Annotated in this window: 100 protein-coding genes and 1 tRNA gene (1 of these 101 running past the window's edge); 47 read left to right on the top strand and 54 right to left on the bottom strand. The window is 59.8% G+C overall.

The window, feature by feature from the left end:
* Positions 1–428: the 3' portion of a DUF2780 domain-containing protein gene (locus KGA97_RS01540; RefSeq protein WP_207284836.1), read on the top strand. The gene continues 121 nt to the left of window position 1, outside the view; only the last 428 of its 549 coding nucleotides appear in the window; its start codon lies off the left edge, out of view; its stop codon occupies positions 426–428.
* Position 429: 1 nt separating this feature from the next.
* Here the strand turns inward: KGA97_RS01540 and KGA97_RS01535 are convergent, their stop codons facing one another.
* Positions 430–1,317, bottom strand: a complete 888-nt coding sequence (locus KGA97_RS01535; RefSeq protein WP_223480099.1) for an acyltransferase — start codon at positions 1,315–1,317, stop codon at positions 430–432.
* Positions 1,318–1,612: 295 nt separating this feature from the next.
* Between KGA97_RS01535 and KGA97_RS01530 the strand changes: the two genes are divergently transcribed.
* From KGA97_RS01530 to creD, 4 genes are all read left to right on the top strand, one after another.
* The gene (locus KGA97_RS01530; RefSeq protein ID WP_008045158.1) at positions 1,613–2,116 is read left to right on the top strand and encodes an ATP-dependent zinc protease; all 504 of its coding nucleotides are present in this window, start codon (positions 1,613–1,615) and stop codon (positions 2,114–2,116) included.
* Between the two features lie 74 nt (positions 2,117–2,190).
* Positions 2,191–2,871: a two-component system response regulator CreB gene (gene creB, locus KGA97_RS01525; protein WP_223480098.1), complete on the top strand. Its 681-nt coding sequence runs from the start codon at positions 2,191–2,193 to the stop codon at positions 2,869–2,871.
* Entirely contained in the window at positions 2,871–4,289 is a 1,419-nt protein-coding gene (gene creC, locus KGA97_RS01520) for a two-component system sensor histidine kinase CreC (protein WP_223480097.1), read from the top strand. Before creB ends, creC begins: the two co-directional genes overlap by 1 nt.
* Before the next feature lie 111 nt (positions 4,290–4,400).
* Positions 4,401–5,771 carry a cell envelope integrity protein CreD gene (gene creD, locus KGA97_RS01515; RefSeq protein WP_223480096.1) on the top strand — a complete coding sequence of 457 codons (1,371 nt, stop codon included), beginning with the start codon at positions 4,401–4,403 and terminating at the stop codon, positions 5,769–5,771.
* Between the two features lie 211 nt (positions 5,772–5,982).
* Here the strand turns inward: creD and KGA97_RS01510 are convergent, their stop codons facing one another.
* The 8 genes from KGA97_RS01510 to KGA97_RS01475 form a co-directional block, all read right to left on the bottom strand.
* The gene (locus tag KGA97_RS01510) at positions 5,983–6,612 is read right to left on the bottom strand and encodes a glutathione S-transferase (protein ID WP_008045154.1); all 630 of its coding nucleotides are present in this window, start codon (positions 6,610–6,612) and stop codon (positions 5,983–5,985) included.
* Between the two features lie 157 nt (positions 6,613–6,769).
* Positions 6,770–6,949, bottom strand: a complete 180-nt coding sequence (locus KGA97_RS01505; protein WP_192227604.1) for a hypothetical protein — start codon at positions 6,947–6,949, stop codon at positions 6,770–6,772.
* Complete coding sequence (locus tag KGA97_RS01500; protein ID WP_223480095.1) at positions 6,946–8,076, bottom strand: PepSY-associated TM helix domain-containing protein; 1,131 nt, start codon at positions 8,074–8,076, stop codon at positions 6,946–6,948. Before KGA97_RS01500 ends, KGA97_RS01505 begins: the two co-directional genes overlap by 4 nt.
* 69 nt (positions 8,077–8,145) lie before the next feature.
* Positions 8,146–10,554: a TonB-dependent siderophore receptor gene (locus tag KGA97_RS01495; RefSeq protein WP_223480094.1), complete on the bottom strand. Its 2,409-nt coding sequence runs from the start codon at positions 10,552–10,554 to the stop codon at positions 8,146–8,148.
* A gap of 228 nt (positions 10,555–10,782) precedes the next feature.
* A complete protein-coding gene (locus KGA97_RS01490) occupies positions 10,783–11,754 on the bottom strand; it encodes a FecR domain-containing protein (protein WP_008035007.1) in 972 nt (323 codons plus the stop codon).
* Entirely contained in the window at positions 11,751–12,269 is a 519-nt protein-coding gene (locus tag KGA97_RS01485; RefSeq protein WP_032829214.1) for an RNA polymerase sigma factor, read from the bottom strand. Before KGA97_RS01485 ends, KGA97_RS01490 begins: the two co-directional genes overlap by 4 nt.
* Before the next feature lie 236 nt (positions 12,270–12,505).
* Positions 12,506–13,213, bottom strand: coding sequence for a PolC-type DNA polymerase III (locus tag KGA97_RS01480; RefSeq protein WP_223480093.1), 708 nt, complete (start codon positions 13,211–13,213; stop codon positions 12,506–12,508).
* On the bottom strand, positions 13,210–15,150 hold the full coding sequence (locus KGA97_RS01475) for a putative nucleotidyltransferase substrate binding domain-containing protein (RefSeq protein WP_008045144.1): 1,941 nt from the start codon (positions 15,148–15,150) through the stop codon (positions 13,210–13,212). The genes KGA97_RS01480 and KGA97_RS01475 overlap by 4 nt, the downstream gene beginning before the upstream one ends.
* Positions 15,151–15,403: 253 nt before the next feature.
* Here KGA97_RS01475 and KGA97_RS01470 point away from each other — a divergent pair, with 253 nt between their 5' ends.
* Positions 15,404–15,850: a response regulator gene (locus KGA97_RS01470; protein ID WP_008045143.1), complete on the top strand. Its 447-nt coding sequence runs from the start codon at positions 15,404–15,406 to the stop codon at positions 15,848–15,850.
* Between the two features lie 210 nt (positions 15,851–16,060).
* On the opposite strand, the gene KGA97_RS01465 is transcribed toward KGA97_RS01470, so the two are convergent.
* Positions 16,061–18,238: a malate synthase G gene (locus KGA97_RS01465; protein ID WP_008045142.1), complete on the bottom strand. Its 2,178-nt coding sequence runs from the start codon at positions 18,236–18,238 to the stop codon at positions 16,061–16,063.
* 539 nt (positions 18,239–18,777) lie between these two features.
* Here KGA97_RS01465 and KGA97_RS01460 point away from each other — a divergent pair.
* Positions 18,778–19,296: a glycine cleavage system protein R gene (locus KGA97_RS01460; protein WP_008045141.1), complete on the top strand. Its 519-nt coding sequence runs from the start codon at positions 18,778–18,780 to the stop codon at positions 19,294–19,296.
* Positions 19,297–19,511: 215 nt separating this feature from the next.
* Here KGA97_RS01460 and rarD read toward each other — a convergent pair whose 3' ends face one another.
* From rarD to KGA97_RS01435, 5 genes are all read right to left on the bottom strand, one after another.
* On the bottom strand, positions 19,512–20,399 hold the full coding sequence (gene rarD, locus KGA97_RS01455; RefSeq protein WP_223480092.1) for an EamA family transporter RarD: 888 nt from the start codon (positions 20,397–20,399) through the stop codon (positions 19,512–19,514).
* Between the two features lie 152 nt (positions 20,400–20,551).
* The gene (locus KGA97_RS01450; RefSeq protein WP_008034976.1) at positions 20,552–21,526 is read right to left on the bottom strand and encodes a serine/threonine protein kinase; all 975 of its coding nucleotides are present in this window, start codon (positions 21,524–21,526) and stop codon (positions 20,552–20,554) included.
* A 182-nt stretch (positions 21,527–21,708) separates the two neighbouring features.
* Positions 21,709–23,610 carry a PhoX family protein gene (locus tag KGA97_RS01445; RefSeq protein WP_192227613.1) on the bottom strand — a complete coding sequence of 634 codons (1,902 nt, stop codon included), beginning with the start codon at positions 23,608–23,610 and terminating at the stop codon, positions 21,709–21,711.
* Positions 23,611–23,668: 58 nt separating this feature from the next.
* Complete coding sequence (locus tag KGA97_RS01440; RefSeq protein WP_223480091.1) at positions 23,669–24,433, bottom strand: TOBE domain-containing protein; 765 nt, start codon at positions 24,431–24,433, stop codon at positions 23,669–23,671.
* A 183-nt stretch (positions 24,434–24,616) separates the two neighbouring features.
* Positions 24,617–25,357 (bottom strand): ComF family protein, encoded by a 741-nt coding sequence (locus tag KGA97_RS01435; RefSeq protein WP_223480090.1) that lies wholly within the window; start codon positions 25,355–25,357, stop codon positions 24,617–24,619.
* A 92-nt stretch (positions 25,358–25,449) separates the two neighbouring features.
* On the opposite strand from KGA97_RS01435, the gene bioB reads away from it, so the two are divergent.
* The 10 genes from bioB (at position 25,450) to KGA97_RS01385 (ending at position 38,045) form a co-directional block, all read left to right on the top strand.
* Complete coding sequence (gene bioB, locus KGA97_RS01430; RefSeq protein WP_008024223.1) at positions 25,450–26,505, top strand: biotin synthase BioB; 1,056 nt, start codon at positions 25,450–25,452, stop codon at positions 26,503–26,505.
* A 137-nt stretch (positions 26,506–26,642) separates the two neighbouring features.
* Positions 26,643–27,821 carry an 8-amino-7-oxononanoate synthase gene (gene bioF / locus KGA97_RS01425; RefSeq protein ID WP_192416798.1) on the top strand — a complete coding sequence of 393 codons (1,179 nt, stop codon included), beginning with the start codon at positions 26,643–26,645 and terminating at the stop codon, positions 27,819–27,821.
* Positions 27,814–28,545, top strand: coding sequence for an alpha/beta fold hydrolase (locus KGA97_RS01420; protein WP_008035901.1), 732 nt, complete (start codon positions 27,814–27,816; stop codon positions 28,543–28,545). Before bioF ends, KGA97_RS01420 begins: the two co-directional genes overlap by 8 nt.
* On the top strand, positions 28,538–29,350 hold the full coding sequence (bioC, locus tag KGA97_RS01415; RefSeq protein WP_223413648.1) for a malonyl-ACP O-methyltransferase BioC: 813 nt from the start codon (positions 28,538–28,540) through the stop codon (positions 29,348–29,350). The genes KGA97_RS01420 and bioC overlap by 8 nt, the downstream gene beginning before the upstream one ends.
* A complete protein-coding gene (bioD, locus tag KGA97_RS01410; RefSeq protein ID WP_192227617.1) occupies positions 29,347–30,027 on the top strand; it encodes a dethiobiotin synthase in 681 nt (226 codons plus the stop codon). Before bioC ends, bioD begins: the two co-directional genes overlap by 4 nt.
* 120 nt (positions 30,028–30,147) lie before the next feature.
* Entirely contained in the window at positions 30,148–30,444 is a 297-nt protein-coding gene (locus KGA97_RS01405) for a hypothetical protein (protein WP_008024213.1), read from the top strand.
* 278 nt (positions 30,445–30,722) lie between these two features.
* Positions 30,723–32,528: a phenylacyl-CoA dehydrogenase gene (locus KGA97_RS01400; RefSeq protein WP_008024212.1), complete on the top strand. Its 1,806-nt coding sequence runs from the start codon at positions 30,723–30,725 to the stop codon at positions 32,526–32,528.
* A 274-nt stretch (positions 32,529–32,802) separates the two neighbouring features.
* Complete coding sequence (locus tag KGA97_RS01395) at positions 32,803–34,089, top strand: GGDEF domain-containing protein (RefSeq protein ID WP_008035909.1); 1,287 nt, start codon at positions 32,803–32,805, stop codon at positions 34,087–34,089.
* Between the two features lie 90 nt (positions 34,090–34,179).
* A complete protein-coding gene (locus KGA97_RS01390; protein WP_223480089.1) occupies positions 34,180–35,976 on the top strand; it encodes an acyl-CoA dehydrogenase C-terminal domain-containing protein in 1,797 nt (598 codons plus the stop codon).
* Between the two features lie 290 nt (positions 35,977–36,266).
* A complete protein-coding gene (locus tag KGA97_RS01385) occupies positions 36,267–38,045 on the top strand; it encodes an acyl-CoA dehydrogenase C-terminal domain-containing protein (protein WP_223480088.1) in 1,779 nt (592 codons plus the stop codon).
* Between the two features lie 227 nt (positions 38,046–38,272).
* On the opposite strand, the gene KGA97_RS01380 is transcribed toward KGA97_RS01385, so the two are convergent.
* Complete coding sequence (locus KGA97_RS01380; RefSeq protein WP_008024202.1) at positions 38,273–39,193, bottom strand: LysR family transcriptional regulator; 921 nt, start codon at positions 39,191–39,193, stop codon at positions 38,273–38,275.
* A 169-nt stretch (positions 39,194–39,362) separates the two neighbouring features.
* Here KGA97_RS01380 and KGA97_RS01375 point away from each other — a divergent pair, with 169 nt between their 5' ends.
* The 3 genes from KGA97_RS01375 to KGA97_RS01365 all read left to right on the top strand — a co-directional run bounded on the left by KGA97_RS01375 (position 39,363) and on the right by KGA97_RS01365 (position 41,549).
* Positions 39,363–40,646, top strand: coding sequence for an aspartate aminotransferase family protein (locus KGA97_RS01375; RefSeq protein ID WP_223480087.1), 1,284 nt, complete (start codon positions 39,363–39,365; stop codon positions 40,644–40,646).
* A 339-nt stretch (positions 40,647–40,985) separates the two neighbouring features.
* Positions 40,986–41,306, top strand: coding sequence for a helix-turn-helix domain-containing protein (locus KGA97_RS01370; RefSeq protein ID WP_207284820.1), 321 nt, complete (start codon positions 40,986–40,988; stop codon positions 41,304–41,306).
* Between the two features lie 84 nt (positions 41,307–41,390).
* On the top strand, positions 41,391–41,549 hold the full coding sequence (locus tag KGA97_RS01365) for a YqaE/Pmp3 family membrane protein (protein ID WP_207284819.1): 159 nt from the start codon (positions 41,391–41,393) through the stop codon (positions 41,547–41,549).
* A gap of 112 nt (positions 41,550–41,661) precedes the next feature.
* On the opposite strand, the gene KGA97_RS01360 is transcribed toward KGA97_RS01365, so the two are convergent.
* From KGA97_RS01360 to KGA97_RS01315, 10 genes are all read right to left on the bottom strand, one after another.
* A complete protein-coding gene (locus KGA97_RS01360) occupies positions 41,662–43,488 on the bottom strand; it encodes a S9 family peptidase (protein WP_223480086.1) in 1,827 nt (608 codons plus the stop codon).
* Positions 43,454–44,629, bottom strand: coding sequence for a pyrroloquinoline quinone biosynthesis protein PqqE (gene pqqE, locus KGA97_RS01355; RefSeq protein ID WP_008024195.1), 1,176 nt, complete (start codon positions 44,627–44,629; stop codon positions 43,454–43,456). Before pqqE ends, KGA97_RS01360 begins: the two co-directional genes overlap by 35 nt.
* Positions 44,601–44,876, bottom strand: a complete 276-nt coding sequence (pqqD, locus tag KGA97_RS01350) for a pyrroloquinoline quinone biosynthesis peptide chaperone PqqD (protein WP_008024193.1) — start codon at positions 44,874–44,876, stop codon at positions 44,601–44,603. The genes pqqE and pqqD overlap by 29 nt, the downstream gene beginning before the upstream one ends.
* Positions 44,873–45,625 carry a pyrroloquinoline-quinone synthase PqqC gene (gene pqqC / locus KGA97_RS01345; protein WP_223480085.1) on the bottom strand — a complete coding sequence of 251 codons (753 nt, stop codon included), beginning with the start codon at positions 45,623–45,625 and terminating at the stop codon, positions 44,873–44,875. The genes pqqD and pqqC overlap by 4 nt, the downstream gene beginning before the upstream one ends.
* Positions 45,626–45,753: 128 nt before the next feature.
* Positions 45,754–46,665, bottom strand: a complete 912-nt coding sequence (gene pqqB, locus KGA97_RS01340) for a pyrroloquinoline quinone biosynthesis protein PqqB (protein WP_192227626.1) — start codon at positions 46,663–46,665, stop codon at positions 45,754–45,756.
* A 72-nt stretch (positions 46,666–46,737) separates the two neighbouring features.
* The gene (pqqA, locus tag KGA97_RS01335) at positions 46,738–46,812 is read right to left on the bottom strand and encodes a pyrroloquinoline quinone precursor peptide PqqA (protein ID WP_009045898.1); all 75 of its coding nucleotides are present in this window, start codon (positions 46,810–46,812) and stop codon (positions 46,738–46,740) included.
* A 155-nt stretch (positions 46,813–46,967) separates the two neighbouring features.
* Complete coding sequence (gene pqqF / locus KGA97_RS01330) at positions 46,968–49,394, bottom strand: pyrroloquinoline quinone biosynthesis protein PqqF (RefSeq protein ID WP_223480084.1); 2,427 nt, start codon at positions 49,392–49,394, stop codon at positions 46,968–46,970.
* A 48-nt stretch (positions 49,395–49,442) separates the two neighbouring features.
* Entirely contained in the window at positions 49,443–50,237 is a 795-nt protein-coding gene (locus KGA97_RS01325; protein WP_223480083.1) for a carbon-nitrogen hydrolase family protein, read from the bottom strand.
* Between the two features lie 12 nt (positions 50,238–50,249).
* Positions 50,250–51,932, bottom strand: coding sequence for a flavin monoamine oxidase family protein (locus KGA97_RS01320; RefSeq protein WP_008027019.1), 1,683 nt, complete (start codon positions 51,930–51,932; stop codon positions 50,250–50,252).
* 263 nt (positions 51,933–52,195) lie between these two features.
* Positions 52,196–52,657, bottom strand: a complete 462-nt coding sequence (locus KGA97_RS01315; RefSeq protein WP_223480082.1) for an Lrp/AsnC family transcriptional regulator — start codon at positions 52,655–52,657, stop codon at positions 52,196–52,198.
* Positions 52,658–52,831: 174 nt separating this feature from the next.
* On the opposite strand from KGA97_RS01315, the gene KGA97_RS01310 reads away from it, so the two are divergent.
* Positions 52,832–55,186 carry a glucose/quinate/shikimate family membrane-bound PQQ-dependent dehydrogenase gene (locus KGA97_RS01310; protein WP_223480081.1) on the top strand — a complete coding sequence of 785 codons (2,355 nt, stop codon included), beginning with the start codon at positions 52,832–52,834 and terminating at the stop codon, positions 55,184–55,186.
* A gap of 145 nt (positions 55,187–55,331) precedes the next feature.
* On the top strand, positions 55,332–55,979 hold the full coding sequence (locus KGA97_RS01305) for a peptidase M41 (protein WP_223480080.1): 648 nt from the start codon (positions 55,332–55,334) through the stop codon (positions 55,977–55,979).
* A gap of 69 nt (positions 55,980–56,048) precedes the next feature.
* Here the strand turns inward: KGA97_RS01305 and KGA97_RS01300 are convergent, their stop codons facing one another.
* The 6 genes from KGA97_RS01300 to rpsU all read right to left on the bottom strand — a co-directional run bounded on the left by KGA97_RS01300 (position 56,049) and on the right by rpsU (position 65,319).
* A complete protein-coding gene (locus tag KGA97_RS01300; protein ID WP_223480079.1) occupies positions 56,049–56,357 on the bottom strand; it encodes a DUF3077 domain-containing protein in 309 nt (102 codons plus the stop codon).
* A 409-nt stretch (positions 56,358–56,766) separates the two neighbouring features.
* Positions 56,767–56,843, bottom strand: a tRNA-Ile gene (locus KGA97_RS01295).
* 15 nt (positions 56,844–56,858) lie between these two features.
* Positions 56,859–60,605, bottom strand: a complete 3,747-nt coding sequence (locus KGA97_RS01290; protein ID WP_223480078.1) for a bifunctional diguanylate cyclase/phosphodiesterase — start codon at positions 60,603–60,605, stop codon at positions 56,859–56,861.
* 122 nt (positions 60,606–60,727) lie between these two features.
* Entirely contained in the window at positions 60,728–62,575 is a 1,848-nt protein-coding gene (gene rpoD / locus KGA97_RS01285) for an RNA polymerase sigma factor RpoD (protein WP_008027035.1), read from the bottom strand.
* A gap of 67 nt (positions 62,576–62,642) precedes the next feature.
* Positions 62,643–64,622, bottom strand: a complete 1,980-nt coding sequence (gene dnaG, locus KGA97_RS01280) for a DNA primase (protein WP_192229274.1) — start codon at positions 64,620–64,622, stop codon at positions 62,643–62,645.
* Between the two features lie 481 nt (positions 64,623–65,103).
* The gene (gene rpsU, locus KGA97_RS01275) at positions 65,104–65,319 is read right to left on the bottom strand and encodes a 30S ribosomal protein S21 (protein ID WP_002551877.1); all 216 of its coding nucleotides are present in this window, start codon (positions 65,317–65,319) and stop codon (positions 65,104–65,106) included.
* A gap of 199 nt (positions 65,320–65,518) precedes the next feature.
* Here rpsU and tsaD point away from each other — a divergent pair, with 199 nt between their 5' ends.
* Positions 65,519–66,544 carry a tRNA (adenosine(37)-N6)-threonylcarbamoyltransferase complex transferase subunit TsaD gene (tsaD, locus tag KGA97_RS01270; RefSeq protein WP_008027039.1) on the top strand — a complete coding sequence of 342 codons (1,026 nt, stop codon included), beginning with the start codon at positions 65,519–65,521 and terminating at the stop codon, positions 66,542–66,544.
* Positions 66,545–66,567: 23 nt separating this feature from the next.
* Here tsaD and plsY read toward each other — a convergent pair whose 3' ends face one another.
* A complete protein-coding gene (gene plsY / locus KGA97_RS01265) occupies positions 66,568–67,137 on the bottom strand; it encodes a glycerol-3-phosphate 1-O-acyltransferase PlsY (protein WP_008027042.1) in 570 nt (189 codons plus the stop codon).
* A 74-nt stretch (positions 67,138–67,211) separates the two neighbouring features.
* Between plsY and folB the strand changes: the two genes are divergently transcribed.
* Together folB and folK are read left to right on the top strand one after the other, a co-directional pair.
* Entirely contained in the window at positions 67,212–67,568 is a 357-nt protein-coding gene (folB, locus tag KGA97_RS01260; protein WP_150711139.1) for a dihydroneopterin aldolase, read from the top strand.
* Complete coding sequence (gene folK / locus KGA97_RS01255) at positions 67,559–68,077, top strand: 2-amino-4-hydroxy-6-hydroxymethyldihydropteridine diphosphokinase (RefSeq protein ID WP_223480077.1); 519 nt, start codon at positions 67,559–67,561, stop codon at positions 68,075–68,077. The genes folB and folK overlap by 10 nt, the downstream gene beginning before the upstream one ends.
* Positions 68,078–68,159: 82 nt before the next feature.
* Here folK and KGA97_RS01250 read toward each other — a convergent pair whose 3' ends face one another.
* The 11 genes from KGA97_RS01250 to KGA97_RS01200 all read right to left on the bottom strand — a co-directional run bounded on the left by KGA97_RS01250 (position 68,160) and on the right by KGA97_RS01200 (position 82,354).
* Entirely contained in the window at positions 68,160–69,389 is a 1,230-nt protein-coding gene (locus tag KGA97_RS01250; protein ID WP_008035953.1) for a multifunctional CCA addition/repair protein, read from the bottom strand.
* Positions 69,390–69,452: 63 nt separating this feature from the next.
* Complete coding sequence (locus KGA97_RS01245) at positions 69,453–71,015, bottom strand: SpoVR family protein (protein ID WP_008027050.1); 1,563 nt, start codon at positions 71,013–71,015, stop codon at positions 69,453–69,455.
* Positions 71,012–72,283 carry a YeaH/YhbH family protein gene (locus tag KGA97_RS01240; RefSeq protein WP_008035961.1) on the bottom strand — a complete coding sequence of 424 codons (1,272 nt, stop codon included), beginning with the start codon at positions 72,281–72,283 and terminating at the stop codon, positions 71,012–71,014. The genes KGA97_RS01245 and KGA97_RS01240 overlap by 4 nt, the downstream gene beginning before the upstream one ends.
* A 204-nt stretch (positions 72,284–72,487) precedes the next feature.
* Positions 72,488–74,410 (bottom strand): PrkA family serine protein kinase, encoded by a 1,923-nt coding sequence (locus KGA97_RS01235; protein ID WP_008027052.1) that lies wholly within the window; start codon positions 74,408–74,410, stop codon positions 72,488–72,490.
* 296 nt (positions 74,411–74,706) lie between these two features.
* A complete protein-coding gene (gene glpE / locus KGA97_RS01230) occupies positions 74,707–75,036 on the bottom strand; it encodes a thiosulfate sulfurtransferase GlpE (protein WP_008027054.1) in 330 nt (109 codons plus the stop codon).
* A 33-nt stretch (positions 75,037–75,069) separates the two neighbouring features.
* The gene (locus KGA97_RS01225; RefSeq protein ID WP_223452642.1) at positions 75,070–75,954 is read right to left on the bottom strand and encodes a symmetrical bis(5'-nucleosyl)-tetraphosphatase; all 885 of its coding nucleotides are present in this window, start codon (positions 75,952–75,954) and stop codon (positions 75,070–75,072) included.
* The gene (gene apaG / locus KGA97_RS01220) at positions 75,954–76,334 is read right to left on the bottom strand and encodes a Co2+/Mg2+ efflux protein ApaG (RefSeq protein ID WP_008027059.1); all 381 of its coding nucleotides are present in this window, start codon (positions 76,332–76,334) and stop codon (positions 75,954–75,956) included. Before apaG ends, KGA97_RS01225 begins: the two co-directional genes overlap by 1 nt.
* Before the next feature lie 123 nt (positions 76,335–76,457).
* Entirely contained in the window at positions 76,458–77,276 is an 819-nt protein-coding gene (gene rsmA / locus KGA97_RS01215; RefSeq protein ID WP_008027060.1) for a 16S rRNA (adenine(1518)-N(6)/adenine(1519)-N(6))-dimethyltransferase RsmA, read from the bottom strand.
* Complete coding sequence (pdxA, locus tag KGA97_RS01210; protein ID WP_223480076.1) at positions 77,273–78,262, bottom strand: 4-hydroxythreonine-4-phosphate dehydrogenase PdxA; 990 nt, start codon at positions 78,260–78,262, stop codon at positions 77,273–77,275. The genes rsmA and pdxA overlap by 4 nt, the downstream gene beginning before the upstream one ends.
* Positions 78,259–79,575: a peptidylprolyl isomerase SurA gene (gene surA / locus KGA97_RS01205; protein ID WP_223436287.1), complete on the bottom strand. Its 1,317-nt coding sequence runs from the start codon at positions 79,573–79,575 to the stop codon at positions 78,259–78,261. Before surA ends, pdxA begins: the two co-directional genes overlap by 4 nt.
* Positions 79,556–82,354, bottom strand: coding sequence for an LPS-assembly protein LptD (locus KGA97_RS01200; RefSeq protein WP_223436289.1), 2,799 nt, complete (start codon positions 82,352–82,354; stop codon positions 79,556–79,558). Before KGA97_RS01200 ends, surA begins: the two co-directional genes overlap by 20 nt.
* 130 nt (positions 82,355–82,484) lie before the next feature.
* Between KGA97_RS01200 and KGA97_RS01195 the strand changes: the two genes are divergently transcribed.
* From KGA97_RS01195 to KGA97_RS01185, 3 genes are read left to right on the top strand one after another with little or no spacing between them, the layout of a single operon-like run.
* Positions 82,485–83,504: an aminoglycoside phosphotransferase family protein gene (locus KGA97_RS01195; protein ID WP_008035966.1), complete on the top strand. Its 1,020-nt coding sequence runs from the start codon at positions 82,485–82,487 to the stop codon at positions 83,502–83,504.
* Positions 83,501–84,172 carry an N-acetylmuramate alpha-1-phosphate uridylyltransferase MurU gene (gene murU / locus KGA97_RS01190; RefSeq protein ID WP_192229283.1) on the top strand — a complete coding sequence of 224 codons (672 nt, stop codon included), beginning with the start codon at positions 83,501–83,503 and terminating at the stop codon, positions 84,170–84,172. Before KGA97_RS01195 ends, murU begins: the two co-directional genes overlap by 4 nt.
* A gap of 1 nt (position 84,173) precedes the next feature.
* Positions 84,174–84,941, top strand: coding sequence for a TerB family tellurite resistance protein (locus tag KGA97_RS01185; RefSeq protein WP_008035968.1), 768 nt, complete (start codon positions 84,174–84,176; stop codon positions 84,939–84,941).
* Between the two features lie 103 nt (positions 84,942–85,044).
* On the opposite strand, the gene KGA97_RS01180 is transcribed toward KGA97_RS01185, so the two are convergent.
* Positions 85,045–86,037 carry an alpha/beta hydrolase family protein gene (locus KGA97_RS01180; RefSeq protein WP_223480075.1) on the bottom strand — a complete coding sequence of 331 codons (993 nt, stop codon included), beginning with the start codon at positions 86,035–86,037 and terminating at the stop codon, positions 85,045–85,047.
* Between the two features lie 73 nt (positions 86,038–86,110).
* Here KGA97_RS01180 and KGA97_RS01175 point away from each other — a divergent pair, with 73 nt between their 5' ends.
* The 14 genes from KGA97_RS01175 to KGA97_RS01110 all read left to right on the top strand — a co-directional run bounded on the left by KGA97_RS01175 (position 86,111) and on the right by KGA97_RS01110 (position 102,058).
* Positions 86,111–88,507 carry a PAS domain S-box protein gene (locus tag KGA97_RS01175; protein ID WP_223480074.1) on the top strand — a complete coding sequence of 799 codons (2,397 nt, stop codon included), beginning with the start codon at positions 86,111–86,113 and terminating at the stop codon, positions 88,505–88,507.
* 141 nt (positions 88,508–88,648) lie between these two features.
* Positions 88,649–89,278, top strand: a complete 630-nt coding sequence (locus KGA97_RS01170) for a response regulator transcription factor (protein ID WP_003210977.1) — start codon at positions 88,649–88,651, stop codon at positions 89,276–89,278.
* A 337-nt stretch (positions 89,279–89,615) separates the two neighbouring features.
* Positions 89,616–90,740, top strand: coding sequence for an ABC transporter ATP-binding protein (locus KGA97_RS01165; protein WP_008027079.1), 1,125 nt, complete (start codon positions 89,616–89,618; stop codon positions 90,738–90,740).
* 44 nt (positions 90,741–90,784) lie between these two features.
* Complete coding sequence (locus tag KGA97_RS01160; protein WP_008035977.1) at positions 90,785–91,828, top strand: ABC transporter substrate-binding protein; 1,044 nt, start codon at positions 90,785–90,787, stop codon at positions 91,826–91,828.
* A gap of 206 nt (positions 91,829–92,034) precedes the next feature.
* Entirely contained in the window at positions 92,035–93,282 is a 1,248-nt protein-coding gene (locus KGA97_RS01155) for an ABC transporter permease (RefSeq protein ID WP_008027082.1), read from the top strand.
* 13 nt (positions 93,283–93,295) lie between these two features.
* A complete protein-coding gene (locus KGA97_RS01150; protein ID WP_008027084.1) occupies positions 93,296–94,120 on the top strand; it encodes an ABC transporter permease in 825 nt (274 codons plus the stop codon).
* Between the two features lie 216 nt (positions 94,121–94,336).
* Positions 94,337–95,485 (top strand): iron-containing alcohol dehydrogenase, encoded by a 1,149-nt coding sequence (locus KGA97_RS01145; protein ID WP_223416347.1) that lies wholly within the window; start codon positions 94,337–94,339, stop codon positions 95,483–95,485.
* 80 nt (positions 95,486–95,565) lie between these two features.
* Entirely contained in the window at positions 95,566–96,240 is a 675-nt protein-coding gene (gene rpe, locus KGA97_RS01140; protein ID WP_008035979.1) for a ribulose-phosphate 3-epimerase, read from the top strand.
* Complete coding sequence (locus KGA97_RS01135) at positions 96,237–97,055, top strand: phosphoglycolate phosphatase (protein WP_223480073.1); 819 nt, start codon at positions 96,237–96,239, stop codon at positions 97,053–97,055. The genes rpe and KGA97_RS01135 overlap by 4 nt, the downstream gene beginning before the upstream one ends.
* 71 nt (positions 97,056–97,126) lie before the next feature.
* Positions 97,127–98,608, top strand: a complete 1,482-nt coding sequence (trpE, locus tag KGA97_RS01130) for an anthranilate synthase component I (protein ID WP_223480072.1) — start codon at positions 97,127–97,129, stop codon at positions 98,606–98,608.
* 107 nt (positions 98,609–98,715) lie between these two features.
* Positions 98,716–99,309 (top strand): aminodeoxychorismate/anthranilate synthase component II, encoded by a 594-nt coding sequence (locus KGA97_RS01125; protein ID WP_008027095.1) that lies wholly within the window; start codon positions 98,716–98,718, stop codon positions 99,307–99,309.
* A gap of 9 nt (positions 99,310–99,318) precedes the next feature.
* The gene (gene trpD / locus KGA97_RS01120) at positions 99,319–100,368 is read left to right on the top strand and encodes an anthranilate phosphoribosyltransferase (protein WP_008027097.1); all 1,050 of its coding nucleotides are present in this window, start codon (positions 99,319–99,321) and stop codon (positions 100,366–100,368) included.
* Positions 100,365–101,201, top strand: a complete 837-nt coding sequence (gene trpC / locus KGA97_RS01115) for an indole-3-glycerol phosphate synthase TrpC (protein ID WP_008035982.1) — start codon at positions 100,365–100,367, stop codon at positions 101,199–101,201. The genes trpD and trpC overlap by 4 nt, the downstream gene beginning before the upstream one ends.
* 155 nt (positions 101,202–101,356) lie before the next feature.
* On the top strand, positions 101,357–102,058 hold the full coding sequence (locus KGA97_RS01110) for a biotin/lipoate A/B protein ligase family protein (protein WP_223480071.1): 702 nt from the start codon (positions 101,357–101,359) through the stop codon (positions 102,056–102,058).
* Here KGA97_RS01110 and crp read toward each other — a convergent pair.
* On the bottom strand, positions 102,055–102,699 hold the full coding sequence (gene crp / locus KGA97_RS01105; RefSeq protein WP_008027103.1) for a cAMP-activated global transcriptional regulator CRP: 645 nt from the start codon (positions 102,697–102,699) through the stop codon (positions 102,055–102,057). The genes KGA97_RS01110 and crp overlap by 4 nt on opposite strands.
* 230 nt (positions 102,700–102,929) lie before the next feature.
* On the opposite strand from crp, the gene KGA97_RS01100 reads away from it, so the two are divergent.
* Together KGA97_RS01100 and speD are read left to right on the top strand one after the other, a co-directional pair.
* Positions 102,930–103,352, top strand: coding sequence for an OsmC family protein (locus KGA97_RS01100; protein WP_007941657.1), 423 nt, complete (start codon positions 102,930–102,932; stop codon positions 103,350–103,352).
* A 239-nt stretch (positions 103,353–103,591) separates the two neighbouring features.
* Positions 103,592–104,386, top strand: a complete 795-nt coding sequence (gene speD, locus KGA97_RS01095) for an adenosylmethionine decarboxylase (RefSeq protein ID WP_008027106.1) — start codon at positions 103,592–103,594, stop codon at positions 104,384–104,386.
* Between the two features lie 118 nt (positions 104,387–104,504).
* Here the strand turns inward: speD and coq7 are convergent, their stop codons facing one another.
* The 6 genes from coq7 to hemJ all read right to left on the bottom strand — a co-directional run bounded on the left by coq7 (position 104,505) and on the right by hemJ (position 109,108).
* On the bottom strand, positions 104,505–105,152 hold the full coding sequence (gene coq7 / locus KGA97_RS01090) for a 2-polyprenyl-3-methyl-6-methoxy-1,4-benzoquinone monooxygenase (protein ID WP_008027108.1): 648 nt from the start codon (positions 105,150–105,152) through the stop codon (positions 104,505–104,507).
* A gap of 181 nt (positions 105,153–105,333) precedes the next feature.
* Positions 105,334–105,672, bottom strand: coding sequence for a histidine triad nucleotide-binding protein (locus KGA97_RS01085; protein WP_008027110.1), 339 nt, complete (start codon positions 105,670–105,672; stop codon positions 105,334–105,336).
* 81 nt (positions 105,673–105,753) lie between these two features.
* A complete protein-coding gene (locus KGA97_RS01080) occupies positions 105,754–106,542 on the bottom strand; it encodes an SDR family NAD(P)-dependent oxidoreductase (RefSeq protein ID WP_032828658.1) in 789 nt (262 codons plus the stop codon).
* A 95-nt stretch (positions 106,543–106,637) separates the two neighbouring features.
* Positions 106,638–107,585, bottom strand: a complete 948-nt coding sequence (locus KGA97_RS01075) for a DUF805 domain-containing protein (RefSeq protein WP_223480070.1) — start codon at positions 107,583–107,585, stop codon at positions 106,638–106,640.
* 92 nt (positions 107,586–107,677) lie between these two features.
* The gene (locus KGA97_RS01070) at positions 107,678–108,646 is read right to left on the bottom strand and encodes an NAD(P)H-dependent flavin oxidoreductase (RefSeq protein ID WP_008035990.1); all 969 of its coding nucleotides are present in this window, start codon (positions 108,644–108,646) and stop codon (positions 107,678–107,680) included.
* A 33-nt stretch (positions 108,647–108,679) separates the two neighbouring features.
* Complete coding sequence (hemJ, locus tag KGA97_RS01065; RefSeq protein ID WP_008027117.1) at positions 108,680–109,108, bottom strand: protoporphyrinogen oxidase HemJ; 429 nt, start codon at positions 109,106–109,108, stop codon at positions 108,680–108,682.
* Between the two features lie 135 nt (positions 109,109–109,243).
* Here hemJ and argC point away from each other — a divergent pair, with 135 nt between their 5' ends.
* Together argC and erpA are read left to right on the top strand one after the other, a co-directional pair.
* On the top strand, positions 109,244–110,278 hold the full coding sequence (gene argC / locus KGA97_RS01060) for an N-acetyl-gamma-glutamyl-phosphate reductase (RefSeq protein WP_008035993.1): 1,035 nt from the start codon (positions 109,244–109,246) through the stop codon (positions 110,276–110,278).
* Between the two features lie 168 nt (positions 110,279–110,446).
* Positions 110,447–110,797, top strand: a complete 351-nt coding sequence (erpA, locus tag KGA97_RS01055) for an iron-sulfur cluster insertion protein ErpA (RefSeq protein WP_007947969.1) — start codon at positions 110,447–110,449, stop codon at positions 110,795–110,797.
* 66 nt (positions 110,798–110,863) lie between these two features.
* Here erpA and KGA97_RS01050 read toward each other — a convergent pair whose 3' ends face one another.
* Positions 110,864–111,955 (bottom strand): anhydro-N-acetylmuramic acid kinase, encoded by a 1,092-nt coding sequence (locus KGA97_RS01050; RefSeq protein ID WP_223480069.1) that lies wholly within the window; start codon positions 111,953–111,955, stop codon positions 110,864–110,866.
* Positions 111,956–111,958: 3 nt separating this feature from the next.
* Positions 111,959–113,377, bottom strand: coding sequence for a peptidoglycan DD-metalloendopeptidase family protein (locus tag KGA97_RS01045; RefSeq protein ID WP_223452650.1), 1,419 nt, complete (start codon positions 113,375–113,377; stop codon positions 111,959–111,961).
* Positions 113,378–113,588: 211 nt separating this feature from the next.
* On the opposite strand from KGA97_RS01045, the gene tyrS reads away from it, so the two are divergent.
* Positions 113,589–114,788, top strand: coding sequence for a tyrosine--tRNA ligase (gene tyrS, locus KGA97_RS01040; protein WP_008027125.1), 1,200 nt, complete (start codon positions 113,589–113,591; stop codon positions 114,786–114,788).
* Positions 114,789–115,343: the final 555 nt, after the last annotated feature.

Raw genomic sequence — 115,343 nt, 5'->3', positions numbered from 1 at the left:
CCACCACAGCGGCAGCGCCGACTGCTGAAACAGCCGATCTGCTGGGTGCGCTCAGCGAGTTGAACCTGACGCCACAACAATTGCTTGGCGGTACCGGAGCGATGCTCGGCCTGGCGAAGAATCAATTGAGTTCAACCGACTATTCGGAACTGGCCCAAAGCGTACCGGGCATCGACATGCTGTCCGGCGGCGGTGAACTGGGGGCCATCGCCGGTTTGCTCGGTTCGTCCGGCAAGGTGGCCGGGCTGGACAATGTCTTGGGCAACGTCAAGGACACCAATGACCTTAACAATGCGTTCAGCGCATTGGGCATGGAAAGCGGCATGATCGGTCAGTTTGCCCCGCTGATTCTGCAATACCTCGGTCAGCAGGGCGTCGCCGGTTCGCTGCTGCAGAACCTGGGCGGGATCTGGGGCGCCGGCACCTGATTCAGCGGCGCTCGGCGCGCAAGGCGTCGATGCGCCGGTCCTTCTCGATCCAGAGCTGGTTGACCCAGTTCTGGACCGTTTCGCGAAACACCGGATCGTTCTCGTAATCGCCCTGCCACAGCGCGGGGTCGAGTTCGCGGGTCTTGATGTCAATGATGACCCTCGGCACGTTGCCGCTGATCAAATCCCAAAACCCCGGAATCTTCTGCTGCGGATACACCACCGTCACATCGAGAATGGCGTCCAACTGTTCACCCATTGCCGCCAGCACAAACGCCACGCCGCCAGCCTTGGGCTTGAGCAAATGGGTGAACGGTGACTGCTGCTGAGTGCTTTTCGCCGCCGTGAGCCGGGTGCCTTCCAGGTAATTGACCACCGTCACGGGCTGGCGCTTGTACAGTTCGCACGCCGCTTTGGTGATCTCCAGGTCCTTGCCGGCAAGCGTCGGGTTCTTCGCCAGAAATGCCTTGGTGTAACGCTTCATGAACGGGTAATCCAGCGCCCACCACGCCAGGCCCAGGAATGGCACCCAAATCAGTTCTTTCTTGAGGAAGAACTTGAAGAACGGCGTGCGCCGGTTGAGCGTCTGGATCAGTGCCGGAATGTCCACCCAGGATTGGTGGTTGCTGATCACCAGGTACGACGTGTCGACCCGCAGGTCATCGCCGCCTCGCACGTCCCATTGCGTGGGGATGCACAGACGGAAGATCAGCTTGTCGATCTCGGCCCAGGTCTCGGCGATCCACATCACTGCCGCTGATGCGTAATCACGCAAGCGGCCGGGCAGGACCAGTTTGAGCAGGGCAAACACCATCAGCGGCCCGAACAGGACCAGGGTGTTGAGCAACAGCAGCAGGGTAACGAAACAGCCGGTGAGCAGGCGGCGCATAAGTAACTCTTGAAAGCGTTTGGGCGCGCCATGATAAGCAGCTTCGGGCGACAGGCCAAATCGGGGGGAACGAATGTTTCACGGTCGCGTGGGTATGCTGGAACTGTGGCGATTGTTACGGCCTCTTCGCGGGCAAGCCTCGCTCCTACAGTGGATTGGGGGTGTACGCATGTTTTTTTGAACGACGCGAAACCCTGTAGGAGCGAGGCTTGCCCGCGAAGCGATCTCAAGAACGAACGAATTGCTCACTGACGGTCTAAAATTCCGCTGCCCACTTTCCCAGGATGCCCCTTACGTGAAATCCCTCCTCGCATTGCTTTCCCTCGTGGCCCTGCCGGTCCTGGCCGCCGAGCCGACCCTGTACGGGCGCTACGAATACATTGCGCTGCCGGAAATCGGCGGTGAAGTGCTCAAGGCCAAAATGGACACCGGCGCCCTGACCGCCTCGCTGTCGGCCAAGGACATCGAAACCTTCACTCGCGACGGCGAAGAATGGGTGCGCTTCCGCCTCGCCACCAAAGACGCGAGCAACAAGGTCTACGAACACAAGGTCGCGCGGATCAGCAAGATCAAGACCCGCTCCGAAGAGGACGAGGATGAAGATGTCGCGGCGCCCACCAAGCGCCCGGTGGTCGATCTGGAACTGTGCCTGGGCAACGTCAAGCGCACGGTCGAGGTCAACCTCACCGACCGCAGCAGCTTCAACTACCCGCTGCTGATCGGCGCCAAAGCCCTGCGTGAATTCGGCGCGGCCGTGAACCCGGCGCGACGTTTTACGGCGGACAAGCCCGACTGCTGATTTCAAGTGGTCTCATTGACGTGACGTGAGGCATGGGGCACCGTTCGCCCACTCAACTGCCGGGCTCGGACGCCATGCCTCATATCCTGATTGTCGAAGACGAAGCGGCGATTGCCGACACCCTGATTTTCGCCCTGCAGGGCGAAGGGTTCACCACGACGTGGCTGAGCCTTGGCGCCGTCGCGCTGGAGCATCAGCGGCAGACCCCGGCCGATCTGATCATTCTCGACATCGGCCTGCCGGATATCAGCGGCTTCGAAACCTGCAAGCAACTGCGCCGTTTCAGTGAAGTGCCGGTGATTTTCCTCAGCGCGCGTGATGCGGAAATCGACCGTGTCGTGGGCCTGGAAATCGGTGCCGACGATTATGTGGTCAAGCCGTTCAGCCCACGGGAAGTGGCGGCGCGCGTGCGGGCCATCCTCAAGCGCATGGCGCCGCGTGCGGTGGCCGACCCAGGATCTGCGCTGTTTCGCATCGACAACGAGCGAGTACAAATCTGCTATCGCGGTCAGTTGCTGAGCCTCACCCGCCACGAATTCCGTCTGCTGCAATGCCTGTTGGAACAACCCGAACGCGTGTTCAGCCGCGAGCAGTTGCTCGATGCGCTGGGCGTCGCCGCCGACGCCGGGTATGAGCGCAGCATCGACAGCCACATCAAGAGCGTGCGCGCCAAATTGCGTCTGGTGAAGGCTGATGCCGAACCGATCCAGACCCATCGCGGCCTCGGTTACAGCTACAGTCCGGGGCACAGCTGATGCCCTTGGGGATCCGGATATTCCTGGTCTATGTGCTGTTCATCGGCCTGACCGGTTACTTCGTGCTCAGCACCGTGATGGAGGAAATCCGCCCCGGTGTGCGTCAGTCCACCGAAGAAACCCTGGTCGATACCGCCAACCTGATGGCCGAAATCCTGCGCGATGATTTCAAGGCCGGCACGCTCAATCAGAACCGCTGGCCCGAATTGCTCAAGGCCTATGGCGAGCGGCAACCGAAGGCGAGCATCTGGGGGTTGCCGAAAAATCAGGTCAACCACCGCATCTACGTCACCGACGCCAAGGGCATCGTGGTGCTGGATTCCAGCGGTGTGGCGGTGGGTCAGGATTACTCGCGCTGGAACGATGTTCTGCTGACTTTGCGCGGTGAATACGGCGCCCGCTCCAGTCGCAGTGATCCGAACGATGCCAGCTCTTCGGTGATGCACGTTGGCGCGCCGATCCGCGACAACGGTCGGATCATCGGCGTGGTCACCGTGGCCAAACCCAATAGCTCGTTGCAGCCTTACGTCGATCGTACCGAGCGCCGATTGCTCGCGTATGGCGCCGGGCTGATCGGCCTCGGCTTGCTGTTTGGTGCGTTGCTGTCGTGGTGGCTGAGCGCAGCGCTGCGGCGCTTGACCGCTTATGCGAAAGCCGTGAGTGAAGGCCGGCGAGTCGAGGTTCCGCACTATCGCGGCGGTGAGCTGGAGCAACTGGCGACTGCTGTGGAACAGATGCGCACGCAGCTCGAAGGCAAGGCCTACGTCGAGCGTTACGTGCACACGTTGACCCATGAATTGAAAAGCCCGCTGGCGGCGATTCGTGGCGCGGCGGAGTTGCTGCAAGGGGAGATGCCGTTGGCGCAACGGCAGCGTTTTGTCAGCAACATCGACAGCGAAAGCGTGCGGATGCAGCAGTTGATCGAACGGTTGCTGAACCTGGCGCAGGTTGAGCAGCGCCAAGGCTTGGAAGAGCGGGTGGTCGTGCCGTTGGCGGATTTGGTCGATGAGCTGCTGAGTGCTCAGGCCGGGCGCATCGAAGGCAAGCGGTTACGCGTGGAGCAGGCGATTCCAGGGGATCTGGCGCTGACCGGTGAACCGTTTTTGTTGCGTCAGGCGCTGGGTAATCTGCTGGAAAATGCGCTGGATTTCACGCCGGCGAATGGCGTGCTGCGATTCAGCGCGGAGCGGATTGGCGAACAGATTGAGTTCAAACTGTTCAATCAGGCCGAAGCGATTCCCGAATACGCGTTGCCGCGATTGAGTGAGCGCTTTTATTCGTTGCCGCGTCCGGACAGTGGGCGCAAGAGCACAGGGTTGGGGCTCAATTTTGTAGAGGAAGTGGTGAAGCTGCATGGCGGGACATTGAGCATTGGCAATGTCGAGGGTGGTGTTGAAGTGACGTTGCGGCTGGCTTAGAACCGAGTCGCGGCCAATCGCCGGCCCAGTCTCCACACACTCTCCATATTCCCTCCATAAACCCCCCACACACCCATCCCAGACTCTCCCCATCCAAACAGGGAGAGTCCCATGAACCGAAATCTGACTATAAAACTCGGGGCCATTGCCCTGCTGATTCTGTTGTTGCTGATCCCGTTGCTGATGATCAACGGCGTGATCCAGGAGCGCCAGGAACTGCGCGACGGTGTGCTCGAAGACATTGCGCGCAGTTCCAGCTACAGCCAGCGCCTGAGCGGGCCGCTGATGGTGGTGCCTTATCGCAAAGTGGTGCGCACCTGGAAACTCAACGAAAAAACCAACGAGCGTTACCAGGACATCGGCGAAGAGCGCGGCCGTTTGTACTTCCTGCCGGAGCGTTTCGAACTCGACGGGCAGGTTCAGACCGAGCTGCGTTCGCGGGGCATCTACGAGGCGCGGCTGTTCCACGCCGACAACCGCATCAGCGGACACTTCTCGGTGCCGGCGCAGTTGGGCATCAAGGAAAATTTCGCCGACTACCAGTTCGATCAGCCGTTCCTCGCGGTCGGGATCAGCGACATTCGTGGCATCGAGAACGCATTGAAACTGGAACTCAATGACCAGCGCCTGGACTTCATCCCCGGCAGTCAGGTGGGCTGGTTGGGCGAAGGTGTGCACGTGACGCTGCCAGCGCTTGACCCACGTCAGGCCACAGAACTGGCCTTCGGTTTCGACCTGCGTTTGCAAGGCACCGGCCAGTTGCAGGTTCTCCCGGTGGGCAAGACCAGCAAAGTCTCGCTGGCCGCCAACTGGCCGCATCCGAGCTTCATCGGCAATTACCTGCCGACCCAGCGCGAAGTCTCCGATCAGGGCTTTACCGCGAATTGGCAGACCTCGTTTTTCTCCACCAACCTGCAAGAAGCGCTGAGCAGTTGCGTGTCCGGCGGCGACTGTGACGCGTTCAGCGGCCGCAGCTTCGGCGTGAGCTTCATCGACCCGGTGGATCAGTACCTGAAAAGCGACCGGGCAATCAAATACGCACTGCTGTTCATCGTCCTGACCTTCGCCGGTTTCTTCCTCTTCGAAGTCCTGAAGAGCCTGGCGGTGCACCCGGTGCAATACGCGTTGGTGGGCGTGGCGCTGGCGTTCTTTTATCTGCTGTTGCTGTCGTTGTCCGAGCACATCGGTTTTGCCCTGGCGTATCTGTTGTCGGCCAGCGGCTGCGTGCTGTTGATCGGTTTCTATGTCTGCCACGTGCTGCGCAGCGTGCGCCACGGCTTGAGTTTTTCGGCAGGATTGGCGGCGTTGTATGGCTTGCTCTACGGCTTGTTGAGCGCCGAGGATTACGCGCTGTTGATGGGGTCGTTGTTGCTGTTCGGGTTACTGGGCGTGTTCATGGTGCTGACCCGCAAGCTGGATTGGTACGGCATCGGGCAGAAGGCGGCCAAGCCGCTGGAATTCGATATCGGGGCGGTGGAATGAGCCGGTCGTTGGGGTTGCGTGAGGATCAGCGGGAAGGGGAGGTGTTGGCGACGCTGATTTTTGGGTTGTTTCCGGTAGATCCGGTGTGGTGCCATCGCGAGCAGGCTCGCTCCCACAGTGGATCTCCAGTGTGCACAGAATTTATACACACCACAGATCAAAATGTGGGAGCGGGCTTGCTCGCGAAGAGGCCGGAACAGTCAGCGAAAATCTAGCCCTTCGGCATCGTCGCCACCATCGAAGGCCGCTGGCTCACCTCAAAATACCAGTCCGCCAGCTTCGGATTCACCTCGCGCCATCCCAGGTCCGGATGGCGCAAATCCACGTAACCCAACGCACACGCCACACTGATCGCCGCCACATCGAAATGGCTGGTCAGCTCGGCAATCGCGTCTTTTTCCAGCAGCGCCAAGGCGCGGCGGATCTTGTCGCGTTGGCCATCGAGCCATTCGTCCCAGTGTTTTTCCGGGGCGCGCAGGGCGACTTCGTAACGCACCAGCACCGCAGCGTCCATGATCCCGTCGGCCAGGGACGCCAGGGTCAGGCGACGCCAGCGTGCCGAGCCTTCGCGTGGAATCAGCGGGTTGCCGACGTGTTGGTGGTCGAGGTAGTCGAGAATCACCCGGCTGTCATGGATGACGTTGCCGTCGGCCAGGCGCAGGGCCGGGATTTTGCTCAGCGGGTTGTCATCGATCAGGGGCAGGTCCGGGGCGACCGGGGTCAGCACACAGTTTTGCAGGGCGACGCGGTCTTGCTGACCGGTCTCGTGCAGCAGCACCATGACTTTGCGAACGAAGGGCGACAACGGGTTGTGGTAGAGGGTCATGCTCGGGGCGGACATGGCAGCATCTCGGTCGGTTTGCAGTGTCGGGAGCATAGCGCGTGGATCACGTAACTTGTAGGAGCGAAGCTTGCTCGCGAAGGGATCGCCTCGGTCTGACTGAAGGACCGAGGCGATCCCTTCGCGAGCAAGCTTCGCTCCTACAGGTTTGGTGTTGTTATCGGCGTTGCAGGAGGCCGCGCAGGGCCAGGATTGCGGGAATGCCCAAGCCGAGCCAGCTCAAACCATCCCACACGCCATCACCCAGTAACGCGGCGAACAACCCGGCAGCGCTAAGCAGCGCGATGACAATGGGCGTGGAGAAGACCTTCCAGAAGTTCGACTGCCGCGGCTTCATGCGTTGGCCTCCGCTTGTTCCAGTACAGGCCTGGCCGCTTTGCGCCGCACCACCCACAGGTAAACCCCGCTGCCGAGCACGATGATGGTCAGCACATCGAGGGTCGCCCAGAGGATTTTCATCGGCATGCCGCCGTAATCGCCGAAGTGCAACGGCTGCGACATGCCCATGGCGTCCATGTACCACGGCCGTTCGGCCACGGCGGTGACTTGCAGGGTGCTGGCGTCGATCAGCACCGGCGTCAGCAGATGCGAGGTCAGGTGCGTGCTGCCCTTCATGAACACCGCGTAATGGTGCTCACTGGAAAACCGCGTGCCGGGGAAGGCGATGAAGTCTGGCTGCATACCGGGCGCGACTTCTTTGGCGATGTCGAGCAAGCGGGTCGCAGGCGCGAGTTGCGTCAGCGCCGGCGCATCGCGATACGGTGCGACCATCGCGCTCAGGCTGTCATTGCGCCACGCGGCGATCAGCAGGTCGGTGCAGGCACTGATGACGCCGGTGACGCCGACCACCAGCGCCCAGGTCAGGGTGACGACGCCAATCAGGTTATGCAGGTCGAGCCAGCGCAGGCGCGTGGATTTGTCCTGGCGTACGGTGGCGAATTTCAACCGGCGCATGAACGGCAGGTACAGCACCGTCCCGGACACGATAGCCACTACAAACAGAATCCCCATGAACGCCAGCAGCAGCTTGCCCGGCAGGCCGGCGAACATGTCCACGTGCAGACGCAGCATGACCATCATGAAGCCGCCGTTGGCCGATGGCATCTCCAGCGCTTCACCGGTGCGGGCGTCGAGCATGAACGTGTGCGACGAATTCGGTTCGGTGCCGGCTGTGGCCGCCATGATCGCGATGGCGGCGTTCGGTTCGTCTTCGTCGAAGCCGAAATACTGCATGACCTCGCCGGGGCGATGTTTTTGGGCGGCCTGCACCAACTGCTGCAGATTCAGCTGCGGGGTGTCGGCCGGCAGTTGCTGCAACTCGGCGGCATCGCCCAGCAAGTGGTCGATTTCGTGGTGGAAGATCAACGGCAGGCCAGTCAGTGCCAGCATCAGCAGGAAGACCGTGCAGATCAGGCTGGTCCAGGTGTGGACGAAGGACCAGCGGCGAATGGTTTTGCTTTTCATGACCCATCCAAATGCAAAAGGGCCACGGCTGTACCGTGACCCTTGTGTGGCTGTAATCCGCTCAGCGGATTACCACTTGTAGTTGACTGCCGCCACGACATTGCGCTCGTCGCCGTAGTAGCACCAGGTGCCATCGCAGGTCGACAGGTAGTCCTTGTTGAACAGGTTCTTCGCGGTGACGTCAACCGAAACGCCCGCCAGTACCGGGTTGATGCGGCTCAGGTCGTAATGCACGGCGGCGTCGTACACGGTGTACGAACCCACGTGACCATTGTTGGTGTTGGCCGTGTTGCCGTATGTATCGCCGACATAACGCACGCCCGCGCCCACGCCAAACCCGTCGAGCACACCGGTGTGCCACGTGTAATCGGACCACAGGGAGGCCTGATTGCGCGGGACCAGTTTCATCCGGTTGCCCTTGTCGTCGCCCTTGAGGATCTCGGTATCGGTGTAGGTGTAGGAGCCCACCAGTTTCAGGTTGTCGGTGACATCGGAGACGGCTTCCAGCTCGATACCGCGCACTTTCAATTCACCGATCTGGCTGGTGACGTTGTTCTGCGACACCGACACGTTCTGCTGGCGAAGGTCGAACGCGGCGGCGGTCAGCAAGGTGCGGCTGCCCGGTGGCTGGTACTTCACGCCGACTTCGGTCTGCTTGCCTTCGGTGGGTTTGAACGACTTGGTCGAACTGGCATCGGCGCCCATCGAAGGCTGGAACGACTCGGTGTAGGAGATGTACGGCGTGATCCCGGAGTCGAACACGTAACTCAGGCCTGCGTTGCCGCTGAAAGCCTTGTCGCGCTGGGTGTTGGTGGCATCGCCCTGGTTATTGAACTGCGTCGAGCTGTGAATCCAGTCTTCGCGGCCGCCGAGGGTCAGGCGCCATTTGTCCAGGGAGATCTGGTCCTGGGCGTAGAGGCCGGTCTGGTTGGTTTTCTGGTTGTAGTCGTAAAAGGTGTTGTACGCGACGTTGGAGAAGTCCGCACCACGGATTGGCTTGATCACATTGCTGTCGGGCGCGTTGCCTTCCAGCCATTTGTAATTGGTGTTGGTCCGCTGGTGGTCCAGGCCCAACAGCACGACATGGCTCAGCGCACCGGTCTGGAAGTCAGCCTGGAAGTTGTTGTCCACGGCGAACTGGCTGATGTCCTCATCAACCTGATCGACCAGACGGCGCAGGGTGCCGTCCGCCGCCACGACGTCACCGAACGACGCATAGGCTTGCTGGAACGACAGGTCGCTTTTGGTGTAACGCAGGTTTTGCTTGAACTGCCAGACATCGTTCAGGCGATGGTCGAAGGCGTAACCCAGTGCGTAATAGGTGCGGTCGTAGTGATCGGAGTCCGGATCGCCAAGGTTTTTATGGTGCGAAATTTTCGCCCCGGCCGGAGAAGCCAGTTTGGTGCCTTGCAGAGGCAGGAACTGGCCGCTGACCCCGGTATCGTCGCGGGTGAACTGCGAGAGGAAGGTCAGGTGTGTATCGTCATCGATGTTCCAGGTCAGGCTCGGTGCGAGGTTGTAGCGCTTGTCATCAATGTGGTCGACCGGCATGCCGCTGTCACGCACCACACCGTCGACGCGGTACAGGAACTGACCCTCGTCATCGATTTTTCCGGTGCTGTCGAAGCTGATTTGCTTGCGATTGTTGCTGCCGACTTCGGCCCGCACTTCGTGGCTGGCAATGGCATCGGGACGGCGACTGACCATGTCGAGCATGCCGCCCGGTGGCGTCTGGCCGTATACCGAAGAGGCCGGGCCGCGCAGGAGCGTGATGCGTTCCAGGTTCCAGGTTTCAGCCTTTGGGTTGGCGTAGGAGCCTTTTGGCAACGGCAGGCCGTCGAGGAACTGGGTTGGCTCGAAGCCGCGTACGCGCAGCCAGTCGGCGCGGGAGTCGCTGCCATAGCTGCTGGCGATCACGCCTGGCATGTAACGCACGGCGTCATCGAGATTCTGTACGCCGCGATCTTCCATCTGGGCGCGGGTGATCACCGACATCGAGCGAGGTGCTTCGACAATCGGCGTATCGGTCTTGGTGCCGGCAGCGGTGCGAGTGGCGACGTAACCGTCTACCGGGCCCCAGGCGCTTTCAGTGTTTTCTACGCCGATCACGCTGGTTTCCGGCAGGGCCACCACGCCTTCCGGCATGGCCACCAGGCTGTAGGTGCCAGTGCTGCTCTGTTCCAGTTGCAGGCCGGTGCCACGCAAAGCTGCCTGCAAGGCGCCAACCGCGTCGAACTGGCCATTGACCGGTGCCGACGTCTTGCCCGCCGCCAGCGACGGATTCAGCGACAGCGCCAGGCCCGACTGGCTGGCGATCTGGTTCAACGTTGTGGCCAATGGCGCGGCCGGCAGGTTGTAGGAACGAACGCTGGACGCTTGTTCGGCGGCGATCAGTTGGCTACTGGCCAGAGGGGCGCAAAGGGCAATGGCGACCGCCAGCAGACTGGGGCGCAACAAGGTGTTTAGCGAACGGGACATGCAACGGCTCCTGAAAGGGAATACTTCTCAATTGCCTAGGTGCCGGACGAGAATCAAAAAGTGATAGGGCTGGATGAAAATAATTTCGATTCAGCAATTTTGGTGAGGCTGATGGCCTCTTCGCGGGCAAGCCTCGCTCCTACAGGGATTGTGCGTTACTCACGAAAGACTCAATCCCTGTAGGAGCGAGGCTTGCCCGCGAAGGCGTCGTGTCAGACACCGAAAAAATCAGGGCTTGGCATCAGCCTTCGCCACCGTCACCCACCACGGTGTGTGCTGTTCGATCTGCACCGGCAGCGTCGGCAACAATGCGCTCAGCGCCAGGTCGGTGTCGTGCAACGGGAAACTGCCGGTGATGCGCAAGTCGGCGATCTCGGGCGCTACGCCCAGATGCCCACGCCGATAACGACCGAGCTCGTGAACCAGGTCTTCCAGCCGTGCGTTGTCCACCACCAGCATGCCGCGCGTCCAGGCATCGGCGCCGAGGTTGAGCGCGATGATCGGCCCCAGGCCATTGTTGCGCATCAGCACTTGCTGGCCTTCGTGCAGGATCTGTTCTTCAGTGCTCGACTCGGGGTGGGCGGCCACGGCGGACTGCAACACGCTCAGGCGCGTGCCTTCTTCCTCGCGCTTGACCAGGAACCGCGTGCCCAGTGCGCGCATGCTGCCTTCGCGGGTTTCGACGATAAACGGCCGGGCGTCGCCATGACCGGTTTCGACGAGGATTTCCCCTTCCTGAAGAATCACCCGGCGCTGCTTCTCATCAAAGCGCACATCCACGGCGCTGTGAGTGTTGAGGTTGATCAGCGTGCCGTCGCTCAGGCGCAGAGTGCGTTGCTCGCCGGTGGCGGTGCGCTGATCCGCCAGCCAATAGTCGACCGGCAGATAACGATCACCGGCAAACAGCGCCAGGCCAAGTACCGCAACGATGCTGGCCACGCCACTGCCGAGTTTGCGCACCCGTCGGCGAATGCTTTCGCGCGATTGCAGCAACGCAGTGCGGGCCGGGCCGCTGGCCACGCTGAAACGCTGGTCGAGCATGCCCAACTGGCGCCAGGCGCGGGCGTGCTCTTCGTGGGCGGCGTGCCATTTGGCAAACTCTTCGCGCTCCACCGGAGTGCCGGAATCCAGCGATAATTGCCAGGCAATCGCCGCGTCCAGCACCTGTGCCGAGACGGGTTTGGAACTGACCGGGTTCACACCGGCTCACCGTACAGCGCGATGTAGCACTGACGAATGCCCTGAGCCAGGTACTGACGCACCCGCGGCACCGACACGCCCAGGCGCTGGGCGATTTCCGCGTGACCAAGACCGTCCAGACGGTTGTAGAGGAACGCCGCCCGCGCCTTGCTCGACAGCTTGCCGAGCAGGCGGTCGATGTTTTTCAGGTCTTCGAGGATCATTTGCTGTTCTTCCACCGACGGTTGTTCGCCTTCGGGGATCAGCATCAGTTCGGTGAGGTAAGCCTGTTCCAGCGCAGCGCGGCGGAAATAGTCGAACAGCAGGCCCTTGGCAATCGCCACCAGAAACGCCCGCGGTTCGCGAGGTTCATTGAGTTGATCACGGCCCAGCAAGCGCACGAAGGTGTCCTGACTCAGGTCTTCGGCCCGTTGCGGGCAGGCGACATTGCGTCGAAGCCAGGCCAATAGCCAACTGCGGTGGTCGCGATATAACGCACCGACGAGCTCACTGTGGGGGCTTTGGACTGACGACACGCAGCATCACCGATTGGGAAGTGTTAACTAACGAGAATTGTTCGCGATTGTGGCAGAGGCGGGGGAGGTAAGCAATTGGCCACTGGTCAGGTGGTTTTGGTGGGGGGCAGTTGGACCGTGTCATCGTTCTTCGCGGGCAAGCCTCGCTCCTACAGGATGGTGCGTTGCTCACGAACAACGTAAACCCTGTAGGAGCGAGGCTCGCCCGCGAAGGCGCCAGATCAGACGCCGCGAATTCAGAACGAAGGCGCCCGCTGCCTGCGCTTCCACTGACTCAACCGCTGTTGCAGATTCAACGGGCTATGAATCTGCTGCTGCCGCGCGCGGCTGAACAGGATCAGCGCCAGCTCGGCGGTCGCCAGCGCATCGGCACTGGCGTTGTGGCGTTCGAACACCTCGAGCTTGAACCAGTCGATCCACTCATCCAGCCCCGCCTCGCGAATGTGCGCCTGGGGGCAGAGCAGGGGGGCGATATCCGCCACATCCAGAAACGGATGCTGCAACTTGTAGCCCAGATGATCTTTCAGTGCGCGACCGAGCATGTGCTGATCAAACGGCGCATGAAACGCCAGTACCGGGCTGTCGCCCACAAACTCCATGAACTCGACCAACGCCTGCGCCGGATCACTGCCGGCGGCAATCGCGCTCGGGCCCAGGCCGTGAATCAACACGCTCGGCGCCACTTTCATGTCCGCGCATTGCAGGGTGCGTTCGAACTGCTGACTGAAGTCGATCGCCCCGTCCTCAATCACCACGGCACCGATGGACAACACCCGATCCTTGTTCAGGTTCAACCCCGTGGTTTCCAGATCCAGCACCACCCAGCGCTGCTCGCGCAGGCTGCATTCTCTGAGCTCGGCCCGCGCCGGCAAACGTTGCAGACGTTGCTGCAATTCCCCGGACAGCATCGGCCCTGCCGGGCGCAGCCATGAAAACAGGCTCATAGCTGATACCGCAGGGTCAGGCTGCTTTGCAGGCGTTGGGCCTGGCGCAGGGATTCACGCAGGATGCGTCGGTCCAGATGATTGAGGCTGTCGGGATCGACCCGGTTGGAGTAGGGCAAATTCTCCCGGGTCTGTAGCTGATGTTGCTGCATGCGGGTTTGCTGAATGAAGTGATACGCCTCTTCGTACGCCGCCCCGTCCTGTCGATCGATGACTTCTTTGTCGACCAACTGGCGAAAGCGTTCCAGCGTATTGTTCGCCTCGATGCCATGGGCCAAGGCCAACAGTCGGGCGCCGTCGACAAACGGGGTCAGGCCCTGGACTTTCAGGTCCAGCGTGGCTTTCTCGCCATTTTTGCGCGCCAGCACAAACTCGCGGAAACGCCCTACGGGTGGACGGTTGCGCAGGGCGTTCTCGGCCATCATTCGCTGGAACAATCGGTTGTCGGCAACCTGATCGAGAATCCCCCGACGCAACTGCTCGCAGCTTTGCTCGTCGCCCCAGACCACGCGCAGGTCGAAATAGATGCTCGATCCCAGCAGGTTTTCCGGCGTCGCCTCACGAATAAATGCCGCAAAACGCCGCGCCCATTCGGCCCGGGACAGACACAGCTCGGGGTTGCCGGCCATGATGTTGCCTTTGCACAGGGTGAAACCGCAGAGCGCCAGGCTCTGGTTGATCTGCTGAGCGATGGGCAGCAACTTGCCGCGAATCTCGGCGGCGTGCGCGGCGTCCCGCGCTTCGAACAGAATGCCGTTGTCCTGGTCAGTGTGCAGCGTCTGCTCGCGGCGGCCTTCGCTGCCGAAACACAACCAACTGAACGGCACACCCGGGTCGCCTTTCTCGGCGAGGGTCAGTTCGATCACCCGGCACACGGTGTGATCGTTGAGCAGGGTGATGATGTGGGTGATCTGGGTCGAAGACGCACCGTGGGCCAGCATGCGCTCGACCAATTGACCGATCTCGCCGCGCAGCGCCACCAGGTTTTCCACGCGCTGGGCGCTGCGGATGGTTCGCGCCAGATGCACGAGGTCGACCCGTTGCAGGGAAAACAAGTCGCGCTCCGAGACCACGCCGCACAGACGTTGGTCCTTGACCAGGCAGACGTGGGCGATGTGCCGCTCGGTCATGGCAATCGCGGCATCGAAGGCGCTGTGGTCCGGCGTCAGGAAAAACGGCGCTTGGGTCATGTGCCGTTCAATGGCTTCGTTGAAGTCGTTGATGCCTTCGGCCACCACGTGGCGCAGGTCGCGCAGGGTGAAAATACCCAACGGCGCCTTGTGTTCATCGACCACCACAATGCTGCCGACCTGCTGCTCGTGCATCAGGGTGACCGCTTCCCGCAGCGGCGTGGTCGGGCTGCACGTCACCGGGTGACGCATGGCCAATTCGCCCAGACGGGTATTCAGCGAGTATTGGGTGCCGAGGGTTTCCACGGCTTTTTGCTGGACTTGCTGGTTGACCTGGTCTAGCAAACTGCTCACGCCGCGTAGGGCAAAGTCGCGAAACGCGTTGGAAAGTGCGAACAGTTTGATGAACGCCAGCTTGTTCAGCTGTAGGCAAAAGGTGTCTTCGGCCGCCAGGTGTTCGGTGCGCGTCGCACGCTCACCCAGCAGCGCGGCGAGGGGGAAACATTCGCCGGTGGTGATTTCGAAGGTGGTTTCCGTGCCGCCCTTGGCCGTGTGGGGACGTTCACCCACGACCCGGCCCTGTTTGACGACGTAGAAATGCTCAACCGGGCCATCGGCGGGCTTGATGATGCTCTCGCCGGGGGCATAAAAACGTAGCTGACATTGTTCAACCAGGTACGCCAGGTGAGCGTGTTCCATTTGATTGAAGGGCGGGAAGCGCTGAAGGAATTGCAAAGTGCCCTGGATGTTCTGCAATACCGCGGTTTTCCCTGCCTGTGTGAAGGCGTCCGCTTTACTCATAACCATTACCGCAGTCTTTTATGAATTGTTGTTGTCGGGTGACTCAGTCATGGTCGGCCCCTGCGCGCAGGGTGCCCATTGGACGTAAGTCTAGGTCGGGCCTTGCGGCGATGAAATTTCGGAAATGCCTTACACAATCTTGGGAAGAACCTATCCTTCCCCCTATAGGAAATAAATCCGACGAAGTGCACATTGACGGCCCGCTTAGCGATGTCTCACCACTGTGCTAGGGAATGATATTGGAAACTTAGAGAAAACCATGTCCGACCACGATATTTTGAGTGACGCCGAGCGCGAGGCGCTGAGTGCCGTCATGCTGGAACCCGACTTGCCGCCGCAACGGGTGCTGATCGTCGATGACGATAAAGATGCGCGCGAGCTGTTGTCGGAGATTCTAGGTCTGGATGGTATTCGTTGCATGACCGCAGCCAGCGGTGAAACCGCGCTAAAGATGCTGGCGGAGAAACCATCGATAGGCCTGGTGATTACTGATCTGCGGATGGGCCACATTGATGGCCTGGAGTTGATCCGCAAGGTCCGTGAGTCCGTTCGGGGCGCCATGCCGTTCATCATCGTTTCCGGCGATGCCGACGTGAAGGACGCAATTGCCGCCATGCATTTGAGTGTGGTGGATTTTTTGCTCAAGCCTATTGATAGCGCGAAACTGCTAAAGCTGGTCAAGCATGAGTTGGGGTTGGAGCCCTGATCCAGGCTATCTGTTGCCCATTTGATCGCCTTCGCGGGTAAGTCGGATCGCCGCATCGCTCGCTCCTACAGGATGGTGCGTTGCTCATGAACAACGTAAGCCCTGTAGGAGCGAGGCTTGCCCGCGAAGGCAACACCACTGATCTCAAGCAAACAAAAAAGGCCCTGATCCGAAGATCAGGGCCTTTTTTTGTCCAGCGCAAACGCTCAGTTACAGGCCATTGGCAGCCTTGAACTCGCGACGACGACGGTGCAGAACCGGCTCGGTGTAGCCGTTTGGCTGTTTGGTGCCTTCAACCACCAGTTCGACCGCCGCCTGGAAGGCGATGTTGCTGTCGAAGTTCGGTGCCAGCGGACGGTACAGCGCGTCGTTGGCGTTCTGACGGTCAACCACCGGCGCCATGCGCTTGAGGCTTTCCATCACTTGCGCTTCGGTGACGATGCCATGACGCAACCAGTTGGCGATGTGCTGGCTGGAGATACGCAGCGTGGCACGGTCTTCCATCAGGCCGATGTCATTGATGTCCGGCACTTTCGAGCAACCAACACCCTGGTCGATCCAGCGCACCACGTAACCGAGAATGCCCTGGGCGTTGTTGTCCAGTTCGTTCTTGATCTGTTCCGCGGTCCACTGCGGGTTTACCGCCAGCGGGATGGTCAGGATGTCATCCACCGAGGCGCGTGCACGTTTGGCCAGTTCGGCCTGACGGGCAAACACGTCGACCTTGTGGTAGTGCAGCGCGTGCAGCGCGGCAGCCGTTGGCGATGGCACCCAAGCAGTGTTGGCGCCGGCCAATGGGTGAGCGATTTTCTGTTCAAGCATCGCCGCCATCAGGTCGGGCATCGCCCACATGCCTTTACCGATTTGCGCGCGACCTTGCAGGCCGGTGCTCAAACCGATATCGACGTTCCAGTTCTCGTAGGCACCGATCCACTTCTCGGCCTTCATGTCGGCCTTGCGCACCATCGGGCCGGCTTCCATGGAGGTGTGGATTTCATCGCCCGTACGGTCGAGGAAACCGGTGTTGATGAACACCACGCGCTCGCTGGCGGCCTTGATGCAGGCCTTGAGGTTGACCGTGGTGCGGCGCTCCTCGTCCATGATCCCGACTTTCAGGGTATTGCGCGGCAGGCCGAGCACGTCTTCGATGCGACCGAACAGCTCGTTGGTGAACGCAGCTTCTTCCGGACCGTGCATCTTCGGCTTCACGATGTAGACCGAACCGGTGCGGCTGTTCTTGCGCGAGCTGTTGCCGTTGAGGCTGTGGATCGCCGCCAGGCAGGTCACCAGACCGTCGAGAATGCCTTCCGGCACTTCGTTGCCGTCTTTATCGAGGATCGCGTCGATGGTCATCAGGTGACCGACGTTGCGCACGAACAACAGCGAACGACCGTGCAGGCTCAGTTCCTTGCCATCGACGCCGGTGTAGGTGCGGTCGGCGTTCATGGTACGGGTAAAGGTCTTGCCGCCCTTGGAGACTTCTTCCGACAGGTCGCCCTTCATCAGGCCGAGCCAGTTGCGGTAGATCACCACTTTGTCATCGGCATCGACGGCGGCGACGGAGTCTTCGCAGTCCATGATGGTGGTGAGTGCAGCTTCCATCAGGATGTCTTTGACGCCGGCAGCGTCGGTCTGGCCGACGGGGGTGCTGGCATCGACCTGGATTTCGAAATGCAGGCCGTTGTTTTTCAGCAGGATCGCGGTCGGTGCAGCGGCATCGCCGTGGAAACCGATCAGCTGAGCGTCGTTGCGCAGGCCGCTGTTGCTGCCGCCTTTGAGGGCGACCACCAGTTTGCCGCCGACGATCTTGTAGCCGATGGAGTCGACGTGCGAGCCGGCAGCCAATGGCGCCGCTTCGTCGAGGAAGGCGCGGGCGAAGGCGATCACCTTGTCGCCGCGAACCTTGTTGTAGCCTTTGCCTTTTTCCGCGCCGTCAGCTTCGCTGATGGCGTCGGTGCCGTAGAGCGCGTCATACAGCGAACCCCAGCGGGCGTTCGAAGCATTGAGCGCGAAACGCGCATTCATCACCGGCACCACGAGCTGCGGGCCGGCCATGCGGGCGATTTCGTCATCGACGTTTTGCGTCGTTGCCTGGAAATCGGCCGCTTCTGGCAGCAGATAACCGATGTCTTGCAAGAAGGCCTTATAAGCCACGGCGTCGTGCGCCTGACCGGCACGGGATTGGTGCCAGCCGTCGATACGAGCCTGGAAATCATCGCGTTTGGCGAGTAGGGCTTTGTTCTTCGGCGCCAGGTCGTGAATGACCTTGTCGGCACCGGCCCAGAATTTATCGGCGGTGAGGCCGGTTCCGGGAATGGCTTCGTTGTTCACGAAGTCGAACAGGACTTTGGCGACCTGCAGGCCACCGACTTGAACGTGTTCAGTCATTGCTTGCCTCACTCTGCTCAGCTATTTCGCTTTTCAGCTCTTCAAATTAACAATGAAGCCTCTGGCTATTTAAACCACAAACCCCTTCCACCAGTACATGCCATTTCGGGCGGCTGGGATGGAACCGATCAACGGCGTTGAGGCCTTGCTGATAGGGCTTTCAGGGCTGCGACCGCGCCTGTGGCAGACATCGATCCAACGTTATGTAGTGCGCGCTGCGGCATACTACATGATGAATTGCGGTTGTGAAAATTAGACTAATTACGTCGTTCTGCGACCCCGTGACGCATTGCAGTCACGTCGGGGATAGGGATGTTCTCAAAAAAGTATGAGATTGTTCCAGTTAAATATAAGAAGTTGTACACGATTTGTATTTTGACCGGGGGAATGGTGTCGTCCCGTTCGCGGGCAAGCCTCGCTCCTACAGGGATGGCGCAGGTCTTGTAGGAGCGAGGCTTGCCCGCGAAGGCGTCGGCCGATTCAGCGCAGCAACATCCCTTGCCTATACTTCTCTTTCTACAACAAAAGAGGGCTGCGCCATGGACCACCTCGTACTCACTGTTTTCGCACCGGACAAACCTGGGCAGGTCGAGCGCATCGCCCAGTGCATTGCCGAGCACGGCGGCAACTGGCTGGAAAGCCGCATGTCACGCATGGCCGGGCAGTTTGCCGGGATTCTTCGGGTGGGTGTACCAGCCGAGGCCTACGACGAATTGGTCGATGCCTTACAGGCGTTGTCCGTCCATGGCATTCGCGTGCTGATCGCCGAAAGCGGCATCGAACAATCCTGCACCTGGAAACCGATTGCCATGGAACTGGTCGGCAATGATCGTCCGGGGATCGTGCGCGACATCACGCGTTTGTTGAGTGAGCAAGGGGTCAACCTGGAGCGGCTGGTGACGGAAGTGCGTCCGGCGCCTATGAGCAGCGAGCCGTTGTTCCACGCCGAAGCGATTCTTGCGGTGCCGCTGACCTTGTCGCTGGACGTGTTGCAGTCGCGCCTGGAAACCCTGGCGGACGATTTGATGGTGGAGTTGGTATTGCGCAGCGACCCCTGACAGGGTTATCCAAGTTATACGTGCACCTGCCTGTGGATAACCTGTAGAGACAGCCCGCCAGCCCACGCCGGCCGGGCTTCTTCAAGATCTGATCAAAAAACCATCAGTTTCAACAAGTTGCGCACAAACGCCGGGGATCACGCTGTGGATAACCTTGGGAAGGATCGATGCAGGCCACGAGAGGCGTGGCCTGCAGAGGTTTGTGCGATTTTTGATCAGCTGCGGCGGCGCAGACTTATCCACGCATCGATGCTGTAAACCGCCAGGCCTGCCCAGATAAAGATGAAGGCGACCAGTGTGCTGGACGACAGATGCTCGCCAAACAGCAGCACGGCTTGCAACAGCACCAATGTCGGCGCCAGGTACTGGAGAAATCCGAGTGTCGTGTAGGGCAAATGCCGTGCGGCGGCGTTGAAACACACCAGCGGCACCAGCGTTACCGGACCGGCAGCGACCAGCCACCAGGCTTCGGACGTGGTCCAGAATTCGGGTTGGGCGCTGACAGCCGTTTGATTGAACAGCAGCCAGGCGATGGCAATCGGCACCAGCATCCAGGTTTCCACCACCAGGCCCGGTAGCGCCTTGACCGGCGCCTGCTTGCGGATCAATCCGTAGAAGCCGAACGTCAACGCCAGCACCAGCGACACCCACGGCAGACTGCCGACTTGCCACACCTGTTGCGCGACGCCGACTGCCGCCAGTCCCACGGCAATCCACTGCATACGCCGCAACCGTTCGCCAAGGATCAACATCCCCAGCAACACGTTCACCAGCGGGTTGATGTAGTAACCGAGACTGGCTTCAAGCATGCGCCCGTTGTTCACCGACCAGACGTACGTCAGCCAGTTGGCCGCGATCAGCGTGCCGCTCAAGGCCAGGATCGCCAGCCGTTTCGGGTTGTCACACAACTCGCGCCACCAGCCCGGATGCTTCCACACCATCAGCAGCAATGCACCGAACAGTGCCGACCAGAGCACGCGATGGATGATGATCTCCACGGCGGGCACGTTGGCAATGGCCTTGAAGTAGAGCGGGAAAAGTCCCCAGATGATGTAGGCACTCAGGCCCAGGATGTACCCGCGACGGGGGTTGGCGGCTTGCATGCAGAATCCTTGCTTAGGCAGCTAACAAAGAGAGGATTGTATAGACATGTCACATCTTTTGTAGGAGCCAGCTTGCTGGCGATGAAGATTACGCGGTATGTCAGGGAGACCGCGTCATCGTTCATCGCCGGCAAGCCGGCTCCTACAAAGGGTTAGAACAGTTTCAGGGGTTCTTCGTTGAGGGCGGCGAGTTGCTCGCGCAACGCCAACACCTGATCACCCCAATACCGCTCCGTCCCGAACCACGGAAAACTGTGCGGGAACGCCGGGTCATCCCAGCGGCGTGCCAGCCATGCGCTGTAATGCATCAGGCGCAGTGCGCGCAGCGGCTCGATCAGCGCCAGTTCCCGCGGGTCGAAATCGTGAAACTCGTTGTAGCCATCCATCAGTTCCGACAACTGCCCCAGACATTCCTGACGGTCGCCGGCGAGCATCATCCAGATGTCCTGCACCGCCGGGCCCATGCGGCAGTCGTCCAGGTCGACGATGTGAAACATCTCGTCGCGGCACATCATGTTGCCGGGGTGGCAATCGCCGTGCATGCGGATGTTCTGGTGCGGCGTGGCGTTGTAGACCTCTTCCACACGCTTGAGCAGATCACGGGCGACAGATTCGTAGGCCGGCAGCAGGCTTTTGGGGATGAAGTTGCCTTCGAGCAAGGTTGTCAGCGAGGCATGACCGAAGTTCTTCACGCCCAGGGCTTCACGGTGTTCGAACGGTTTGGTCGAGCCGACGGCGTGCAGGCGACCGAGCAGTTGGCCCAGCCTATACAGCTGATCGAGATTGCCCGGCTCCGGTGCGCGGCCACCACGGCGGGGGAACAGGGTGAAACGGAAACCGTTGTGTTCGTGCAGGCTGGCACCGTTGTGAATCATTGGCGCCACCACCGGCACGTCGCACTCGGCGAGTTCGAAGGTGAACTGGTGTTCTTCGAGAATCGCTTCGTTGGTCCAGCGCTGCGGGCGGTAGAACTTGGCGATCAGCGGCTCGGAGTCTTCGATGCCGACCTGATAGACACGGTTCTCGTAGCTGTTGAGCGCCAGAACGCGCGCGTCGCTGAGAAAGCCGATGCTTTCGACGGCATCGAGCACGAGGTCTGGGGTGAGGGTTGCAAACGGGTGGGCCATGCTGACTCCTGCGCGCAGCAGGCTGCCGCGTCCGGCCAAGCATGGTAGCGCAGACGGGGCTTCTTTAGTGTTAAGGCTTGAGATGAGTGGTGTTGCCATCGCTAGCAGGCTAGCTCCCACAGGGGATTTGTGGTGTGTCGCAGATCCAGTGTGGGAGCGAGCCTGCTCGCGATGGGGCCGTATCAGGCGCCGACGATCCCGCCGTCCTCGCGGGAAATCGCCATCACCGAAGACCGTGGTTTGCCGTTCGGCAGGTGCTCAGGGAACGTCGAGCCACCGTTTTCCCCCGGATGCTGAATCCCGACAAACAGCGTCTTCTGGTCCGGAGAGAAGCTGATCCCCGTCACCTCGCAACCCACCGGCCCGACCATGAAGCGACGGATCTCACCGGTCACCGGGTCGGCACAGAGCATCTGGTTGTTGCCCATGCCGGCAAAATCACCGGCGTTGCTCGAATCGCCATCGGTCAGGATCCACAAGCGCCCCGCCTTGTCGAAACCCAGACCGTCCGGGCTGTTGAACATGTTCTGCGGCGTGATGTTCGACGAACCGCCCTTCGGTGTGCCGGCGTGGACACCCGGGTTGCCGGCGACCACAAACAGATCCCAGGCAAAGCTTTTCGAACCGTGATCATCACGGTCGGTGCGCCAGCGCAGAATCTGCCCGTAGACGTTCTTCTCGCGCGGGTTCGGCCCGCCCACCGGTTGACCGTCTTCACCGCGCTTGGCGTTGTTGGTCAGCGTGCAATAGACCTGGCCGTCCTTGGGGCTGACGACGATCCATTCCGGACGGTCCATGCGCGTGGCTTTCACCACCGTGGCGGCGAGGCGTGCATGAATCAGCACTTCGGCCTGATCGGCAAAACCGCTGCTGGCGTCGATGCCGTTTTTGCCGTGGGTCAGCTCGATCCACTCGCCCTGGCCTTTCGGGTGATCGGCATTGCCGTCGCCCGCGTCGAAACGCGCTACGTACAAGGTGCCGTGGTCCAGCAGGTCGCGGTTGGCTTTCGGGTTCTTGTGGTTGATCTTGTCGCGGCTGACGAACTTGTAGATGAACTCGCCGCGTTCGTCGTCGCCCATGTACACCACGGCGTGGCCGTCATGGGTTTCGGCCAGGGCCGCGTTTTCATGTTTGAAGCGGCCCAGCGCGGTGCGCTTGACCGGTGTCGATGTCGGATCGAACGGGTCGATTTCCACCACCCAGCCATGACGGTTGAGTTCGTTGGGGTTCTTCGCCAGGTCGAAGCGCTCGTCGTGTTGATGCCAGTTGATCTCTTTACTGGTCGCCACCGCACCGTAGCGTTTTTGCGCGGCGTCGAATTTCTGCTCGGCATTGCTGCTGCCGAAGCAGTCGGTGAAGTTCTCTTCACAGGTCAGGTAGGTGCCCCACGGCGTCTTGCCGTTGGCGCAGTTCTGGAAGGTGCCGAGCACGTTCTTGCCGTGCGGGTCGGCGCTGGTTTTCACCAGCGCGTGGCCGGCAGCCGGGCCGCTGAGGCTGATCGGTGCGTTGCCGTGAATGCGGCGGTTGTAGCGCGAGCCCTGAACGAATTGCCATTGGCCGTTCTTGCGCTGCACCTCGATCACCGACACGCCTTCGCAGGCCAGCGCCTTGCGCACTTCTTCGGCCGATTGCGGCATGCCGCCGTGCGGGTAGAGGTAGCGGTAGTTGGTGTATTCGTTGTTGATCGCCATCAGCGCCCGGTCTTTCTCACCCGGAAATTCGAACAGGCTCATGCCGTCGTTGTTGTCGCCGAACTGGACTTCCTGTTGCTCGGCGCTGCCGTTGCCGCTTGGATCAAATGCCGGACCGTTCTTTTGCAGCGGCTGGCCCCAGCTGATCAGCACCGAAGACTTGTAGCCCGGTGGCAGGGTGATTGCGTCGCTGGTGGCGGCGGGAATGCTGTCGAAACCCAACAGTTTGCTGGTGCCTGCGCTGACACTGGCCGCGAGCACGCTGCGGCTCAGCAGGTTGCCGCCGAGGAACATCGCGGCACCGCACAGGGCGCCCGCGCTGATGAAACCACGACGGCTGAGGCCGACCATTTGCTCGAGGTCGGTGGATTGGTTGTCTTCTAATAGGCTCACATCAGGCTCCCTGCTGGTTTTTGCAGTCACCTTAAAGCGCGTTAATGACGCTTGTGTTTCAGAGCGGTGTACCAAGCAGCACATTGGAGGGGGAAAATTGCACCCGCAGCGCTTTGCCGGTGGCCAGACCGTGGGTTCGCAAGTGCAGCGGTTCGGCCAGCGCGCACAGCGTCTGGCCATTGGGCAGGCCGATGCGCACTTCACTCGGGCCGTCTTCGGCGTCGAGGATTTCCTCAAGGGTGCCGGTCAGGCAATTGTGTCCGGGCGTTGCCTCGTCATCGATACCCAGCAGGTCGAGCCAACCGGCCTTGATCAGGGCGACGACTTCGGTGCCGATTTGCAGCTCCAGGCGCAGGGTGCTGTCGTGAGTGATCTGCGCCACGAGGATCAAGCCTTCAGCCAGTTCCAGGCGGATCAGGTCGTTGCGTCCCTGAGCTTCGATTTCCACGACCTTGCCGTGCAATTGATTGCGCGCGCTGGTTCTGAGCATCAGACGGCCGAGCAGGTTGAGGTCGCTGGCGTCTTCGGCCGCTTCCAACACCTGCGCCTGCAACGTTTGCAGCTTTTGATAGAGGCGCAATACGCGTTCGCCTTCGCTGGACAGCTTGGCGCCACCGCCACCCTTGCCGCCGACGCTGCGCTCCACCAGCGGTTTCTGCGCGAGGTTGTTCAGCTCGTCGATGGCATCCCATGCAGCTTTGTAGCTCAGGCCCGCGCTTTTCGCGGCGCGAGTGATCGAGCCCTGTTCGGCGATGTGTTGCAGCAAGGCGATGCGCTGCGGGCGACGGACAATGTGCTGGGACAACAACGTAGGCAAGGACATGGCGAGACGCTTTGGCGGGTGATGATGGTGAGGACGTTGGCGGCTTGGGGCGCGGGAGTCAAGTCAGCCACGATTCCTGTGGGAGCGAGCCTGCTCGCGATGGCGGTGTATCAGTCACATCAATGTTGACTGTAATGCCCTCATCGCGAGCAGGCTCGCTCCCACAGATTTTGTGTCCTTGAATCAAATCTCGTTGCCGGGTTTTGGGGTACGGGCCAGGCAGTAGACGTCGACTCGCGCGGCACCGGCGTCCATTAACAGACGAGCCAATGCCTGGGCCGTGGCGCCGGTGGTCAGTACGTCGTCAACCAGCGCCAGGTGACGGCCCTTGATCAGCGCTCCGGGCATCAGTGCGAAAGCGTTACGCAGGTTCTTCCTGCGCGCATCGGCCTTCAGCTCCTGTTGCGCGCTGGTGTCCTGAATCCGTTTGAGTAGCTGTTCGTCACAGGGGATATCCAGGCTGGCGCTCAACCAGCGGGCCAGCATCGCGGCCTGGTTGAAACCCCGTTGGCGCAGACGTTTAGCGGCGAGCGGAACGGGGACCAACGCATCTGGCCGTTCCAGCGCTTCATCGAAGTGATGTTGCAGGGATTGAGCAAGAAGTTCGGCGAGCAGGCGACCAAACGGCCACTTCGCGCTGTGCTTGAATCGGGTGATCAGGCTGTCGACCGGAAAACCATAGGTCCACGGGGCAATGACTTGCTCGAAGGGCGGCGGTTGCTGCAAGCACGGGCCGCACGTCAGGCCCGCCGCAGGTAATGGCAGGGCGCAGGTCTGGCAGTGATCGCCGAGCCAGGGCAGCTCGGTTTCGCAGGCCATGCAGATCGGCGTGGCTTCTTCGGCCGTCTCGTCGCAGAGCAAACAGGTTTGGTTGTTTTTTAACCAGATGTAAACCGGTCCTTCGTATCGTGGTTGACAGCGCATCGCTCTTCCTTAAATATGCCGAACATCCGTGTCGCGTCTGTGGGTATTCCGTCCCCCGACCGCTTGCCCAGCATAAAACAAAGGAAACGCCCATGAGCGCCAGCACCTCTGCAACCCTGCGTCATGACTGGTCTTTGGCCGAAGTCAAAGCACTCTTCGTTCAGCCATTCAATGACCTGCTGTTTCAGGCGCAGACCGTGCACCGCGCGCATTTCGACGCCAACCGCGTCCAGGTTTCCACGCTGCTCTCGATCAAGACCGGCGCCTGCCCGGAAGATTGCAAATATTGTCCGCAGTCCGGTCACTACAACACCGGCCTGGAAAAAGAAAAACTGATGGAAGTGCAGAAGGTCCTCGAAGAGGCCGCTCGCGCCAAAGCCATCGGTTCGACGCGTTTCTGCATGGGCGCGGCGTGGAAACACCCGTCGGCCAAAGACATGCCCTACGTGCTGAAGATGGTCGAAGGCGTGAAGGCCATGGGCCTGGAAACCTGCATGACCCTCGGTCGTCTGGACCAGGAGCAGACCGAAGCGCTGGCCAAGGCCGGCCTCGATTACTACAACCACAACCTCGACACTTCTCCGGATTTCTACACCAGCATCATCACCACCCGAACCTACAGCGAGCGCCTGCAAACCCTGGCCTACGTGCGTGATTCGGGGATGAAGATCTGCTCCGGCGGCATCCTCGGCATGGGCGAGTCCCTCGATGACCGCGCCAACCTGCTGATCCAGTTGGCCAACCTGCCGGAGCATCCGGAATCGGTGCCGATCAACATGCTGGTGAAAGTCGCCGGTACGCCGCTGGAAAATGCCGAAGACATCGACCCGTTCGACTTCATCCGCATGCTCGCCGTGGCGCGCATCCTGATGCCGAAGTCCCACGTGCGCCTGTCCGCCGGCCGTGAAGCGATGAACGAGCAGATGCAGGCCCTGGCGTTCTTTGCCGGCGCGAACTCGATTTTCTACGGCGACAAATTGCTGACCACCGCCAACCCGCAGGCCGACAAGGACATGCAACTGTTCTCGCGCCTCGGCATCCTGCCGGAAGCGCGCGAAGAGCACGCCGACGAGGTGCATCAGGCCGCCATCGAGCAGGCGCTGGTGGAGCAGAAGAGCAGCGAGCAGTTCTACAACGCCGCCGTCTAACCAACGCGAAACCCTGTAGGAGCGAGGCTTGCCCGCGAAAGAGTCACTGTGGTCGCTCAGTCAGGCCTCGGCGTTCCCTTCGCGTGCAAGCCTCGCTCCTACAGGTTATGTATGTTTTCCTTACTTGCGAGGCCTGCATGTCTTTCGATCTCGCCGCACGCCTTGCTGCCCGTCGTGCCGAAAATCTCTATCGCCAACGCCCTTTGCTCGAAAGCCCCCAGGGCCCGGAAGTGGTGGTCGATGGCCAGCCGTTGCTGGCGTTCTGTAACAACGATTACCTGGGCCTGGCCAATCATCCGCAAGTGATCGAGGCCTGGCGCGCCGGGGCTTCTCGATGGGGCGTCGGCGGCGGCGCTTCGCATTTGGTCATCGGCCACAGCACGCCACATCACGAGCTGGAAGAAGCGCTGGCTGACTTGACCGGCCGCCCGCGCGCGTTGCTGTTCACCACCGGCTACATGGCCAACCTCGGTGCGGTCACCGCGTTGGTCGGGCAGGGCGATACGGTGCTCGAAGACCGCCTCAATCACGCCTCGTTGCTCGATGCCGGTTTGTTGTCCGGCGCGCGTTTCAATCGTTATCTGCACAACGATGCAGCGAGCCTGGCCAATCGTCTAGAGAAAGCCACCGGCAATACGCTGGTGGTCACCGACGGTGTGTTCAGCATGGATGGCGATATCGCCGACCTGCCAGCGCTGGCCCGAGAAGCCAAGGCCAAAGGTGCGTGGCTGATGGTCGATGACGCGCACGGTTTTGGTCCGCTGGGTGCCAATGGCGGCGGGATCGTCGAGCATTTCGGCCTGAGCCAGGAAGACGTGCCCGTGCTGGTCGGCACCCTCGGCAAGGCGTTCGGGACGGCGGGCGCGTTCGTCGCCGGCAGCGAAGAGCTGATCGAGAGTCTGATCCAGTTCGCCCGTCCCTACATTTACACCACCAGCCAACCGCCGGCCCTGGCCTGCGCGACGCTGAAAAGCCTGGAGTTGCTGCGCAGCGAACACTGGCGGCGTGAACATCTGAAAACGCTGATCCGTCAGTTCCGCCACGGCGCCGAGCAGATCGGCCTGGAGTTGATGGACAGCTTCACGCCCATTCAACCGATCATGATCGGCGACGCCGGGCGCGCGGTGCGACTATCGCAGATGCTGCGCGAACGCGGCTTGATGGTCACGGCGATCCGTCCGCCGACCGTGCCCGCCGGCAGTGCCCGGCTGCGGGTAACCCTGACCGCCGCGCACAGCGAGGCGCAGGTGCAGCTATTGTTAAATGGACTGGCCGATTGTTTTCAACAACTGGGACCGGAGCCAAGCCATGCGTAATCGCCTGATTCTGCTGCCCGGCTGGGGCCTCGGGATTTCTCCGCTGGAACCCTTGGCGGCTGCGTTGCAGGGGCTGGACGAACACCTGCGCGTTGAGATCGAGCCGTTGCCGGATTTGGAATCCAGCGACCTTGAAGAATGGCTCGACGAACTCGACTCGGCCGTACCTCAGGATGCCTGGCTTGGCGGCTGGTCGCTCGGCGGCATGCTTGCCTCCGAGTTGGCGGCGCGACGCGGTGATCGTTGCTGCGGCTTGCTGACCCTGGCGAGCAATCCTTCTTTTGTTGCCCATGAACAGTGGCCGAGCGCGATGCCCGGCGAGACGTTTGATGCGTTTCTGGCAGGCTGCAATGCCGATCCGCGCATGACCTTGAAACGCTTTTCGCTGCTGTGCGCGCAAGGCGCCGAAGACCCGCGCGGGCTGTCGAGGCTGCTGCTCGGTGGTGCGCCAAACGCCTCTGCTGCGGTGTTGATGAGCGGCCTGGAGTTGCTGGCACAACTGGATACCCGCCAGGCGTTGCAGGCCTTTCGCGGTCCGCAGTTGCACCTGTTCGCCGGCCTTGACGGACTGGTTCCGGCCGAAGCGGCGGGGGACTTGCTGGCGTTGCTGCCGGATGTCGAAATCGGTCTGATTGAACAGGCCAGCCACGCGTTTCTTCTGGAAGACCCTCACGGTGTGGCGGGGGCGATCCAGGCCTTTTTGCATGAGTCCGGTGATGACTGATTTATCCCTTCCCAGCCTGCCCGGCGGCCTGCCGGACAAACGCCAGGTGGCGGCGTCCTTTTCCCGCGCGGCGGCCAGCTACGACAGCGTGGCCGAATTGCAGCGTGACGTCGGCAGCCAGTTGTTGAGCCGTTTGCCGGAAGATTTCGTACCTGGTCGCTGGCTGGATCTGGGCTGTGGCACCGGGCATTTCAGTCGTGTGCTGGGTGAGCGTTTTCCTGGCGGTCACGGCGTGGCGCTGGACATCGCCGAAGGCATGCTCAATCACGCGCGCCCATTGGGCGGGGCAACGCACTTCATCGCCGGGGATGCAGAGCGGTTGCCATTGCAGGATTCGACTTGTGATTTGATTTTCTCCAGCCTGGCGGTGCAGTGGTGCGCAGACTTCGCGTCGGTGCTCAGTGAAGCCCATCGCGTGCTGAAACCCGGTGGAATGTTTGCGTTTGCTAGTCTGTGCGTGGGCACACTGTTTGAGCTGCGAGACAGTTGGCGTCAGGTGGATGGCATGGTGCACGTCAACCGCTTCCGCGAGTTCGGGGTTTATCAACACCTGTGTGCGGCCAGCGGTTTGAAGGTCGCGAGTTTGCAAACCCGTCCTCACGTGCTGCATTACCCGGATGTGCGCAGCCTGACCCATGAACTCAAGGCGCTGGGCGCGCACAATCTGAACCCCGGTCGGCCGGGTGGTTTGACCGGCAGGGCGCGGATCCTCGGCCTGGTCGAGGCGTATGAGCAGTTTCGTCAGGCCCAAGGCCTGCCGGCGACTTATCAAGTGGTGTACGCCGTTTTGGAGAAACCCTTATGAGCGCAGCGTATTTCATCACCGGGACTGACACCGATGTCGGCAAGACCACCGTGGCTGCGGGTTTGCTGCATGCTGCGCGGTTGGCCGGCCTGAGTACGGCGGCGGGAAAACCGGTGGCCTCCGGTTGCGACGTGACGCCCAAGGGCTTACGCAACGCCGATGCGTTGGCGCTGCTAGCGGAATGTTCAGTGCCGCTGACTTATGCACAGGTCAATCCGGTGGCCTTCGAACCGGCCATCGCTCCGCATCTGGCGGCGCGCGAGGCCGGCGTCGCGTTGACGGTGCAATCGTTGCTGACGCCAATGCAGCAGATTCTGGAGATGCAGGCAGATTTCACCCTGATCGAAGGCGCTGGTGGTTGGCGCGTGCCGCTGGCGGATCAGGACAACCTGTCGGATCTGGCCATGGCGCTGGGTTTGCCGGTGATTCTGGTGGTCGGCGTACGGCTGGGCTGCATCAACCATGCGCTGCTGACGGCCGAGGCGATTGCCCGTGACGGTTTGCAATTGGCGGGTTGGGTGGCCAACATCATCGATGCCAAGACCGCGCGCCTTGAAGAAAACCTGGCCACGTTGGCCGAGCGGATCCCGGCGCCGTGCCTGGGGCGCGTGCCGAAACTCAAGGTGGTGACGGCAGAGGCGGTGGCGGAACACCTTCAGCTGGATTTGCTGGACTGAGGTTTCAAGCACTGGTTTTACCTATGACAAGGCACTGTGCCATTAGTGTTTTTGTCGGGCCTTTTGCAGGCGGGTCTGGTTCAATGGCCGCTGTTGATCCTTTGTAGGACGAGTTCTCCCATGGAAATCTCAGGAAGTACCGCTTTTTATGCTGGTCTGAGCACTATTCAGACGGGGCAGAACCGCGTCGATCAAGCCTCCGGCCAGATCGCCAACAATTCGGTCGAGCGTTCGGTGACCAGCCAGTCCTCCGATGCTCAGGTCAATCGCCTGCGCTCGGTTGATCGCAGCCAGCAGTCGGACCTCGCCAGCAACATGGTCGAGATGGCTCAGGGCAAGTTTCAGGTCGAGGCCGGTGTCAAAGTTGCCAAAGCTTCCGATGAAATGCTCGGTACGCTGATCGACACATTCGCTTGATCATCTGCTGAAACCGCTCTGCCAACGCCGCGACCCTTCGCGGCGTTTTTGTGTGTAAGTCCTTCTCTCCCAACTAAACTTTTCTGCAGGACGTGTTGCTCAGTCAACGGCGTTGCGTTGTCGCGTGTGCAGCTTTGCGCGGGGAGTGAAGACGAACGGCAAAAGATCGGCGCTTGACAAGATTTGGGCGTAAACGTATGTTTCAAACAACTGTTTGACCGTCACAACAAATCAACGCGGTCGTTCATTCCCGGTTACATCAGCAGAGGTTTATCGCTATGCCTGACTACAAGGCCCCCTTGCGTGATATTCGCTTCGTTCGTGACGAACTGCTCGGCTACGAAGCGCACTATCAGAGCCTTCCGGCTTGCTCGGACGCAACTCCGGACATGGTTGACGCCATTCTCGAAGAAGGCGCCAAGTTTTGTGAGCAGGTACTGGCTCCGCTGAACCGCGTGGGTGACACCGAAGGCTGCACCTGGAGCGAGTCCGGCGTTAAAACCCCGACCGGTTTCAAAGAAGCCTACAAGCAATTCGTTGAAGGCGGCTGGCCAAGCCTGGCCCACGACGTAGAGCACGGCGGCCAGGGCCTGCCGGAGTCTCTGGGTCTGGCAGTCAGCGAAATGGTTGGCGAAGCCAACTGGTCGTGGGGCATGTACCCGGGCCTGTCACACGGCGCGATGAACACCATTTCCGAGCACGGCACGCCTGAGCAGCAACACGCCTACCTGACCAAACTGGTCTCCGGCGAATGGACCGGCACCATGTGCCTGACCGAACCGCACTGCGGCACCGACCTGGGCATGCTGCGCACCAAGGCCGAACCTCAGGCCGACGGTTCCTACAAAGTCTCCGGCACCAAGATCTTCATCTCGGCCGGTGAACACGACATGGCCGACAACATCGTCCACATCGTGCTGGCTCGCCTGCCGGATGCACCGGCTGGCACCAAAGGCATCTCGCTGTTCATCGTTCCGAAATTCATGCCGAACGAAGACGGTTCGATCGGTGCGCGTAACGCCGTGTCCTGTGGTTCCCTGGAACACAAGATGGGCATCCACGGCAACGCCACCTGCGTGATGAACTTCGACGCGGCCACCGGTTTCCTGATCGGCCCGGCGAACAAAGGCCTGAACTGCATGTTCACCTTTATGAACACCGCACGTCTGGGCACCGCGCTGCAAGGCCTGGCCCACGCCGAAATCGGTTTCCAGGGCGGCCTGAAATACGCTCGCGATCGTCTGCAAATGCGCTCCCTGACTGGCCCGAAAGCGCCGGAAAAAGCCGCCGACCCGATCATCGTGCACCCTGACGTTCGTCGCATGCTGTTGACCATGAAAGCGTTCGCCGAAGGCAACCGCGCAATGGTTTACTTCACCGCCAAGCAAGTCGACATCGTCAAGTACGGCGTGGACGAAGAAGAGAAGAAGAAAGCCGACGCACTGCTGGCGTTCATGACGCCAATCGCCAAAGCCTTCATGACCGAAGTCGGTTTCGAATCCGCCAACCACGGCGTGCAAATCTACGGCGGCCACGGCTTCATCGCCGAGTGGGGCATGGAGCAGAACGTTCGCGACAGCCGCATTTCGATGCTGTACGAAGGCACCACCGGCATCCAGGCACTCGACCTGCTGGGCCGCAAAGTGTTGATGACTCAAGGCGAGGCCCTGAAAGGCTTCACCAAGATCGTCCACAAGTTCTGCCAGACCAACGAAGGCAACGAAGCCGTTCAGGAATTCGTCGCACCGCTGGCTGCAATCAACAAAGAATGGGGCGAGCTGACCATGAAGGTCGGTATGGCAGCCATGAAAGATCGCGAAGAAGTCGGCGCGGCCTCCGTGGACTACCTGATGTACTCCGGTTACGCCTGCCTGGCCTACTTCTGGGCTGACATGGCACGCCTGGCGGCCGAGAAACTGGCAGCCGGCACCACCGAAACGGCGTTCTACACCGCCAAGCTGCAGACTGCGCGCTTCTACTTCCAGCGCATCCTGCCGCGTACCCGCACTCACGTTGCAACCATGCTGTCGGGCGCCAACAACCTGATGGACATGAAAGAAGAAGACTTCGCACTGGGCTACTAAGCCTTAACGCAGCCTTCTGAAAAAACCGCTGCTCCTTCGGGAGTGGCGGTTTTTTTTCACCTCGACTTTGGTGAAAAAAACCATGGTCGGGGCAGTTCTCCCGTCTTTTATGACGACCTTTGATGGGGGAATCGTGCATTGCTGGTTGGCTGGATAGTAGTCAGTAATGCGGCGTCAAAAAAACCTTAGCAAATCACTCAGAAAATCAGGGGCACTGCCGTTAAAGTGGTGGGCACAATGCCATCTATAGACATGACGGGTCGGAGCTTTACCCTTGCCGCGTTCTTCCGCTGTACGTTTCAGTCATTTCCTACCGTCACTTCTGCTTTTGCTTGCGGGGCTGGCGGCTGCGTACGTCAAGGACCTGAACGTCTTCTTCACTTCGCTGTTCAACGTGCTGCCTACGTTGGTGCTGTTGCTCGGCGGCGCTTATTGCGCGGTTTACCGACGTCAGCGTGAACTGTTTCTGATGGTCACGGTGTACATCGCCTACTACCTGCTCGACACCCAGACCGACTATTACCGCGACAACGGCAGAGTGCGTGAAGACGCCGCCGTGGTCTTTCACCTGTGCTGTCTGTTGCTGCCGCTGATGTTTGGCATATTCGCCGCGTGGCAGGAACGCACCCATCTGTTCCAGGACATGATTGCGCGTTTCGCAGTGTTGCTGGCCGTCGGCAGCGTGGCGTTGGGCCTGGAGCAAAGTTACCCACAGGCGCTGTTGATGTGGCTGTCGGAAATCCGCTGGCCAGCCCTGCATGGCGCGTGGATGAGCCTGATTCAGCTGTCCTACCCCGTGTTTATCGCCTCGTTCCTGCTGCTGAGCTGGCAATACTGGCGCAACCCCAGGCCTTTGCACGCCGCCCAACTGGTGGGTTTGCTCGGGTTGTTCTGGGCGTTGCCGAAGACGTTCATCCTGCCGTTCACCCTGAACATCATGTGCAGCCAGGTGATGTTGATGATTGCTGCGGCGGTTGCCCATGAAGCCTATCAAATGGCCTTCCGCGATGAGCTCACCGGTTTGCCTGGCCGCCGCGCGTTGAACGAACGCATGCAGCGCCTGGGGCGCAATTACGTGCTGGCGATGAGCGACGTCGACCACTTCAAGAAATTCAACGACACCCACGGCCACGACGTCGGCGATCAGGTGCTGCGGCTGGTAGCCAGCAAACTGTCGAAAATCGGCGGCGGCGGCAGGGCGTATCGCTACGGTGGTGAGGAATTTGCGCTGGTGTTCGCGGGCAAGACGCTTGAAGAGTGCATGCCGCACCTGGAAGTCATCCGCGAATCCATCGCCACCTACAACATTCAACTGCGTAACCAGGACAACCGTCCTCAGGATGACCAGCAAGGTCGTCAGCGTCGTGCCGGATCAGGGGCTTCGAGTGTGTCGGTCACCGTCAGCATCGGCGTCGCCGAACGCGTGGAACAACGCAACCCGGAAAAAGTGCTCAAGTCTGCCGATGAGGCGCTCTACGCCGCCAAAGGCGCCGGGCGAAACTGCGTGGTGGCTTACGGTCAGAACCGTCGTGGTGCGGTGCGCGAGGCGGCTGCGGGTTGAGTGATGATGGCGCATTCAGCGTCTGGACTGTGATTGTGAGGCGTGGTCGGCGGCAGTAGGTTTGATCAATCTGCTGCCGGAGAAATGACCATGCCCGAGTACAAAGCTCCCCTGCGCGACATGCGCTTTCTGATCGACCACGTCTTCGACTTTCACAGCAACTACGCCGCACTGGGCGCCACGGATGCCAGTCCGGACATGGTCAATGCGATCCTCGAAGAAGGCGCGAAGTTCTGCGAGAACGTGCTCGCACCGCTCAATCGCAGCGGCGACGAAGAGGGCTGCCATTTCGACAACGGCGTGGTGACAACGCCTACAGGCTTCAAGCAAGCCTTCGCACAATACGTCGAAGGTGGCTGGCATGGTCTGGCGGCCGATCCCGCTTATGGCGGCCAGGGCTTGCCGAGTTCCCTGGGGCTGGTCATCAGCGAGATGGTCGGGTCCAGCAACACTTCCTGGGGCATGTACCCGGGCCTGACGCACGGCGCGATGTCGGCGATCCACGCCCATGGCACCGAAGAGCAGAGAAAGACCTACCTGAGCAAACTCACCGCGGGCCAATGGACCGGCACCATGTGCCTGACCGAAGCCCATTGCGGCACAGACCTGGGCATCATCAAGACCCGCGCCGTGCCAGCAGCCGATGGCAGTTACGCGATCTCCGGCAGCAAGATTTTCATCTCTGCCGGCGAACACGACATGAGCGACAACATCATTCACCTGGTGCTGGCGAAACTGCCGGATGCACCTGCGGGCACCAAGGGCATTTCGCTGTTCATCGTGCCTAAATTCCTACCCGATGCCGAAGGTGAGGCGGGTGCGCGCAACGGCGTTTCCTGCGGCTCGATCGAACACAAAATGGGTATCAAGGCCTCGGCCACCTGCGTGCTGAACTTCGACGAAGCCAAAGGCTTTCTGATCGGTGAGCCGAACAAGGGCCTGAACTGCATGTTCACCATGATGAACCATGCTCGTCTCGGCACCGGGATGCAGGGTTTGTGTCTGGGGGAGGCGAGTTTTCAGGGCGCGATCAAGTACGCCAATGATCGTTTGCAGATGCGTTCGCTGACCGGCCCGAAAGCACCGGATAAAGTCGCCGACCCGATCATCGTTCATCCCGACGTACGCCGGATGTTGCTGACCATGAAGGCCTTCAACGAAGGCAATCGCGCGCTGACCTACTTCACCGCGCAACTTCTGGATGCCGCGCACCTGAGCCCGGATGAAACCGCGCGGCAGGACGCTGAAGACCTGTTGGCGTTCCTGACGCCGATCTGCAAGGCCTTCATGACCGACACCGGGCTGGAAGTGACCAACCACGGCATGCAGGTGTTCGGCGGCCACGGCTTCATTCGTGAGTGGGGCATGGAGCAGTTGGTTCGCGATTGCCGGATCGCACCGATCTACGAAGGCACCAACGGCATTCAGGCGCTGGATTTGCTCGGGCGCAAGGTGCTCGGCAGCCAGGGCAAACTGCTGCGCGGCTTCACCAAAATCGTTCACAAGTTCTGCGCGGCGAACGCCGATCACCCGCAACTCGCCAGCTACGTGGCGCAACTCAACGGGTTGAATCAGCAGTGGGGCGAACTGACCACTCAGGTGGGCATGGCCGCGATGAAAAATCCGGACGAAGTGGGCGCCGCGTCGGTGGATTACCTGATGTTCAGCGGTTACATCATCCTCGGTTACTTGTGGCTGCGCATGGCGCTGGTGGCTCAGGCGCAATTGGATGCGGGCAGCGGCGATGCCGATTTCTGCCGGGGCAAACTGGCGACCAACGAGTTTTACTTCAAGCGATTGCTGCCACGCACCGCCGCTCATCGCGCGGCCATCGAAGCGGGTAGCGATTGCTTGATGCAACTGCCAGCGGAGTTGTTCTCGGTGTAACGGTTGCGTTTGAAAAGCTTCGCGGGCAAGTCGGATCGCCGCATCGCTCGCTCCTACAGGTCCTTCGTTGTGCACGCATGGTGTGCACGACATAAAACCTGTAGGAGCGAGCGATGCGGCGATCCGACTTGCCCGCGAAGGCGCTCTGGCAGACACAAAAACGCAATGACCAAAAATTACAAAACGGTCACAGCCTGACCCTATGTGTCGCAAAAGTTGTTGGGTTACACTCGGACCCAACGAAAACACTCTTCCTACGAATTACCTGTAAAGATCCTGCGAGGTTTGCCATGGCTGACTACAAAGCGCCCCTGCGCGATATGCGCTTCGTCCTCAATGAAGTATTCGAGGTCGCCAAGCTCTGGGCCGAGTTGCCTGCACTGGCCGATACCGTCGACGCAGAAACCGTTGAAGCCATTCTTGAAGAGGCCGGCAAGGTCACCAGCAAAAGCATCGCGCCCCTGAGCCGTGCGGCTGACGAAGAAGGTTGCCATTGGACGGACGGTGCTGTCACCACGCCGGCAGGTTTCCCACAGGCTTATCAGACTTACGCTGAAGGCGGTTGGGTCGGTGTCGGTGGCGATCCGACCTACGGCGGCATGGGCATGCCCAAGGCGGTTTCGGCCCAGGTCGAAGAAATGGTCAACTCCGCGAGCCTGTCGTTCGGCTTGTACCCGATGTTGACCGCCGGTGCTTGCCTGTCGATCAACGCCCACGCCAGCGACGAACTGAAAGCCGCTTACCTGCCGAACATGTACGCCGGCGTCTGGGCCGGTTCCATGTGCCTGACCGAGCCGCACGCCGGTACAGACCTGGGCATCATCCGCACCAAGGCTGAGCCTCAGGCGGACGGTTCCTACAAAGTCAGCGGCACCAAGATTTTTATCACCGGCGGCGAACACGACCTGACCGAGAACATCATTCACCTGGTACTCGCCAAACTGCCGGATGCACCGGCGGGGCCGAAAGGCATTTCGCTGTTCCTGGTGCCGAAGTTCATGGTCAATGCCGATGGCAGCCTGGGTGCACGTAACCCGGCGACCTGCGGTTCGATCGAACACAAGATGGGCATTCAGGCCTCCGCGACTTGCGTGATGAACTTCGACGAAGCCGTGGGTTACCTGGTCGGCGAGCCGAACAAAGGCCTGGCGGCGATGTTCACCATGATGAACTACGAGCGTCTGGGCGTCGGTATCCAGGGCCTGGCCTCTGGCGAGCGCTCTTACCAGAACGCCGTTGAATACGCCCGCGACCGCCTGCAAAGCCGTTCGCCGACCGGCGCGCAGAACAAGGACAAAGTGGCCGACCCGATCATCGTCCACCCGGACGTGCGTCGCATGCTGCTGACCATGAAAGCCTCGAACGAAGGCGGCCGTGCCTTCTCGACTTACGTGGCCATGCAACTGGACACCGCCAAGTTCAGTGAAGACGCGACCACCCGCAAACGCGCGGAAGACCTGGTGGCGCTGCTGACCCCGGTAGCCAAGGCGTTCCTGACTGACCTCGGTCTGGAAACCACCGTTCACGGCCAGCAGGTTTTCGGCGGCCACGGTTACATCCGTGAGTGGGGCCAGGAACAACTGGTTCGCGATGTGCGCATCACTCAGATCTACGAAGGCACCAACGGCATCCAGGCGCTGGACCTTGTCGGGCGCAAGATCGTTGGCAGCGGCGGGGCGTTCTACAACCTGTTCGCCGACGAGATTCGTCACTTCACCGCGACGGCCAGCGCTGAGCTGGACGAGTTCACCAAGCCGCTGAACGATGCCGTGACCACCCTCGACGAACTGACTGCGTGGTTGCTGGATCGGGCGAAAAACAACCCGAATGAAATCGGTGCGGCTTCGGTCGAATACCTGCAAACTTTCGGTTACGTGGCTTACGCCTACATGTGGGCACTGATGGCCAAGGCCGCCTTCGGCAAAGAAGCGCAGGACGATTTCTACGCAAGCAAATTGGGCACGGCGCGGTTCTATTTCGCACGCCTGCTGCCGCGTATTCACTCGTTGAGTGCGTCGGTGAAGGCCGGTAGCGAGTCGCTGTTCCTGCTGGACGCGGCGCAGTTCTGACAATGTAACGTCATGTAAGCATTCTCTTACATGACGTGCTGCTTTTCTCCCATAGATGCAAATTGGATCCACGGCTAATCTACTTCACATGGACGTCGCGCAGGAAGCGCAAAGCAACAACACGGACACGTAGGATTCTGCCAGGACGGCGGAGTGAAATGGATGTCAGGGAAACAGTCTGCAAAGCCCCGCTTCGGCGGGGTTTTCTTTTGCCCGCAGAAAAGTAGTCAGCTCATCCCGTCCAGGGTTGTCGGGACTTCATTCGGGCCATTCATCACTTCTTCAAGCAAGGTCCGCAACAACGCCAATGACGCTTGTTGCCGTTGCACATCGCGACACACCAACCCGACTTTCAATGGCACCCGTGGCTCGGTCAGCGGCTTCCAGAGCAGTTCGTCATTGCCCAGCATCTTCTGCGAGCGGCCGGGCAGGACAGTCGCCAACCGGGTGTGCGGCAGGCTGTCGAGAATCCCCGCCATGTTGTTCAGTTCGGCCTGCACTTGCGGGCGTCGTCCCAGGCTGGCCAGTTGCGTCTGCCAGATCTGTCGCACCTGAAACTCTTCACCCAGCAGCAACATCGGCAACTCGGCGGCCTGACTCATGGAGACTTTCTTGAATTCGCGCAGCGGATGATCCGCCGGGATGACCAGTGTCAGTTCATCTTCGTACAGCATCACGCCGTGTAGCCCCGGCTGACGGGGCGGCAGGTAACTGATGCCGATGTCCAGCGAACCGTTGAGCAGCCGTCGTTCGATTTCCAGTCCCGTCAGTTCATAGATCTGCACCACCAGGTGCGGCTGCGCCTTGCGCACGCGTTCGAGCATCTGCGGCACCAGGCTGGTGTGGACGGTTTGCAGCACGCCAATGGCCAGGGTGCGCAGCGCTTGTCCCTTGAAGTTGCCCAATGCTTCACGCGCCCGTTGCAGGCCATCGAGCAAGGGCAGGGCGTGGTTGTACAGCGTGTGCGCGGCCAGGGTCGGCAGCAAGCGTTTACTGCTGCGCTCGAACAGGCTCACATCGAGGTGTTGTTCGAGCTGGCGAATCTGTTGGGAGAGTGCCGGTTGGGAGATTGAAAGCCGCTCGGCGGCCCGGCCCACATGGCCCTCTTCGTAGACCGCGACGAAATAACGCAGTTGTTTAAAATCCATAAGTTTTACTTATTGAAAATGCTGGGAAATCGAAATGGCTCAAGGTCCTGCCTGAGCCTAGTCTAACCGCATTCACAGGGCTTACAGGGCCATAGAACGCGATGACTACCGTTTACGCCGAAGGTGTTTACATAGGTAAGGCAAAACACTTCACACGAGGTGTTTTCGGATGAATTTGTTCAATTTACGACGCAACGCTCCCAGTCTTGATGACCTGAGCGCGGACACTTTCCTGTCGTACAGAAGTGACAATCTTTCCAGTGAGTGCCTGATGCCCAGTGTCGAGCGGCCGAAACAGATTTTTGTGCGCGGTCAGGGCTCCTGGTTGTGGGACAGCGAAGACCGCGCCTATCTGGATTTTTCCCAGGGGGGCGGGGCCAATAGCCTCGGACATAGCCCTTCGGTACTGGTCAACGCGATCACGGCGCAAGCTCAATCGCTGATCAACCCCGGTTTCGGCCTGCACAATCGCGGCATGCTCAACCTCGCCGAGCGGCTCTGCATCAGCACTGGCAGTGACCAGGCGTACCTGCTCAACAGTGGCAGTGAAGCCTGTGAAGCGGCGATCAAACTGGCGCGCAAGTGGGGCCAGCAACATCGCAGCGGTGCGTCGCGGATCATCGTGGCCAACAACGGTTGCCATGGCCGTAGTCTCGGGACGATTCCGGCGTCGGACAGTTCCAGGCTGACCAACCGCTTCGAACCGCAACTTCCAGGCTTCAGCCACGTACCGTTCAATGATCTGGCCGCTCTGCACGCCGCCGTTGATGCCCGGACCGTGGCAATCATGCTTGAGCCGATCCAGAACGAAGCCGGGGTCATTCCCGCCACCGAGGATTACCTCAAGGGTGTCGAACGCCTGTGCCGTGAGCTTGGCATCCTGTTGATCTTCGACGAAGTGCAAACCGGTCTTGGTCGACTCGGCACCTTACTCGCGGAACAGTCCTACGGTGTGCGAGCCGATATCGTCGTCCTCGGCAAAGGCCTGGGCGGTGGTGTGCCCTTGGCGGCGCTGCTGGCGCGAGGCAAAGCCTGCTGCTTTGACGTCGGCGAGCTGACGGGCACTCACCATGGCAACGCGCTGATGACCGCTGCTGGCCTGGCTGTGCTCGATAGTGTGCAGGACAAGGGCTTTCTCGAGCATGTCAGGGAAACCGGCCAGCACTTGGGCGAAGGCCTGGCACGTCTGGCTCATCGCTATGGGCACGGCGAACTGCGTGGTCAGGGAGTGCTCTGGGGCCTGACCCTGTCCGACGATTCGGCTGACGCCGTAGTCAAAGCAGCGCTGTACGAAGGCTTGCTGCTCGACGCCCCGCAAGCCGATTGCCTGCGATTCACCCCAGCGCTCACGGTCAGTAAATCCAACATCGACGAAATGCTCCTGCGCCTGGCCCGCGCGTTTTCCCGCGTGCGCACCGCACAACTGCAATGCCGCAAAGGGATTGCCGTCTGATCAGAACCGCCCTACACGAATTCCCGAACCGTCTCGCGGTATAACGCATCGCCCCACGTTTGATTCTTTTGACGTGGGGCGTTTTTTTGTCTCTGCGTTTTGCCAAGCGCACTTCGTCGCTTGAACGGGAGCTAAATCGGTGGCTTTTTAGAAAAGCCGGCAGGGAGTGCCGGTGCCAGTGAAGGATTCCTGGTTTTGATTTCTATACCACTCAGTGGTATGTTTTTTTGGAAGGGATGCCGATTTCACCGAGGTGGAAAGTGGCGAAGACCTACGAGGGGCTGACAGAGTTGCAAGTCCAGTACCTACTGGATACGAGGGAGTTTGTGGAGATATCTCATGAGTAAGAAATACAAAAGCGACGTGTTTGAGTCGATTCACGAATCCGCCAGTGCCTTGTACGCCATCGGCGCAATCAGCAAGGCAACCATGCGCGAGTTCGATGAATCCTGTCTCGCGACGGTGCCGGACGCGATTCCTGCAGAGCAGATCAAAGCGCTGCGTGAGCGCAACAACGTCAGCCAACCGGTGTTTGCGCGTTATCTGAACACCAGCGCGTCGACGGTCAAACAGTGGGAAGCAGGAGACAAACACCCCAGTGGCATGGCACTGAAGTTGTTGAGCATCGTACAGAAACACGGTCTGGAGATACTGGCCTGAGGAACAGCACTGAACCCTGACGAGCGGTGTTGGTCGATTAGCAGTAAGGCTCACACGAGCCCACTTCAATTCAGGAGCTGCCCCATGGATTTCATTCGCATCCTCATCGCCATTCTGTTGCCGCCACTGGGCGTGTTTCTGCAAGTCGGTTTCGCTGGTGCGTTTTGGCTGAATATTCTGCTGACGTTGTGCGGTTATATTCCGGGGATCGTGCATGCGGTGTACATCATCGCCAAGCGCTAAGGTTCGCATCGCAAGATAGATCGCATTCGCTGGCAAGCCAGCTCCCACAGAGTTTGTGCACGCTGAAGATCCTGTAGGAGCGTGGCTTGCCCGCGAAGGGCGCGACACGGTTTCAGCTTTCGAGCGCCATCACCCGTCGATAAAACAACCACTCCTGCTCTAGCGCATGGGCCTGATTGCCGGCCTTGCGGAAGCCGTGACGTTCGTCCGCGTAATAATGCGCTTCTACCAGAATGCCGTTTTGCTGCAGCGCCTCGGCCATGTCGCGGGTCTGTTGCGGCACGACCACAGCGTCCAGTTCGCCCTGAAAGAAAATCACCGGCACGCTGATGTTGCTCGCATGCAGCAGGGGTGTGCGTGCGGCGTAGCGCTCGGCGTCCAGCTCGGGATCGCCAATCAGCCAATCCAGGTAATCGCCTTCGAACTTGTGGGTTGCGCGGCCCAGGGCAACGGGATCGCTGACGCCGTAAAGGCTGGCACCAGCGCGAAAGACCTTCTTGAACGCCAACGCACACAGCGTGGTGTAGCCGCCGGCACTGCCACCGCGAATAAACGCCTGGTCGCCATCGATCAATCCGCGCTCGGCGAGATGGGCGACTACTGCGCAGGCATCTTCCACATCCACTTCACCCCAACTCAAATGCAGCGCCTGGCGATAGGCCCGGCCGTAGCCGCTGCTGCCACGGTAGTTGAGGTCGGCCACGGCGAAGCCGCGTTGTGCCCAGTACTGGATGCGCGGATCAAGCATCGGGTAGCACGCTGATGTCGGGCCGCCGTGGATGAATACCACCAGCGGCGGTTTCGCTTCGCCGGTCATCGCAGGGTAGAAGAAACCATGAGCCTCGCCCGAACCGCTCGGGTAGCGCAGGGTTTGTGCGATGCTGATCTGATCGGCGGGCAGCGGCGCGATTCCACCGGCCAATACCCTGACGGCTCGGGTCTTGCGGTCGATGGCGATCACGGCTGATGAACTGACCGGCGAAGCGGCGATGCAGTAGATGAATTGTTCATCCAGTGCGAGATGTCGGAATCGGCTGTAGTCCCCGGTGAAATCTTCTGTAGCGTCACCGCCAATGCCCAGTCGGCCGAATCCGCCTTCGGTCCAACTGGCCAGATAGCTGTTTTCACCCAAGGGCAGCCAAGTGCAACCACCCAACTGCCAGGGCGCGGGTCCATGATCCGCCGCAGCGCTGGGCAACGGGCGCAACGCATCGGAAGACTCCGCCCACGGCTGCCAGTAACCGCCGCGATCCGTCAGGCAAAGCAGTCGGCCACGGTCATCGAATCGCGGTTGTTGCAACGACTCCTGAATATCTTCACCCGCCAGGCAACACGCTTGAGCATAACGGCCATCGCTCTGGCGCTCGGCAACCATCAGGCGGGTCGCGGTCCATGGCTGGTCCGGACGGCTCCATTCGATCCAGGCCAACCGTCGAGCATCGGGGCTCAGTGTCGGCGCGGCATAAAAGTCAGCACCCTCGGCCAACAGATGCCGCGTGCTGTCCGCCAGATCGATGGCCACCAGTCGATGCCGATCCCGATGTTCTTCAACGGCCAACACTTGCCCATTGGCAAATTGCAGATCGCCGTAGCGGCATTCACCGGACGTCAGCGCTTCGGGCGTTTCGCCTTTGAGCGATTGGCGATACAGCTGCTGATCCGCCTCGTTGACGAAAACTACCCCGTCATCTGTCAGACAGAATGCTCCGCCGCCATATTCGTACACCCGACTGCGCACGCTGAAACCCATTGGCGTCAGGCAATGCGCCTGGCCATCACGCCAATGCCAGATTCGACAAGCGGCGTCCTCGGGACGGTACTCGTTCCAGAACAGGCCATGCTGGCCAACCTGCAGTTCGGCAAAGTCGATACCGGCAGCGACCGCTTTGGCGGCGCTGAAGGGTTCAGCTTTTTGCGATGAGTCGTGAGTTTCGTTCATTGCGAAAGGCCAGTTGTTCGATGGTCTGGGTCGCGTGCTCGGCTTCTTCGCGGGCCTTGAGAATCACGCCGTGATGTTCCGACTTGCTGCACACCGGGTCGGCGTTGCTGGCGTCACCGGTGAGCATAAAGGCCTGGCAGCGGCAGCCACCGAAGTCCTTTTCTTTCTCGTCGCACGAGCGGCAGGGCTCGGGCATCCAGTCGTAACCGCGAAAGCGGTTGAAGCCAAACGAGTCGTACCAGATGTGCTGCATGCTGTGGTCGCGCACGTTAGGAAACTGCACCGGCATCTGTCGGGCACCGTGACACGGCAGCGCGGTTCCGTCCGGGGTTACTGTCAGAAAAATACTGCCCCAACCGTTCATGCAGGCTTTCGGGCGTTCTTCGTAATAGTCCGGCGTGACGAAAATCAGCTTGCACGGATGCCCTTCGGCTTCCAGTTTGGCGCGGTATTCGTTGGTGATGCGTTCGGCCCGGACCAGTTGTTCCTTGGTCGGCAACAGACCGACCCGATTGAGCTGCGCCCAGCCGTAGAACTGGCACGTGGCGAGTTCGACGAAGTCCGCCTCAAGGGCGATGCACAGCTCGATGATCCGGTCGATCTTGTCGATGTTGTGCCGATGGGTGACGAAGTTCAGCACCATCGGATAACCGTGTGCTTTCACTGCGCGAGCCATTTCCAGCTTCTGCGCGAAGGCCTTTTTCGAGCCGGCCAGCAAGTTGTTCACCTGCTCGTCGCTGGCCTGGAAGCTGATCTGGATATGGTCCAGGCCGGCCTTCTTGAAGTCGCTGATTTTCTGCTCGGTGAGGCCGATGCCAGAGGTGATCAGGTTGGTGTAGAAACCCAACTTGCGCGCCTCGGCAATCAGTTCGGCGAGGTCCTGGCGCACCAGCGGTTCACCGCCAGAAAAGCCCAGCTGCGCCGCGCCCATCTCCCGTGCTTCGCGGAACACCTTGATCCACTGTTCGGTGCTCAGCTCTTTGCCTTGCTCGGCGAAATCCAGTGGATTGGAGCAGTATGGGCATTGCAGCGGGCAGCGGTAGGTCAGCTCGGCAAGCAGCCACAGCGGCAGGCCGATTTCCGGTTTGGGCGGTAACTTGTCCGACACGGAATCAGGCAAGTTCGATCCAGTGCTGAGCACGGGCGACCTCCATGAATTGCTCGATGTCATCACCGAGCTCCGGCACGCCAGGGAACTGCGCGTCGAGTTCGGCGATGATCGCCGCGACGTCACGTTCGCCGTCGATCAAACCGCCGATCAGCGCGGCGCTTTCATTCAGTTTGATCATGCCTTCCGGGTACAGCAGCACATGGCCTTTCTGCGCCGGTTCGTACTGGAACCGGTAGCCTGGACGCCAGGTCGGGGTCTTGCTGCGATCAAAACTCATAAGCTGATTCCTTTGTGCCAGACCCGTTGCTCGGTCACGCTGTGATACGGCGGGCGTTTCAGTTCGTAGGCCATGCTCATGGCATCGAGCATGCTCCAAAGAATGTCCAGTTTGAACTGGAGAATTTCCAGCATGCGCTCCTGGCCTTCACGCGTCGTGTAGTGCTGCAGGGTGATCGCCAGACCGTGTTCCACATCGCGGCGCGCCTGGCCCAGGCGGGTGCGGAAATATTCGTAACCGGTCGGGTCGATCCACGGGTAATGCTGCGGCCAGCTGTCGAGACGCGACTGGTGGATCTGCGGCGCGAACAGCTCGGTCAATGAGCTGCTGGCGGCTTCCTGCCAACTGGCCCGGCGGGCGAAGTTGACGTAGGCGTCCACGGCGAAACGCACGCCGGGCAACACCAGTTCCTGCGAGCGCAGTTGGTCCGGGTCGAGGCCGACGGCCTGTCCCAGACGCAGCCACGCTTCGATGCCGCCGTCTTCGCCGGGGGCGCCGTCATGGTCGAGCAGGCGTTGAATCCACTCGCGACGGATTTCCCGGTCCGGGCAATTGGCCAGAATCGCAGCGTCCTTCAGGGGGATGTTCACCTGATAGTAGAAGCGGTTGGCGACCCAGCCCTGGATTTGCTCGCGGGTCGCCCGGCCTTCGTACATCGCCACGTGATAGGGGTGATGGATGTGGTAATAGGCGCCCTTGGCGCGCAGGGCGGTTTCGAATTCGGCGGGGGACAGGGGGGTGTCAGTCATTTCGGTCTCCGGGGAATAACCGGTGGATTCTGTTGTGTCTGTTCGGACGCCTTCGCGGGCAAGCCTCGCTCCTACAGGGATAGCGCTGCCTCTGTAGGAGCGAGGCTTGCCCGCGAAGAGGCCATCCGCTACAACACAATACTCATGCCGTCATACGCCACTTCAACGTCCCGCCGAGCCAGCTCGGCGCGCTCCGGCGAATCCTCATCAAGGATCGGGTTGGTGTTGTTGATGTGGATAAGCACCTTGCGCTGCTTGGGCAACTGTTCCAGCACTTCCAGCATACCGCCGGGGCCGTTCTGCGCCAGATGGCCCATTTCCCGGCCGGTGCGGGTGCCGACACCACGGCGCTGCATTTCGTCGTCGTCCCACATCGTGCCGTCCACCAGCAGGCAGTCGCTGCCGGCCATGATCTCCAGCAGCGGCGCGTCGACCTTGCCCAGGCCCGGCGCGTAGAACAGCTTGCCGCCGGTGTTCAGGTCTTCAATGATCAACCCGATGTTGTCGCCCGGATGCGGGTCGAAACGGTGCGGCGAATACGGTGGCGCGGCACTGCGCAGTGGCAGCGGAGTGAAACGCAGACTCGGGCAGGTCGGGATGGTGAAGCTGCAGTCGAGTTCGATGCGGTTCCAGTTCAGCCCGCCGTTCCAGTGGGTCAGCATGGTAAACAGCGGGAAACCGGTGCTCAGGTCTTCATGGACCATGTCGGTGCACCAGACGTTGTGCGGGCAACCCTCGCGCAGGCTGAGCAGGCCGGTGGTGTGGTCGATCTGGCTGTCCATCAGGATGATCGCGCTGATACCGGTATCGCGCAGGGCGCGGCCCGGTTGCATCGGGGCAAAATTCTGGAGCTGGGCGCGGATGTCCGGCGAGGCGTTGCACAGCACCCAGTTCACGCCGTCATCGGAAATCGCGATGGACGACTGGGTCCGCGCCTTGGCGTTCAGGCTCCCGTCGCGAAAACCTGCGCAGTTCACGCAGTTGCAGTTCCACTGGGGGAAACCGCCGCCGGCGGCGGAACCTAGAATCTGGACAAACATGGGTGCTCCATCATTTCAACGCTGAAAATAAAAACGCCTCGGCAAACCGAGGCGCTGAACGGCAGGACAAGCTTAGCGGCTTGCGAAGTACATGGTGACTTCAAAGCCGATACGCAGGTCGGTGTAAGCAGGTTTGGACCAGGACATGGGAGCGCTCCTTCAGGTGATGGGACGGTTGAGATCTATACATATAGTCCACCTCCAGCCGGAGATGTTCAGATAGTTAGGTGGCTATGTTACTCAAAATTACAGAGCGATTGGCCTGCAATCTCGGAAAAAGCTAATTGCACCAGCGGTAATGATCATTTTGTCACTTGCCAAGGCGCCTCCGGTTGCGAACTGCTGGCCAGACCGCGCCAGCCGCCCTCGGCGTTGATCAGGCGTTGTGCGGCGGCGCGCAGGGCAGAACGATCGATGTCCAGAATGGCTTGGGGAAGCTGCGCCAGATAATCCGACGAGTGGCCGGCCAGCTTGCCCTGCCAGAGCAGTTCGGCGGCCTGGGCGACGGGCAACGCAGCGATCTGGAATTGATCGGCCAAGGCCTGACGCTGGGCAACGAAGGTCGCCTCGTCGATGCCGTCGATCATTGCGGGCACGTCGTTCAGAAAGTCTTCAATGTGTTGCAGCAGGTTCAGAGGGGCGACGCTCGGTGATTGCACGCCGAACAGAACACCCGTCTGCCCATGGACCTGACGCAGCGCACTGAACACCGCATAACCCAGTTGCAACTCAACGCGCAGACGCTGGTAGAACGGTGTCTGACAAATGTGCGCGAGCAAGCGCCACGCAGCTTCGTCAGAGATTTCCTGCGTGGCTGTCGGACAGAACAGCAACAGCGCGTGTTCGCTGGAACCGGTGTCGAGGGCGGTCCACAGACGCTGCCCGTTGATCGAGGACGGCGACGACGAATGAGTGTCCGCAATGCCGGGCACGCGACTCAGGGCGAACCCCATCGCTGCTTGAGTCTGTGCCGACAACCCGTTTGCCAAACCTTCCCAGCGCGCCGTCGACCACAGCTGCTGCCAGTCATCAGCGACTGAGCTTTGCTCAAGGCAATGATCAGGCAGCGCTTTCAGCAGTTGTTTAATCGGTATCAACGCGGCGCTTTTTGGTTCTTCCTGTGAGAAACCGGCGTCAGGGTTTGTCAGCTCTTTCAGCGCATGTTCGAGGACGGTCGGCATCGACTCTTGCAGCCCCGTCATTTTCAGCAACCATTCATTTCCTGAAGCGCTGAAGGAAAAGTCGACGCCTGCCTGACGGGCATCCTCGCGCAGCGGCTGCAGGCGGTTTTCCAGACCCAGCTGATGGCGGGGTTGAGGTCTGGACTCTAATCGCCAGCGCAGATAAATCGCGCCTTCAGCGGTGTTATCGGGCAGGGCCTGGCTGAATTGCATCGGCGAGTTTTCGCGACGGCTGCGCGAGCGGTCCTGCGCGAATGTCCGCAGGCCACGGTGTTTGCTGGTCTGGCCGCGAATCAGGCCGGCATTTGAGGGTGGTGCCTCGGTGCGCAAGAACGGATTCGGTGTCGGCAGTTGCCATTCACCGCTGAAGTTATCCACAGCGCCGATTTTCTTCAGGATGTCCTTGAGCGCTACAACGCCTTGCTCGGATAACCCGGTTTCAAGCTGTTCGCTGTCGAGTCGGGCCAGCTGCATAGCACTGCTGACTTGTTGCTGGCGCTGAAGCACGGCAGCGTACTCCTCACGCAGAAGGGTCCAATCTTGTTGAGCAGCAAAAAAGCCCAGCCAATCCAGGAGCTTCTCGCTCAGGATGCTCGCCGATGCGGTCGTTGTGAATTCAACGTGCAGCACGGCTTGTCCGGCAAATTGATACAGCGGCTTGGCATTCAGATGCTCAGCCAAACCACATTCGCGCAATACAGTCAGCAGCCCGCCGGGTTTCGCGGCGTTCAACCAATGGCACAGAAACGCCAATGCTTCGGTCGACGCATTGGGCAGTGCTTCGAAGGTAAACAGTAGATCCAGCCGACGCTCGCCAGCCTGTTGATAACTTGCGACTGAAGATTCCATCAGCGGCGCAGGAGCCTGTTGTGGGAGGTTTTCTCCCAGGGAAATCACCGCGCCGAACGTCAGCGCCATTTGCTTCAACTCTTCGATACTTTGCGGGCCGGCCAGGCTCAGCGTCATCTGTCCGGTCTGATAAAACCGCTGATGGAAATCCTGCAGCGCTTGCTGAAACTCCGGTTGCTGTACGGGCAGGCTGTCGCGGTTACCGGCATGAAAACCGCGCAACGGATGAGTCGGCGAAAGCCCATCGAAGAGCGCCAACTGTTGTTGCGCCGTAGGATCCTGCGACCAGGCGACAAACTCCGCGTGCAGCACTTCCCGTTCCCGCAACTGATCGTCCAGATTCATACGCGGATGAGCGAGCATGTCTGACAGACGCTGCAATCCTCCATTGAAGACTTGAGGCGGTAGTTCGAAAAAGAAGTCGGTGGTGCGCTCGCTGGTCCGTGCATTCACCTGCCCGCCATGACCTTGTACGTAGGCCATCAGCCCTTGTTCCGCAGGAAAACGCTCGGTACCGAGAAACAACAGGTGCTCAAGAAAATGCGCCAGGCCTGGCCATGCCAATGGCACGTCATGACTGCCCGCGGCGACCCGCAACGCGGCCGCACAACGCTTCAGATTCGGGGCATGACGCAGCGTCACCCGCAGGCCGTTGGCCAGGGTTTCAGTGTGAGGGCGAGGGGGATTCAGCGCAGGCATGAGCACTTCCAGAACAGGGAAGCGCTAATGCTAGCGGATTACTGGGTGTCAGCGCTTGCTCAGCTCGCCGTAAAGCTCGGGGCGGCGATCGAGGAAGTAACGATTGGCGGCGCGGGAATCGATCATCAACTGGCGATCCAGCTCACCGACAATCAGCGCTTCATCGAGGCCCGCCTGAGCGATGCGGTTGCCATCCGGTGCGGCGATGCTGCTCTGGCCGCAGTAGTGGATGTCGCCTTCGTTGCCGCAGTAATTGGCATACGCCACGTAACACTGGTTTTCGAAGGCGCGGGCGCGGACGGTGACGTCGGCGATGAAGTCGTAAGGAATCATGTTCGCTGTCGGCACCAGAATCAGCTCGGCGCCGGCCAGGGCCAGACGCCGCGCGCTCTCCGGGAACTCCATGTCGTAGCAAATCAGGAAACCGAGCTTCCAGCCGTTGAGCTCCACCAGCGGAAAATCATCCTGGCCGGCGCTGAACATCGAGTGATCGAGGTCGCCGAACAGGTGAGTCTTGCGGTAGTTGCACAGGCGTTCGCCATTGGCGTCGATCAGTTGCACGGCGTTGTAGATCTGCCCGTCTTCGGTGCGCTCGGGATAGCCATACAAAATGGCGATCCCCGCGGTCTTGGCAATGCGCGCGATCTGCTGCGCCGACTCTCCGTTGTGCACCTCTGCCAAGACACTGACGGCATCGACGCCGATGTTGTAGCCGGTCAGGAACATCTCCGGCAGCACCAGCAAATCGGCGCCTTTGGCCTCCAGCGCCAGTTGATGCAGGCGTTGCAAATTGCCGGCGACGTCCAGAGGCAGCGGTGGACATTGGTAAAGGGCTACGCGCATTTCGAACTCCTTTTACTCGGGCAGGGCGATCGGACCGATCTCGTTGAACACATCTCCTGGACCCGGGTTCTCGGCGTGAGTTTCACCGCCGAAGTGTTTCATGATGCCCCACACCGCATTGAGCGAGGTCTGCACCGCGCCTTCGACCCACGCCGGTGTCCACGAAACGTCATCGCCGGCGATGAAAATCCCGCGCTGTTCGGCCGGCATATCAGCCTGCATGAAGTGCGCGTACATGCGCTGGTTGTAGCGGTAGTGACCGGGCAACGCGCCTTTGAATGCGCCAAGGAAATGCGGGTCGGCTTCCCACGACACGGTGATCGGATCGCCGATGATTCGCGCGGCGATGTCGACTTTCGGGTAGATCTTTTTCAGCGCGTTCAACGCCAGTTCGACGCGTTTTTCCACCGGGTGTGGAAGCATTTTCAACGCATCGCTCATCCACGAGTACGACAGGCAAATCACGCCCGGCTTGTCGTCGCCGTTGTCGAACAGATAGGTGCCGCGGGTCAGGCGATCGGTGAGGGTCATGCTCATCAAGTCGCGGCCGGTTTCCGGATCCTTGTCCTTCCAGAACGGGCGGTCGACCATCACGAAGGTTTTCGACGATTGCATGTAGCGGGTGCGGTCGAGGGCCATCCACATCTTTTGCGAGAACAGGGTTTCGTCGCACTCGATCTGGGTGGTCAGCAGCCAGCTCTGGCAGGTGGTCAGCACCGCCGCGTACTCGCGGGTATCGCCGTTGTTATCGGTGACCGCAAAACGGCCGTCCGCGGCGTGAGCGATTTTTTTGACCCCGGAGCGTGGTGCGCCCCTGTGCAGCGACTTGAGGCTGGTGCCTTCGGGCCAATGCACGCAACGTTCCGGCGCATGGCGCCAGATGCCTTGCGGCACTTGTTCGACGCCGCCGACGACCAGGTGTTGGTGATCGTCGCAGTTAGTCATCACTACGCGGAAGATTTCCAGCATCGAGTTCGGGAAGTCCGAGTCCCAGCCACCGGTGCCGAAACCAACCTGGCCGAATACTTCGCGGTGATGGAACGACAGCTTGGCGAAGGCTTCGGAGGTGGCGACAAAGTCGTAGAAGGTGCGGTCGTCCCACAGCGGAACCAGGGTGTTCCACAACTCTTTGAGGCGCGGCACGTCACGGTCGCGGATCGCTTGCTGGATATCGGAGAACTGTGAGCCGGCTTCCAGTGCATCCGCCCACGCGTCAGCCACTTCCTGGAACAGTGCCGGCAGATCCGCCAGTTTCTGTGCGTAATGGGTTTTGCCTTCCAGGTCGATGACGGTGCTGCCAGAGGCAGGGGTCAGCGGATTGGGAAAGGGTTTGGTCTCGAGGCCGAGCTTGTCGACGTAGTGGTAAAACGCGGTGGACGACACCGGGAAGCGCATGCCGCCCAGTTCGGCGACGATGCCATCGGTCCCGTTGAACGCCTGCGAGCGCAGACGGCCGCCCAATTTCGAGGCTTCATAGACGACGGGCTTGAGGCCCAGTTTCATCAGTTCGTAGGCCGCGACCAAACCGGCGATACCGGCGCCGACAATCGCTACTTCGGCGCCGTGGTTGTGCGCAGGAATGCTGCCGAGGCCGGCCGGGTGTTCGATCCAGTCGTCGAAAGCGAAAGGAAAGTCCGGGCCAAAAATGGTGACTGGTTTTTTACCGTCTGCAGGATGGCGATTGTTCTTGTTCATGGCTGACCTTGCTGGCGACCGGACGCGGGGTGCGCGTCTGAGTATAGGAAAAGATGGCAGCCATTCTAGAGAGCGTAGAACACGTTAATAAGACGCAATGTGTCGTCGTTTTGCTAATTAATTGAGCAAAATGACGAGCTATTGCTACACACCGTCCAGTGTGGGAGCGAGCCTGCTCGCGATGACGGAGTGTCAGTCGACATTGATAGTGATGGGTAAATCGATTCGCCGGCAAACCAGTCTCGCTCCCACCTTGGTCGGCGTTAAACCGGCTGGCCACGATCTATCTTGCTGCTGAGAATGATCGACGTGGTCGTCTTCTCCACCCCGTCCACACTGCCGATCTGATCCAGCAACTGATCCAGCTGCTCCGGCGAATCAGTGCGCAACCAGGCCACATAATCAAATTCGCCACTCACCGCGCACAACTGCTGCACTTGTGCCATAGCACTCAACCGCCGCAACACTTCCTTGCCAGAGCGCGGTTGCACCGTGATTCCGACGTACGCCTGCAATCCGCCGTCCACCACACGCTGGCCCAGGCGCACGCCGTAACCGGTGATGACCTTGGCCTTTTCCAGTCGCGACAGCCGCGACGTTACGGTGGTGCGGGCGATGCCCAATTGCCGGGCGAGCATGGCCACGCTTTCACGGGCATTGATTTGCAGGGCCGCGATCAATTGGCGGTCGATTTCGTCAAGAACGGGCGGGCGAGTGTCAGGCAATGGTCGTCTCCAGCAACACAAATCAATGGGTCAGCATGTTACAGCACCGCTCGCATACCGGATGTTTGATCTAGCCTCAGTACCGTTCATGCCATTTTTACCTGCGACAATTTGCCATAAGTAACTAGGTAGTACATTATTCCGCGCTTGTCACAAATGGGGAAAATTACCGACATGAATAATTCTGGGGCTGCCGGCGGCGGCAAATGGTTGCTGTCGGGGCTGGGTGTCCTGATTGCGTTGATCGGACTCGGCCTGGCCGGTGGCGGCGGTTATCTGGTCTCGCTGGGCGGCAGCTGGTATTTCCTGCTGATGGGCCTGGCGATGCTGGTGTCCGGGCTGATGATCGCCCGTCGCAAGCCGCAAGGTGCGTGGCTGTATGGCGTGGCGCTGATGCTTACCGCGATCTGGGCCGTATGGGACACCGGTTTCGAATACTGGCCACTGGTCTCGCGCGTGCTGACCTTCGCCGTGATCGGCGTGGTCGTTGCGCTGATCTATCCGACGCTGGTCCGTGCTTCAGGCGCGACTGCCGGCCGTGGCGCTTATGGCCTCGCCGGTATCCTGGGCGTCGGCGTTGTCGCAACGATGGCCTACATGTTCGTGCCGACCCATGTGGTCAAGGCCAGCATTGAACCGGCTGTTACGCCGGTTGCTCCGGGTACCGAACAGAAAGACTGGGCCCATTGGGGCAACACCACCGCTGGCAACCGCTTTGCCGCGCTGGACCAGATCAACAAAGGCAACATCGACAAGTTGCAGGTGGCGTGGACCTTCCGCACCGGCGACATCCCGCAAAGCACCGGCGCTGGCGCTGAAGACCAGAACACCCCGCTGCAAATCGGCGACACGGTCTACACCTGCACCGCTTACGGCAAAGTCTTCGCGCTGGACGTCGACACAGGCGCCCAACGCTGGAAGTTCGACCCGCAAGGTACTGCGCCAAACTGGCAGCGTTGCCGTGGCCTGGGTTATTCCGAGACGCCAGTGTCTTCGGATAACCAGCCCACTGCCTGTACGAAACGTCTGTTTCTGCCGACCGGCGATGCCCGTCTGATCGCGATCAATGCCGAGACCGGCAAGCCGTGTGAAGAGTTTGGCAACAAAGGCACGGTCGATCTGACCACCGACATGGGTGAAGTGAAGCCCGGTTACTACCAGCAAACCTCAACCCCGCTGGTCGCAGGTGACGTGGTGATCGTCGGTGGCCGTGTGGCCGATAACTACTCCACCGGCGAGCCGCCAGGCGTGGTCCGCGCTTACGATGTACGCAGCGGTGAACTGGTGTGGGCCTGGGATCCGGGCAATCCGGACACCACCAAACGTCCACCGGCTGGTGAGACCTATACACGCGGCACACCAAACGTCTGGTCGGCCATGTCCTACGACGCCAGACTCGGTCTGGTCTACTTGCCCACCGGCAACGCCACGCCAGACTTCTTTGGTGGTCAACGCACGGCATTCGATGACAAGTGGAGTTCGTCCATCGTCGCCATCGACGTGAAGACCGGTCAGGTGCGCTGGCACTTCCAGACCACCCATCACGACCTGTGGGACTTCGACCTGCCGGCTCAACCGTTGTTGTACGACGTACCGGACGACAAGGGCGGCCTGCAGCCAGCCTTGGCGCAAGTCACCAAACAAGGCGAGATCTTCCTGCTCAACCGCGAAACCGGCGTGCCGATCGCGCGCGTCGAAGAGCGCCCGGTTCCGCAAGGTAGTGTGCCTGGCGAACGCTATTCGCCCACCCAGCCGTTCTCGGTGGACATGCCGTCCATCGGCAACAAGACCCTGACCGAAGCCGACATGTGGGGCGCCACGCCGTTTGACCAGTTGATGTGCCGCATCCAGTTCAAAGGCATGCGCCACGAAGGCGTCTACACCCCACCGGGCATGGACCGCGCGCTGCAATTCCCGGGCTCGTTGGGTGGTATGAACTGGGGCAGCGTCTCGGTAGATCCAAACACGAACTACATGTTCGTCAACGACATGCGCCTGGGCCTGGCCAACTACATGATCCCGCGCAACAAGATCGCCGCCGGGGCCAGCGGTATCGAAATGGGCGTCGTGCCACAGGAAGGCACACCGTTCGGGGCGATGCGCGAACGCTTCCTCTCGGCGGTGGGCATTCCGTGCCAGAAGCCGCCGTTCGGCACGATGTCCGCCATCGACCTCAAGACCCACAAACTGATGTGGCAAGTCCCGGTCGGCACCGTGCAAGACACCGGCCCGCTGGGTATCCGCATGCATTTGCAGATACCGATTGGCATGCCGACCCTCGGTGCTTCTCTGGCCACCCAGTCCGGCCTGCTGTTCTTCGCCGGTACCCAGGATTTCTACCTGCGGGCGTTCGATACGGGTAACGGGAATGAGATCTGGAAGTCGCGTTTGCCGGTGGGTAGCCAGTCGGGTCCGATGACGTATGTTTCGCCGAAAACCGGTAAGCAGTACATCCTGCTGACGGTGGGCGGTGCGCGTCAGTCAACGGATCGTGGGGATTACGTGATTGCGTATGCCTTGCCTGAGTAAAGGCTGAATCGCACGTACGAAAAAGCCGCGCGATTGCGCGGCTTTTTTTTGTTGAGCGAACCGACCCGAAGCCAGCAACGCACAGGATGGACAGCAATCGCCACTCGTAGTCGAATACTAAGTCGAGGGATGCAAGGAGACGGAGATGACGAAGCAGATGCCTTCAGCCATGCACGATCGTGCGTTGCAGATTGCCCATCACGAAATGGGCCACTACGTCGTGGCCCGCGCATTGGGGTTTGCAACCGGCGGCGTGACCCTGTCCGTGACCATGGACTTGCGGCATCAAGGAGGCGCTGCCATTACCCTGGCGCGCCCGATTTCATCGATGGACGCAATGAAAGCGCACGTGGAAGCCCGAATAATGGTCCTGATGGCTGGCGCCATGGGGCAGACATTGTCTTCGACACATCGGTCCGGGAATCGCGTCGACAAGACGAAAGCCGTCACCATCCTGAAAGGTGCGCTGGGGGCGGAACAGGATTATGCAAAAGTAAAAGAGCTTCAGCATTTGCTGCGCAACATCACCTGTCCCGATACGGATCCCACGTCATCTGACCTTATTGCGGCTGAGCTTCAAGCGATGACTGATCGCATGTGGGGCCGGACTCAAGCAATCGTCGAGGACCTGGCGGACACGATTACCGAACTGGGACGCGTGTTGGTTGACGCCATGGTCATCGTGGAGCAGTGGGGCAGGGCGGCGGATACGTATGAGGTGGTGTTTACGCGTGAGATGCTTGAGCGGTTGCGGCCAGTGCAGGCCATTCCAGCGTTGGGTGTTTGGGTGTAAGACCACGCACCACCGATCATCATGTGAAAGCCCCGAATTCTCGGGGCTCATTCCACGGCCCATCGGCCGTTATTTTTTGGACTTCGGATCGGTGCGATCAGGTCCGCGCTCCAGCACCTTCATCACATCATCGACCACGGCCTTGCTCATCGACGTCAGGTAATGCGCGGCCCAGGCGTGGCGGTCGGTGTCTTTGGCGTAGGCGGCGTCCATGGTCAGCTCCTTGGCGAGGTACAACAGATTTGAGGCCTGCGCTAGAGCGTCGGCGAGGGGAACGCCACTACTGACATGGAACAGCGGTTGGTTTGAGCAGTAGATGAAGGGGGTGAGGCCGATGGTTTGTAGTTCTGAAAACGCGGTCGAATCTGTTTTGCTCATAGTCTTGCTCCTTGACATAGGGAGCTGCCGCATTCGTTACCACACGAATGGGAGGCAGCTGTGCGCAGGGTGGTAAACCGGGAGCCAAGGAGACCGGCACGCCCTAGAGCGTCCCACGCACAGCTGCCATAACACAGGATCACAGCCGTAAAGAACTGACTGTTCATGTGATGGAAACGCTGTTGCGCCTTTTCTCGCCGGGTTACCACACCCGATCACTGCATTTGCAGCGACGTCCGGAGACTATCCCGTCGAAGAACAGCGCAACAAGGCATCAAAGTGCCCACAAAACACGATTCGGAGTTTGCCTACAAGGTCTGCGGACGTCATCCGATATTGCGCCACCTGAAGTAAACAAAACCAAACGCCATTCACGAAAAAGCCGCGCATTAAGCGCGGCTTTTTTGTTTGGTGGGCCCACACGGACTTGAACCGTGGACCAAAGGATTATGAGTCCTCTGCTCTAACCAACTGAGCTATAGGCCCTCAGTAGGCCGCGGATTATAGCGACGGTTTCTCGGCTGTGCTATCCGAAAAATCCGATACGGCTATACGAAGAAACGTCGCGGCGAATTCGTCCGCCCGCAATGGCAAGCTGACGATGTAGCCCTGAATCTGTTCGCAGCCTTCTTCGGCGAGAAATAGTTGCTGCGCCAGGGTCTCGACGCCTTCGGCTATCACGGTGAATTGCATGCTGCGGCCCAGCGCGATGATGGCGCGAACGATTGCCGCATCGTGGGGATCATCCGGCAGGCCGCGGACGAAAGACTGGTCGATCTTGAGAATATCCAGCGGCAGGCGTTTGAGGTAGCTCAGGGAGGAATAGCCGGTGCCGAAGTCGTCGATGGCCAGTTGCACACCCAGGTGTTTGAGTTGATGCAGCACCGCCAGCGCTTCCTCGGCCTGGCTCATGATGAAGTTCTCGGTAATTTCCAGTTGCAATAACCCGGGCTGAAGACCGTTGTCCTTGAGCAGTTGTTCGATCCGGCCGAGCAGGTTGGGTTGACGCAGTTGTGCGCCTGCGAGGTTGACCGACAGCGGGCCGAGGCATTCATAGGTCTGATTCCATTCGTACATCTGCCGACACGCGGTCTCGAGCACCCAGTCGCCGATTTGCAGAATCATCCCGTTCTCTTCGGCCAGCGGAATGAAGTGCTCGGGCGGCACGGCGCCGAAGGTCGGGTGATGCCAGCGGATCAGCGCTTCGGCGCCGACAAGGCGATGGTCCTCCAGGCTGATTTTGGGCTGGTAACACAGGGACAGCTCATTGCGCTCGATGGCACGGCGCAGTTCGTGCTCCAGTGCGACGCGCTCGCTGGCCTGGGCGGTCAGGTCGCGGGTATAGCTTTCGACCCGGTTGCGGCCCTTGGCCTTGGAGCGATACATCGCCGCGTCGGCGTTTTTGACCAGCGTGGCGACGTCACAGCCGTCTTTGGGATACAGGCTGGTGCCGATGCTGGCGCTGATGAAGAACTCATGCTCGCCCGCCTGGAATGGCGCGCTGAAGCAGTTGAGCAACTTGGTTGCGATATTGTCGGCGTCGGTGGATTGCTGCAGGCCCGGTAGCAGGATGATGAACTCGTCGCCGCCCAGTCGCGCCACGGTGTCGATATCACGCAACTGCTCCTTCAGACGCACGGCGATGCCCTTGAGCAGCAGGTCGCCGACCGGGTGGCCGAGGCTGTCGTTGATGTGTTTGAAGCGGTCCAGGTCGAGGAACAACACCGCGCCCTGGCCGCCGTTTTCCTGCTGGTTGTTGAGCGCGGTCAGCAGCCGGCTTTCGAACAGTGTGCGGTTGGGCAGGCCGGTGAGCGGGTCGTGGTGCGCCTGATAATCGAGTTTGGCTTGCGCGTGCTTCAGGCTGGAAATGTCCGCAAACACGGCAACAAAGTGGGTGATGAACTTGTCGCGGTTGCGCACGGCGCTGATGGTCAGCCAGCTCGGGTACAACTCGCCGTTTTTGCGCCGGTTGGAAATCTCGCCCTGCCAATGGCCTTCGGCGGTCAGTTGATGCCACATGGCGGCGTAGAAGGCGCTGTCATGCAGGCCTGAGGCAAGCAGGCGCGGGGTGTGGCCCAGTGCTTCGCTTTCGCTGTAGCCGGTAATTTCGGTAAACGCGCGGTTGACCGCGCTGATGTGTTGCTGCGTGTCGGTGATCAAAACCCCCTCGGCGGTGCTCTCGAACACCGTCGCGGCTTGTTGCAGTTTTTCCTGCATCAGGTGTCGCTCGGTGATGTCCCGGGCGATGGTCAGCATGCAGTCTTCATCGCCGATCGGCAGCGGTCGGCTGGACACCTCGCAGAGGCGGATCTGCCCGTCGCTGCGGCGGATATGGCAACTGAAGTCACGGACGAAACCATCCCGGTGCAGCAGGTCGAGCATCTGTTTGCGTTCGTTGAGGTTGACCCAGATCCCCAGCTCAAGCGCCGAACGATCCACCGACATCGCACTGTTGAAACCGGTAATGCGGCTGAAGCCTTCGTTGACCTCCAGCAGCAAGCCATCGCTCTGCCGGGACAGCAGCAAACCGTCGGGGGACGCGTGGAAGGCTTTGGCGAATTTTTCTTCGGACGTTTGCAGCTGTTGCTGGGTTTCCTTGAGCTTACTGATATCGCGCACAACCACCACCAACGCCGGGGTCGTATCGAGATCGAAAGGTTCGGCGGAGATCAGGCCGGTAAACACTTGGCCATTGCTGCGGCGAAAGGGCATCTCCAGGTTACGGATGCTGCCGGCCTGCAAGCGTTGCAACAGACCTGGCCCAACGCCGGGTATGCCCCAGATGTTCAGGTCGGTGGCGGTCTGACCGATGACTTCCTCGGCTTTGAGACCAATCTGCTCCTCGAACGCTTCGTTGACTTCCAGCAGGCAGCCATCCGACAGCCGCGCAATGACCAGAATGTCCGGGCATTGCTGGAACACCGAGGCAAACTTCTGCTCCGACAGGCGCAACGCCTCTTCGGTGCGCTTGGTTTCGCTGATGTCGATCATCAGCCCGCGCATCACCGGTTCATGGCCGTGCTCGATCAGGCTGACGATGTCGCGCACCCACAGGCAACGGCCGTCGGCGGTGATGACCCGGTAATCGAGGCTGTGATCGCGCCCGGCCAGGACTTCGTGATCGCAGAAGGTCTGGGCGCGAGTCAGGTCGGCGGGGTGGATGATGTTGCGCCAGAACCCCGGAATCAGCCAATGGGACAGGGGATAACCAAGCAATTCTTCGGCGTGGGGCGACACATAGCTGTAGGTGAAATCGGTGATCCGCGCTTCCCAGGCAATGGCCGAAAGGCTCTCCACCAGCCCGCGATAATGGTATTCGCTGCTGCGCAGTTCCTGTTCAAGGTCGACGCGGCGGGAGATTTCCGAACTCAGTCGGCGATTGATCCGGATGACCACCGCCAGCACGGTGATCAGCAACAGCAACCCCGGCAGGCCGTAAACGATCAGATCGGACCAGAAGGTTCGATGATCGAGGACGTTACCGACCCAATGTTCCTGGATGGCGCTGATTTCTGCCGGTGTCATGTCTGCCAGGACTTTGTCGAGGATGCCGACCAGAATCTTCTTGTTCTGAGGCACGCCCATGGCCAGTTGATAGCGATAGGGCGTCTCGCCGCTGACATAGAGCCCATCGAGCTTGAGTTGGCGCAAGCTCCAGACGCTGGAAGCGAGATCGCCGACCACCGCGTCCACTTCATCGGTCGCCAGTGCCTGCAAGGCTGAACTGACGTTGGGCATGCCCACCAGATTCAGGTCGGGGTGATGAGTGCGCAGCAGTTCATGAGGCGCGTAGTTTTCCACTACGGCGATTTTCAGACCGTACAACTCTTCAAGCTTGTGCGGTTGAGCGCCTCCGACGTGGGCAAGGATGACGATCGGAAAGTCGAGGTAGGGGCGCGTAAACGCCAGGTATTTCTGACGCTCCGGGGTCGACATGATGCCTGGCAACAGATCCAGTTTCGCTTGTTTGGCCTGCTCAAGCACAGCCGTCCAGCTCACAGGCTCGATGGGCGTGAGCTTGATGGCCAGGCGTTGGCGAATCAGGTCGATGTAATCCGCCGCAAGGCCCTGATAGCGGCCCTGATCGTCACGAAACTCAAAGGGTGGCCATGACGCATCGACACCCAAGCGTAAGTCAGGGTGGGCCGTCAACCAGCTACGTTCTTCGTCGGTCAGAGTCAGCGCGCCAGCCGTTGCGGTCCAGGTCATCAGCGACAGCAAAAAAAGCACGGTCGGCATTCTGGGCATAACGGTCTCGTTATGGCTCGGGGGAATGTTTCGAGTGTAGACGGGCAATTCGGCGGGAGGGAAGTGCGGGGGATTTAATCTGCATAAAGCAAAACCCCCGGCCTGGGCCGGGGGTTTTGTGATCACTCGTCGAGGAAGGAGCGCAGATGCTCGCTTCTCGTCGGGTGGCGCAGCTTGCGCAGCGCCTTGGCTTCGATCTGACGAATCCGTTCACGGGTCACGTCGAACTGCTTACCAACCTCTTCAAGCGTGTGGTCGGTATTCATGTCGATACCGAAGCGCATGCGCAGAACCTTGGCTTCACGGGCAGTGAGGCCGGACAGGACTTCGCGAGTCGCTTCTTTAAGGCTCTCAACGGTAGCAACATCGATTGGCGACTGCATGGTCGAGTCTTCGATGAAGTCACCCAGATGGGAGTCTTCGTCATCACCGATCGGGGTTTCCATGGAGATCGGCTCTTTAGCGATCTTCAATACCTTGCGGATCTTGTCCTCAGGCATTTCCATGCGTTCGCCCAGCTCTTCCGGGGTCGGTTCGCGACCCATTTCCTGCAACATCTGCCGGGAAATACGGTTGAGCTTGTTGATCGTCTCGATCATGTGCACCGGAATACGGATGGTGCGGGCCTGGTCGGCGATCGAGCGAGTGATCGCCTGACGGATCCACCAGGTGGCATAAGTCGAGAATTTGTAGCCGCGGCGGTATTCGAACTTGTCTACCGCTTTCATCAAACCGATGTTGCCTTCCTGGATCAGATCGAGGAATTGCAGGCCACGGTTGGTGTACTTCTTGGCGATGGAGATCACCAGACGCAAGTTCGCTTCGACCATCTCTTTCTTCGCGCGGCGGGCCTTGGCCTCACCGATCGACATGCGACGGTTGATGTCCTTGATCTCGGCGATCGTCAAACCTGTTTCGGTTTCCAGCGCGGTCAGCTTCTGCTGGCAACGAATGATGTCCGGCTGCAGGCGACCAATGGCTTCAGCATATTTGCTTTTGCCTTTGGCCAGAGCGTCGCTCCAGCTTTCGTCAACTTCATTGCCCGGGAACTGGCGCAGGAAGTCGGCACGCGGCATACGGGCATCACGCACGCACAATTGCATGATCGCGCGCTCTTGCTGACGCAGACGATCCAGGGCACTGCGAACACGCTCGACCAGGCCTTCGAATTGCTTCGGCACCAGTTTGATCGGCATGAACAGCTCAGCCAGGGCCAACAGTTCAGCGATAGCTGCTTTGTTGTTGCGACCGTGCTTTTTCAGAGCCTTGCGGGTGATTTCCATCTGATCAGCGACAGCGCCAAAACGCTGTGCGGCGATGATCGGATCCGGACCGCTTTCGGCTTCTTCTTCGTCATCCGAAGCTTCGGCGTCATCGTCGTCGGTATCGTCGTCCGCTTTCACGGCTTTCGGATCGACTGGCGGCGGCACTTCTGCAGCAGGCGGCGCAATGCCGTCGTCCGGGTCGATATAACCGCTCAGGACGTCGGACAGGCGGCCACCTTCGGTGGTGACGCGAGTGTATTCGGAGAGAATATGGTCAACCGTGCCAGGGAAGTGCGCAATTGCGCCCATCACTTCGCGGATGCCTTCTTCAATACGTTTGGCGATTTCGATTTCGCCTTCACGTGTCAGGAGCTCTACCGTACCCATTTCGCGCATGTACATGCGCACCGGGTCGGTGGTGCGACCGATGTCGGTTTCGACCGCTGCCAACGCTGCTGCTGCCTCTTCGGCCGCGGCTTCGTCGGTATCGGCGTCGGCCAGCATAAGGGAATCCTTATCTGGCGCAACCTCGAATACGTTGATCCCCATGTCATTGATCATGCGGATGATGTCTTCCACCTGTTCCGGATCTGAAATATCCTCCGGCAGGTGGTCGTTGACCTCCGCGTAAGTCAGGTAGCCCTGCTCACGACCAAGTGTGATCAACTCTTTGATACGAGACTGCTGTTGCGCTTTTCCGGACATAACACCCTATCCACTGAAGGTCTTGGCGGGCAAAAAACAAGCCGAGGATTATACCTGAGCTATGACCTCACGCGCCAGTTGAGGTCGGGTTTGGTACAGTCATATTGCGTTTTAATAGGTCGCGCATCTGATTTGCGATCTGATTTGCTTCCTCTGCGGTCAATCCCGGCTGTCTTGCTTTTCTGATAAGTGCTTCCAGGCTATCGGTGTGTTGACCGGCTGATAGCCTAGTAATGGTGTCTAAAAACTGTTGTTCAAGGTTGCCGCCTTCAATCAGCCATTCCTTTTCCGCCAATGCTTTGAGAAGACGTCCCTGCTCCGTCCCGTGCCAGCGGGCCATTAACTGAATTGAGTTTAGCTTAGGATTTTTTTGCACGGCCTCGATAAGGGCCACCAGCAATTGCGCGTAGGTGTTGCTCTCATTGGCGAAGTGATCGGCGGTTTCTACCCTGCCAGCCAGTTCCGGATGATGAATGAGCGTGCGAAGCGCAATCAGGGTCGGGGCTTCCACGGCAATCGGTGTGCGCGGGGCGCTTTGTTGATCGCGATCACCGCCACGCTTGCCATTTTTATCCCACGGTTTCTTGTCCCATTTCTTGCCGCCGGCGCCGGGTTTCTTCGGTGTCCATTCCTGCTGCGGCACGTACATCTCTTGTGCCTGCGGCTGATGGTAATCGCCGTAATCCGGCATCGCGTCGTAATCGATGCCCGGGTCGTAGGCAGGCGGCGCGTCCTGAGGTGCGCTTTGCACCAGCTGGCTCACGGCTTCGCCACTGAGCCCGGTGATTTCGGACAGGCGCTTGCGCATTAGGATCCGCAGGTTCGCGCCCGGAACCTTGTCGATCAGCGGCGCCGCAAGGGTGGCCATGTGGGCCTTGCCTTCGAGCGAGCGCGGGTCCGATTCCTCGGTCAGTTGCTGGAAAAAGTAGTCTGCCAATGGCTGCGCGTGCTGGTTGATCCGCGCGCGGAAAGCATCGGTGCCTTCGGAGCGGACCAGCGTATCCGGGTCTTCGCCCTCGGGCAGAAACAGGAAGCGCGCCCGTCGCCCGTCTTGCAGGCAGGGCAGGGTGGCTTCCAGTGCTCGCCATGCGGCGTTACGGCCAGCCTGGTCGCCGTCGAAGCAGAACAAAACGTTGGGCACGACGCGAAACAGACGCTTCAAGTGCTCTTCGCTGGTGGCGGTGCCGAGTGTGGCGACGGCATTGCGCAGGCCTTGCTGGGCGAGGGCGATGACGTCCATGTAGCCTTCGACGACGATGATTTCGTCGAGGTTACGGTTGTTTTTGCGTGCTTCATAAAGGCCGTAGAGTTCCTGGCCTTTATGGAATACCGGGGTTTCCGGTGAGTTCAGGTATTTCGGTTTGTCATCGCCCAATACCCTGCCACCGAAAGCGATGATGCGCCCGCGGCTGTCGCGGATCGGAAACATCACGCGATCGCGGAAGCGGTCATAGCGTTTGCCGGTTTCGGCGTTTTCGATCAGCAGGCCGGCATCGACCATGGCTTTCTGTTGCAGCGTGTCGCTGCTCAGGTGCTTGAACAGATTGTCCCAGCCGGGCGGAGCGAAACCGAGGCCGAAGTCCCGGGCGATCTCGCCGGTCAGTCCGCGACCCTTCAAGTAATCCACCGCGGCTTTGCGCGACGGATGGCTTTTCAGTGCCTGACGATAGAAATCGGCGGCGGCAGTGAGCAACGGGTACAGCGGCGAATCGGTCGGCTGCCGCGGTTTGTGCGGCCGGCCGCTTTCTTCGCGGGGGATTTCCATGCCGGCGGCTTTGGCCAGTTCTTCGACAGCCTGGATGAAGTCCAGGTTGTCGTGGTCCATCATGAAGCCGAGGGCGTTACCGCCAGCACCGCAGCCGAAGCAGTAATAGAACTGCTTGTCGGGGCTGACGCTGAAGGAAGGGGTTTTTTCTTTGTGGAACGGGCAGCAGGCAGTGTAGTTCTTGCCGGCCTTTTTCAGTTGCAGGCGCGAGCTGACCACATCGACGATGTCGGTGCGGTTCAGAAGGTCGTCAATGAAGCTCTGGGGAATTAGCCCGGCCATGGCGGTCTCGTCATCTGCGCTGAAATGGACCCAAAACGAAGGGCCGGCGAACGCGGGTCATTGCTTGAGGCGCGCAAAGTGTGCGGCTCGACCAGTGTCGTCTGCGTAATCGCTGTCGGGAAGTGTATCTGCCGAAAATCCACTGACGTTAATACCAATCAGTATTCGACTATTTGAAAGTGTTTCGCTGAATCCGCTGCGGCCAGTCGATGGCCTCGGATAGCTCATAAGCGGGCACGCAAGAAGGTGCCTTGGGCTGATCGTCGTGAGAGGAATCAGTGGGTGTGCTCGTCAGTAGCCTTGGAAGGCTCGTCAGAAAAGACGTGCACCGCTGGCAAAAGAGCCAGGTCTGACGCTGTGAAGCAGGTTTGTCTCGGTCGCGTCTGCGGCTTTGACGGTGAAGCATCAAGCGTTGTCCGCAAATGCCATTAGCCCGGCTGAGGGCCGGGCTTGGCAGAAGCTTGCTACGAACGTCTGTGTATTAGTACAGACGAACGGCGCGGCGCTGTTCGCGCTGAACTTTCTTGGCGTGACGCTTAACAGCGGCTGCTGCTTTGCGCTTACGCTCAGAAGTTGGCTTCTCGTAAAATTCGCGGCTACGAACTTCAGCCAGTACACCGGCTTTTTCGCAGGAGCGCTTGAAACGACGCAGAGCTACGTCGAAGGGTTCGTTCTCTTTTACTTTGACGGCTGGCATCCAGAGCTACCTTCATTCATTACCGGGGTCAACATCCTCGCGGCAAAAGAGCACTTGAAGACGTCGGTTTTTAAGGGTTGCGGATGTTAACCCCTCATCGCTCGGAATGCAAAGCCTCTGATCGAAAACCGCTAGTCGGGGCATCACATGGCGACTATTATGCGCGCCTTCGAATTCAGCCTAAACAAGGCGCAAACCCATGCTAGTACTGGGATTAGAAACCTCCTGCGACGAAACCGGTGTCGCATTATATGACAGTGAACGCGGCTTGCTGGCCGACGCGCTGTTCAGCCAGATCGACCTGCATCGCGCCTATGGTGGCGTGGTGCCGGAGCTGGCTTCGCGTGACCACGTCAAACGCATGCTGCCCTTGATTCGTCAGGTGTTGGCCGAGGCGGGCTGCGTGCCCACCGAGATCGACGCGATCGCCTATACCGCGGGTCCGGGGCTGGTCGGGGCGCTGCTGGTCGGTGCTTCCTGCGCTCAGGCGCTGGCCTTTGCCTGGGGCATTCCGGCGCTCGGCGTGCACCACATGGAAGGCCATTTGCTGGCGCCGATGCTGGAGTCGCAACCGCCGGAATTCCCGTTCGTCGCTTTGTTGGTGTCGGGCGGTCATACGCAGCTGGTTCAGGTCGACGGGATCGGTCAATACACGCTCTTGGGCGAAACCCTCGACGATGCTGCCGGTGAAGCCTTTGACAAGACCGCGAAGATGATGGGGCTGAATTATCCGGGCGGTCCGGAAATCGCTCGTCTGGCGGAGCAAGGCGTTGCAGGACGTTTCACTTTTCCGCGTCCGATGTGCGACCGCCCGGGCCTGGCTTTCAGCTTCAGTGGCCTGAAAACCTTCGCCCTCAACACCTGGCAGCAGAGCGTCAGCGCCGGGGACGACAGCGAGCAAGCCCGTTGCGACATCGCGCTGGCGTTCCAGCAGGCCGTGGTGGAGACTTTGACCATCAAGTGCAAGCGCGCCCTGAAACAGGCGGGCATGAAGCGTCTGGTCATCGCAGGTGGCGTCAGCGCCAACAAGGCGCTGCGCTCTTCACTGGAAAAAATGCTCGGCGACATGAAGGGCGACGTGTTTTACGCCCGTCCGGAGTTCTGCACCGACAACGGCGCAATGATTGCGTTTGCCGGCTGCCAGCGCTTGCAGGCCGGTCAGCACGAAAGTCTGGCGATCAGCGTGCAGGCACGCTGGCCGATGGAGCAATTGTCAGGGCTGTGATGAGCGGCGCTCACGTCCGGTATTTAAAAATGCCGTTCGCGCCCGGCAAACAGGTCGCGTAGATTGCCCCGATGACGCCAGACGATCATGCCCGTGAGCGCGCTCATGGGCAGCAAGGCCGCCGGTTCCTGCCAGGCCAGCAGCGGCAGGGTCAGCGGTGTGGCGATCAGTGCGGCGAGTGAGCTGGTGCGGGTCAGGTAGAACGTCAGCAGCCAGGCACAGACCGCCAGCAGGGCTGCTGGCGGGTAAAGCCCCAGTAACATGCCGGCAGCAGTGGCGACACCTTTGCCACCGCGAAAGCGAAAATACAGCGGGAACAGGTGACCGATGACGGCACAAACGCCGATCCAGGCCTGTTCTTGCAGCGAAAGACCCGCAACACCGGCGATCAGCACCGGCAACAGCCCTTTGCAGAGGTCGCCGATCAAGGTCAGGATGGCGAGTTTCTTGCCGGCCAGACGCAACATGTTGGTGGCACCGGCATTGCCCGAGCCACTCATTCGCGGATCGGGGTTACCGGTCAGGCGGCTGAGCAAAATGGCGAAGGACAGAGAGCCGAGCAGGTAGGCGAGAGTCGCCAGTAACCAAAACATGCTAACTATTCCGGGCGAGGACGCCCTGATTCTAACGGCGCATTGCGCCCTTGTCGTGCAGCGGAGAAAAGTGCTTGGACAGAGTGTTTATCGAGGGCCTGGAAGTCGACACCGTGATCGGTGCCTACGACTGGGAGCGAGGCATCCGACAGTGCTTGCGTCTTGATCTGAGCTTCGCCTGGGACAATCGCCCGGCCGCGGCGGGTGATGACCTGACCCTGGCGCTCGATTACGCGAGCGTTTCGTCGCGCATCCAGGCCTTTGCCGAGCAAGCGCAGTTCCAGTTGGTCGAGACCTTTGCCGAGCGTCTGGTTGAGGTGCTGATGAGCGAGTTCAACGTCACCTGGATGCGTCTCAAACTGACCAAGCCAGGTGCCGTCCCGGCGGCCACCGGTGGTGTGGGCGTGGAGATCGAGCGCGGATGTCGCTGACTCAGGTGTACCTCGGGCTCGGTAGCAATATCGAGCGCGAAACCCATTTGCAGGCTGGCCTGGAAGCCCTGGCGGGTTTTCTGGTGGATATAAGATGCTCGGCGGTGTTTGAAAGCCAGCCGGTGGGGATCAAGAGCGGGCCGTTCTTCAATTTCGTGGTCTCGGCTTACACCGATTTGCCGCTGATAGAACTGGACCGCCGACTGAAATTCATCGAGGCGGACAACGGCCGCTATGCACCGGACCGCAAGGGTTTGCCGCTGGATATCGACGTGCTGTTGTTCGGTGATCTGGTGGGCAACTTCGACGGATTGATTCTGCCGCGCGCAGAGATCCTGAAAAATGCCTTCGTATTGTGGCCGTTGTCGCTCATTGCGCCGGATCGTGTGCATCCGGGTGTAGGCAAAAGCTTTGCGACGTTGTGGGGCGAAGCGCAGATTGATCAGGTGTTGGCGCCGGTGGCGTTTGAATGGCGTGGGAAGCCGTTGACTCCATTGCATCTCCTGTGAGGCTGATGACGCTATCGCGAGCAGGCTCGCTCCCACAAGGGTTGCGCTAAACCTGTGGGAGCGAGCCTGCTCGCGATGCTTTTCAGGCAGACGCCCCGTCTTTGTAGGCTTTCAAGGCCTTGAGCCGCTCACGCTTGATCGCCTCTCCCAATTCAGGCCCCTTGAATCCCTTCTCCAGCAACGGTTGTACCGCCACGCTGCGAGCAGCGTTCGCCGCCCCGCGCAAATAATCCGCCTGTGGATAACTTCTCTGCTCCAGCCCTTTGCGCCCGCGCGCGTCCATTTCACACGCCGCAATAAACTCCTCAAACCGCTGCGGACGACGATAGACGTCAAAACTTTGCAGCAGCTCCAGCAGCGTCGAGGGCTTTAGCTCCAGGGCGCGATGGCCATGGGTGTGATATTGCCCCACCAGCAAAGCCAGTTCCTGGCAGTCCTTCGGTGCCTTGAAGCGTTCATTGACCGCTTTGATCAGCTTCAGGCCGGTGTGTTCGTGGGCGATATGCCGCGGCCAGTCTTCTTTCGGCGTCAGTCCTTTGCCCAGGTCATGCAGCAGGCAAGCCCAGCGCACAGTCAGTGGTTGTTTGTGCAACGCTGATTGCTCAAGCACGCTCAAGGTGTGTACGCCCGTGTCGATTTCCGGGTGATGAGCTTCCGGTTGCGGTACGCCGAACAGGGCATCGACTTCTGGCATCAGCACCTTGAGAGCGCCGCACTCGCGCAGCACTTCGATAAATACCTGCGGTTGATCTTCCAGCAGTGCGCGGGAAATTTCTTTCCAGCTACGTTCGGCGGTCAATGCCTCCAGTTCGCCCGACTCGCTGAGTTGGCGCATCAGCTCCAGCGTTTCCGGTGCGACGGTGAAGCCCAACTCCGCATAACGAGCGGCAAAGCGCGCAACGCGCAGAACACGGAGCGGATCTTCGGCGAATGCGGGGGAAACGTGACGCAGAACGCGAGCTTCGAGATCGCGTTGGCCATGGTACGGATCGGTCAAATTCTGTTGATCGTCTTCAGCCATGGCGTTGATCGTCAGGTCGCGACGAATCAGGTCTTCTTCGAGGGTGACTTCGGGGCTGGCGTGAAAGGTAAAACCGCCGTAACCGCGTCCGCTTTTGCGTTCAGTCCGGGCGAGGGCATATTCCTCACCACTTTTTGGATGAAGAAACACCGGGAAGTCCGCGCCCACCGGGCGATAGCCCTTGGCGAGCATTTCTTCGGTGGTGGCGCCGACCACGACCCAGTCGATATCGGTGACAGGTTTGCCCAGCAGGCGATCGCGTACCGCACCGCCGACTTTATAAATCCGCATAAAAAACCTCCGTTAGCCCGACAGAATAACCGTTGCGTCGAGCTTGCGGAGGCACGAACAGGATCAAAGATGAATGACGGCCAGGTCCAGCCGGCCGTATTCGCCTTCGCTGTGCTCGCTTCTGGGCGGTACGTGGTGGGTTTTCATCACCTGATCCCCTTGCAGGGTTTCCAGGTGAATGTCGAAGCCCCAGAGGCGGTGCAAGTGTTTAAGCACTTCCTCGGTGGACTCGCCCAGCGGTTTGCGGTCGTGTTGCTGGTGACGCAGGGTCAGGGAGCGGTCTCCGCGGCGGTCGATGCTGTAGATCTGGATGTTGGGTTCGCGATTGCCCAGGTTGTACTGCGCGGCCAGGGTTTCCCGAATGGTGCGGTAGCCATCTTCGTCGTGGATGGCCGGTACCAGCAGGTCGTCCTTCTGGTCATCATCGAGAATGCTGAACAATTTCAGGTCGCGGATCACCTTCGGCGAGAGGTACTGCAGGATGAAGCTTTCATCCTTGAAGCTGCTCATGGCGAACTTGATGGTGGATAGCCAGTCGGTGCCGGCGATTTCCGGGAACCAGCGATAATCTTCTTCGGTGGGGGTTTCACACATGCGCCGGATATCACGGTACATGGCAAAGCCCAGGGTGTAGGGGTTTATTCCGTTGTAGTACGGGCTGTCGAAGCCCGGCTGGAAGACCACGCTGGTGTGGGACGTCAGGAACTCCATCATGAAGCCGTCGGTGACCAGGCCTTCGTCGTACAGGTCGTTCATCAGGGTGTAATGCCAGAACGTGGCCCAGCCTTCGTTCATCACCTGAGTCTGGCGTTGCGGGTAAAAATACTGGGCGATCTTACGCACGATCCGCACGATCTCCCGCTGCCAGGGCTCCAGCAGCGGCGCGTGTTTTTCGATGAAATACAGGATGTTTTCCTGCGGTTCGGCGGGGAAGCGTGCGTTGTCCCGGTCGCTGTACTTGTCCGCGCCTTTCGGAATGGTGCGCCACAGATCGTTGATCTGTTTCTGCAAATGCTCCTCCCGGTCCTTTTGCCGACGACGTTCTTCCTCGGCGGAAATCGGGTAAGGGCGTTTGTAGCGGTCAACCCCGTAGTTCATCAGCGCATGGCAGGAGTCCAGCAGGTCCTCGACCGCGTCGATGCCGTGGCGCTCTTCGCACTGCATGATGTACTGCTTGGCGAACACCAGGTAATCGATGATCGAGCTGGCGTCGGTCCAGGTGCGAAACAGGTAGTTGCCTTTGAAGAAGCTGTTGTGCCCGTAGCAGGCGTGAGCCACCACCAGCGCCTGCATGCAGATGGTGTTTTCTTCCATCAGGTAGGCGATGCAGGGGTCCGAGTTGATCACGATTTCGTACGCCAGCCCCATCTGCCCGCGAGTGTAGGATTTTTCGGTGCTGAGGAAGTGTTTGCCGTACGACCAATGGTGATAACCCAGCGGCATACCGACGGAGGCATACGCATCCATCATCTGCTCGGCCGTGATCACTTCGATCTGGTTAGGGTAGGTGTCGAGCGCATAGCGAGCCGCGATACGACTGATTTCGCGGTCGTAGGCCTGGATCAGCTCGAACGTCCATTCGGAGCCGGTGGAAATGGGTTGGCGCTTCTGCTCTTTGGCGGTCATGTCACTAACCTGCGCTGGAAGAGTTCACGGAAGACCGGATAGATATCCCCGGCCGAGACCAGTTGTTGCTGGGCAAAAGTGTCTGAAAAGGCTTCGGCGATGCGCTCGTACTCGAACCACAGGGCCTGATGTTCGCGCGGGGTGATCTCAACGTAAGTGTAGTACTGCACGAACGGCATGATCTGGTTGATCAGAATGTCGCGGCAGATCGGCGAGTCGTCATTCCAGTTATCGCCGTCGGAAGCCTGGGCGGCGTAGATATTCCACTCGTTGCTCGGATAGCGTTCGGCCATGATCTCCTGCATCAGTTTCAGCGCGCTGGAAACGATGGTGCCGCCGGTTTCGCGGGAATAGAAGAATTCTTCCTCATCCACTTCCCGGGCACTGGTGTGGTGGCGGATGAAAACCACGTCAATCTTGTCGTAATTACGTTTGAGGAACAGGTACAGCAGGATAAAGAAACGCTTGGCGATGTCCTTGGTCGCCTGGGTCATGGAGCCGGACACGTCCATCAGGCAGAACATCACCGCCTTCGAGCTGGGGTTGGGTTGCTTGACCAGCAGGTTGTACTTGAGGTCGAAGGTGTCGAGGAACGGTATGCGATGAATGCGCGCACTGAGTTTTTCTATTTCCGCCTCGATTTCCTGAATATCGCCGAAGTTGTCCGGTTCTTCCTGCCTGAGTCGCAGCAATTCCTCTTTGGCTTCGCGCAGTTTCGCCCGGCTGCTGCCGGACAGGGCGATTCGTCGGGCGTGGGCCGAGCGCAAGGTGCGGATGATGTTGATCCGCGACGGGTTGCCTTCGTTGCTGATGCCTGCACGAACGGTTTTGAAGGTATCGGTGCCGGTCAGGTTGCGCTTGACCAGATTGGGCAGTTCCAGGTCCTCGAACATGAACTCGAGGAACTCTTCCTGGGTGATCTGGAAGACGAATTCGTCCATGCCTTCACCCGAGTTGCCAGCCTTGCCGGGCCCTCTGCCGCCGCCACCTCCGGGCGGACGGGCGATGTGTTCGCCGCTGGTGAACTCTTTGTTGCCGGGATGCACGACGGTCTGTTTGCCCCCGCGACCGTGGTGAAGCACCGGCTCGTCGATGTCGCGGCCGGGAATGCTGATCTGTTCGCCGTGTTCCATGTCGGTGATGGAGCGCCGGCTGACCGCCTCTTCGACAGCCTTTTTGATGTGATCACGGTAACGCCGCAGAAACCGCTGACGGTTCACCGTGCTCTTGTTCTTGCCATTGAGACGTCGGTCGATCACATAGCTCATGACTGCTCCTTAGAAGCTGTCCTGAAAGGGGCGAGCGGTGATGCAGCATCGGACCGAAGGCCAAGGGATATTCAACGCTCCCCCAAGCGCTTTGGATGCTGCCTGAACTCGCTACCGACTTTCGAACACCTTCCAGAGGCCTGTGTAACAGAAAATGCGTACACAGGCCTCTGGCTGACGACAACCGGTCTGACCGGCAGCGGGTTATTGTGATTTTCTGACCCGCAGGTACCACTCGGACAGCAGTCGTACCTGTTTGTCGGTGTAGCCCCGCTCGACCATCCGTGTGACGAAGTCGTTGTGTTTCTGCTGGTCCTCTTTGCTCGCCTTGGCGTTGAAGCTGATGACGGGCAGGAGGTCCTCGGTGTTGGAGAACATTTTCTTCTCGATGACCACCCGCAGTTTTTCGTAGCTGAGCCAGGTCGGGTTCTTGCCGTTGTTGTTGGCACGGGCGCGCAGCACGAAGTTGACGATTTCGTTGCGGAAATCCTTCGGATTGCTGATGCCGGCCGGTTTTTCGATTTTCTCCAGTTCTTCGTTCAGCGCCACGCGATTGAGGATCTCGCCGGTTTCCGGGTCGCGGTATTCCTGGTCCTGGATCCAGAAGTCGGCGTACAGCACGTAGCGATCGAAGATGTTCTGGCCGTACTCGCTGTACGACTCGAGGTAGGCGGTCTGGATTTCCTTGCCGATGAACTCGATGTAACGCGGCGCCAGGTACTCCTTGAGGAAGCGCAGGTAGCGTTCGCGGGTTTCAGCCTGGAATTGTTCCTGTTCGATCTGTTGTTCCAGCACGTAGAGCAAATGCACCGGGTTGGCGGCGATTTCGTGCGGATCGAAGTTGAAGACCTTCGACAGAATCTTGAACGCGAAACGGGTCGACAGACCGTTCATGCCTTCGTCGACACCGGCATTGTCGCGGTATTCCTGGATCGACTTGGCTTTCGGATCGGTGTCCTTGAGGTTTTCACCGTCGTAGACCCGCATCTTGGAGTAGATATTCGAGTTTTCCGGCTCCTTGAGGCGCGAGAGCACGGTGAACTGGGCGAGCATCTTCAGCGTGTCCGGTGCGCAGTGCGCCTTGGCCAGGGAGCTGTTGAACAAGAGCTTGTCGTAGATCTTCACTTCGTCGCTGACCCGCAGGCAGTACGGCACTTTGACGATGTAGATCCGGTCGATGAAGGCTTCGTTGTTCTTGTTGTTGCGGAAGGTGTGCCATTCCGATTCGTTGGAGTGAGCCAGCAGGATCCCGGTAAACGGAATCGCCCCCAGACCTTCGGTGCTGTTGTAGTTGCCTTCCTGGGTGGCGGTCAGCAATGGGTGCAGCACCTTGATCGGTGCCTTGAACATTTCGACGAATTCCATCAGGCCCTGGTTGGCCCGGCACAGTGCGCCCGAGTAGCTGTAGGCGTCGGCGTCGTTTTGCGGGAATTCTTCCAGTTTGCGGATATCGACCTTGCCCACCAGTGCCGAGATGTCCTGGTTGTTTTCGTCTCCCGGCTCGGTTTTGGCCACGGCGATCTGGTTGAGGATCGACGGATAGAGCTTCACCACGCGGAACTGGCTGATGTCGCCGCCGAACTCGGCCAGGCGTTTGGTGGCCCATGGCGACATGATGGTGTTGAGGTAGCGCCGCGGAATGCCGAAGTCTTCTTCGAGGATCGCGCCATCTTCGGTGGCGTTGAACAGACCCAAAGGAGATTCGAAAACCGGCGAGCCTTTGATCGCGTAGAAAGGCACTTTCTCGATTAGCTGTTTCAGCTTCTCGGCCAGGGACGATTTACCGCCGCCGACGGGGCCGAGCAGATAGAGGATTTGTTTTTTCTCTTCCAGGCCCTGAGCGGCATGGCGGAAATACGAGACGATCTGGTCGATGCATTCTTCCATCCCGTGGAAGTCTTCAAAGGCCGGATAGCGGCGGATCACCTTGTTGGAAAAGATTCGCGAAAGCCTCGAGTTGGTCGAGGTGTCGAGCAGCTCCGGTTCTCCGATGGCCAGCAACAGACGCTCGGCGGCGGAAACGTAGGCGCTGCGGTCCTTTTTGCACAGCTCCAGGTACTCTTGCAGTGAGAGTTCTTCCTGGCGTGTGGACTCGAAGCGTTGTTGGAAGTGGCTAAAGATACTCATGACGTCACCTCGCTCGATACGTGGAGCCGACGCCGGATCAGTCAGTCGATGCTGGCAGCGACCGGATATGCAGTCGCTGTTTACCCCCCAGAACCCTTTCAAAGCGTACCGCCCCGAAAGCTACTCCCGATGACCCGCGCGCCGGTGTACCGGCTCTCCCCTGTTTTGGATGGCCTGCGCTTAAGGATAGTTGCTTATTCGGGAGGTAAAGGCGAGATACGTAATTAGTTGTGGCAGACCGTTCGTCTGCCACCGCGCGAGCCCGCGGCAGCCGGGGCTTGCACGTTACAAAAAAATTATTCGGAAGTGCCTTGCGCGGTTTCCGAAGGATAAGTCGTACGCCACAGCTCAAAACCGCCGTCCATGCTGTAGACATCGGAGAAGCCCTGGCTGATCAGGTAGGCCGCTGCGCCCTGGCTGGAATTGCCGTGATAGCAGACCACCACCGTCGGTGCGTCCAGGTCTGCGCCCTGAATGAAAGCATGCAGGGAATGGTTGTCCAGATGCTTCGAGCCGCTGATGTGCAGCGCGGCAAATGTTGCCGGGTCTCGAACATCGACTACCACTGCGCCTTGTTCGCGCAGGGCCTGGGCCTGTTCTGGGGGGATACGTTTGAATTCGCTCATGGCGGGCTCCTGTGGCTCGGCTGAAAGCGCAGTCTAGCGCCGGGCGCTGGCTGGCGTTTGTTCTGAAATAGGGGAGGCGACTGACGGCAGGAAGGTGTGGCCATGCTCGTCGCATTTGCACTGAAGGCGTTCAAGGGTGTCGACGTTCATCAGGGTCATCGACCCGCCCCAGACGCAACCGGTGTCGAGGGCGAAGATGCCCGGCTCGTTGCACTGGCCTTCGAGCGCTGCCCAGTGGCCGAAGATGATCTTCACGTCCCTGGTCTTGCGCTCCTTGTAAGTGAACCACGGCGCGTAACCTGGCGGTGCGGTGTCGACGCCTTCCTTGCCCTTGAGGTCGAGTTTGCCTTCGCTGGTGCAGAAACGCATGCGGGTGAAATAGTTGGTGATCACGCGCAGGCGGGTTACGCCTTTGAGATCGCCGTCCCATTTCAGCGGTTCGTTGCCGTACATGCCGTCGAGATAAGGCGCGAAGCGATTGTCGTCGCGCAGGGCCTCTTCGACTTCGGCAGCGCACTTCAGGGCTTTGCGCAGCGACCATTGCGGGGGAATGCCGGCGTGGACCAAGGCGATGTTGCGCTGCTCGTCGTAATGCATGAGCTTTTGCTGGCGCACCCATTCCAGCAGTTCCACACGATCCGGCGCTTCGAGAATCTCGCGCAGGGTGTCGGCTTTCTTCAGGCGTTCGATGTTATGCCCGGCGGCCAGCAGATGAAGATCGTGGTTGCCGAGCACGCACACCAGTGATTCGCGAATGCTATAGAGGAAGCGCAAGGTTTCCAGCGACTGCGGGCCACGGTTGACCAGATCGCCCACCAGCCACAGTTTGTCCCGGGCAGGGTCGAAGGCGACTTGCTTGAGCAGGCATTTCAACGGTTCGAGGCAACCTTGCAGGTCGCCAACGGCATACGTTGCCATCAGTGCAGGGCTCCGGGCACCGCCAGACGGAATGGAGCGATGATGGCGTCGAAGTGTTTGCCGTCTTCGGCAATCATTTGATAGCTGCCTTGCATGTTGCCGACCTTGGTCGTCATCACCGTGCCACTGCTATAGGTATGGCTCTCGCCTGCCTTGATCAACGGCTGTTGGCCAACCACGCCGGCACCGCGAACCTCCTCGACATGCCCGTCACCATCGGTGATCACCCAGTGCCGCGACAACAGCTTGGCCGGTAATTCGCCATTGTTGTGCACGGTGATGGTGTAAGCGAAGGCAAAGCGGTTTTGCTCGGGTTGCGATTGTTCTGCCAGATAGCGGGTGACGACGCTGACGTCGACCTGATAACGAGGATCGGACATTCAAGAGGCCTTAAAAACGAAGCGGGACGCGGGGCGTAGCTGATGGAACTCAGTCTAGGCCAAGTATCGGGTAGTAAACCAGACATGAGGGCTGGTGTCCTACCCGATAACGCTTGTTGCCTGTCAGTCGGCGGCGGGTTTCTGTAGGACTTGTTCGCTGAGTTTGTCGGCCAAGCGTACGAAGGCGGCCAGATCGAGCTGCTCCGGGCGCAGGCTGCCGTCGACACCGGCTGCGGTGATTTCGTCGTTGCTCAGCAGCAACTTGAGGGTGTTGCGCAGGGTCTTGCGGCGCTGGTTGAAGGCTTCGCGCACGACGCGCTCCAGCAAGCGGTGATCCTTGGCCGGGTGCGGCAGTACGGCGTGAGGCACCAGGCGCACGATGGCAGAATCGACTTTCGGCGGCGGGTTGAATGCGCCGGGGCCAACGTTGAACAGGTGCTCTACACGACAGTGGTACTGAACCATGATCGACAGACGACCCCAGTCACCGCCGCCAGGGCCTGCCGCCAGACGCTCGACCACTTCTTTCTGCAGCATGAAGTGCATGTCGCGAATGATGCCTGCGTTGTGCAGCAGGTGGAAAATCAGCGGCGTGGAGATGTTGTACGGCAGGTTGCCCACCACGCGCAGGCTGTTCGGCGCGGCGTTCAGGCTGTTGAAGTCGAACTTCAGCGCATCGCCCTGGTGCAGGTTGAAATTGCTCTTGCCGGCGAACTGCTGGTTGAGGATCGGGATCAGGTCTTTATCCAGCTCTACTACGTCCAGCTGGGCACCGCTGTTCAGCAGGCCCTGGGTCAGCGCACCCTGGCCCGGACCGATTTCCAGCAGGCGGTCTTCGGGCTTGGCATGGATGGAGCGCAGGATGCGGTCGATAACGCCGGCATCGTGCAGGAAGTTCTGGCCAAAGCGTTTGCGCGCCTTGTGTTGGTAATGCTCGGTCATAAACGGGTCTCGGCCATCTGGTAGGCGGTTTCCAGGGCGACTTGCAGGCTGCCGGTGTCGATTTTGCCGCTGCCGGCCAGGTCCAGGGCAGTGCCGTGGTCGACCGACGTGCGGATGATCGGCAAGCCGAGGGTCACGTTGACTGCTGCGCCGAAGCCTTTGTATTTCAGCACAGGCAAGCCCTGGTCGTGGTACATCGCCAGCACCGCGTCGCAGTGCTCCAGATATTTGGGGGTAAACAGAGTGTCGGCGGGCAGGGGGCCGCGAAGGTCCATGCCTTCGCCACGCAGGCGCTCTAATGTAGGTTCGATGATGTCGATTTCTTCATGGCCCAGGTGTCCGCCTTCGCCGGCATGGGGGTTGAGCCCGCACACCAGGATACGCGGCTGGGCGATGCCGAATTTTTGTTGCAGGTCGGCATGCAGAATCCGCGTGACCCGCTCCAGACGCTCCGGTGTGATTGCATCGGCAATCTCGCGAAGGGGCAGGTGAGTGGTGACCAGCGCCACGCGCAATCCGCGGGTCGCAAGCATCATCACCACTTGCGCGGTCTGCGTCAGGTCGGCGAGAAATTCTGTATGCCCGGAAAAGGCGATACCCGATTCGTTGATCACGCCCTTGTGCACAGGGGCGGTGATCATGCCGGCGAAATGCCCGTCCAGGCAGCCTTGACCAGCGCGGGTTAGGGTTTCCAGAACGAAAGCAGCATTGGCTTTGTCGAGTTGACCGGCAGTCACCGGCGCATTGAGCGGCGTATCCCAGACATACAGGCTGTTGGCTGGCGCGGGGGCATCCGGCCAGCTGTCCGGGGTCACCGGCAGCAAATCAACGACCACGCCCAGCTGCGCGGCCCGCTCAAGGAGCAGGTCGCGGCTGGTAATGGCAATCAGGGGATGTGGCTGGGCTTGCGAGGCAACCAGCAGGCACAGGTCGGGACCTATGCCGGCCGGTTCGCCGGGTGTCAGCGCGAAACGTTGGGGTTTCACTGCGCTGCCTGGTCTGCACCAGGGAGTTTGATCTCTACGTACGCTTCGTCACGGATCTGACGCAGCCAGGTTTGCAGCTCTTCGTCGTATTTGCGGTTACGCAGTACGGTCATTGCTTGCTGCTCACGGGCCTGGGTGGTGCTGTCAGTGGCGCGGCGGCCAAGGACTTCCAGGACGTGCCAGCCATATTGGGTCTGGAACGGCTTGGACAGCTGACCTTGCGGGGTATTGGCCATCACTTCGCGGAACTCGGGCACCAATGCATTCGGGTCGATCCAGTTCAGGTCGCCGCCGTTGAGGGCGGAACCCGGGTCTTCCGAGAAGCTTTTCGCCAGTTCGCCGAAATCTTCGCCCGCTTCGATACGGGTGTAGAGCGATTGGGCCAGGGCCTTGGTTTTTGCTTCGTCGCGGATCGGGCTAGGTTTGACCAGGATATGACGCACGTGTACTTCGTCACGGGTCTGGGTCTCGCCGCCACGCTTGTCAAGGATCTTCAGGATGATGAAGCCACCCGGCGTGCGCATCGGCTGGGTGACATCGCCGACCGACATGGTGCTCAGCATGCGATCGAACGGAGGTGGCAATTGAGCGGCTTTACGCCAGCCCATGTCGCCGCCTTCCAGTGCGGTTTCGCTGGCGGACTTGGCGATTGCCAACTGAGCGAAGTCAGCGCCTTGCTTGAGCTGCTGGTAAACCGCGTCGGCCTGTTTGGCAGCACTCTGAATCGCATCGGAGTTAGCACTTTCCGGTGTAGGAATCAGGATGTTGGCCAGGCGGAACTCTTCGGACAGCTGCATTTTGCCAAGGTCGGAAGCGAGGAAGTTCTTCACTTCCTGCTCGGACACTTGAATGCGCTCAGCCACACGGCGTTGACGCACGCGGCTGATGATCATTTCACGACGAATCTGCTCGCGAGCGTCTTCATAAGACAGGCCATCACGAGTCAGGGCCGCGCGGAATTGATCGATCGACATGTTATTGCGCTGGGCAATGGTGCCGACCGCCTGATTCAGCTCTTCATCGGTGATGCGAATGCCGGAGCGTTCGCCGATCTGCAGTTGCAGGTTTTCGACGATCAGGCGCTCAAGCACCTGCTGATCCAGCACGCTGGCCGGCGGCGCAGCAGAACCGCGTTTGGCGATGGTTTGCTGAACTTCATGAACACGTTGGTCCAGCTGGCTCTGCATGACCACATCGTTGTCGACAATGGCCACCACTTTATCGATGGACTGTACCGCGGCATTCGCCGCAGTACCCAGGAACAGCGCGCCCAGCATCAGCGGGCGCAGACAATCAGAAAGCTTGGTCTTCACGTTCACGATAACCTTGGATGCCTTTGTCGAGGAAGCTCTCTACTTTTTGGCCAACAACGCCGCCGAGACCTTTCAGAACGATTTGGAGGAAGATGCCATGGTCGCCTTTTTCGTTTTGCGGAGCTTCCTGACTGAATTCGTCATAGGAAACCCAGTAACGGTTGATCAGGCGCAGTTTCCAGCAGCAGTTGTCGTACTCGAAACCACCAAAGGCTTCCAGGGTACGGTTCTGGTTGTAGTCATACTGCCAGCGGCTGATGGCGTTCCATTGCGGCACGATCGGCCAGATCACCGAGAAGTCGTGCTGCTGGATCTTGTAGTAGTCCTTCACGTAACCCGGGGTGCCCGGCGTGCCGTAGTCACCACCACCCACCGACCATTGACCGGTGTTCTGGTCGTAACGGACCTGGTCATTGCGATAGCGATAGCCGGCGTTGATGACCTTGTTCGGGTTGTCTTCAGGCTGGTAGTGGAACATCGCACTGCCCGAGCGAGGGCTGTGGCTGTCCGGATCCCAGTTGTAATCGGCAGTCGTGCGCCAATCGCGGTTCCAGCGGTATTCGTATTCCAGCGCATACGGAGAAACGTTGGCCTGCGCATCTTCGCGGGTTTTTGCGTCGATACCCGGCAACTGGACTTCGCGATCCTTGAAGTACAAGGCCTGGCCGACGCTGATGCGTTGACGTTCAAAGCCGTTTTCTTCGATCCAGCGGCTGGTCACGCCCAGCGACAGTTTGTTCTCGTCGCCGACGCGGTCGGAGCCCGAGAAGCGGTTGTCGCGGAACAGCGACGCATAGTTGAAGGTGTACTCGCCGGTGTCGAAAACCGGAATGTCCTTTTGGTCTTCTTCAGGGACATACAGGTAGAACAGGCGCGGTTCCAGGGTCTGGCGATAGTTCTTGCCGAACCAGGTGGTGTTGCGATCGAAATACAGGCCGCTGTCGACGCTGGCGATCGGGACGCCGCGGTTTTGCGAGCTGCTGAAGGACTCGCCAAGCGCCGAAGCGTTATTGCGGTTCGTCAGGAGATCGTTTTTACCGGTGCCATCGAGATCCAGGTCGTACTGGGTGTATTGATATTTGAGCGATGGCTTGACGAAGCCATACGTCCAGTCCAGCGGCAGGCTCACGCCTGGCTTGAGGTTCAGACGATTACCGTTGGCACGAGCCAGGCCCGCTACGTTGGTGTCCAGACGAGGCGACAGGTTGCCGTCTTCATCGGAGAACGAGCCCGTTTGCAGGTCTCGCTCGAATCGCACGATTTCTGTTTCGTAGTCGAAATTCAAACCGTTCGGGTGCGTTGGCAACTGACCGTTGAAGGTGAGCTGTGGCAGGCGGTCGTACGGTGTGATGTTCGATACGGTCGCCAGCTGATAGGCCTGGGCATTGAGGCGTGCAACGTAGCTGTCGCCACGATAGCTGACAGAGCCCTGCTGGTTCACGTAATCGGACGACTTCACGCCAAGCTGGTCGGTCTGCAGATCCTGGAAGTAATACGGATCGCTGATCTTGGTGTAGTCGACCTGCGTGAACACCCGCGAGTCGAGACCGCCCTTGTGCTGCCAGTTGTACATGTAGCGGGTTTTTTCGTAATCCGTTTGAAGCTTGCGATCGTCGTCCTCGTCGTTGAGGTACGCGGCGCCGAACTGACCTTCGGTGGACTTGGTCAGGTAACGGAACTCGCCTTCCATCAACAGGCCGCGCTTGCTCATGTAGCGCGGGTACAACGTGGCATCGTAGTTCGGCGCCAGGTTGAAGTAGTACGGGGTGACCAACAGGAAGCCAGTGTCGCTGCCGCTGCCAATGGTTGGCGGCAGGAAGCCGGACTGACGACGATCATCGATCGGGAAGTAGATGTACGGCGTGTACAGAACCGGAATGTCCTTGACCCGCAGCGTCACGTTGGTCGCGGTACCGAAACCGGTCGCCGGGTTCAAGGTGATGTTGTTGCCCTTGAGCTGCCAGGCGTTGCTGTTCGGTTCGCACGTGGTGTACGTACCATCCTTGAGGCGAATGATCGCGTTTTCGGCACGCTTGGCGTACAGCGCGTTACCGCGGATACGGGATTTGTGCATCACGTATTCAGCGTTGTCGACCTTGGCTTCGCCGGTGTCGAGCTGCACTTCGGCGTGGTCGCCGACGATCAGCGCGCCGTTGTCGCGAATGCGCACGTTGCCGTCCAGCTCGCCACGGCTCTCGGCCTGGTAGAGGTTCGCTTCGTCGGCTTCGGCCTGCATGCTGCCCTGACGCAGGACCACGTCACCGGCCAGGGTAGCGATCTGTTCATCCTGCTTGTAGCGAGAAGCCTTGGCACCGACAAACGTCGGGGCGTCACTTTTATTCGTCTTGTCATTCATGCCAGGACGAATTGGTTCGATATAGGAACCAGAGCAGTAAGGACCGGTTTCGGCCAATTGCGCTGCAGTGAGATTCTCGCGCGGAACCCAGTCGAGGTGACTGTAGTCTGCGCTACGGGACTTGAGGGCGCGGCCCTTGGATTCGGTGACCAGCACAGGCTTGGTGCCGGTGTCTTCACTGGCGCCGCTCTCGGTAGGTGCTTCACCGGTTGCGGAGACTGCGCTGCCCTCATGGATGGGACGCGGTGGCAATGCAGCCGCCGACGTCTTGGGCGCACAGTTCCAGGCACCCGAAGCAGAGACTGAGCAGTCATACTGTTCCGCGGCGACCACGAACGAAGTGGCTAGAGGTTGCAGGGCCAGCAGACTGCCAGTGACCAACAACGGAAATTTTTTACGAAACGCGGGGGATTTCAATGCCATCTTATTAGTCCGGGCTTCCTGCGTGCCATCTGCCCGCGGTGTGGGCCGCACGCCTCTCGATGGTCTGAAAAAGATGCTGGATAATAAAGCATGACCCGCTTGACGGCTAGCGCCGTCGGAGACCCTTGCAATGCCTGACCAAGATGTACGTTTGCAACACCTGAAAGTTTGGCTCGATGAGCAGTTGGCGACCCTCTTTGCAGAGCAGAGTTGGGGCGCCGTACCCCCGGCCACGTTGACCGCGGCCAGCAGTGATGCGAGTTTTCGGCGCTATTTCCGTTGGGAAGGCGGCGGCAAAAGTTTCGTCGTAATGGACGCGCCGCCGCCCCAGGAAAACTGCAAACCCTTCGTGGATATCGCTTTTTTGCTGGCGAAATCCGGAATAAATGTGCCGAAAATTTATGCCGAAGACCTCGAGCGCGGTTTTCTTTTGCTCAATGACTTGGGCAACAAGACCTATCTGGACGTTATCGACAGCGAAAATGCCGACGATTTGTTCAAGGATGCCTTGCAGGCTCTGTTGGCTTTTCAGCAGTTGCCGATGGTTGCTCCGCTGCCGAGTTATGACGTGGCGCTGTTGCGTCGCGAGCTGGAATTGTTCCCCGAGTGGTTTGTGAAGCGTGAGTTGGGCATCGAGTTCGACCCTGCGCAGCAAATGCTCTGGCAGAACGTGTCGCAGCTGCTGATCGACAGCGCCCTGGCGCAACCGAAAGTCCTGGTGCATCGCGACTACATGCCGCGCAACCTGATGCTCAGCGAGCCGAATCCCGGCGTGCTGGATTTCCAGGATGCGGTCTATGGCCCGGTGACCTATGACGTGACCTGCCTGTTCAAGGACGCGTTCCTGAGCTGGCCCGAGGAGCGAGTGCACGGTTGGCTGCAAGATTACTGGCAGCAGGCAGGCGCCCTCGGCATTCCCGTCCAGCCAGACTTCGAAGACTTCTTGCGCGCCAGCGACCTGATGGGCGTGCAGCGTCACCTGAAAGTCATTGGTATCTTCGCCCGCATCTGCCATCGCGATGGCAAGCCGCGTTACCTCGCCGACGTGCCGCGCTTCTTTGCTTATATAGAAGCAGTGATCGCCCGCCGTCCTGAACTGGCGGAACTGGATGTGTTGCTGCTGAGTCTGCGTGCTGGAGTGAATGCATGAAGGCAATGATTCTGGCTGCGGGTAAAGGCGAGCGCATGCGCCCGCTGACCCTGACCACGCCAAAACCGCTGGTCCGCGCTGGCGGGGTGCCGCTGATCGAGTATCACCTGCGCGCGCTGGCCGCTGCCGGGTTTACCGAAATCGTGATCAACCATGCCTGGCTGGGACAGCAGATCGAAGACTATCTGGGCGATGGCTCGCGTTATGGCGTGAGTATCCAGTACTCGCCCGAAGGTGAACCGCTGGAGACCGGTGGCGGGATTTTCCGTGCATTGCCATTGTTGGGTGATGAGGCGTTTGTGGTGGTCAACGGTGATATCTGGACCGACTATGACTTCAGCGTCTTGCATCAACCCATCAGCGGCCTGGCGCATCTGGTGTTGGCGGATAACCCGAGCCACCACCCGGCAGGCGATTTCACGCTGGTCGACGGGCGAGTGCACGACGGCCAGGCAGATTCGCCGACCCTGACTTACAGCGGCATTGCAGTGTTGCATCCGCAGCTGTTCGACGGGCACACCGCCGGGGCGTTCAAGCTTGCACCGCTGCTGCGCACGGCCATGGCCGATGGGCAAGTCTCGGGTGAGCGGCTGAGCGGACGGTGGGTGGATGTCGGAACTCACGAGCGTCTGGCGGAAGTTGAAACTCTGATTGAAGCGAGTCGCTGAGATGCTGTGGCCAGGGACTCTGATTGGAGCCGGAGCGGGCTTTGCCATTGCCAGCATTCCGGGGGCCTTGCTCGGCGCTTTATTGGGGCAGGCGCTGGATCGGCACCTGCAATTGCATTCGTGGGGACATTTGCGTGAAAAGCTCGGTGGCAGGCCGGTGCTGCGCAACGATGAGCTGCTGTTCGTATTGCTGGGACGGCTGGCCAAATGCGATGGGCGAGTGGTAGACGGACATATCCAGCAGGCGCGCCTGGAAATGCAGGCACTGGACATGTCCGAGTCGGCCAAGCGTCGGGCAATTGCCGCGTTCAACCGCGGCAAGTCGGGCCGTGACCGGTTGCGCGGTTATCTGCGACGCTTGAGTGAGCAACCCCATGCGGCGGAAGGCGTATTGCGCGCCTGTTGGCGAATGGTCTGGGCCGATGGTCGTGCCGGGCATGCCGAGCGCGAACTGATTCGCCAATGGGGTAAATGGCTGGGCTGGACGTCGTATCAGGTGCAGGCGCTGGCGTCTGACTATGAGCCGCACAAGCAATCGTCGGCCGGCACTGCCATCACTTATCAGGAAGCGTTGTCGCTGTTGGGTGTGTCTGCCACCACCGAACCGGCGCAGATCAAACGCGCCTATCGGCGCCTGCTGAGTCGTCATCATCCGGACAAAATTGCCGGCAGCGGTGCGACGGCGTTGCAGGTGCGCGAGGCAACGGACAAGACGCGCGAATTGCATAACGCCTATACGTTGATTCGTCAGCGGCGGGATTTCAAGTGATGCGTCGTCAGTGATGACGCCTTCGCGGGCAAGCCTCGCTCCTACAGGTACGATGAAGTCCTGTAGGAGCGAGGCTTGCCCGCGAAGGGCGCGACTCGGTCTATCAGTCCGCCGCAGCCTGAGGATTCAACCAGCCCCGCACCCGGCGAACCAACTGCTCCTGCTCTGCTTTCGAGTCACCCGGCAACGCCTTGAGCGATACCTGACTGAACGCCGAACCTTTCAAGCGCTTGCTGGCCTGCAAGCGTTCCAGAGCCGCATTGCGGTCCAGCGGCTTGTCCTTATAGAAGATGTCGGCGGTGGGCAGTTTTAGTGTCGGCGTCAGCTCAGCCAGGCCAGGTTTCGCTGCCACGGGCGTCTGCGCGGCGACCATCGCGAACTTCTCGACTTGCGAGGGCTGCCTCTCGCTCAGATAACGCGCGGCCCAGTAAGCGCCGGTGCCATGACCCAGCACCACGATGCTGCGAGCGCTCTGCTGTTCGGCGTAGGCAACAGCCGCATCGATGCGTGCAAAAATTCGTTCGGCGTCGGCTTTGACCTGTTCATCGCTGGTTTCAGCAATGGCCTTGTCGGCCACCTCCGCTTCACCGCCCGCCGCCTGCTCGATGGGCGCCGCCGTGGTCGAATCCTTGCTGCCGGCATCAGGTGCTTTGGGCGATGGCGTTAGTTCAACGATACGTGGCGCAATGGCATCGCTTTGCACGTCTGGCAAGGTGATACTCAGGCTGCTCCACTCGGCGTCCGGCAATTGGCGCCGCAACGGGCCGATTGCCTGCGGCCAGTCAACGGTTTCGCCCGCGCCCGGGATGATAATCACCGCACCCTTGGGGTCAGCGGTATTGGCCGGTTTCCACAAGGCCAGAAACGTGTCGCTGCCGGCCTGGAGTTGTTGCTGTTCCTGAGCGGGGATTTTTCGCTCAAGTGCTGCCGCTTCTTCCTGACTACGCTCAAGCAGCGGCTGACGTTCGACCGGTTTTTCTTCTGCGGGTTTTTCCGCGGCGGCCGGTGCCGGGTCTGCGGCCTCGACGGAAAAGGCGCAAGGCAGGATCAGCGACAGGCACAATGCTGGCAGTGCCAGGCGGTAGACAGGGGGCATCGGATATTCCAGGCCAGAAGTGGTTCCGGCAGCCTAATGGGTTGGTCAGTATTTGTCAGTGTGTGAGATTTCAATGATGCGTTTTTGCTGTCTGTGGGTTATCGGCTGTTTGTGGTTTCCCTTGATGGGCTGGGCGGCGCCTGCGCCACCGGAGCACATCGCGCAGTTGTCTGCGAGCCAACAGCAATGGCTCGCGCAACATAATGAATTACGCGTCGGACTGGTGTTGCAAGTGCCCTATGCGCAATACGATCGCCGTTTGCAGCGGCTGTCCGGGGTTAACGTCGAGCTGATGAAATGGCTGGCAAAAGCGCTCAAGGTCGAGCTGAGCTGGCGTAACTATCCCGACCTTGCGCAACTGGAAGCCGCCGCGCGCGAAGGTGAAATCGACATCGCCCCAGGGTTGGCGCAAACCCCCGGCGGCCTGCGCCTGTGGCAGTTTTCCGATCCATACATGCGGGTGCCGCAACTGGTGGTCAGCGACCAGAAGGGCGCCGGCGTGGTCGAGCTGGAAAAACTCGACAGCCAGACCCGCGTCGCCGTACGCATGCCCAGCGCCACCGCCGATTACCTGCGCAGCAATTACCCGCACCTGAATCTCCAGGGCGTGCCGATCGAGCGTCAGGCACTGCAACTGTTGTTGAGTCAGCAGGCCAGTTATGCCGTGGTCGACGAAGCGCAATTCGGGCGTTTGTCCGTCGAACCGGAGTTTGCCGGGTTGGTGGTGGTCGGTGATATTGGCCTGCCGCAACTGCTGCGCGTGGCTACACGGCGGGACTGGCCGGAACTCGCCGGCATCATCGAAAGCGCGCTGCGGGCGATCCCCGCCAAGGACCTGGAGCAACTGCACAACCAATGGCTGCAAGCCAAATACCCGCGACTGACCGAGTCGCCGGGTTTCTGGCAGAACCTCTGCCTGCTGTTGGCGGTGTTGATGCTGAGCTGCATGGCGATCGTGGTCTGGCAGCGTCGGCAGCAACACAGTCTTGAGCAACGGTTGTTGGTGGCTCGGGAAGACATTGCCTTGCGTGCCGCCAGCGAAGAAGCATTGCGCCTCACCCAGTTTTCCATCGACCAAAGCACCGTCGGCATTCTCTGGGTCAACTGGGACAGCCATGTGCGCTACGCCAACCGCGCCGCGGAAACCATGCTCGGCTATCCGTCGGGTGGCATCATCGATCGGCCGTTGATCGACTTTGAACCGGGTCTGCACATGGACCGCTGGCTGAACCTGTGGAAACGCGCCCGTGCCAGTGAAGAAGGGCCACTCAGCTTTGAAACCAATTGCCTGCGAGCCGATGGCAGCATTCTGCCGACGGATGTGTCGTTGAGCTTCCTGCGTTTTCGCGATGGTGAATATCTGGTGGTCTACCTCAACGACGTTACTGAGCGTCGTCGTGCGCTGGCCGCGTTGCAGGAAAGCGAGGCGCGTCTGCAAGGGATCGCTGCCAACGTACCGGGATTGGTCTTTCGCCTGGAGCGGGCTCCGGTGACAGGGCAGATCGACTTTGCCTACATCAGCGAGGGCAGCGAGAGCCTGGTCGGTTACTCGCCGGCGACCCTGGCCCACCGCGACAAAGGCCTGCGCAGCCTGGTGCATCCGGACGACAAGGCCAGTTACCACCAGGCGCAGGATCATGCGCTGGACACTGACAGTGACTGGTCGTGGCAAGGGCGGATTCTCACGCGCCAGGGCGATCAGCGTTGGGCCGAGATCAAGGCCATCACGCGTCGCCTCGATGACGGCACCTATGTCTGGGACGGCATCGTCTGGGACATCAGCGAGAGCAAACGCATCGAGCTGGAACTGGCCAGCTCCCGTGAGCAATTGCGTGAATTGTCCGCACACCTGGAGAGCGTGCGAGAAGAGGAAAAGGCGCGCATCGCCAGGGAAGTTCACGACGAGTTGGGTCAGATGTTGACCGTGCTGAAACTGGAAACGTCCATGTGCGAACTGGCCTACGCCCAGCTCGACCCAGGTCTGAATGAACGTTTGAACAGCATGAAGCGCTTGATCGCTCAGCTGTTCCAACTGGTGCGCGATGTGGCCACGGCGTTGCGGCCGCCAATTCTCGATGCCGGTATTGCTTCGGCCATCGAATGGCAGGCCCGGCGTTTCGAGGCGCGCACGCAGATTCCGTGTCTGGTGCAAGTGCCGGAGAACTTGCCGGTGCTCAGCGATGCCAAGGCGATCGGCTTGTTCCGGATCCTTCAGGAAGCACTGACCAATGTCATGCGGCATGCCCAGGCGCATACTGTTGAACTGACATTGACGCTTGAGGGCGACGAGTTGTGCCTGACTGTCAGCGATGATGGCGTAGGATTTGTCGCCGCTACTGGCCGGCCAACATCCTTCGGGGTTGTGGGCATGCGCGAGCGGGTGTTGATCATGGGCGGGGAGCTGTCGCTTGAAAGTGAGCCGGGGGAGGGTACAACGTTGAGTGTGCGCGTACCTTTGGATGAGGCCTGAAGAATTTGTGTTGGTTTTACTGACGCCTTCGTCGGAACGCCGCCCGGAGCCGGCTCGCTCCCACACGGATTGTGTGAACGCCACAGATCCAAATGTGGGAGCGAGCCTGCTCGCGAATGATCTTGAATCTGGAGAAAGACCGTGATCCGTGTACTGGTAGCCGAAGACCACACCATCGTTCGCGAAGGCATTAAACAACTGATCGGCCTGGCCAAGGACTTGCTGGTGGTGGGCGAGGCGAGCAATGGCGAGCAGTTGCTCGAAACCTTGCGTCATGTGCCTTGCGAAGTGGTGTTGCTGGACATCTCGATGCCGGGCGTCAATGGCCTGGAAGCGATTCCGCGGATTCGCGCACTGAACAATCCACCGGCGATCCTGGTGTTGTCGATGCACGACGAAGCGCAAATGGCTGCCCGGGCGTTGAAGGTCGGCGCGGCGGGTTACGCGACCAAGGACAGCGATCCGGCGCTGCTGCTGACGGCGATCCGCAAGGTCGCGGCGGGCGGTCGTTACATCGACCCGGACCTGGCCGACCGCATGGTTTTCGAAGTCGGCCTGACCGATTCGCGGCCGCTGCATTCGTTGCTCTCGGAGCGCGAATTTTCGGTGTTCGAACGCCTGGCCCAGGGCGCCAACGTCAACGACATCGCCCAGCAACTGGCCCTGAGCAGCAAAACCATCAGCACCCACAAGGCGCGGCTGATGCAGAAACTCAACATCACATCCCTGGCTGAACTGGTGAAGTACGCCATGGAACACAAACTGCTCTAACACGATTCACCACGGATCCTGTAGGAGCGAGGCTTGCCCGCGAAGCTTTTAGCGTCAGTAAGATCGCCTTCGCGGGCAAGCCTCGCTCCTACGAAACGTTGTGGCATATCCATTTGCGACATGCCTTTAAAACCGCTATCGCCGCTCCGTAAGGCTCGCAGCTCACCACCTGCCCCCATCCCGAAACGACATACCCATCCCCGCCATCCTTGTAGGGCAATCCCTACCCCCAACCTTCCATCCGGCTGAGGCGATTCTCTCCTGCGCCCCGATTTGCGTGCTCCCCAGCGTCCACTAGGCTTAGTCCACAGCAGTCATCAATAACAAAGGTGTGGGTATGAGCCAGGTCGATTCAAGCGCAGGGGCCAATGACATTCTGGTCAGCTTTCGTGGAGTGCAAAAGAGCTACGACGGCGAGAACCTGATCGTCAAAGACCTCAACCTGGACATTCGCAAAGGCGAGTTCCTCACGTTGCTCGGGCCATCCGGTTCCGGCAAAACCACCAGCCTGATGATGCTCGCCGGTTTCGAAACCCCGACCGCCGGTGAAATCCTCCTGGCCGGGCGCGCCATCAACAACGTGCCGCCGCACAAGCGCGACATCGGCATGGTGTTCCAGAACTATGCATTGTTCCCGCACATGACCGTCGCCGAGAACCTCGCGTTCCCGCTGACCGTGCGCGGCTTGAACAAGAGCGATGTCAGCGACCGGGTCAAACGTGTCCTGAGCATGGTTCAGCTCGAGACCTTCGCCCAGCGTTATCCGGCGCAACTGTCCGGTGGTCAGCAACAGCGTGTGGCCCTGGCCCGTGCATTGGTGTTCGAACCGCAACTGGTGCTGATGGACGAACCCCTCGGCGCACTCGACAAACAACTGCGCGAACACATGCAGATGGAGATCAAGCATCTGCACCAGCGCCTCGGCGTGACCGTGGTCTACGTGACCCACGACCAGGGCGAAGCCTTGACCATGTCCGACCGCGTGGCGGTGTTCCATCAGGGCGAAATCCAGCAGATCGCCCCTCCACGCAGCCTCTACGAAGAACCGAAAAACACCTTCGTCGCCAACTTCATCGGCGAGAACAACCGTCTCAACGGCCGCCTGCACAGCCAGACCGGCGATCGTTGCATCGTCGAACTCGGTCGCGGTGAAAAGGTTGAAGCGCTGGCGGTCAATGTCGGCAAGACCGGCGAACCCGTCACGCTGTCAATTCGTCCGGAACGCGTGAGCCTCAATGGTTCGAGCGAGTCCTGTGTCAACCGCTTCTCAGGGAGGGTGGCGGAATTCATCTATCTGGGCGACCACGTCCGGGTTCGCCTGGAAGTCTGCGGCAAGACCGACTTCTTCGTGAAACAACCGATTGCCGAGCTCGATCCCGGGCTTGCTGTCGGCGACGTGGTACCGCTTGGCTGGGAGGTCGAACACGTTCGCGCGCTCGACCCACTTCTAGAGGCGAACTGATCGCCCCCTGCTTCAACCAACCCTGCACGTGGAGAGAACAATAAATGTTGAGATCCCTGAAATTCACCGCCCTGGTCATGGGCATGATCGGTGCGGCACACGCGATGGCGGCGGGCCCGGACCTGACCGTGGTGTCCTTTGGCGGGGCGAACAAGGCCGCGCAGGTCAAAGCCTTCTACGCACCGTGGGAAGCGGCGGGTAACGGCAAGATCGTGGCGGGCGAGTACAACGGCGAGATGGCCAAGGTCAAAGCCATGGTCGACACCAAAAGCGTGTCCTGGGACCTGGTAGAAGTTGAGTCGCCAGAACTGTCCCGCGGTTGCGACGAAGACATGTTCGAGCAACTCGACCCGGCGCTGTTCGGCAAGACCGAAGACTACGTCAAAGGCGCTATCCAGCCTTGCGGCGTAGGTTTCTTCGTGTGGTCGACCGTGTTGGCCTACAACGCTGACAAGCTGGCCTCCGCACCCACCAGCTGGGTGGATTTCTGGGACACCAAGAAATTCCCGGGTAAGCGCGGCCTGCGTAAAGGCGCCAAGTACACCCTGGAATTCGCACTGATGGCCGACGGCGTTGCGCCGAAAGACGTCTACAAAGTGCTGGCCGGCAAAGACGGTCAGGACCGCGCGTTCAAGAAGCTTGATGAGCTGAAACCAAACATCCAGTGGTGGGAAGCCGGCGCACAACCGCCGCAGTACCTCGCTTCCGGTGACGTGGTCATGAGCTCGGCCTACAACGGCCGGATCGCTGCCGTGCAGAAAGAAAGCAACCTGAAAGTCGTGTGGAACGGCGGTATCTACGACTTCGACGCATGGGCCATTCCAAAAGGCCTGGACAAGGCACGTGCTGAAGCGGCGAAGAAATTCATCGCGTACTCGGTGGCGCCGCAGCAGCAGAAGACCTACTCGGAAAACATCGCCTACGGCCCGGCCAACACCCAAGCCGTACCGCTGTTGTCCAAGGATGTCCTGAAAGACATGCCGACCACCCCGGAAAACATCGCCAACCAAGTGCAGATCGACGTCAGCTTCTGGGCTGACAACGGCGAGCAACTGGAGCAGCGCTTCAATTCCTGGGCTGCGAAATAAGACCACCCCGTGGGCTTATCGACTCCCGTAGGAGCGAGGCTCGCCCGCGAAGACGTCAGCACATTCAACATCAATGTTGACTGACACGCTGCCTTCGCGAGCAAGCTTCGCTCCTACGGGGGGGATGTGTAGTTATCAAGAACAGAGGCGGCCTCGCGGTCAATGGATGCCGCCTCTGTAACGATCAAAGATTTCCGGAGTACGCCATGGCCACCGCCATTCCCCTGAACGCGGGCACTGACCCCACCTTGAAGCAGCGGCTCAAGCACGCCGAGCGGATCAACCGCTGGAAGGCCCAGGCCTTGATCGCGCCATTGGTGCTGTTTCTGTTGCTGGTGTTCCTGGTGCCCATCGTGGCGCTGCTCTACAAAAGCGTTGGTAACCCGGAAGTGGTCGGCGGCATGCCGCGCACCGTGGCGGCCATCGCTAGCTGGGACGGCCGTGGCCTGCCCGCTGAACCGGTTTACAAAGCGGCCAGCGAAGACCTCGCTGAAGCGCGCAAGAATCAGACCCTGGGCGACCTGTCCAAGCGCTTGAACATGGAATTGGCCGGCTATCGCAGCCTGCTGACCAAAACCGCCCGCGCCTTGCCGTTCGCTACCGAACCGGCCTCTTATAAAGACGCGCTGGAAGGGCTCGACGAGCGTTGGGGCGACCCGGCCTACTGGCAAGCGGTGCGCCGCAACACCAGCAACATCACGCCGTACTACTTGCTGGCAGCGGTCGATCACCGCATCGATGACCTTGGCGAAATCGCCCCGGCCACGCCCGATCAGGCGATTTACCTCGACATCTTCGCCCGCACCTTCTGGATGGGCCTGATCATCACCGCCATCTGCCTGGTACTCGCCTATCCGTTGGCTTACCTGCTGGCGAATCTGCCGTCGCGTCAAAGCAACCTGTTGATGATCCTGGTGCTGCTGCCGTTCTGGACCTCGATTCTGGTGCGCGTCGCTGCGTGGATCGTATTGCTGCAATCGGGCGGGCTGATCAACAGCGGCCTGATGGCCATGGGCATCATCGATAAGCCGCTGGAGCTGGTGTTCAACCGCACCGGGGTTTATATCTCGATGGTGCACATCCTGCTGCCGTTCATGATCCTGCCGATCTACAGCGTGATGAAAGGCATCTCGCCGACCTACATGCGCGCCGCGATTTCCCTCGGCTGCCACCCGTTCGCCAGTTTCTGGCGGGTGTACTTCCCGCAGACCTATGCCGGTGTCGGCGCCGGTTGCCTGTTGGTGTTCATCCTCGCCATCGGCTACTACATCACCCCGGCCTTGCTGGGCAGCCCGAACGATCAGATGGTCAGTTACTTCGTCGCCTTCTACACCAACACCAGCATCAACTGGGGCATGGCGACCGCACTTGGTGGGCTGCTGCTGTTGGCGACCGTGGTGCTTTATCTGATTTACAGCTGGCTGGTGGGCGCCAGTCGCCTGCGCCTGAGCTAAGGGGAGAATCGAAATGCTGAGTCCTTACATGTCGCCCATCGAACGGGTGTGGTTCTACAGCTTGCGGATTCTCTGCGGCTTGATTTTGCTGTTCCTGATTCTGCCGGTGTTGGTGATCATCCCGTTGTCGTTCAACTCGGGCAGTTTCCTGGTGTATCCGCTGCAAGGTTTTTCGCTGCACTGGTATCAGGACTTCTTCGCCTCGGCGGAATGGATGCGTGCACTGAAGAACAGCATCATCGTCGCCCCGGCGGCGACCGTGCTGGCGATGGTGTTCGGTACGCTGGCGGCGATTGGCCTGACGCGGGGCGACTTCCCGGGCAAGGCGCTGGTGATGGCGTTGGTGATTTCGCCGATGGTGGTACCGGTGGTGATCATCGGCGTCGCGAGTTACCTGTTCTTTGCACCGCTGGGCCTGGGCAACAGCTTCTTCTCGTTGATCGTGGTGCACGCGGTGTTGGGTGTGCCGTTTGTGATCATCACGGTGTCGGCAACGTTGCAGGGGTTTAACCACAACCTGGTGCGCGCCGCTGCCAGCCTCGGTGCTTCGCCGCTGACCGCGTTCCGCCGCGTGACCTTGCCGCTGATTGCACCAGGTGTGATCTCCGGTGCGCTGTTTGCCTTCGCGACCTCGTTCGATGAAGTGGTGGTGACGTTGTTCCTCGCCGGTCCCGAGCAAGCGACCTTGCCACGGCAGATGTTCAGCGGTATCCGCGAAAACCTCAGCCCGACGATTGCCGCCGCGGCAACGCTGCTGATCGCCTTCTCGGTGATCCTGCTGCTGACCCTGGAATGGCTGCGTGGCCGCAGCGAAAAACTGCGCACCGCCCAGGTTTGATCAGCTTTTGATTTTGTAGGAGCGAAGCTTGCTCGCGAGAGGCCAGAACAGTCAGCATCGATGTTGACTGACATGGCCCCTTCGCGAGCAAGCTTCGCTCCTACATTAGATTTGTGTTGTTCCCATGTTTGGTCATTCACGCGCTGAATAGCAGACAAACCCCAATCCCCAGCTACTATTGTGCCCAGCTCCCCTATCTATAAGAGGCTGCGCACGATGAGTCTTTCCTCTTTCAAAATCGCACACAAACTGATCACCGGCGCAGCTGCCATCGAGCAACTGTCCGCCGAGCTCACGCGCCTGGACATCGACAACCCGTTGATCGTCACCGACGCCGCGCTGGTCAAATCCGGCACGGTGGAGCTGGCGCTCGCGCAGTTGGGGGACCGTAGCTACGAGATTTTCGACCGTGTACTGCCAGACCCGGAAATCGCCATCGTCGAAGACTGCATGCGCGTTTACCGTGAAGGCGGGCACGACGGGCTGATCGGCCTGGGCGGCGGCAGCGCGATCGACATCGCCAAAAGTGTTGCAGCGTATGCCGGTTATCACGGCGCGCTGGAGGATCTGTTCGGCATCGACCAGGTGCCGCGCAAGGGCCCGCCGCTGATCGCCATCCCGACCACCGCCGGCACCGGCTCGGAAGTGACCAACGTCGCGATCCTCTCCGACAAGGTCGCGCAGCTGAAAAAGGGCATCATCAGCGACTATCTGTTGCCGGACGTGGCGCTGGTCAGCCCGCAAATGACCCTGACCTGCCCGCGCAGTGTCACCGCCGCCAGTGGCGTCGATGCGCTGGTGCATGCCATCGAATCCTATTTGTCCCTCAATGCTTCAGCGATTACCGACGCGCTGGCCATCGGCGCGATCAAGTTGATCACCCAGGCGTTACCCAAGGCCTACGCCAATCCTTCCAATCTGCAGGCGCGTGAAGACATGGCCACCGCCAGCCTGATGGCCGGCATGGCGTTCGGCAATGCCGGGGTCGGCGCGGTGCATGCGCTGGCGTATCCGCTGGGCGGGCGTTTCAACATCGCCCACGGCGTCAGCAACGCCTTGTTGCTGCCGTACGTCATGACCTGGAACAAGATGGCCTGCGTCGAGCGCATGCAGGATATTGCCGAAGCCATGGGCGTGAAGACCGCTCATCTGAGCGCCAATGACGCCGCGGACAAAGCCGTCGAGGCGATGACCGCGTTGTGCGCAGCGGTAGAAATCCCGTCGGGCCTGCGCAGTTTCGGTGTTCCAGAGGATGCGATTCCGGCCTTGGCCCTGGAAGCCGCGGGTATCGAGCGCCTGATGCGCAACAATCCACGCAAACTGAGTGCGATTGATATCGAGAAGATCTACCGCGCGGCCTACTGATCATCGTCCTTACGGTGCGCGCGTCAAAGCATGAGGTATACAATGCGCGCCATCGTGATTCTGCTCAGAAAAGGTGCGTCATGCAGCCCTTCGTAATTGCTCCGTCGATTCTCTCCGCCGACTTCGCCCGCCTGGGTGAAGAAGTGGACAACGTTCTGGCCGCCGGCGCCGACTTCGTGCACTTCGATGTCATGGACAACCACTACGTGCCGAACCTGACCATCGGCCCGATGGTCTGTGCCGCGCTGCGCAAGTACGGCGTAACCGCGCCGATCGACGCGCACCTGATGGTCAGCCCGGTTGACCGCATCGTTGGCGACTTCATCGAGGCCGGCGCGACGTACATCACCTTCCACCCGGAAGCCACGCAGCACGTCGACCGTTCCCTGCAACTGATCCGCGAAGGCGGCTGCAAGTCGGGCCTGGTGTTCAACCCGGCGACCCCGCTGGACGTACTCAAGTACGTGATGGACAAGGTCGACATGATCCTGCTGATGAGCGTCAACCCGGGCTTCGGCGGGCAGAAGTTCATCCCCGGCACCCTCGACAAGCTGCGTGAGGCACGCGCATTGATCGATGCCTCGGGCCGTGACATCCGCCTGGAAATCGACGGCGGCGTGAACGTGAACAACATTCGTGAAATCGCGGCGGCTGGCGCCGATACCTTCGTGGCCGGCTCGGCGATCTTCAACGCGCCGAACTACCAGGAAGTCATCGAGAAGATGCGTTCCGAACTGGCGCTGGCCCGTCCATGAGTGGCTTTGAGCAGCTGTTCCCGGGGCGTCTGCCACGGCTGGTGATGTTCGATCTGGACGGCACGCTGGTCGATTCGGTCCCTGACCTCGCCGCGGCGGTGGATAACATGCTGCTCAAACTTGGGCGCCAGCCTGTCGGCATCGAATCGGTGCGTGACTGGGTCGGCAACGGCGTGCACTTGCTGGTGCGCCGGGCCCTGGCCAATCACATCGACGCCGAAGGTGTCGATGATGTCGAGGCTGAACATGCCCTGGAATTGTTCAACGGCTTTTACGAGGACGGTCACGACCTGACGGTGGTTTACCCCGGCGTGCGTGACACCCTCAAGTGGCTGAACAAGCAAGGCGTAGAGATGGCGCTGATCACCAACAAGCCGGAGCGCTTCGTCGCACCGTTGCTGGATCAGATGAAAATCGGCCGCTATTTCAAATGGATCATCGGCGGCGATACCTTGCCGCAGAAGAAACCTGACCCGGCAGCGCTGTTTTTCGTGATGAAAATGGCCAACATCCCGGCGTCGCAATCGCTGTTTGTCGGCGATTCGCGCAGCGATGTGCTGGCGGCGAAAGCGGCGGGGGTCAAATGCGTGGCCCTCAGTTATGGCTATAACCACGGTCGGCCGATTGCCGAAGAGTCGCCGGCGCTGGTCATCGACGACCTGCGCAAGCTAATTCCCGGTTGCCTGGATCCGGCCGCTGAGATAACGTTGGCCGACGCTGTTCAACCCCCTTCTGGAAACGCCATCGTGGTGGTCACTCGCAAACTCTGGATGAAAGTCATCAAGGCCCTGGCCCGCTGGCGTTGGCGCGCCTGACTTGTTCCTGGCCGGTCTACCGGCGCGTTTGCATACCTGACTGTTAGCACCTCAAGCCACGAGGCTACCCCATGATCCGCGAAGAATTCCTGCGTTTGGCCGCTGCCGGCTATAACCGCATCCCGCTTGCCTGCGAAACCCTGGCCGATTTCGACACGCCGCTGTCGATCTACCTGAAACTGGCTGACGAGCCCAATTCCTACCTGCTCGAATCCGTGCAGGGCGGGGAGAAGTGGGGCCGTTACTCGATCATCGGCCTGCCGTGCCGCACCGTGCTGCGGGTTCATGACCATCACATCAGCGTGACCCATGACGGCGTCGAGATTGAAAGCCATGAAGCGGAAGACCCGCTGGCGTTCGTCGAAGAATTCAAAGCCCGTTACAACGTACCGACCATCCCCGGCCTGCCACGCTTCAACGGCGGCCTGGTGGGTTATTTCGGTTACGACTGCGTGCGTTATGTGGAAAAGCGTCTGGGCAAGTGCCCGAACCCGGATCCGCTGGGCGTGCCGGACATTCTGCTGATGGTGTCCGATGCGGTGGTGGTGTTCGACAACCTCGCCGGCAAAATGCACGCAATTGTCCTGGCCGACCCGTCGCAGGACGATGCCTTCGAGCAAGGTCAGACGCGCCTGCAAGAGCTGCTGGAAAAACTCCGTCAGCCAATCACTCCGCGCCGAGGCCTGGACTTCAGCAAGCAACAATCGGCTGACCCGCTGTTCCGCTCCAGTTTCACCCAGGACGATTACGAAAAAGCCGTCGACACCATCAAGGAATACATCCTGGCCGGTGACTGCATGCAGGTCGTGCCGTCCCAGCGCATGTCGATCGACTTCAAGGCGGCGCCGATTGATCTGTACCGGGCGCTGCGTTGCTTCAACCCGACGCCTTATATGTACTTCTTCAACTTCGGCGACTTCCACGTCGTCGGCAGTTCGCCGGAAGTGCTGGTGCGGGTCGAAGACAATCTGATCACCGTTCGCCCGATTGCCGGCACCCGTCCGCGTGGGGCTAACGAAGAGGCGGACCTGGCGCTGGAGAAAGACCTGCTCTCCGACCACAAGGAAATCGCCGAACACCTGATGCTGATCGACCTGGGTCGTAACGACACCGGTCGTGTATCGGAAATCGGCTCGGTGAAGCTCACCGAGAAAATGGTTATCGAGCGTTATTCCAACGTGATGCACATTGTTTCCAACGTCACCGGGCAACTGAAAGCCGGGCTGACGGCAATGGACGCATTGCGGGCGATCCTGCCGGCGGGCACCTTGTCCGGCGCACCGAAGATTCGCGCGATGGAAATCATCGACGAACTGGAGCCGGTCAAGCGTGGCGTCTATGGCGGCGCGGTCGGTTACTTTGCCTGGAACGGCAACATGGACACGGCGATTGCGATCCGCACCGCCGTGATCAAGAACGGCGAACTGCACGTGCAGGCCGGTGGCGGCATCGTTGCCGACTCGGTGCCGGCGCTGGAATGGGAAGAAACCCTGAACAAGCGTCGTGCCATGTTCCGCGCAGTCGCCCTGGCTGAACAAACCCCGGAAAGCTGACCGATGAACGTGACCCGTATGCCATGTCGCTTTGGCTGACAAAGCGCTGCGGGTCGCTCATTCGAAGGCAGCCTTTATAGTCCGTGAATTCAAGAGGTTCTCAAGCCATGTTGCTGATGATCGATAACTACGACTCTTTTACCTACAACGTTGTGCAATACCTCGGTGAGCTAGGCTCTCAGGTTAAAGTCGTGCGCAACGATGAACTGACCGTTGCCGAAATCGAAGCCCTCAACCCTGAGCGCATCGTTGTGTCGCCCGGTCCTTGCACGCCGACCGAAGCGGGCGTCTCGATTGACGTCATCAAGCATTTCGCCGGCAAACTGCCGATTCTCGGCGTGTGCCTGGGTCATCAATCCATCGGCCAGGCCTTCGGCGGCGATGTGGTTCGTGCCCGCCAGGTGATGCACGGCAAGACCAGCCCGGTGTTCCACGAAGACAAAGGTGTCTTCGAAGGCCTGAACCATCCGCTGACCGTCACGCGTTATCACTCGTTGATCGTCAAGCGCGAAACCTTGCCGGACTGCCTGGAGCTGACCGCCTGGACTCAGCTTGAAGACGGTTCGGTCGACGAAATCATGGGCCTGCGCCACAAGACGCTGAACATCGAAGGTGTGCAGTTTCACCCTGAGTCTATCCTGACCGAGCAGGGCCACGAGTTGTTCGCCAACTTCCTCAAACAAACCGGCGGCACGCGCTAAGGACTTCCCATGAATATCAAGACAGCCCTCAGCCGTATCGTCGATCAACTCGACCTCAGCACCGATGAAATGCGCGATGTGATGCGCGAGATCATGACCGGGCAATGCACGGACGCGCAGATCGGCGCGTTCATGATGGCCATGCGCATGAAGAGCGAAAGCATCGACGAGATCGTCGGCGCCGTGTCGGTCATGCGCGAGCTGGCGGACAAGGTCGAACTGAAAACCCTCGACGGCGTGGTTGATGTGGTCGGCACCGGCGGCGATGGGGCGAACATTTTCAACGTCTCGACGGCTTCTTCCTTTGTGGTGGCAGCCGCCGGTTGCACTGTGGCCAAGCACGGTAACCGTGCGGTCTCGGGCAAAAGCGGCAGCGCCGATCTGCTGGAAGCGGCGGGCATCTACCTGAACCTGACGCCGGTTCAGGTAGCGCGCTGCATCGACAACGTCGGCATCGGTTTCATGTTTGCCCAGACTCATCACAAAGCCATGAAATATGCCGCCGGCCCGCGCAAGGATCTTGGTCTGCGTACCCTGTTCAATATGCTCGGCCCGCTTACGAATCCGGCTGGCGTGAAACATCAGGTGGTGGGCGTGTTCAGCCAGGCGCTGTGCCGGCCATTGGCCGAAGTCTTGCAACGTCTGGGCAGCAAGCATGTGCTGGTGGTGAACTCGAAAGACGGCCTGGACGAATTCAGTCTGGCTGCGCCGACCTACGTGGCGGAATTGAAGAATGACCAGATCACCGAGTATTGGGTCGAGCCGGAAGATTTGGGCATGAAGAGCCAGAGCCTGCACGGCCTGGCGGTGGAAAGCCCGGCCGCTTCGCTTGAGCTGATTCGCGATGCCCTGGGCAAGCGCAAGACCGAGAGCGGTCAGAAAGCTGCCGAGATGATCGTGCTCAATGCCGGTGCTGCACTCTATGCCGCCGACCTGGCGACCAGTTTGAAAGAAGGCGTTGCCCTGGCGCACGATGCGCTGCACACAGGCCTCGCTCGGGAAAAACTTGAGGAGTTGGGTGCATTTACCGCGGTATTCAAAGTGGAGAATGAGGGATGAGTGTACCGACGGTTCTGGAAAACATTCTGGCGCGCAAAGTCCAGGAAGTCGCCGAGCGTAGCGCTCGTGTGAGCCTGGCCGAGCTGGAAAGTCTGGCCAAGGCGGCCGATGCACCCCGTGGTTTTGCCAAGGCATTGCTGGCGCAGGCCAAGCTGAAGCAGCCAGCGGTCATTGCTGAAATCAAGAAAGCTTCGCCGAGCAAAGGCGTGATTCGCGAGAACTTCGTTCCTGCCGATATCGCCAGGAGCTACGAGAAGGGCGGCGCGACCTGCCTGTCGGTGCTCACCGATATCGATTATTTCCAGGGCGCAGATGCATATCTGCAACAGGCCCGGGCGGCGTGCAAACTGCCGGTGATCCGCAAGGATTTCATGATCGATCCGTATCAGATCGTCGAAGCCCGTGCGTTGGGCGCGGACTGCGTGCTGTTGATCGTCTCCGCGCTGGACGACGTGAAAATGGCCGAGCTGGCGGCGGTGGCAAAAAGCGTTGGCCTCGACGTGCTGGTGGAAGTCCATGACGGCGACGAACTGGAGCGGGCCTTGAAAACCCTCGACACGCCGCTGGTCGGCGTGAACAACCGCAACCTGCACACCTTCGACGTCAGTCTGGAAACCACGCTGGATTTGTTGCCGCGGATTCCGCGTGACCGGTTGGTGATCACTGAAAGCGGCATCCTCAATCGGGCCGATGTCGAGCTGATGGAAATCAGCGACGTGTATGCGTTCCTGGTCGGCGAAGCGTTCATGCGCGCCGAAAGCCCGGGCACCGAGCTTCAGCGCCTGTTCTTCCCGGAGCGTGGCGTACCCGTCAGCGGTTCTACACTCGACTGATTACTGGCAGATCGAGTCGACCCCATCGCCGGCAAGCCGGTCTCGCTCCTACATTGGATCTATGGTGTTAGCAGATCCCTTGTGGGAGCGAGACCGGCTTGCCGGCGATGGCGGCATAAGACACACCTCAGACCTCAAGTCTTACGGAGCACCTTATGACCTCACCTGTCCCTCTGACCATCGAAGCCGGCCTGCAAGCGGAACAGGATTTGCTGGCGTCGGTCTGTGCAGGCGATTCAGAGTTTGGCCTGTTGTTCTGGCAGCCAAGCGATCGGGCTCTGGTCATGCCGCGCCGTTTGAATCGCCTGCCCGGTTTCGATCACGCTTGTGAAGTATCGGCGGCAGCCGGCTGGCCAGTCCTTTTGCGTGAAACCGGCGGCGAGCCCGTGCCGCAGTCGGCTTCAACCATCAACATCGCGTTGGTCTACGCGCCACCGCGTAGCGAGGGCGACCAGAACCGCATCGAAACCGCCTATCGCAGGCTCTGCGATCCGATCTGTCAGTTGCTGGATGAACTGGGTGGCGTTTCGTCCCTGGGCGAAATCGACGGTGCATTTTGCGATGGCCGTTTCAACGTCAATCTCGACGGTCGCAAGATGGTCGGCACCGCCCAGCGTTGGCGCCAGAGCAAGGGCGGCACGCGCCCGGTCGGGTTGGTGCACGGTGCGTTGTTGCTGGATAACGAGCGCGAATCAATGGTCGCGGCGGTCAATCGCTTCAATGAAGCGTGCGGCCTGGAGCAACGGGTCCGCGCCGAAAGCCACATCGCGCTCCATGAGAAGTTCGCCGCGCCTGACGCATTGGCACGGCTCGATGCACTCTATCGCCAGTTGCTGGCAGACATGTTCAAGGCTTAGCGCGTCCCGAAGACCACCATGGTCTTGCCTTTGACGTCCACCAGGTTGCGTTCTTCCAGATCTTTAAGAACGCGACCGACCATCTCCCGGGAACACCCGACAATCCGCCCGATTTCCTGACGGGTCACCTTGATCTGCATGCCATCGGGGTGGGTCATCGCATCGGGCTGTTTGCACAATTCCAGCAGGCAACGGGCAACGCGACCTGTCACGTCGAAGAATGCGAGGTCACCGACCTTGCGTGTGGTGTTGCGCAGGCGTTGTGCGATTTGTCCGCTAAGTACGTAAAGAATGTCCGGGTCTTGCTGGGACAGCTCGCGGAATTTGGCGTAGCTGATTTCAGCGACTTCGCACTCGATCTTGGCGCGCACCCAGGCGCTGCGTTCCTGTTCCAGACCGGCCTGTTCAAACAGACCCAACTCGCCGAAGAAGTCTCCGGAGTTCAGGTAGGCAATGATCATTTCACGGCCGTCGTCATCCTCGATCAGGATGGTGACCGAGCCTTTGATGATGAAGAACAGCGTCTCCGAGCGGTCGCCGGCGCAAATGATATTGCTCTTGGCCGCATAGCGACGGCGCTGGCAATGCATCAACAGTTTGTCGAGGTTCTTGATCTTGGGTGTAGGGGCAATAGCAACCATGGTTGTATCCCGGAAAGACTGCACGGTGTGTTTGGTTTTTTTATGAGGCACTGAGGTTGCTACAAAGCTGGCAATGCGCCAGCGAATTGGCGCCAGCTTAACAGACACTTCCTGCAATATTCGAGATTTTACCTACAAAGCAAAAGGTTCTGTCCTAGGACGGCGAGCGCTGTCAATCCAGGGCCCTGTGCTAAGCTGGCGACCCTTTTTTATACAGTGGAGTCTTGGCGATGAAGGCACGCATCCAATGGGCTGGCGAAGCCATGTTCCTCGGCGAATCCGGTAGCGGTCATGTCGTGGTCATGGACGGTCCGCCCGATGCCGGTGGTCGTAACCTGGGTGTCCGGCCGATGGAAATGCTCCTGCTGGGTGTCGGCGGTTGCAGCAATTTCGACGTGGTCAGCATTCTCAAGAAGTCCCGTCAGGCCGTCGAAAGCTGCGAAGCCTTCCTCGAAGCCGAGCGCGCGACCGAGGACCCGAAGGTCTTCACCAAGATCCACATGCACTTCGTGGTCAAGGGGCGCGGGCTGAAAGAAGCCCAGGTCAAGCGCGCCATCGAGCTGTCTGCCGAGAAGTATTGCTCGGCCTCGATCATGCTCGGCGCGGCGGGTGTCGCGATTACCCACGACTACGAAATCATCGAACTCGGTTGATTCGACATTCAACTATCATAAAAGCGGTGCAGACTCTGGCGATCCCAAGCTGACGTCTGCATAATGCGCCACTTTTTTCAGGGTAGTGGTCCGTCAACCGACAGACCGCTCACCCGAACAGACAACCAAAATCGCCATCGCGAAGAGGTGTTAACCGTCCTACGCAGGTGCGTCGTACGCATCTGACGGGCATGCTTGATCACGCGGCCCGGGCCGCAATACATAGAGAGTTTTTAACGGTGAAAAGCAAACTCAAGCTCCACGGGTTCAATAACCTGACAAAGACCTTGAGCTTCAACATCTATGACATCTGCTACGCGGAAACCCCGCAAGACCAGCAGGCTTACGTCGAGTACATCAATGAAGAGTACAACGCGAAACGCCTGACGCAGATCCTCACGGAAGTTGTCGATATCATTGGTGCCAACATCCTGAACATTGCCAGTCAGGACTACGACCCACAAGGCGCCAGCGTCACGATTCTGATCTCTGAAGAGCCGGTGACTCCGACCGACAGCCAGATCGAAGAGTCTCCGGGCCCGTTGCCCGAAATCATCCTGGCCCACCTCGACAAGAGCCACATCACGGTGCACACCTACCCGGAAATCCATCCGGACGACGGTATTGCGACCTTCCGTGTGGACATTGACGTGTCGACCTGTGGCGTCATTTCACCGCTTAAAGCGCTCAACTTCCTGATTCACCAGTTCGATTCGGACATCGTGACCGTGGATTATCGTGTGCGCGGTTTCACCCGTGACGTCGAAGGCAACAAGCACTTCATCGATCACGAGATCAACTCGATCCAGAACTACCTGTCCGAAGACACCCGTGACGCGTACCAGATGACCGACGTGAACGTGTACCAGGAAAACCTGTTCCACACCAAAATGCTGTTGAAGAACTTCGAGCTGGATAACTACCTGTTCGGCGACGCGACCAACAACCTGTCCCCTGAGCAACGCGCCCAAGTGACGGATCGTGTGAAACACGAAATGCTCGAAATCTTCTACGCGCGCAACATGCCGACCTAAGATTCTCGCGAGCACAAAAAAAGGCGACTCCCTCACGGCAGTCGCCTTTTTTATTGCCGCAGATCCCATGTAGGAGCGAGGCTTGCCCGCGAAGAGGCCCTAACGAACAACACAATCGTCAGATTCTGTAGGTACTCTTGGTCATCACCTTGGCCATCAAGCTCATCCCGAACTTCACCGGCGCCGGAAAACGAAAGCCCCCAGCCTCCAGCGCACTTTCGGCATGTTGCTCTTCATCAACACGCATCTGCTCAAGAATCGCCCGGGACTTTTCGTCCTCGGCCGGCAGTTGCTCAAGGTGTTCGTTCAAGTGCTTGCACACCTGATGCTCGGTAGCCGCAACGAAACCCAGGCTGACCTTGTCGCTGATCAAACCGGCCACCGCGCCAATCCCGAATGACATGCCGTAGAACAGCGGGTTGAGAATGCTGGTATGGCTGCCCAACTGCTTGATGCGTTGCTCGCACCAGACCAGATGGTCGATCTCTTCTTCAGCAGCATGTTCCATGGCGGCGCGCACCTGCGGCAACTTGGCGGTCAGGGCCTGCCCTTGATACAGCGCCTGGGCGCAGACTTCGCCGGTATGGTTGATGCGCATCAGGCCGGCGACGTGCCGGGTGTCTTCGTCGCTCATTTGCGTTTCCGGCTGCACGATCGCAGGGGACGGACGGTACGGCTGGCCGCTGAAGGGCAGCAGGGTACGCATCGCGGCATCGGCTTGCAGCAGAAGACGGTCAATGGGCGAGTAGTGACGTTGGGTAGTCATGCTGATCTCCGGGAGGAATCTCGGCGGCCAGTTTAACCCAATCGGCCGGGGAAGGTTTGCGCTGGGTCATCAACCCTGTAGGAGCGAGGCTTGCCCGCGAAGAACGATAATGCGGTCTATCTGAACAACCGCATCGACCTTTTCGCGGGCAAGCCTCGCTCCTACAGGGATGCGCAGTGAATCAACCCGGCGGCCAGTGCATCTGACGCTGACCCAGCACATGCATATGAATGTGGTAGACAGTTTGCCCACCTTCTTCATTACAGTTCATGACAACGCGAAAACCTTTTTCGCAACCCAGTTCCAGTGCCAGGCGCTGGGCGGTGAACAGAATATGCCCGGCCAATGCCTTGTCGTCCTCGGTGAGGTCGTTCAAGGTGCGCACCGGTTTCTTCGGGATCACCAGGAAATGCACCGGTGCCTGCGGGGCGATGTCGTGGAAGGCCAGTACCTGGTCGTCCTCGTAAATGATCTTCGCCGGGATTTCCCGGTTGATGATCTTGGTGAACAGAGTATCCACAGCTGTTTTCTCCGTTGTTTGGGCTGGCCTGAGTGTACTCATGGGTGATCCCCGAGCCCAGCCTTTTGCCTTGAGGCCAGGTCAGCGCGGGCAATAGGCCTTGTTGACCATGCCTGTGATGGTCCTGATCAGCCAGCGTGAGCCGAGCCGTGGCAGGAAAGCGAACCAGCGGTTCAGCCGGCCCGGAATAATAATGGCGCGATTCTTATCCAGAGCCCGCACGGTATAGAGCGCGACTTCCTCGGGACTCATCAGCAGTTTGCTGTCGACCAGTTTGTCGCTGTTCAGTTGTGCGGTGCGGAAAAACGCGGTGCGGGTCGGGCCGGGGCAGAGTACGGAAACCTTGACTGCGCATTTCTTCAGCTCGACGCGCAGCCCTTCGGAAAAGTGCAGTACATAGGCTTTGCTGGCGTAGTAAGTGCTCATCCACGGGCCGGGATGGAACGCTGCAACCGAGGCGACGTTCAAGATCTGCCCACCGCCCTGCAAGGCCATGCTGTTGCCGATGGCATGGCACAGGCGAGTGAGGGCCAGAATGTTCACCTCGATCAGGTCTTGTTCGGTCATCCAGTCCTGCGCCAGAAACGGGCCGCAGGTGCCGATGCCGGCGCAGTTCACCAGCAAGTCGATCTGCCGGTCGCCTTCTTCCAGTTCAAGCAGAAACCCGGACAGGCGCAGCGGCTCGCCGAGGTCGCAGGCGCGGAACAACACCTCCACGCCAAAACGTTGGGTCAGTTCAATTGCAATACTTTCCAGCTGATCACGCTGTCGGGCCACCAGAATCAGGCTGCGGCCACGGCGGGCCAGCGCTTCGGCCATCGCCAGGCCGATGCCGCTGGAAGCGCCAGTGATCAGAGCGTAACGGGTCATGCAGTTCTCCATCGCAACAGCTCCGCGCCTGCGACGCAGGTGTCACGGGCGGGGAGCGCTGTTCATTCTTTCGCAGAGTCTACAGGGGCCGGGGCTTATTGGGCTTCCTCGTCTGCGGAATCCGGCACTTCTTCAGCCTCTGCGGCGGGCTCGACTTCCACTTCTTCGGTGGTTACCGAGCCGCTGTCATAGCTGAGTCCGGCAGCGTCTTCGTACTCTTGCTGGATCGCACTGGAAGCGCCGGTCAATACACCGACAAAAAAGATGATGGCAATGAATACCACCCACAGCGAAGACAGCACTTTGACTGCCGTGGTGTTTGGCGGTGGTGGTGGGCCGTAGCGATTGGCGATGGTGTTGCCCGGCACGCACATGATCGCAAGCGAAAAGAAGCTGCCTACGAACGGCACGAGATTGAGCAGCCAGGTCCAGCCGGACCAGCCGATGTCGTGCAGGCGCTGAACGCTGATCTGAATGCTGACGACCGCGATGGCGATCCCCAGGAAGATTGCCACCAGGCCACCGACAATCAGGCCTGCAGTCGAGTCGCTGGCGATCAGGGCGATGGCGAAAATGGCGACGACCGACCCGACGCCGAGCATGACCAGCGTCAGCACCATGGTCCAGGCCAGATAGCGCAAACGACCGATTCGCCCTTCGACGCCAAAAGGCTTGAGCGTGCCGAACGGCGGCAGGTTTTCGCCGACCCTGGCCTGAGGTGGTGCGTACGGCGACTCCGGTTCTGCGAACGCGGGTTTGCTGCTGGCGGGGGCGTGGTGGTGAGCGTCGGCCAGGTTCAGTTCAATTGGGGGCTCGGCTTCGATGCGGGCTTCGATGCCGGTTTTCGTCAGCGCCTGAAGGTAGGTTTGCGCGTCAGTCTGCGACAGGCCTTGCTTGAGCGTAACAGCCTTTCCGTTGAACAGTCGTTCGACGGCTGCCACTTCGCTTTTGTACAACGCCGCCAGATTGAGTTTGGCGGTGGTGAGGTCGATCCCCGGCAGCAGAGCGCCGTCGAATACGATCTTGAAACGGTTGTCGCTCATTGCGAGGCATCCTTGTCGCGGGTGTTTGAATAGTTAGAGAGTTGCGAGCCCGGAGTGTAAGGCCAGTCGAGGATGACTGGCCAAATTTCCTGCTAACGCGGCCAGCGTTTCGGCAGTTGTGCTGCCAGCTCCAGCGCCTGGCGGTATTCAGCGTCCAGTCGTGCAACCAATTGATCCACGCTCGGTAAATCGTCTATCTCTCCGACGCCCTGGCCGGCGGACCACACGGTTTTCCAGGCCTTGGCTTCATCGCTCAATGGCTTGAGCTTGGAGCCGAAGTTGACCTCGCCTTTGTTTTGCAACGCCGCCATGTCGAAACCGGCCGCTTCCAGGCTTTGGCGCATGAAACTCGCCGGAACACCCGACACCGCCGGAGTATGAATGATGTCTGCCGCTCTGGATGTCAGCAGCATCTCCTTGTAGGCCTCAGGCGCATGGCTTTCGGTGGTGCCGATAAATCGCGTACCGAAGTAGGCCAGATCCGCACCGAGCAATTGTGCCGCGAGTATCTCGTGACCGTGATTGAGGCAGCCGGCCAGCAACAGCGTCTTGTCGAAGAACTGGCGGATTTCGGCAATCAGCGAAAACGGGCTCCAGGTACCCGCGTGTCCACCGGCGCCTGCGGCAACGGCGATCAAACCATCTACGCCAGCCTCCGCTGCTTTCTCTGCGTGGCGACGAGTCGTTACGTCATGGAATACCAGGCCGCCGTAGCCGTGGACTGCGTCGACCAGTTCTTTAACGGCGCCAAGGCTGGTGATCACGATCGGCACCTTGTGCTCGATGCAGATCTCCAGGTCTGCTTGCAGGCGCGGGTTGCTGTTGTGGACGATCAGGTTCACGGCGTAGGGCGCCGGTTTTTCCATTGTCGCCAACCCTGCTTCGATCTCTTCCAGCCAGGCCTTGAAGCCGCTGCTCTCACGCTGGTTCAGCGCGGGGAAGCTGCCGACCACGCCATTACGGCAGCAGGCGAGTACCAGTTGCGGGTTGGAAATCAGGAACATCGGCGCTGCCACCACGGGCAGACGCAAACGTTGTTCGAGCAAAGCGGGCAGCGACATTGGAAGTACCCCGGTGAGTGGTGCCGATTGAAGTTAGAACGGCCGAACGACGACCAGAATTACGATAGCCAGCAATATCAGAACCGGCACTTCATTGAACCAGCGATAAAAGACATGGCTGCGGGTGTTCTCGCCACGGGCAAATCGTTTCACCTGCGCGCCGCACATGTGGTGGTAGCCGATCAGGATCACCACCAGCGTCAATTTGGCGTGAATCCAGGCACCTTGGCTGAATATGCCCGGGTTCAGCCCGATCAGCGCAATGCCGAAAACCAGCGTGGCGATCATCGCCGGGCCCATGATGCCGCGATACAGCTTGCGCTCCATCAGGCTGAAGCGTTCCTTGCTGACGGTGTCTTCGCTTTGGGCGTGATAGACGAACAGGCGCGGCAGGTAAAACAGGCCGGCAAACCAGCAGACCATGCTGATGATATGAAGCGCTTTGAGCCACAGATAAAGCATTTTTGGTTATTCCCAGGTTCACGGTAGCGAAGATAGTAGAGGGTAGAGCGTCCGCACGTCACCTTGACGGTTGTCGCAGGGCGATACGGGCCCTATTATCGACGGCTTTCCAGTGGGTTCGTTGAGGGCAGGTTTATGGTCAAGGTCGGTATCGTCGGCGGCACGGGTTACACCGGTGTCGAACTGCTGCGTCTGTTGGCACAGCATCCGCAGGCAGAAGTGGTAGTGATCACTTCCCGATCCGAGGCCGGTCTGGCCGTAGCTGATATGTACCCGAACCTGCGCGGCCATTACGACGGCCTGGCGTTCAGCGTTCCGGACATCAAGACCCTGGGCGCCTGCGACGTGGTGTTCTTCGCCACGCCTCACGGTGTTGCCCACGCGCTGGCCGGTGAACTGCTGGCGGCCGGAACCAAGGTCATCGACCTGTCCGCGGACTTCCGTCTGCAAGATGCCGATGAGTGGGCCAAGTGGTACGGCCAGCCGCACGGTGCGCCACAGCTGCTGGAAGAAGCGGTCTACGGCTTGCCGGAAGTCAATCGCGAACAGATCAAGCAGGCTCGCCTGATCGCCGTACCGGGTTGCTATCCAACGGCTACGCAATTGGGTTTCCTGCCATTGCTCGAAGCTGGTCTGGCCGATACCACGCGCTTGATCGCTGACTGCAAATCCGGCGTCAGTGGTGCGGGTCGTGGCGCGGCCGTAGGCTCGTTGTACTCCGAGACGTCGGAAAGCATGAAGGCCTACGCTGTGAAAGGTCACCGTCACTTGCCGGAAATTCGCCAGGGTCTGCGTCGAGCTGCAGGAAAGGATGTCGGCCTGACCTTCGTTCCGCACCTGACGCCGATGATTCGCGGCATTCACTCGACGCTCTACGCGACGGTCGTGGATCGTTCGGTGGATCTGCAGGCGCTGTTTGAAAAGCGCTATGCCAACGAGCCGTTCGTTGATGTGATGCCAGCAGGCAGCCACCCGGAAACCCGCAGCGTGCGCGGCGCCAACGTCTGCCGTATCGCCGTGCATCGTCCGCAGGACGGTGACCTGGTGGTGGTGTTGTCGGTCATCGATAACCTGGTAAAAGGTGCGTCGGGTCAGGCGGTGCAGAACCTGAACATCCTGTTCGGTCTGGATGAGCGTCTGGGCTTGTCGCACGCTGGTATGTTGCCGTAAGGCTTTAGCCCGCTCAGCAAAAAGGCCCGTTGAACGGGCCTTTTTGCGTTTCGAACCGGCAATCGGGTTTATTGATATACCGTAACAATAGTTGACCGCTTTTCTAGGAGAAGCGGATAATGCGCGTCATCACGCATTATGGCGGCGTAACGCCGGGAGATAGTCAGCATGAGCGTCGAATCCTTCACCCCCACGGCTTTGCAATTTACCCACGGTGCCGCGCACAAGGTGAAGAGCCTGGTCGATGAAGAGGGGAATGATCGCTTGAAGCTGCGCGTATTCGTTACGGGCGGCGGTTGTTCAGGTTTTCAGTACGGCTTCACCTTCGATGAAGAAGTGGCCGATGACGACACCATCGTCGAGCGCGAGGGTGTGAGCCTGGTCGTCGATCCGATGAGCTTCCAGTACCTGGCAGGTGCCGAGGTGGATTACCAGGAAGGTCTGGAAGGTTCGCGTTTCGTGATCAAGAACCCGAACGCCAGCACCACGTGTGGCTGCGGCTCTTCGTTCTCGATCTGATCGCGATTCACCGCATTACAAACGCCGCATGGCCTCAGGGCTCTGCGGCGTTTTGCTGTCTGGCGTTCAGGCCGGGTAGATGGCGCCGAGTACGCGCAGGCCGCGAGCGCCGGTGACGCTTGGACGATTGGCCGCGATGCCTTCCAGGCAGCAATGAGCCAGCCAGGCGAAGGCCATGGCTTCGACCCAGTCCGGGTCAACGCCATGAGTGGCGGTGCTGCTGACGTTCGCGTTTGGCAGCAGGGCGGCCAAGCGCTTCATCAGCGTGGCGTTGTGCGCGCCGCCGCCGCAGACCAGCAACTCTCGGGTATCCGCTTGTGCGCTTTGCAATGATTCGACGATGGTCAGCGCGGTCAGCTCAAGCAGTGTTGCTTGCACGTCTTCGGCGGCGAAGGTCGGCAATTGCGAAAGATGCTGTGTCAGCCATGGCAGATTGAACACTTCACGACCGGTGCTCTTCGGGCCTTTGGTCACGAAGAACGGATCACTGAGTAGCGCTTTCAACAGAACAGGTTCGACTTGGCCGCTGGCTGCCCATTGGCCGTCACGATCAAAGTTTTCGCCGCGTTGCTGATGAATCCACGCGTCCAGCAGTACGTTCCCGGGGCCGCAGTCGAAACCGGCTACGGGTTGGCCGGGTTCGATCAGGCTGAGGTTGCTGAAACCGCCGACGTTCAATACTGCGCGGTTGCCCGCCTGCTCTTCAAACAGCGCTTCGTGAAACGCTGGCACCAGTGGTGCGCCTTGCCCGCCGGCCGCAACGTCGCGACTGCGGAAGTCACTGACCACGGTGATGCCGGTCAATTCGGTCAGCAGGGCAGGGTTGCCGATCTGTACCGTGAAGCCGCGTGCCGGTTCGTGGCGAATGGTCTGGCCATGGCTGCCAATCGCGCGAATGTCTTCGGGGTTCAGGTTTTGTTGATCAAGAAGGGTGTGAATGCCCTGCGCCGCCAGAGTCACCCAGTTTTGCTGGGCGATGGCGGAGCGGGCAATCTCGTCCGGGCCGCTGGCGCACAAGCCAAGCAACTCGGTGCGCAGGGAATCAGGCATGGGAATGTAGTGCGTGGCGACCAGTCTGATCGCCGGGTTCAACTCAACCAGCGCGATGTCCAGGCCATCGAGACTGGTTCCGGACATCACACCTATATAGCGCGTCATGGCTTAGCGCTTGCTCGAAGCCAGTTGGGTGGATTTTTCTTGATCCATACGCGCCATCAGAGGCTGACTCTGCGCGAGGAAACGTGCCCGTTCTGCTTTGGAAATTGGATCGGCCATCGCCACTTTTTGACCTAGTGGATCGACGTGCACACCATTGACCTGGAACTCGTAGTGCAGATGCGGTCCGGTGGACAGGCCGGTAGTGCCGATATAGCCAATCACTTGACCCTGCTTGACGGAGCTGCCCGTCTGGACACCTTTCGCAAAGCCCTGCATATGGCCGTACAGCGTGCGATAAGTGTTGCCGTGCTGGATGATCACGGTATTGCCATAACCGCCGCGACGGCCGGCCAACAACACCTTGCCATCACCGGCCGCCTTGATTGGCGTACCGCGCGGAGCTGCGTAGTCGACGCCTTTGTGAGCGCGGATCTTGTTCAGGATCGGGTGTTTGCGGCCCATGGAGAATTTCGAACTGATGCGGGCAAAGTCTACCGGGGTGCGGATAAACGCCTTGCGCATGCTGTTGCCGTCAGCAGTGTAGTAGCTGCTGTTGCCTTGTTTGTTGGTGTAACGCACGGCGGTGTAGGTCTTGCCGCGGTTGGTGAAGCGTGCGGAAAGTATCGGGCCATTGCCGACAGCCTTGCCGTTGACGACTTTCTGTTCGTAGATCACGTCGAACTCGTCACCCTGGCGAATATCCTGGGCGAAGTCGACGTCATAGCCAAACACGCTGGCCATGTCCATGGTCAGGCTGTGGGACAGGCCGGCGCGCGCGGCGGACTGCGACAACGAGCTGTTGATCACGCCGTGAACGTAGGCGGAGCGCACGGTAGGCTTGGCGGTGATGCGGTTGAACACATAACCCTTGTCATTCTTGGTCAGGGTGATGCTTTCGAGGTCGCTGACCTTGCTGTGCAGGTTGGTCAGCTGGCCTTCGGGGTTCAGTTCGAATTCGAGTTTCTGGCCGTGTTTGAGTTGGCTGAATTGCTTGGCCTGCTTGTCGCTGGCCAATACTTCATGCACCGAAGTGGCCGGAAGGCCGACTTTCTCGAACAGCGTGGAGAGCGTATCGCCTTTGGCGACGATCACTTCCCTGTGATTGGGACCCTTCTTTTCTTCGACAACCGGCGCGGGTTTGGCCTGGGCAGTTTCCTGGGACTCTTCGGAGCTGTCTTCGATCTGCGCAAAAGGGGAAGTTGCCGGCTCATTTGTGGCTTGGGCGACGTCGGCAGCGTCTTGATCTTGTGTCAGTTGTTCAGCAGGGCTTTCCAGTTCAAGACTCAGTGTCGTCTTTTTTGCTTCTACATCACTGGAAGGAAATACCAGAAGCGCCAGGCTCAGAAGGGCGGCGATACCACTTGCTGCGAGCAGGTGGGTCTTCGGGTAAAGCGGAGGCGCTTTAGACGATTCTTTGGTCATAGGTAATTTTGACTTTGAAAAAGATGAATTGGAAAAGATGAATGACATGATGAAGATGAAATAACTGTATAAAATATAACCAAATCATCTCTGAAGCAAGTCCGTGGTCACTCTGTCAGCGGATTGGCGTCATTGCGCCGGCCAAACTTTGTATTTGACGCGTGATCTTGTATGGTTGGTTCCCTTTGAATTCGAGCCTTGCGGGTCTGTTATGAAGTCGGTTGAAGAGCAGCTAGCGCTGATCAAACGTGGTGCAGAAGAACTGTTGGTCGAGTCCGAGCTGATCGAAAAGCTCAAGCGTGGCCAGCCGCTACGTATTAAGGCAGGCTTCGATCCGACCGCGCCGGATTTGCACCTGGGTCACACGGTGCTTATTAATAAGCTGCGCCAGTTCCAGGAGCTGGGGCATCAGGTGATCTTCCTTATAGGTGACTTCACCGGGATGATCGGTGATCCGAGCGGCAAGAGCGCTACGCGTCCGCCGCTAACCCGTGAGCAGGTTCTCGAGAATGCCGAGACCTACAAGACCCAGGTTTTCAAGATTCTTGATCCGGCCAAAACCGAGGTGGCGTTCAACTCCACCTGGATGGATCAGATGGGGCCGGCCGACTTCATTCGCCTGACTTCGCAGTACACCGTTGCTCGCATGCTCGAGCGCGACGATTTCGACAAGCGCTACACGACCAATCAGCCAATCGCCATCCATGAGTTCCTCTATCCGCTGGTTCAGGGTTACGACTCGGTCGCCTTGCGCGCGGATGTCGAGCTGGGCGGTACCGATCAGAAGTTCAACCTGTTGATGGGGCGTGAGCTGCAGCGCGGTTATGGGCAGGATCCTCAGTGCATTCTGACCATGCCGTTGCTTGAAGGCCTGGATGGCGTGAAGAAGATGTCCAAGTCCTTGGGCAACTACGTCGGTATTCAGGAAGCGCCGGGAGTGATGTACAGCAAGCTGGTTTCGATTCCGGATGCGCTGATGTGGCGTTACTTCGAATTGCTCAGCTTCCGTTCCATGGATGAGATCAATGCGTTCCGTGCCGATGTCGAGGCGGGTGCCAATCCGCGCGACATCAAGATCAAGCTGGCCGAAGAGATTGTTGCGCGCTTCCATGGTGAAGAGGCAGCAGCCAATGCTCACCGTGCGGCGGGCAATCGTATGAAGGATGGCGAGCTGCCGGACGATCTGCCGGAAATCGAATTGACCGCTACTGAAGATATGCCGATCGCTGCTGTCCTTAATAAGGCAGGCCTGGTGAAGAACTCGGCGGTAGCGCGTGATCTGCTGAATTCCGGCGGTGTACGTATAGATGGTGAGGTTGTGGATCGCACCTTTATATACGTGCTGGGCGCGACCCATGTTTGCCAGGCTGGCAAGAAGGCATTTGCGCGTATTTCGCTCAAATCCGAATAAAGCTGGAATTAGGGGTTGACGGCAGATTCTGGAAGTCTATAATTCGCCCCACTTCCGGCGCAGTCGAAACGGAAAACTCCTTGGTAAACAATGAGTTACGCAGTTTTCGGCAGCGAGTTGCTTCAGCTCATCGAAGCCCAGAAGGAGTTGGAAGAGCGGTGTTGTGTGGCTCTTTTAACGGTTCGATCTTCTCGGTCGAAAGCGGAGAAAAAGAGGTGTTGACAGCAGCGAGTAACGCTGTAGAATTCGCCTCCCGCTAACGAGAGATCGGAAGCGCAAGTGGTTGAAGTTGCAAAGGAAACTTTGAAAACTTCTGAAAATAACCGCTTGACAGATACAGAGGACGCTGTAGAATGCGCGCCTCGGTTGAGACGAAAGATCTTAACCAACCGCTCTTTAACAACTGAATCAAGCAATTCGTGTGGGTACTTGTGGAGTCAGACTGATAGTCAACAAGATTATCAGCATCACAAGTTACTCCGCGAGAAATCAAAGATGTAACCAACGATTGCTGAGCCAAGTTTAGGGTTTCTTAAAAACCCAAAGATGTTTGAA

This window comes from Pseudomonas sp. BF-B-15 (genome assembly GCF_019946675.1).
Classification (GTDB): domain Bacteria; phylum Pseudomonadota; class Gammaproteobacteria; order Pseudomonadales; family Pseudomonadaceae; genus Aquipseudomonas; species Aquipseudomonas migulae.
The sequence above is the reverse complement of the archived record's forward strand: the minus strand, read 5'-3'. Positions and strand labels throughout refer to the sequence as shown.

Coding starts and splice junctions, on each gene's coding strand:
- KGA97_RS01080 (WP_032828658.1), bottom strand. CDS start 106,542: ATGACCCGTTACGCTCTGATCACTGGCGCTTCCAGCGGCATCGGCCTG.
- folK (WP_223480077.1), top strand. CDS start 67,559: ATGTCGCTGACTCAGGTGTACCTCGGGCTCGGTAGCAATATCGAGCGC.
- KGA97_RS01125 (WP_008027095.1), top strand. CDS start 98,716: ATGTTGCTGATGATCGATAACTACGACTCTTTTACCTACAACGTTGTG.
- KGA97_RS01185 (WP_008035968.1), top strand. CDS start 84,174: ATGCTGTGGCCAGGGACTCTGATTGGAGCCGGAGCGGGCTTTGCCATT.
- KGA97_RS01165 (WP_008027079.1), top strand. CDS start 89,616: ATGAGCCAGGTCGATTCAAGCGCAGGGGCCAATGACATTCTGGTCAGC.
- KGA97_RS01510 (WP_008045154.1), bottom strand. CDS start 6,612: ATGTCCGCCCCGAGCATGACCCTCTACCACAACCCGTTGTCGCCCTTC.
- bioC (WP_223413648.1), top strand. CDS start 28,538: ATGACTGATTTATCCCTTCCCAGCCTGCCCGGCGGCCTGCCGGACAAA.
- trpC (WP_008035982.1), top strand. CDS start 100,365: ATGAGTGTACCGACGGTTCTGGAAAACATTCTGGCGCGCAAAGTCCAG.
- KGA97_RS01305 (WP_223480080.1), top strand. CDS start 55,332: ATGACGAAGCAGATGCCTTCAGCCATGCACGATCGTGCGTTGCAGATT.
- tsaD (WP_008027039.1), top strand. CDS start 65,519: ATGCTAGTACTGGGATTAGAAACCTCCTGCGACGAAACCGGTGTCGCA.
- KGA97_RS01145 (WP_223416347.1), top strand. CDS start 94,337: ATGAGTCTTTCCTCTTTCAAAATCGCACACAAACTGATCACCGGCGCA.
- hemJ (WP_008027117.1), bottom strand. CDS start 109,108: ATGCTTTATCTGTGGCTCAAAGCGCTTCATATCATCAGCATGGTCTGC.
- rpsU (WP_002551877.1), bottom strand. CDS start 65,319: ATGCCAGCCGTCAAAGTAAAAGAGAACGAACCCTTCGACGTAGCTCTG.
- KGA97_RS01460 (WP_008045141.1), top strand. CDS start 18,778: ATGGACCACCTCGTACTCACTGTTTTCGCACCGGACAAACCTGGGCAG.
- KGA97_RS01440 (WP_223480091.1), bottom strand. CDS start 24,433: ATGTCCTTGCCTACGTTGTTGTCCCAGCACATTGTCCGTCGCCCGCAG.
- KGA97_RS01495 (WP_223480094.1), bottom strand. CDS start 10,554: ATGTCCCGTTCGCTAAACACCTTGTTGCGCCCCAGTCTGCTGGCGGTC.
- KGA97_RS01470 (WP_008045143.1), top strand. CDS start 15,404: ATGTCCGACCACGATATTTTGAGTGACGCCGAGCGCGAGGCGCTGAGT.
- pqqB (WP_192227626.1), bottom strand. CDS start 46,665: ATGTTTGTCCAGATTCTAGGTTCCGCCGCCGGCGGCGGTTTCCCCCAG.
- plsY (WP_008027042.1), bottom strand. CDS start 67,137: ATGTTTTGGTTACTGGCGACTCTCGCCTACCTGCTCGGCTCTCTGTCC.
- trpE (WP_223480072.1), top strand. CDS start 97,127: ATGATCCGCGAAGAATTCCTGCGTTTGGCCGCTGCCGGCTATAACCGC.
- rarD (WP_223480092.1), bottom strand. CDS start 20,399: ATGCAAGCCGCCAACCCCCGTCGCGGGTACATCCTGGGCCTGAGTGCC.
- creB (WP_223480098.1), top strand. CDS start 2,191: ATGCCTCATATCCTGATTGTCGAAGACGAAGCGGCGATTGCCGACACC.
- KGA97_RS01360 (WP_223480086.1), bottom strand. CDS start 43,488: ATGAACGAAACTCACGACTCATCGCAAAAAGCTGAACCCTTCAGCGCC.
- KGA97_RS01475 (WP_008045144.1), bottom strand. CDS start 15,150: ATGGTTATGAGTAAAGCGGACGCCTTCACACAGGCAGGGAAAACCGCG.
- glpE (WP_008027054.1), bottom strand. CDS start 75,036: ATGAGCGAATTCAAACGTATCCCCCCAGAACAGGCCCAGGCCCTGCGC.
- KGA97_RS01385 (WP_223480088.1), top strand. CDS start 36,267: ATGGCTGACTACAAAGCGCCCCTGCGCGATATGCGCTTCGTCCTCAAT.
- KGA97_RS01300 (WP_223480079.1), bottom strand. CDS start 56,357: ATGAGCAAAACAGATTCGACCGCGTTTTCAGAACTACAAACCATCGGC.
- rpoD (WP_008027035.1), bottom strand. CDS start 62,575: ATGTCCGGAAAAGCGCAACAGCAGTCTCGTATCAAAGAGTTGATCACA.
- KGA97_RS01480 (WP_223480093.1), bottom strand. CDS start 13,213: ATGAGCCTGTTTTCATGGCTGCGCCCGGCAGGGCCGATGCTGTCCGGG.
- KGA97_RS01400 (WP_008024212.1), top strand. CDS start 30,723: ATGCCTGACTACAAGGCCCCCTTGCGTGATATTCGCTTCGTTCGTGAC.
- rpe (WP_008035979.1), top strand. CDS start 95,566: ATGCAGCCCTTCGTAATTGCTCCGTCGATTCTCTCCGCCGACTTCGCC.
- KGA97_RS01150 (WP_008027084.1), top strand. CDS start 93,296: ATGCTGAGTCCTTACATGTCGCCCATCGAACGGGTGTGGTTCTACAGC.
- KGA97_RS01250 (WP_008035953.1), bottom strand. CDS start 69,389: ATGCGGATTTATAAAGTCGGCGGTGCGGTACGCGATCGCCTGCTGGGC.
- KGA97_RS01235 (WP_008027052.1), bottom strand. CDS start 74,410: ATGAGTATCTTTAGCCACTTCCAACAACGCTTCGAGTCCACACGCCAG.
- KGA97_RS01160 (WP_008035977.1), top strand. CDS start 90,785: ATGTTGAGATCCCTGAAATTCACCGCCCTGGTCATGGGCATGATCGGT.
- KGA97_RS01200 (WP_223436289.1), bottom strand. CDS start 82,354: ATGGCATTGAAATCCCCCGCGTTTCGTAAAAAATTTCCGTTGTTGGTC.
- KGA97_RS01370 (WP_207284820.1), top strand. CDS start 40,986: ATGAGTAAGAAATACAAAAGCGACGTGTTTGAGTCGATTCACGAATCC.
- creC (WP_223480097.1), top strand. CDS start 2,871: ATGCCCTTGGGGATCCGGATATTCCTGGTCTATGTGCTGTTCATCGGC.
- tyrS (WP_008027125.1), top strand. CDS start 113,589: ATGAAGTCGGTTGAAGAGCAGCTAGCGCTGATCAAACGTGGTGCAGAA.
- trpD (WP_008027097.1), top strand. CDS start 99,319: ATGAATATCAAGACAGCCCTCAGCCGTATCGTCGATCAACTCGACCTC.
- KGA97_RS01245 (WP_008027050.1), bottom strand. CDS start 71,015: ATGACCGCCAAAGAGCAGAAGCGCCAACCCATTTCCACCGGCTCCGAA.
- KGA97_RS01435 (WP_223480090.1), bottom strand. CDS start 25,357: ATGCGCTGTCAACCACGATACGAAGGACCGGTTTACATCTGGTTAAAA.
- bioD (WP_192227617.1), top strand. CDS start 29,347: ATGAGCGCAGCGTATTTCATCACCGGGACTGACACCGATGTCGGCAAG.
- KGA97_RS01365 (WP_207284819.1), top strand. CDS start 41,391: ATGGATTTCATTCGCATCCTCATCGCCATTCTGTTGCCGCCACTGGGC.
- KGA97_RS01135 (WP_223480073.1), top strand. CDS start 96,237: ATGAGTGGCTTTGAGCAGCTGTTCCCGGGGCGTCTGCCACGGCTGGTG.
- KGA97_RS01195 (WP_008035966.1), top strand. CDS start 82,485: ATGCCTGACCAAGATGTACGTTTGCAACACCTGAAAGTTTGGCTCGAT.
- KGA97_RS01405 (WP_008024213.1), top strand. CDS start 30,148: ATGGAAATCTCAGGAAGTACCGCTTTTTATGCTGGTCTGAGCACTATT.
- crp (WP_008027103.1), bottom strand. CDS start 102,699: ATGGTTGCTATTGCCCCTACACCCAAGATCAAGAACCTCGACAAACTG.
- KGA97_RS01500 (WP_223480095.1), bottom strand. CDS start 8,076: ATGAAAAGCAAAACCATTCGCCGCTGGTCCTTCGTCCACACCTGGACC.
- KGA97_RS01325 (WP_223480083.1), bottom strand. CDS start 50,237: ATGCGCGTAGCCCTTTACCAATGTCCACCGCTGCCTCTGGACGTCGCC.
- KGA97_RS01535 (WP_223480099.1), bottom strand. CDS start 1,317: ATGCGCCGCCTGCTCACCGGCTGTTTCGTTACCCTGCTGCTGTTGCTC.
- dnaG (WP_192229274.1), bottom strand. CDS start 64,622: ATGGCCGGGCTAATTCCCCAGAGCTTCATTGACGACCTTCTGAACCGC.
- creD (WP_223480096.1), top strand. CDS start 4,401: ATGAACCGAAATCTGACTATAAAACTCGGGGCCATTGCCCTGCTGATT.
- KGA97_RS01420 (WP_008035901.1), top strand. CDS start 27,814: ATGCGTAATCGCCTGATTCTGCTGCCCGGCTGGGGCCTCGGGATTTCT.
- murU (WP_192229283.1), top strand. CDS start 83,501: ATGAAGGCAATGATTCTGGCTGCGGGTAAAGGCGAGCGCATGCGCCCG.
- argC (WP_008035993.1), top strand. CDS start 109,244: ATGGTCAAGGTCGGTATCGTCGGCGGCACGGGTTACACCGGTGTCGAA.
- KGA97_RS01110 (WP_223480071.1), top strand. CDS start 101,357: ATGACCTCACCTGTCCCTCTGACCATCGAAGCCGGCCTGCAAGCGGAA.
- KGA97_RS01100 (WP_007941657.1), top strand. CDS start 102,930: ATGAAGGCACGCATCCAATGGGCTGGCGAAGCCATGTTCCTCGGCGAA.
- KGA97_RS01180 (WP_223480075.1), bottom strand. CDS start 86,037: ATGCCCCCTGTCTACCGCCTGGCACTGCCAGCATTGTGCCTGTCGCTG.
- bioF (WP_192416798.1), top strand. CDS start 26,643: ATGTCTTTCGATCTCGCCGCACGCCTTGCTGCCCGTCGTGCCGAAAAT.
- KGA97_RS01320 (WP_008027019.1), bottom strand. CDS start 51,932: ATGAACAAGAACAATCGCCATCCTGCAGACGGTAAAAAACCAGTCACC.
- pqqF (WP_223480084.1), bottom strand. CDS start 49,394: ATGCCTGCGCTGAATCCCCCTCGCCCTCACACTGAAACCCTGGCCAAC.
- pqqC (WP_223480085.1), bottom strand. CDS start 45,625: ATGACTGACACCCCCCTGTCCCCCGCCGAATTCGAAACCGCCCTGCGC.
- KGA97_RS01375 (WP_223480087.1), top strand. CDS start 39,363: ATGAATTTGTTCAATTTACGACGCAACGCTCCCAGTCTTGATGACCTG.
- KGA97_RS01075 (WP_223480070.1), bottom strand. CDS start 107,585: ATGAGCGACAACCGTTTCAAGATCGTATTCGACGGCGCTCTGCTGCCG.
- KGA97_RS01225 (WP_223452642.1), bottom strand. CDS start 75,954: ATGGCAACGTATGCCGTTGGCGACCTGCAAGGTTGCCTCGAACCGTTG.
- KGA97_RS01465 (WP_008045142.1), bottom strand. CDS start 18,238: ATGACTGAACACGTTCAAGTCGGTGGCCTGCAGGTCGCCAAAGTCCTG.
- KGA97_RS01070 (WP_008035990.1), bottom strand. CDS start 108,646: ATGTCGCTGCCCGCTTTGCTCGAACAACGTTTGCGTCTGCCCGTGGTG.
- KGA97_RS01240 (WP_008035961.1), bottom strand. CDS start 72,283: ATGAGCTATGTGATCGACCGACGTCTCAATGGCAAGAACAAGAGCACG.
- rsmA (WP_008027060.1), bottom strand. CDS start 77,276: ATGACCGAGCATTACCAACACAAGGCGCGCAAACGCTTTGGCCAGAAC.
- KGA97_RS01290 (WP_223480078.1), bottom strand. CDS start 60,605: ATGCCCAGAATGCCGACCGTGCTTTTTTTGCTGTCGCTGATGACCTGG.
- KGA97_RS01175 (WP_223480074.1), top strand. CDS start 86,111: ATGATGCGTTTTTGCTGTCTGTGGGTTATCGGCTGTTTGTGGTTTCCC.
- KGA97_RS01045 (WP_223452650.1), bottom strand. CDS start 113,377: ATGACCAAAGAATCGTCTAAAGCGCCTCCGCTTTACCCGAAGACCCAC.
- KGA97_RS01380 (WP_008024202.1), bottom strand. CDS start 39,193: ATGGATTTTAAACAACTGCGTTATTTCGTCGCGGTCTACGAAGAGGGC.
- coq7 (WP_008027108.1), bottom strand. CDS start 105,152: ATGACTACCCAACGTCACTACTCGCCCATTGACCGTCTTCTGCTGCAA.
- apaG (WP_008027059.1), bottom strand. CDS start 76,334: ATGTCCGATCCTCGTTATCAGGTCGACGTCAGCGTCGTCACCCGCTAT.
- KGA97_RS01450 (WP_008034976.1), bottom strand. CDS start 21,526: ATGGCCCACCCGTTTGCAACCCTCACCCCAGACCTCGTGCTCGATGCC.
- KGA97_RS01310 (WP_223480081.1), top strand. CDS start 52,832: ATGAATAATTCTGGGGCTGCCGGCGGCGGCAAATGGTTGCTGTCGGGG.
- KGA97_RS01505 (WP_192227604.1), bottom strand. CDS start 6,949: ATGAAGCCGCGGCAGTCGAACTTCTGGAAGGTCTTCTCCACGCCCATT.
- KGA97_RS01390 (WP_223480089.1), top strand. CDS start 34,180: ATGCCCGAGTACAAAGCTCCCCTGCGCGACATGCGCTTTCTGATCGAC.
- bioB (WP_008024223.1), top strand. CDS start 25,450: ATGAGCGCCAGCACCTCTGCAACCCTGCGTCATGACTGGTCTTTGGCC.
- erpA (WP_007947969.1), top strand. CDS start 110,447: ATGAGCGTCGAATCCTTCACCCCCACGGCTTTGCAATTTACCCACGGT.
- KGA97_RS01155 (WP_008027082.1), top strand. CDS start 92,035: ATGGCCACCGCCATTCCCCTGAACGCGGGCACTGACCCCACCTTGAAG.
- pqqD (WP_008024193.1), bottom strand. CDS start 44,876: ATGAGTTTTGATCGCAGCAAGACCCCGACCTGGCGTCCAGGCTACCGG.
- KGA97_RS01050 (WP_223480069.1), bottom strand. CDS start 111,955: ATGACGCGCTATATAGGTGTGATGTCCGGAACCAGTCTCGATGGCCTG.